General features: G+C 71.9%; 89 protein-coding genes, 1 pseudogene and 1 riboswitch. Of the genes and pseudogenes, 47 read left to right on the top strand and 43 right to left on the bottom strand.

From position 1 onward, the window contains the following. The coding region (locus ABT057_RS38190) for a hypothetical protein (protein WP_352348508.1) at positions 1-272 on the top strand (272 nt) is incomplete at its 5' end. A gap of 157 nt (positions 273-429) precedes the next feature. Here ABT057_RS38190 and ABT057_RS38185 read toward each other — a convergent pair. After that, positions 430-1,080: a DNA-3-methyladenine glycosylase gene (locus tag ABT057_RS38185; protein WP_352348507.1), complete on the bottom strand. Its 651-nt coding sequence runs from the start codon at positions 1,078-1,080 to the stop codon at positions 430-432. A gap of 151 nt (positions 1,081-1,231) precedes the next feature. On the opposite strand from ABT057_RS38185, the gene ABT057_RS38180 reads away from it, so the two are divergent. From ABT057_RS38180 to ABT057_RS38170, 3 genes are all read left to right on the top strand, one after another. Beyond that, the gene (locus tag ABT057_RS38180; protein WP_352348506.1) at positions 1,232-2,014 is read left to right on the top strand and encodes a sporulation protein; all 783 of its coding nucleotides are present in this window, start codon (positions 1,232-1,234) and stop codon (positions 2,012-2,014) included. 44 nt (positions 2,015-2,058) lie between these two features. Then, entirely contained in the window at positions 2,059-2,592 is a 534-nt protein-coding gene (locus tag ABT057_RS38175) for a YbhB/YbcL family Raf kinase inhibitor-like protein (RefSeq protein WP_352348505.1), read from the top strand. A gap of 151 nt (positions 2,593-2,743) precedes the next feature. Continuing rightward, complete coding sequence (locus tag ABT057_RS38170; RefSeq protein ID WP_352348504.1) at positions 2,744-3,250, top strand: HNH endonuclease; 507 nt, start codon at positions 2,744-2,746, stop codon at positions 3,248-3,250. A gap of 72 nt (positions 3,251-3,322) precedes the next feature. Here the strand turns inward: ABT057_RS38170 and ABT057_RS38165 are convergent, their stop codons facing one another. The 3 genes and pseudogenes from ABT057_RS38165 to ABT057_RS38155 all read right to left on the bottom strand — a co-directional run. Then, positions 3,323-4,273 carry an SPFH domain-containing protein gene (locus tag ABT057_RS38165; protein WP_352348503.1) on the bottom strand — a complete coding sequence of 317 codons (951 nt, stop codon included), beginning with the start codon at positions 4,271-4,273 and terminating at the stop codon, positions 3,323-3,325. A 151-nt stretch (positions 4,274-4,424) separates the two neighbouring features. Then, a complete protein-coding gene (locus ABT057_RS38160) occupies positions 4,425-4,859 on the bottom strand; it encodes an NfeD family protein (protein WP_352348502.1) in 435 nt (144 codons plus the stop codon). A gap of 327 nt (positions 4,860-5,186) precedes the next feature. After that, a pseudogene (locus tag ABT057_RS38155) lies at positions 5,187-5,717 on the bottom strand (ABC transporter ATP-binding protein); the annotation flags it as partial. Positions 5,718-6,038: 321 nt separating this feature from the next. Between ABT057_RS38155 and ABT057_RS38150 the strand changes: the two are divergent. Then, entirely contained in the window at positions 6,039-6,821 is a 783-nt protein-coding gene (locus tag ABT057_RS38150) for an Rv1486c family protein (RefSeq protein WP_352348500.1), read from the top strand. A gap of 143 nt (positions 6,822-6,964) precedes the next feature. On the opposite strand, the gene ABT057_RS38145 is transcribed toward ABT057_RS38150, so the two are convergent. Further along, complete coding sequence (locus ABT057_RS38145) at positions 6,965-7,606, bottom strand: response regulator (protein WP_352348499.1); 642 nt, start codon at positions 7,604-7,606, stop codon at positions 6,965-6,967. Beyond that, complete coding sequence (locus ABT057_RS38140) at positions 7,599-8,744, bottom strand: GAF domain-containing sensor histidine kinase (RefSeq protein WP_352348498.1); 1,146 nt, start codon at positions 8,742-8,744, stop codon at positions 7,599-7,601. The genes ABT057_RS38145 and ABT057_RS38140 overlap by 8 nt, the downstream gene beginning before the upstream one ends. A gap of 241 nt (positions 8,745-8,985) precedes the next feature. Between ABT057_RS38140 and ABT057_RS38135 the strand changes: the two genes are divergently transcribed. From ABT057_RS38135 to ABT057_RS38125, 3 genes are all read left to right on the top strand, one after another. Further along, positions 8,986-9,684: an SDR family NAD(P)-dependent oxidoreductase gene (locus tag ABT057_RS38135; RefSeq protein WP_352348497.1), complete on the top strand. Its 699-nt coding sequence runs from the start codon at positions 8,986-8,988 to the stop codon at positions 9,682-9,684. Then, positions 9,681-10,802, top strand: coding sequence for an S-adenosylmethionine:tRNA ribosyltransferase-isomerase (locus tag ABT057_RS38130; RefSeq protein WP_352348496.1), 1,122 nt, complete (start codon positions 9,681-9,683; stop codon positions 10,800-10,802). The genes ABT057_RS38135 and ABT057_RS38130 overlap by 4 nt, the downstream gene beginning before the upstream one ends. Positions 10,803-11,098: 296 nt before the next feature. Then, positions 11,099-11,842 carry a transglycosylase SLT domain-containing protein gene (locus ABT057_RS38125; RefSeq protein WP_352348495.1) on the top strand — a complete coding sequence of 248 codons (744 nt, stop codon included), beginning with the start codon at positions 11,099-11,101 and terminating at the stop codon, positions 11,840-11,842. Positions 11,843-11,934: 92 nt separating this feature from the next. Here ABT057_RS38125 and ABT057_RS38120 read toward each other — a convergent pair whose 3' ends face one another. Further along, on the bottom strand, positions 11,935-14,460 hold the full coding sequence (locus ABT057_RS38120; RefSeq protein WP_352348494.1) for an ABC transporter ATP-binding protein/permease: 2,526 nt from the start codon (positions 14,458-14,460) through the stop codon (positions 11,935-11,937). A gap of 246 nt (positions 14,461-14,706) precedes the next feature. Between ABT057_RS38120 and ABT057_RS38115 the strand changes: the two genes are divergently transcribed. After that, positions 14,707-16,608: a streptophobe family protein gene (locus ABT057_RS38115; protein WP_352348493.1), complete on the top strand. Its 1,902-nt coding sequence runs from the start codon at positions 14,707-14,709 to the stop codon at positions 16,606-16,608. A gap of 153 nt (positions 16,609-16,761) precedes the next feature. Continuing rightward, the gene (serB, locus tag ABT057_RS38110; protein WP_352348492.1) at positions 16,762-17,982 is read left to right on the top strand and encodes a phosphoserine phosphatase SerB; all 1,221 of its coding nucleotides are present in this window, start codon (positions 16,762-16,764) and stop codon (positions 17,980-17,982) included. Positions 17,983-18,054: 72 nt separating this feature from the next. Here serB and ABT057_RS38105 read toward each other — a convergent pair whose 3' ends face one another. The 4 genes from ABT057_RS38105 to ABT057_RS38090 form a co-directional block, all read right to left on the bottom strand. Beyond that, the gene (locus tag ABT057_RS38105) at positions 18,055-18,573 is read right to left on the bottom strand and encodes a SixA phosphatase family protein (RefSeq protein ID WP_352348491.1); all 519 of its coding nucleotides are present in this window, start codon (positions 18,571-18,573) and stop codon (positions 18,055-18,057) included. A 100-nt stretch (positions 18,574-18,673) separates the two neighbouring features. Next, positions 18,674-18,889 carry a hypothetical protein gene (locus ABT057_RS38100; protein ID WP_352348490.1) on the bottom strand — a complete coding sequence of 72 codons (216 nt, stop codon included), beginning with the start codon at positions 18,887-18,889 and terminating at the stop codon, positions 18,674-18,676. 204 nt (positions 18,890-19,093) lie between these two features. Next, a complete protein-coding gene (locus ABT057_RS38095) occupies positions 19,094-19,210 on the bottom strand; it encodes an SGM_5486 family transporter-associated protein (RefSeq protein WP_352348489.1) in 117 nt (38 codons plus the stop codon). Positions 19,211-19,280: 70 nt separating this feature from the next. After that, the gene (locus ABT057_RS38090) at positions 19,281-20,585 is read right to left on the bottom strand and encodes a CynX/NimT family MFS transporter (protein WP_502974033.1); all 1,305 of its coding nucleotides are present in this window, start codon (positions 20,583-20,585) and stop codon (positions 19,281-19,283) included. An 82-nt stretch (positions 20,586-20,667) separates the two neighbouring features. On the opposite strand from ABT057_RS38090, the gene ABT057_RS38085 reads away from it, so the two are divergent. Beyond that, positions 20,668-21,357, top strand: coding sequence for a FadR/GntR family transcriptional regulator (locus ABT057_RS38085; protein WP_352348487.1), 690 nt, complete (start codon positions 20,668-20,670; stop codon positions 21,355-21,357). Here the strand turns inward: ABT057_RS38085 and ABT057_RS38080 are convergent. The 3 genes from ABT057_RS38080 to fabG all read right to left on the bottom strand — a co-directional run bounded on the left by ABT057_RS38080 (position 21,338) and on the right by fabG (position 23,286). After that, on the bottom strand, positions 21,338-21,661 hold the full coding sequence (locus ABT057_RS38080; RefSeq protein WP_352348486.1) for a hypothetical protein: 324 nt from the start codon (positions 21,659-21,661) through the stop codon (positions 21,338-21,340). The two genes, ABT057_RS38085 and ABT057_RS38080, sit on opposite strands and share 20 nt — an antisense overlap. Before the next feature lie 132 nt (positions 21,662-21,793). Then, positions 21,794-22,561, bottom strand: coding sequence for an enoyl-ACP reductase FabI (gene fabI, locus ABT057_RS38075; RefSeq protein WP_352348485.1), 768 nt, complete (start codon positions 22,559-22,561; stop codon positions 21,794-21,796). Positions 22,562-22,566: 5 nt separating this feature from the next. Further along, positions 22,567-23,286, bottom strand: a complete 720-nt coding sequence (gene fabG / locus ABT057_RS38070) for a 3-oxoacyl-[acyl-carrier-protein] reductase (RefSeq protein ID WP_352348484.1) — start codon at positions 23,284-23,286, stop codon at positions 22,567-22,569. A gap of 313 nt (positions 23,287-23,599) precedes the next feature. Here fabG and ABT057_RS38065 point away from each other — a divergent pair, with 313 nt between their 5' ends. From ABT057_RS38065 to tyrS, 3 genes are all read left to right on the top strand, one after another. After that, positions 23,600-25,123: a TldD/PmbA family protein gene (locus tag ABT057_RS38065; RefSeq protein WP_352348483.1), complete on the top strand. Its 1,524-nt coding sequence runs from the start codon at positions 23,600-23,602 to the stop codon at positions 25,121-25,123. Continuing rightward, positions 25,120-26,514, top strand: a complete 1,395-nt coding sequence (locus ABT057_RS38060) for a metallopeptidase TldD-related protein (protein WP_352348482.1) — start codon at positions 25,120-25,122, stop codon at positions 26,512-26,514. The genes ABT057_RS38065 and ABT057_RS38060 overlap by 4 nt, the downstream gene beginning before the upstream one ends. Before the next feature lie 73 nt (positions 26,515-26,587). Then, a complete protein-coding gene (gene tyrS, locus ABT057_RS38055; protein ID WP_352348481.1) occupies positions 26,588-27,853 on the top strand; it encodes a tyrosine--tRNA ligase in 1,266 nt (421 codons plus the stop codon). Positions 27,854-27,917: 64 nt separating this feature from the next. Here the strand turns inward: tyrS and ABT057_RS38050 are convergent, their stop codons facing one another. Then, positions 27,918-28,199: a GlsB/YeaQ/YmgE family stress response membrane protein gene (locus tag ABT057_RS38050; protein ID WP_352348480.1), complete on the bottom strand. Its 282-nt coding sequence runs from the start codon at positions 28,197-28,199 to the stop codon at positions 27,918-27,920. Between the two features lie 212 nt (positions 28,200-28,411). Here ABT057_RS38050 and ABT057_RS38045 point away from each other — a divergent pair, with 212 nt between their 5' ends. Together ABT057_RS38045 and ABT057_RS38040 are read left to right on the top strand one after the other, a co-directional pair. Next, positions 28,412-28,828: a DUF3099 domain-containing protein gene (locus ABT057_RS38045; protein ID WP_352348479.1), complete on the top strand. Its 417-nt coding sequence runs from the start codon at positions 28,412-28,414 to the stop codon at positions 28,826-28,828. Positions 28,829-29,015: 187 nt separating this feature from the next. Next, positions 29,016-29,234: a hypothetical protein gene (locus tag ABT057_RS38040; protein WP_352348478.1), complete on the top strand. Its 219-nt coding sequence runs from the start codon at positions 29,016-29,018 to the stop codon at positions 29,232-29,234. Here the strand turns inward: ABT057_RS38040 and moaA are convergent. The 3 genes from moaA to ABT057_RS38025 all read right to left on the bottom strand — a co-directional run bounded on the left by moaA (position 29,231) and on the right by ABT057_RS38025 (position 32,350). After that, positions 29,231-30,220: a GTP 3',8-cyclase MoaA gene (gene moaA, locus ABT057_RS38035; RefSeq protein WP_352348477.1), complete on the bottom strand. Its 990-nt coding sequence runs from the start codon at positions 30,218-30,220 to the stop codon at positions 29,231-29,233. The two genes, ABT057_RS38040 and moaA, sit on opposite strands and share 4 nt — an antisense overlap. Before the next feature lie 148 nt (positions 30,221-30,368). Continuing rightward, on the bottom strand, positions 30,369-31,997 hold the full coding sequence (locus ABT057_RS38030) for a monocarboxylic acid transporter (RefSeq protein ID WP_352348476.1): 1,629 nt from the start codon (positions 31,995-31,997) through the stop codon (positions 30,369-30,371). Further along, positions 31,994-32,350, bottom strand: a complete 357-nt coding sequence (locus ABT057_RS38025; RefSeq protein ID WP_352348475.1) for a DUF485 domain-containing protein — start codon at positions 32,348-32,350, stop codon at positions 31,994-31,996. The genes ABT057_RS38030 and ABT057_RS38025 overlap by 4 nt, the downstream gene beginning before the upstream one ends. 289 nt (positions 32,351-32,639) lie before the next feature. Between ABT057_RS38025 and ABT057_RS38020 the strand changes: the two genes are divergently transcribed. Further along, positions 32,640-34,178 (top strand): S8 family serine peptidase, encoded by a 1,539-nt coding sequence (locus tag ABT057_RS38020; protein ID WP_352348474.1) that lies wholly within the window; start codon positions 32,640-32,642, stop codon positions 34,176-34,178. 38 nt (positions 34,179-34,216) lie between these two features. After that, positions 34,217-35,587, top strand: a complete 1,371-nt coding sequence (locus ABT057_RS38015; protein WP_352348473.1) for a CoA transferase — start codon at positions 34,217-34,219, stop codon at positions 35,585-35,587. Positions 35,588-35,614: 27 nt separating this feature from the next. On the opposite strand, the gene ABT057_RS38010 is transcribed toward ABT057_RS38015, so the two are convergent. The 3 genes from ABT057_RS38010 to ABT057_RS38000 form a co-directional block, all read right to left on the bottom strand. Continuing rightward, positions 35,615-36,295, bottom strand: coding sequence for a lysoplasmalogenase (locus tag ABT057_RS38010; protein ID WP_352348472.1), 681 nt, complete (start codon positions 36,293-36,295; stop codon positions 35,615-35,617). Next, positions 36,292-37,182 (bottom strand): sterol desaturase family protein, encoded by an 891-nt coding sequence (locus ABT057_RS38005; protein WP_352348471.1) that lies wholly within the window; start codon positions 37,180-37,182, stop codon positions 36,292-36,294. The genes ABT057_RS38010 and ABT057_RS38005 overlap by 4 nt, the downstream gene beginning before the upstream one ends. Before the next feature lie 163 nt (positions 37,183-37,345). Beyond that, the gene (locus tag ABT057_RS38000; protein WP_352348470.1) at positions 37,346-38,083 is read right to left on the bottom strand and encodes a VIT1/CCC1 transporter family protein; all 738 of its coding nucleotides are present in this window, start codon (positions 38,081-38,083) and stop codon (positions 37,346-37,348) included. A 147-nt stretch (positions 38,084-38,230) separates the two neighbouring features. Here ABT057_RS38000 and ABT057_RS37995 point away from each other — a divergent pair, with 147 nt between their 5' ends. From ABT057_RS37995 to ABT057_RS37985, 3 genes are all read left to right on the top strand, one after another. Further along, positions 38,231-39,235: a DEDDh family exonuclease gene (locus ABT057_RS37995; protein WP_352348469.1), complete on the top strand. Its 1,005-nt coding sequence runs from the start codon at positions 38,231-38,233 to the stop codon at positions 39,233-39,235. A 90-nt stretch (positions 39,236-39,325) separates the two neighbouring features. After that, positions 39,326-39,559: a metallothionein gene (locus ABT057_RS37990; RefSeq protein ID WP_078633039.1), complete on the top strand. Its 234-nt coding sequence runs from the start codon at positions 39,326-39,328 to the stop codon at positions 39,557-39,559. A gap of 72 nt (positions 39,560-39,631) precedes the next feature. After that, positions 39,632-40,426 carry an SURF1 family cytochrome oxidase biogenesis protein gene (locus ABT057_RS37985; protein ID WP_352348468.1) on the top strand — a complete coding sequence of 265 codons (795 nt, stop codon included), beginning with the start codon at positions 39,632-39,634 and terminating at the stop codon, positions 40,424-40,426. A 122-nt stretch (positions 40,427-40,548) separates the two neighbouring features. Here the strand turns inward: ABT057_RS37985 and ABT057_RS37980 are convergent, their stop codons facing one another. Beyond that, entirely contained in the window at positions 40,549-42,669 is a 2,121-nt protein-coding gene (locus ABT057_RS37980; protein WP_352348467.1) for a carbon starvation CstA family protein, read from the bottom strand. A gap of 195 nt (positions 42,670-42,864) precedes the next feature. On the opposite strand from ABT057_RS37980, the gene ABT057_RS37975 reads away from it, so the two are divergent. Genes ABT057_RS37975 through ABT057_RS37955 form a run of 5 tightly spaced genes read left to right on the top strand, consistent with a single transcriptional unit; the run spans position 42,865 to position 47,930 of the window. Further along, positions 42,865-44,421 (top strand): sodium:solute symporter family protein, encoded by a 1,557-nt coding sequence (locus ABT057_RS37975; protein ID WP_352348466.1) that lies wholly within the window; start codon positions 42,865-42,867, stop codon positions 44,419-44,421. A 17-nt stretch (positions 44,422-44,438) separates the two neighbouring features. Next, positions 44,439-45,020 (top strand): RNA polymerase sigma factor, encoded by a 582-nt coding sequence (locus ABT057_RS37970; protein WP_352348510.1) that lies wholly within the window; start codon positions 44,439-44,441, stop codon positions 45,018-45,020. Further along, positions 45,017-45,346, top strand: coding sequence for a hypothetical protein (locus ABT057_RS37965; protein WP_352348465.1), 330 nt, complete (start codon positions 45,017-45,019; stop codon positions 45,344-45,346). Before ABT057_RS37970 ends, ABT057_RS37965 begins: the two co-directional genes overlap by 4 nt. A 35-nt stretch (positions 45,347-45,381) precedes the next feature. Beyond that, positions 45,382-47,169 (top strand): glycoside hydrolase family 15 protein, encoded by a 1,788-nt coding sequence (locus ABT057_RS37960; RefSeq protein ID WP_352348464.1) that lies wholly within the window; start codon positions 45,382-45,384, stop codon positions 47,167-47,169. 5 nt (positions 47,170-47,174) lie between these two features. Then, positions 47,175-47,930 carry an SDR family oxidoreductase gene (locus ABT057_RS37955; RefSeq protein ID WP_352348463.1) on the top strand — a complete coding sequence of 252 codons (756 nt, stop codon included), beginning with the start codon at positions 47,175-47,177 and terminating at the stop codon, positions 47,928-47,930. 33 nt (positions 47,931-47,963) lie between these two features. On the opposite strand, the gene amaP is transcribed toward ABT057_RS37955, so the two are convergent. The 5 genes from amaP to ABT057_RS37930 all read right to left on the bottom strand — a co-directional run bounded on the left by amaP (position 47,964) and on the right by ABT057_RS37930 (position 50,293). Further along, the gene (gene amaP, locus ABT057_RS37950; RefSeq protein WP_352348462.1) at positions 47,964-48,551 is read right to left on the bottom strand and encodes an alkaline shock response membrane anchor protein AmaP; all 588 of its coding nucleotides are present in this window, start codon (positions 48,549-48,551) and stop codon (positions 47,964-47,966) included. Beyond that, on the bottom strand, positions 48,548-49,195 hold the full coding sequence (locus ABT057_RS37945) for a DUF6286 domain-containing protein (protein WP_352348461.1): 648 nt from the start codon (positions 49,193-49,195) through the stop codon (positions 48,548-48,550). Before ABT057_RS37945 ends, amaP begins: the two co-directional genes overlap by 4 nt. Further along, the gene (locus ABT057_RS37940; protein ID WP_502974032.1) at positions 49,192-49,554 is read right to left on the bottom strand and encodes an Asp23/Gls24 family envelope stress response protein; all 363 of its coding nucleotides are present in this window, start codon (positions 49,552-49,554) and stop codon (positions 49,192-49,194) included. Before ABT057_RS37940 ends, ABT057_RS37945 begins: the two co-directional genes overlap by 4 nt. After that, positions 49,551-49,736, bottom strand: coding sequence for a hypothetical protein (locus ABT057_RS37935; protein ID WP_352348459.1), 186 nt, complete (start codon positions 49,734-49,736; stop codon positions 49,551-49,553). The genes ABT057_RS37940 and ABT057_RS37935 overlap by 4 nt, the downstream gene beginning before the upstream one ends. A 71-nt stretch (positions 49,737-49,807) precedes the next feature. Beyond that, positions 49,808-50,293, bottom strand: coding sequence for an Asp23/Gls24 family envelope stress response protein (locus ABT057_RS37930; RefSeq protein ID WP_352348458.1), 486 nt, complete (start codon positions 50,291-50,293; stop codon positions 49,808-49,810). A gap of 88 nt (positions 50,294-50,381) precedes the next feature. Here ABT057_RS37930 and ABT057_RS37925 point away from each other — a divergent pair, with 88 nt between their 5' ends. Next, positions 50,382-51,140, top strand: a complete 759-nt coding sequence (locus ABT057_RS37925; RefSeq protein ID WP_352348457.1) for a nucleopolyhedrovirus P10 family protein — start codon at positions 50,382-50,384, stop codon at positions 51,138-51,140. A 3-nt stretch (positions 51,141-51,143) separates the two neighbouring features. Here ABT057_RS37925 and ABT057_RS37920 read toward each other — a convergent pair whose 3' ends face one another. The 3 genes from ABT057_RS37920 to ABT057_RS37910 form a co-directional block, all read right to left on the bottom strand. Then, positions 51,144-51,947, bottom strand: coding sequence for an enoyl-CoA hydratase/isomerase family protein (locus ABT057_RS37920; protein ID WP_352348456.1), 804 nt, complete (start codon positions 51,945-51,947; stop codon positions 51,144-51,146). Positions 51,948-52,063: 116 nt separating this feature from the next. Next, on the bottom strand, positions 52,064-52,285 hold the full coding sequence (locus ABT057_RS37915; RefSeq protein ID WP_004002281.1) for a helix-turn-helix domain-containing protein: 222 nt from the start codon (positions 52,283-52,285) through the stop codon (positions 52,064-52,066). A gap of 322 nt (positions 52,286-52,607) precedes the next feature. Next, the gene (locus ABT057_RS37910) at positions 52,608-54,206 is read right to left on the bottom strand and encodes an ABC-F family ATP-binding cassette domain-containing protein (protein ID WP_352348455.1); all 1,599 of its coding nucleotides are present in this window, start codon (positions 54,204-54,206) and stop codon (positions 52,608-52,610) included. A gap of 264 nt (positions 54,207-54,470) precedes the next feature. Between ABT057_RS37910 and ABT057_RS37905 the strand changes: the two genes are divergently transcribed. Further along, entirely contained in the window at positions 54,471-54,884 is a 414-nt protein-coding gene (locus tag ABT057_RS37905; RefSeq protein WP_352348454.1) for a VOC family protein, read from the top strand. Positions 54,885-54,912: 28 nt separating this feature from the next. Here the strand turns inward: ABT057_RS37905 and ABT057_RS37900 are convergent, their stop codons facing one another. The 3 genes from ABT057_RS37900 to ABT057_RS37890 all read right to left on the bottom strand — a co-directional run bounded on the left by ABT057_RS37900 (position 54,913) and on the right by ABT057_RS37890 (position 58,428). After that, positions 54,913-56,349 carry a hypothetical protein gene (locus ABT057_RS37900; protein WP_352348453.1) on the bottom strand — a complete coding sequence of 479 codons (1,437 nt, stop codon included), beginning with the start codon at positions 56,347-56,349 and terminating at the stop codon, positions 54,913-54,915. 181 nt (positions 56,350-56,530) lie between these two features. Beyond that, the gene (locus tag ABT057_RS37895) at positions 56,531-57,667 is read right to left on the bottom strand and encodes an alpha/beta hydrolase (RefSeq protein ID WP_352348452.1); all 1,137 of its coding nucleotides are present in this window, start codon (positions 57,665-57,667) and stop codon (positions 56,531-56,533) included. Positions 57,668-57,774: 107 nt separating this feature from the next. Continuing rightward, the gene (locus ABT057_RS37890; RefSeq protein ID WP_352348451.1) at positions 57,775-58,428 is read right to left on the bottom strand and encodes a class II aldolase/adducin family protein; all 654 of its coding nucleotides are present in this window, start codon (positions 58,426-58,428) and stop codon (positions 57,775-57,777) included. 131 nt (positions 58,429-58,559) lie between these two features. Here ABT057_RS37890 and ABT057_RS37885 point away from each other — a divergent pair, with 131 nt between their 5' ends. The 9 genes from ABT057_RS37885 to cobI all read left to right on the top strand — a co-directional run bounded on the left by ABT057_RS37885 (position 58,560) and on the right by cobI (position 71,233). After that, entirely contained in the window at positions 58,560-59,804 is a 1,245-nt protein-coding gene (locus ABT057_RS37885) for an inorganic phosphate transporter (protein WP_352348450.1), read from the top strand. Positions 59,805-59,847: 43 nt separating this feature from the next. Further along, a complete protein-coding gene (locus ABT057_RS37880) occupies positions 59,848-60,069 on the top strand; it encodes a hypothetical protein (RefSeq protein WP_352348449.1) in 222 nt (73 codons plus the stop codon). A 96-nt stretch (positions 60,070-60,165) separates the two neighbouring features. Then, positions 60,166-60,305, top strand: a riboswitch (cobalamin riboswitch). Positions 60,306-60,406: 101 nt separating this feature from the next. Beyond that, positions 60,407-61,348 (top strand): cobalamin biosynthesis protein, encoded by a 942-nt coding sequence (locus tag ABT057_RS37875; RefSeq protein WP_352348448.1) that lies wholly within the window; start codon positions 60,407-60,409, stop codon positions 61,346-61,348. Further along, positions 61,345-62,892 (top strand): cobyric acid synthase, encoded by a 1,548-nt coding sequence (locus ABT057_RS37870; protein ID WP_352348447.1) that lies wholly within the window; start codon positions 61,345-61,347, stop codon positions 62,890-62,892. The genes ABT057_RS37875 and ABT057_RS37870 overlap by 4 nt, the downstream gene beginning before the upstream one ends. Beyond that, the gene (gene cobN / locus ABT057_RS37865; protein WP_352348446.1) at positions 62,889-66,545 is read left to right on the top strand and encodes a cobaltochelatase subunit CobN; all 3,657 of its coding nucleotides are present in this window, start codon (positions 62,889-62,891) and stop codon (positions 66,543-66,545) included. The genes ABT057_RS37870 and cobN overlap by 4 nt, the downstream gene beginning before the upstream one ends. After that, entirely contained in the window at positions 66,542-68,524 is a 1,983-nt protein-coding gene (locus tag ABT057_RS37860) for a putative cobaltochelatase (RefSeq protein WP_352348445.1), read from the top strand. Before cobN ends, ABT057_RS37860 begins: the two co-directional genes overlap by 4 nt. After that, positions 68,524-69,123 carry a cob(I)yrinic acid a,c-diamide adenosyltransferase gene (gene cobO, locus ABT057_RS37855; RefSeq protein WP_352348444.1) on the top strand — a complete coding sequence of 200 codons (600 nt, stop codon included), beginning with the start codon at positions 68,524-68,526 and terminating at the stop codon, positions 69,121-69,123. Before ABT057_RS37860 ends, cobO begins: the two co-directional genes overlap by 1 nt. After that, positions 69,123-70,499 carry a cobyrinic acid a,c-diamide synthase CobB gene (locus ABT057_RS37850; RefSeq protein ID WP_352348443.1) on the top strand — a complete coding sequence of 459 codons (1,377 nt, stop codon included), beginning with the start codon at positions 69,123-69,125 and terminating at the stop codon, positions 70,497-70,499. Before cobO ends, ABT057_RS37850 begins: the two co-directional genes overlap by 1 nt. Next, the gene (cobI, locus tag ABT057_RS37845; RefSeq protein ID WP_352348442.1) at positions 70,484-71,233 is read left to right on the top strand and encodes a precorrin-2 C(20)-methyltransferase; all 750 of its coding nucleotides are present in this window, start codon (positions 70,484-70,486) and stop codon (positions 71,231-71,233) included. Before ABT057_RS37850 ends, cobI begins: the two co-directional genes overlap by 16 nt. A gap of 11 nt (positions 71,234-71,244) precedes the next feature. On the opposite strand, the gene ABT057_RS37840 is transcribed toward cobI, so the two are convergent. Next, positions 71,245-71,973, bottom strand: a complete 729-nt coding sequence (locus ABT057_RS37840) for a ZIP family metal transporter (RefSeq protein ID WP_352348441.1) — start codon at positions 71,971-71,973, stop codon at positions 71,245-71,247. A 98-nt stretch (positions 71,974-72,071) separates the two neighbouring features. Between ABT057_RS37840 and cobM the strand changes: the two genes are divergently transcribed. From cobM to cobC, 5 genes are read left to right on the top strand one after another with little or no spacing between them, the layout of a single operon-like run. Next, positions 72,072-72,890 carry a precorrin-4 C(11)-methyltransferase gene (gene cobM / locus ABT057_RS37835; protein ID WP_352348440.1) on the top strand — a complete coding sequence of 273 codons (819 nt, stop codon included), beginning with the start codon at positions 72,072-72,074 and terminating at the stop codon, positions 72,888-72,890. Next, complete coding sequence (gene cbiE / locus ABT057_RS37830) at positions 72,887-74,122, top strand: precorrin-6y C5,15-methyltransferase (decarboxylating) subunit CbiE (RefSeq protein ID WP_352348439.1); 1,236 nt, start codon at positions 72,887-72,889, stop codon at positions 74,120-74,122. Before cobM ends, cbiE begins: the two co-directional genes overlap by 4 nt. Next, positions 74,119-75,801: a precorrin-3B C(17)-methyltransferase gene (cobJ, locus tag ABT057_RS37825; RefSeq protein WP_352348438.1), complete on the top strand. Its 1,683-nt coding sequence runs from the start codon at positions 74,119-74,121 to the stop codon at positions 75,799-75,801. Before cbiE ends, cobJ begins: the two co-directional genes overlap by 4 nt. A 46-nt stretch (positions 75,802-75,847) precedes the next feature. Beyond that, positions 75,848-76,789 carry a sirohydrochlorin chelatase gene (locus ABT057_RS37820; protein WP_352348437.1) on the top strand — a complete coding sequence of 314 codons (942 nt, stop codon included), beginning with the start codon at positions 75,848-75,850 and terminating at the stop codon, positions 76,787-76,789. Further along, complete coding sequence (gene cobC / locus ABT057_RS37815) at positions 76,779-77,840, top strand: Rv2231c family histidinol phosphate aminotransferase CobC (RefSeq protein WP_352348436.1); 1,062 nt, start codon at positions 76,779-76,781, stop codon at positions 77,838-77,840. The genes ABT057_RS37820 and cobC overlap by 11 nt, the downstream gene beginning before the upstream one ends. Here the strand turns inward: cobC and ABT057_RS37810 are convergent. The 9 genes from ABT057_RS37810 to ABT057_RS37770 form a co-directional block, all read right to left on the bottom strand. Then, positions 77,788-79,662, bottom strand: coding sequence for a DUF2264 domain-containing protein (locus tag ABT057_RS37810; protein WP_352348435.1), 1,875 nt, complete (start codon positions 79,660-79,662; stop codon positions 77,788-77,790). The two genes, cobC and ABT057_RS37810, sit on opposite strands and share 53 nt — an antisense overlap. Further along, on the bottom strand, positions 79,659-80,723 hold the full coding sequence (locus tag ABT057_RS37805; RefSeq protein WP_352348509.1) for a LacI family DNA-binding transcriptional regulator: 1,065 nt from the start codon (positions 80,721-80,723) through the stop codon (positions 79,659-79,661). Before ABT057_RS37805 ends, ABT057_RS37810 begins: the two co-directional genes overlap by 4 nt. A gap of 41 nt (positions 80,724-80,764) precedes the next feature. Further along, the gene (locus tag ABT057_RS37800; protein ID WP_352348434.1) at positions 80,765-82,414 is read right to left on the bottom strand and encodes a type 2 periplasmic-binding domain-containing protein; all 1,650 of its coding nucleotides are present in this window, start codon (positions 82,412-82,414) and stop codon (positions 80,765-80,767) included. 69 nt (positions 82,415-82,483) lie between these two features. Continuing rightward, positions 82,484-83,371, bottom strand: a complete 888-nt coding sequence (locus ABT057_RS37795) for a carbohydrate ABC transporter permease (RefSeq protein WP_352348433.1) — start codon at positions 83,369-83,371, stop codon at positions 82,484-82,486. After that, the gene (locus ABT057_RS37790) at positions 83,368-84,222 is read right to left on the bottom strand and encodes an ABC transporter permease (protein WP_352348432.1); all 855 of its coding nucleotides are present in this window, start codon (positions 84,220-84,222) and stop codon (positions 83,368-83,370) included. Before ABT057_RS37790 ends, ABT057_RS37795 begins: the two co-directional genes overlap by 4 nt. A 295-nt stretch (positions 84,223-84,517) precedes the next feature. After that, on the bottom strand, positions 84,518-85,615 hold the full coding sequence (locus ABT057_RS37785) for an amidohydrolase family protein (protein WP_352348431.1): 1,098 nt from the start codon (positions 85,613-85,615) through the stop codon (positions 84,518-84,520). 25 nt (positions 85,616-85,640) lie between these two features. Beyond that, the gene (locus ABT057_RS37780; RefSeq protein WP_352348430.1) at positions 85,641-86,435 is read right to left on the bottom strand and encodes an amino acid ABC transporter ATP-binding protein; all 795 of its coding nucleotides are present in this window, start codon (positions 86,433-86,435) and stop codon (positions 85,641-85,643) included. After that, entirely contained in the window at positions 86,432-87,265 is an 834-nt protein-coding gene (locus tag ABT057_RS37775) for an amino acid ABC transporter permease (RefSeq protein ID WP_352348429.1), read from the bottom strand. The genes ABT057_RS37780 and ABT057_RS37775 overlap by 4 nt, the downstream gene beginning before the upstream one ends. Further along, positions 87,262-88,119 carry a transporter substrate-binding domain-containing protein gene (locus ABT057_RS37770; RefSeq protein WP_352348428.1) on the bottom strand — a complete coding sequence of 286 codons (858 nt, stop codon included), beginning with the start codon at positions 88,117-88,119 and terminating at the stop codon, positions 87,262-87,264. The genes ABT057_RS37775 and ABT057_RS37770 overlap by 4 nt, the downstream gene beginning before the upstream one ends. Positions 88,120-88,303: 184 nt before the next feature. On the opposite strand from ABT057_RS37770, the gene ABT057_RS37765 reads away from it, so the two are divergent. From ABT057_RS37765 to thpD, 5 genes are all read left to right on the top strand, one after another. Next, positions 88,304-89,404: a pyridoxal-phosphate-dependent aminotransferase family protein gene (locus ABT057_RS37765; protein WP_352348427.1), complete on the top strand. Its 1,101-nt coding sequence runs from the start codon at positions 88,304-88,306 to the stop codon at positions 89,402-89,404. Between the two features lie 350 nt (positions 89,405-89,754). Continuing rightward, positions 89,755-90,270, top strand: coding sequence for a diaminobutyrate acetyltransferase (ectA, locus tag ABT057_RS37760; protein ID WP_352348426.1), 516 nt, complete (start codon positions 89,755-89,757; stop codon positions 90,268-90,270). Positions 90,271-90,320: 50 nt separating this feature from the next. Next, positions 90,321-91,592 (top strand): diaminobutyrate--2-oxoglutarate transaminase, encoded by a 1,272-nt coding sequence (gene ectB / locus ABT057_RS37755; RefSeq protein WP_352348425.1) that lies wholly within the window; start codon positions 90,321-90,323, stop codon positions 91,590-91,592. Positions 91,593-91,645: 53 nt separating this feature from the next. After that, complete coding sequence (locus ABT057_RS37750; protein WP_352348424.1) at positions 91,646-92,065, top strand: ectoine synthase; 420 nt, start codon at positions 91,646-91,648, stop codon at positions 92,063-92,065. Between the two features lie 5 nt (positions 92,066-92,070). Next, entirely contained in the window at positions 92,071-92,958 is an 888-nt protein-coding gene (thpD, locus tag ABT057_RS37745) for an ectoine hydroxylase (RefSeq protein ID WP_502974031.1), read from the top strand. The last annotated feature ends 194 nt before the right edge of the window (positions 92,959-93,152 follow it).

The raw sequence follows: 93,152 nt of genomic DNA, 5'->3' as shown, positions 1-93,152 counted from the left end.
CGGCTATCACTGCCGGGGACGGGGTATCAACATATCTGGCGTTGATTTTTGGCACGCTGTTGAGTTCTCAAGGAACGAAAGCTTCCTTTGTACTCACCCGAGAGACTCTCTCAGGCTTTCCTCCGGGCTTCCCTTCGGTCTTGCGTTTCCGACTCTATCAGACCCTTTCGGCGTCCGATTCCCTGTCGGCGGGTTTTGTCTTCCGGCTTCGGCTTTCGCCTGTCGGCCTTTCGACATTCACTACGTTAGCCGATTCCCTCGGCAACTCATAATCGAGTTCCCGCGGGTACGAATTCGGGCATGCGGGCACGCCGAATTCACTCCCGCTGAGGGATGTCGTAGGTAGTGGTTTGGCCGCTTCCGGCTGCTGGCGAATGCCGTACCCGGGTCAAGCGGCTCGGGCTACGTTACGCCCCTGTCAAGGGCGAGTCAACTTCGGCGCCGCCGTGGGACATGGGCCCGATAGGGACTCACCGTCGGGTCGTCGGCCGCCCAGAAACGCCAGGGATGGACCTCGCCGTTTCCGCCCTCACCGGCGACCCCGGTCCGCGGACCGTTGCGTACCTGGTCGGAGGGGACGGAGGCGCCGGTCAGCATCCTCAGCGGGGTCTCACCGGCAGCGCACGCGTCCACGCCGTCGAGGCTCCGGTCGACGCCCAGAGCAGTGGCCAGCCGGGCCGGGCCTTTGGCCAGTTCCTTGTCATCACGGGCCGAGAGTCGACGTTTGCGAGCGAGTTCGGCGCCCTCGGTCACCTCGCCCGCACGGAGCAGGACGGCGCTCGCGCTGTCCTCGGGACCGCAGACGAGGTTCATGCAGTGCCACATGCCATAGGTGAAGTAGACGTACACATGGCCGGGCGGACCGAACATCACCTCGTTGCGGGCGGTGCGGCCGCGGTAGGCGTGGGAGCCGGGGTCGTTCGGACCGTCATAGGCCTCGACCTCCGTCAGCCGGAGGGTGATCGGACCGTCGGGGGTCGTACGGACGAGGAGGCGGCCGAGGAGGTCGGGGGCCACCTCCAGGACAGGGCGGTCGAAGAAGGCCCTGGGGAGGGGCGTACGGTCGGGGGTCGCGATCATGCCGTCCGAGCGTAGTGGAGACGGTCCGTGCGCCGGGGTGGTCAGCGGGCACTCGGCTTGCCAGGGTGTGGGACGCGGAACCGGCCTCGCCCGGATCGCGTTTGTAGGGATCAAGGGATCCCGGAAGCAAGAAGTCGTCGTAGGGAGAGTCATGGCGTTCAAGAAGCTGCTCGCGAGTCTGGGGGCCGGCGGGGCTTCGGTCGAGACGGTGCTGACGGAGGTCAACGTCGTACCGGGCGGTGTCGTCCAGGGTGAGGTGCGGATCCAGGGCGGGTCCGTGAACCAGAACATCGAGGGACTGTCCGTCGGACTCCAGGCCAAGGTCGAGGTCGAGGGCGGCGACCAGGAGTACAAGCAGGACATCGAGTTCACGAAGCTGCAGCTCGGCGGGGCCTTCGAGCTCCAGGCGGGTGCGGTGCACGCGGTGCCGTTCGGGCTGGAGATCCCCTGGGAGACGCCGGTCACGACGATCGACGGGCAGGCTCTGCGCGGGATGCACATCGGTGTGACCACCGAGCTGGCGATCGCGCGCGCCGTGGACTCCGGCGACCTCGACTCGGTGAACGTGCACCCGCTGCCGGCGCAGAAGGCCATCCTGGACGCCTTCATCCAGCTGGGCTTCCGGTTCAAGAGCGCGGACATGGAGCGCGGCCACATCCGGGGTACGCGGCAGAAGCTGCCGTTCTACCAGGAGATCGAGTTCTTCCCCCCGTCGCAGTACCGCGGGCTGAACCAGGTCGAGCTGAGCTTCGTGGCCGACGAGCACGCGATGGACGTCGTGCTGGAGATGGACAAGAAGCCGGGGCTGTTCAGCGAGGGCAGTGACACCTTCCGCTCGTTCCAGGTGGGTCTGCACGACTACCAGTCGACCGACTGGACGGCGTACCTCAACCAGTGGCTGTCCGAGGTCGGCAGCAGGCGCAACTGGTTCTAGGCTCGGAACCACCTACGCCAGAGAACCATTCAGGAGGTACCGAGGTGACCGAGCTCAACAGGCGGCCGCTCCCCCATGACTTCCACCCGGCCGTGCCCTCGTTCACGGTGGCGAGCCAGGACGTCCACGAGGGCGCGACCCTCAAGGACGAGCAGGTCTACGCGGAGGGCAACACCTCGCCGCACCTGCGGTGGGAGGGCTTCCCGCCCGAGACCAAGAGCTTCGCCGTGACCTGCTACGACCCGGACGCCCCGACGGGCAGCGGGTTCTGGCACTGGGTGCTGTTCGACATCCCGGCCTCGGTGACCGAGCTGCCGGCGGGCGCGGGCAGCGGCAAGTTCGAGGGGCTGCCGGAGGGGACCGTACAGGCTCGCAACGACTACGGCAGCAAGGACTTCGGCGGGGCGGCGCCGCCCGCCGGGGACGGGCCGCACCGGTACGTCTTCACCGTGTACGCCGTGGACCAGGAGAAGCTGGGTCCGGACTCGGACGCCAGTCCGGCCGTTGTCGGCTTCAACCTGCGGTTTCACGCGATCGCGCGCGCCCAGCTGATCGGTGAGTACGAGGTACCTGCCTAAGGCTGACGTTCATTGAACGTTTGCCCGCCTCTGGTCTTGGAATTGATCAGAGGCGGGCATTTTTTATTGCGTTGTCCATCTCGGCGCGCCCGTCCAGAGTTGATCCAAGCCCGCCGGGGGGTGGGCAGGTGCACATGGGAGGTGGGCTGGAATGCGTGACACGTTGGTCCTGAACGCGAGCTTCGAGCCGCTGTCTACGGTGACGTTGAACCGAGCCGTCGTTCTGGTTCTGCAGGACAAGGCCGTCGTCGAGCAGGCCCACCCCGAGCTGCGGATGCGGGGCGCCGATGTGGAGATACCCGCGCCCCGGGTGATCAGGCTGTGCAGGTACGTACGGGTGCCGTTCCGAAGACAAGCGCCGTGGTCGCGAAGGGGGGTGCTGGTCAGGGACCGGCACAGGTGCGCGTACTGCGGCAGACGCGCGACGACGGTGGACCATGTGGTGCCGCGGGCGCAGGGCGGTCAGGACTCCTGGCTGAACACGGTGGCCTCCTGCTCGGAGGACAACCACCGCAAGGCGGACCGGACTCCGGAGCAGGCGGGGATGCCGTTGCTGCGGCAGCCGTTCGAGCCGACACCGCAGGACGCGATGCTGCTGTCGCTGGGACAGGACGACCTGGCGGCGCTGCCTGAGTGGTTGACGGTCGACGCGGCGTGAGCCGGCCGGCATGAGCCGGTATGAGTGGGGCCCGGCATCCGGTGGATGCCGGGCCCCACTCATGCCTCGGGGTCAGTCGATCGACGGCTTCTCGCGGCGTTCCGGCGCCTTCTCCGCGCCTCCGCCGTTCGAACCGCCACCCATTCCCATTCCGCCGAAGTTGCCCATCGCGCCGGAGAGGCCCTTCAAGGCGTCGCCGATCTCGCTGGGGACGATCCAGAGCTTGTTGGCGTCGCCCTCGGCGATCTTCGGGAGCATCTGGAGGTACTGGTAGGAGAGGAGCTTCTGGTCCGGGTCGCCGGCGTGGATGGCCTCGAAGACCGTGCGGACGGCCTGGGCCTCGCCCTCGGCGCGCAGTGCGGCCGCCTTGGCCTCACCCTCGGCGCGCAGGATCTGGGACTGCTTCTCGCCCTCGGCGGTGAGGATCGCGGCCTGGCGGGTACCTTCGGCGGTGAGGATCGCGGCGCGCTTGTCACGGTCGGCGCGCATCTGCTTCTCCATCGAGTCCTGGATGGAGGTCGGGGGCTCGATCGCCTTCAGTTCCACGCGGTTGACGCGGATGCCCCACTTGCCGGTGGCCTCGTCGAGGACGCCGCGCAGGGCCGCGTTGATCTCCTCGCGGGAGGTCAGGGTTCGCTCGAGGTCCATGCCGCCGATGATGTTGCGGAGAGTGGTGACGGTGAGCTGCTCGATGGCCTGGATGTAGCTGGCGACCTCGTAGGTCGCGGCGCGGGCGTCGGTGACCTGGTAGTAGATGACGGTGTCGATGTTGACGACCAGGTTGTCCTGGGTGATCACCGGCTGCGGCGGGAACGGCACGACCTGTTCACGGAGGTCGATGCGGTTGCGGATGGTGTCGATGAACGGGACGACGATGTTCAGGCCCGCGTTCAGTGTCCGTGTGTAGCGGCCGAAGCGCTCGACGATGGCCGCGCTCGCCTGTGGGATGACCTGGATGGTCTTGATCAGGGCGATGAAGACCAACACCACCAGAATGATCAAAACGATGATGACCGGTTCCATCGTGGTTCCCCGTCCCCTTCTTCCGCTTCTCCGCCTCGAGCGTTTCGGAAGATCTTATGGTTGTTGAAGATCTTGCTGGTCGAGTCTGACAGACCGTCGCGTACCTCGGGAGGTCTTCTGTTCACTTGCGCCGTGCGGAAGTTGTGCAAGGTCAGATGACGATTGCCGTGGCCCCCTCGATGTCCACGACGTCCACCGCCTCGCCGACTTCGTAGCTGCGGTCGGTGTCGAGGGCGCGGGCCGACCAGATCTCTCCGGCGAGCTTGATGCGGCCGTTTCCGGAGCCGTCGACGCGCTCCAGCACGACTGCCTGTTTGCCTTTCAACGCGTCGACGCCGGTGGCCAGTTGGGGGCGTTCTGCGCTGTGGCGGGCGGCGATGGGCCGTACGACGGCGATGAGAGCGACCGAGGCGACGATGAAGACGAGGAACTGGGCGACGGTGCCGAGGCCGAAGCCGGCGCCGATCGCGGCGGCCACCGCGCCGACCGCGAGCATGCCGAACTCCGGCATCGCGGTGACCACGAGCGGGATTCCGAGCGCTGCCGCGCCGACGAGCCACCACACCCACGCGTCGATGTCGTTCACACGGTCATGGTAGGGCCGTATGTCCCGTTGCGGACAGGGCGCACAGGGGCAGGGAGAGGGTCAGGACAGGGGCAGACCCTGGGCGGTCCAGCGTTCGCCGACCTGTTCCACGACGAGCGGGAGGCCGAAGCACAGTGACAGGTTGCGGGAAGTGAGTTCGAGTTCGACCGGGCCCGCGGCGAGGACCTTGCCCTGGCGGATCATGAGGACGTGGGAGAAGCCGGGGGCGATTTCCTCGACATGGTGGGTGACCATGATCATCGAGGGGGCGATCGGGTCGCGGGCGAGGCGGCCGAGGCGGCGTACGAGATCCTCGCGGCCGCCGAGGTCGAGGCCGGCCGCGGGCTCGTCGAGGAGGAGGAGCTCGGGGTCGGTCATCAGGGCGCGGGCGATGAGGGTGCGCTTGCGTTCGCCCTCGGAGAGCGTGCCGAACTTCCGGTCGAGGTACTCGCTCATGCCGAGGCGGTCGAGGAAGGCGCGGGCGCGCTGCTCGTCGACGTCCTCGTACTCCTCCTGCCAGGCGGCCGTCATGCCGTAGGCGGCGGTGAGGACGGTCTGCAGGACGGTCTGGCGCTTGGGGAGCTTGTCGGCGAGGGCGATGCCGGCCACGCCGATGCGGGGGCGCAGTTCGAAGACGTCGGTGCCGGGCGCGCCGAGTGTCTCGTCGAGCACGGAGACCTTGCCCGAGCTGGGGAAGAGGTAGGTGGAGGCGATGTTGAGGAGGGTGGTCTTGCCCGCGCCGTTGGGGCCGAGGATGACCCAGCGCTCGCCTTCCTTCACCGACCAGGAGACCTGGTCCACCAGAGCCCGGCCCTCACGGATCACGGATACGTCCTGAAGCTCCAGAACATCGCTCATGAGCGCGTTGTCTCCCCTTGCAGTGTGGCCGGTCTCGGTTGGTCGCGGGTGCCCTGCGGCCCGGACCGCCGCGCGCGGGTGGGCGCGGCCCCTCGGGAAAATCTACGCCACCGGCCGGGTGGGCCGTTCCATCGGTCCGGTCGTTAGGGGGCCTCGCCCTGTGAGCGCCCGATCAGGTCGTGGGTCGGGTGCCCTGCATCGCAGGGCGCCGGAGAGCCCTGACAGCGGAGCGACCTGGGCTTTTCGGCCACTCGGCGAGGTTGGCTGCCAGTCCGTGCGACCCGGGCGGGCACGGTGCGAGGCGCGTCTAGGGTTGGGGGCATGTTCTCGGAACCGCGCTCCGGCCGCCTGGCCGCTTGGGGAAATGCCCTGTTGGCCGGACTCGTCTCGCCGGACGACGCCGTGCTCGCCGTCGTCGGGGAGGACGCGGTGCACCGGGTGGAGGGGCTGCCCGGTGAGTCGGCGCCGGTGGGTCTGACGCTCGCGCTGGGGCGGCTGCGGGCGCTCGGGGCGACGGGGCTCCGGGTGGCGCTGCCCGCGCCCGGGCATCCGCTGGGGCTGAGCGGGCCGCCCGAGTTCAACGCGCGGGCGCTGGACGCGGAGGAGGCGGTGATCTGCCACGGGGCCGCGCTGGGCCTGGTGCCCGAGGTGCACGAGGCCGGGCCCGCCGGTGATGTGCATGTCGAGGTGGTGTGGCACTGCCTGGCGGTGCGGGAGGCTCCGCCGGCGGACGTGCCGTCGCTGGGCGAGGCGGAGCGGGAGCTGGCGGAGGCGTTGCGGGATGCGACGGCCGTGCTGACCCGGCTGGACGTGGCGGGGTCGGGGCCGGCGGCGGAGGCTGCGATCGACGCGTACCGGGCGCGGGCCGAGCGGGGTCGGGAGGTGCTCGCGCCGGGGTATCCGCCGCGGGCGGTGCGGGTGCTGGAGCTGGCGCAGCGGGTGGGGCTGCTGGTGTCGCTGGCGCGGGAGAACGGGCATGGGGGTGCGGTGAGCTCCGCCGAGATGGCGGCACGTGCGGAGGCCCTGCGGCCGGTGGAGCGGACGGCTCGGCGGGCGCAGGTCGCGGCGTACAACGCCGTTGTGGAGGAGCGGGAGCGGGGGTGAGCGGCGGGGATGCGTGGGCGGTGCTGGTGTTCGCGTTGCCGGGAGCTCCCCCCAGACCTCTGTTTCGGCGCTGAAGGGGCCTCGTCCGCACACGCCGGACGGGCCGGGTGAGGGCCGGGACGGTCGTTCGCCGCCTTGTCGCGTCAGCCGGCCACGCCGTGGCGTACGGCCCACAGAGCGGCCTGGGTGCGGTCGGCGAGGTCGAGTTTCATCAGGATGTTCGAGACGTGCGTCTTGACCGTCTTCTCGGAGAGGACGAGGGCGCGGGCGATCTCGCGGTTGGAACGGCCGTCCGCTATGAGGCCGAGCACCTCGCGCTCGCGTTCGGTGAGCGAGCCTCCTCTGCCCTGGCCCGAGCCCGCCTCCTCCTGGGAGAGGAGGGCACCGGCCACCTCGGCCTGGAGCAGGATGTGGCCCGCGTGGACCGAGCGGATGGCACCGGCGAGGGCGTCGGGGTCCACGTCCTTGTAGACGTATCCCGCGGCGCCCGCGCGCAGGGCGGGGACCACGGTGCGCTGTTCGGTGAAGCTGGTGACGATCAGCACGCGCGCGGGGTTGTCGAGTTCGCGCAGGCGCCGCAGTGCCTCGACGCCGTCCATGCCCGGCATCTTGACGTCCATCAGGACGACGTCGGGCTTCAGCTCCTCGGCGCGCTCCACCCCCTCGGCGCCGTCGCCGGCCTCGCCGACGACCTCGATGTCGTCCTGGACCTCCAGGAAGGTGCGCAGGCCCCGGCGGACGACCTGGTGGTCGTCGACGAGCAGCACCTTGATTGCGTCAGCCACCTGGGGCCTCCATCTCGATCGTGGTGCCCTTGCCGGGCGCCGATTCCACCGTCAGGGTGCCGCCGACGCCGCTCGCCCGGTCCCGCATGGAGACCAGGCCGAGGTGGCGGCCGGCCCTGCGGATCGCCTGGGGGTCGAAGCCGGCGCCGTCGTCCGTGATCCGCAGGACCGTGTCGGGGCCGCGCTTGTGGAGGGTCACCTCGACCGCGTGCGCTCCGGAGTGGCGCAGGGCGTTGTGCAGGGCCTCCTGGGCGACCCTCAGCAGGGCCTCCTCCTGTGCGGCGGGCAGGGCGCGCACCCCGTGACTGGTGAAGGTCACGCGCGCGCCGTGGGCACGGTCGAGGACCTGGACCTGGGTGCGGAGGGTGGCGACGAGGCCGTCCTCGTCGAGCGCCGTGGGCCGCAACTCGACGACCGCGGCACGCAGTTCGTCGGCGGCCTCCGCGGCGAGGGCGGCGACCTGCTGCAGCTCGCCCTTGGCTCGGGAGGGGTCGCGGTCGACGAGGGCGGCGGCGGCCTGGGCCGTCAGGCGCAGGGAGAACAGTTTCTGGGCCACCGCGTCGTGCAGCTCGTGGGCCAGCCGGGAGCGTTCCTCGGCGATGGTCAGCTCGCGGCTGCGCTCGTAGAGGCGGGCGTTGGTGAGGGCTATGGCGGCGTGCTGGGCGAGGATGGAGAGCAGTTCCTCGTCGTCCTCGGTGAAGCCGCAGCCGCCCTCCGGTTTCCCGCAGAGCTTGTTGGCGAGGAAGAGGGCGCCGATGACCTCGTCGCCGTCGCGGATGGGCAGGCCCAGGAAGTCGGACATGTCGGGGTGTGTGGAGGGCCAGCCCTCGAAGCGGGGGTCCTTGCGCACGTCGGCGAGGCGCTCGGGGCGCGCCTCCTGGAGCATCGCGGCCAGGATGCCGTGCTGGCGGGGCAGGGGGCCGATGGCCTTCCACTGCTCGTCGCTGACGCCGTCGACGACGAACTGGGCGAAGCCTCCGTCGTCGTCCGGGACGCCGAGCGCGGCGTACTGCGCGTCGAGCAGCTCGCGGGCGGAGGAGACGATCGTCTTGAGGACGTCGCGCACCTCGAGATGCCTGCTCATGGCCAGCAGGGCGGAACTCACCGCGGCGAGGCCGGACCGGGGACCTTGGCTCATGTCCTCACGGTACCGGCGGGGTGTGACAGCGCGGATCGGACCTGTGACGGCCCCGGCTGGTGCGGAGGACCTAGGTCCGAGGTCCCCGGTACGGCGGTGTAGGGCCCGGGGAGGGGGCGTGGGGGCGTACGTCGAAGGGCCCCCGCGGGCCCGGTCCCGCGTCCGAGGCGGAGGGCGGGGGTCGGTTCCTACGTTGGGATCACCGCCGACGGAGGCGGGGTCGGACGAGGGGACGGTTGTCATGCCGGTAGCGATCATCACGGGAGCCTCGAAGGGGCTGGGGCGGGCGCTGGCCGAGGCGCTGGCCGCGCGGGGCTGGGATCTGGTGCTGGACGCGCGGACGGAGGGGGCGCTGAAGGAGGCGGCGGCGGGGGTCGCGGCGCACGGGAACGCGGTCCAGGCGCTCGCGGGGGACGTCACGGACCCCGCGCACCGGTCCGCGCTGGTGGCGGCCGCCTGGGGGCTCGGGGGGTGCGACCTGGTGGTGAACAACGCGAGCGCTCTGGGCGCCGAGCCGCTGGTGCGGCTGGCGGCGCTGCCGCTGGAGGGGCTGCGGCGGGCTCTGGAGGTGAACGTGGTGGCGGCGCTGGGGCTGGTCCAGGAGGCGCTGCCGCTCCTGCGGCAGGCTGCTGCGGGCGCGGTGGTCACGGTCAGCTCGGACGCGGCGGCCGAGGCGTACGAGACGTGGGGCGGCTACGGGGCGTCGAAGGCGGCTCTGGACCAGCTCGCGGCGGTGCTCGGGGCGGAGGAGCCGGGGCTGCGGGTGTGGGCGGTGGACCCGGGGGACATGGCGACCGACCTGTACGCGGCGGCCGTACCGGACGACGACGATCCGCGGCCGGATCCCGGCAGTGTGGTGCCGGCCTTCCTGTGGCTGCTGGACGAGCGGCCCGCGAGCGGCCGCTACGGGGCGTCGGCGCTGCTGGAGGGACGGCGATGACGCTGGCGGTGAGCGTGCCGGAGGAGCTGTCGGCGCGGGTGCCGGCCGAACAGCGCGGGCCGGGGCGGGGCCGGGACGACGTACGGCTGCTGGTGTCGCGGGGGACGGAGGCGGCGCATCACGCGTTCCGGGACCTGCCGTGTCTGCTGCGGGCCGGGGACCTGCTGGTGGTGAACACCTCACCGACGCTGGCGGCGGCCGTGGACGGACGGATCGGGCACGCGCGTGTGGTGGTGCATTTCTCGGCGCGCGGGGACTTTGCGCACGGAGGCGACGGCCGGTGGGCGGTGGAGCTGCGGGATCCGGACGGGAGGGGCACCACGCGTGCGCGTGCGGGCGGGCCGGCGGGGACGGAGGTCCGGTTGGCCGGGGGTGTGCGGCTGGTCCTGGAGGAGCCGCTGAGCCCCGGGAGCGGGCGGTTGTGGTGGGCGCGGGTCACGGGTGCCGGCTGTCGTGGGGCGGGGGGCGGCGTGCCGGGGCTGTTGCGGGAGCACGGGCGGCCCATTCGTTACTCCTATACGGACCGCGACCAGCCGTTGTCCGTGTACCAGACGGTGTTCGCGCTGCCGTCCGCCGAAGGGTGCGGCAGTGCGGAGATGCCGAGTGCGGCGCGGCCCTTCACGGCGGGGCTGGTGGCGGAGCTGGTGAGCCGGGGGGTGCAGTTCGCGCCGGTCACCCTGCACACCGGGGTGGCTTCGGCGGAGGCGCACGAGCCGCCGTATCCGGAGCGGTTCGCGGTGCCGGAGGCGTCGGCGCGGCTGATCAACGCCGCGCGGGCCGGGGACGGGCGGGTGATCGCCGTGGGGACGACGGCCGTACGGGCGGTGGAGTCGGCGGCCGGGGCGGACGGGGTCGTACGCGCGTGTGAGGGGTGGACGGACCTCGTGGTGACGCCCGAGCGGGGGGTGCGGGTGGTGGACGGGCTGCTGACCGGGCTGCACGAACCGGAGGCCTCGCATCTGCTGATGCTGGAGGCGGTGGCGGGGCGGGCGGCGATCGACCGGGGGTACGAGGAGGCGCTGCGCGAGGCCTACCTGTGGCACGAGTTCGGAGACGTGCACCTCATCCTCCCGGCGGAGAGTACTCACACAGAGCATTGCTTCAGCAACCACGGGTGAGAAGAGGTCACTCGCCATGTGAGCCCGCACATAGGGCGCAGATCACGTACGAAGGGCAATAGGAGATAAATAGGTCCCTCATGAACGGGGCAGACGTTCTGGTCTGTCCCGTTTTGCCCTTCCCTGATCCACTACCGGGGATCGTACGTCACACCTTTGCCTGGTCATTTTGCGGCCGCTAAGAATGGCTCATGTCGCTCAACGCCGCGGGTTCGTCCGCGGCGTTCGTTCGTGCCGAACGCACTGTGTCCAACGTCGGACGAGCGACCTCCTGCTATTCGAAGAGGTCCTTCGCCATGCCCAAGAACACTCACAAGATCGCGATCGCCGGTGCGGCCACCCTCGGCGCCGCCGCCATCGCCTTCTCCGTGGTGCCGGCCGACGCGCACACGGCCACGACGGACGCCGTCGCCTCGTCCCGTGTCGCCTACAGCTCCGAGCCGGTGCGTGACGTCAAGGCCGGCGTGACCGACCAGCTCGCGGGTTCGAGCGTCAAGGTCGACGCGATCGAGGCCAAGAAGAAGGCCGCCGCCGAAGCCGCCGCGAAGAAGAAGGCCGCCGCCGAGGCGGCCCACAAGGCCGCCGCGAAGAAGAAGGCGGCCCACGAGGCCGCCCGCAAGGCGGCCGCGAAGAAGGCCGCCGCCGCGCACAAGGCCAAGAAGGCCGCGAGCCGCTCCGCCCACCGGGCCGCGGTCAGGCCGGTGGCCGCCAAGACCTACGCCGACAACCTCGACGGCTGGATCCGTGAGTCGCTCGACATCATGAAGAAGCACGGCATCCCGGGCTCCTACGACGGCATCAAGCGCAACATCATGCGCGAGTCCTCGGGCAACCCGAACGCCATCAACGACTGGGACATCAACGCCATCAACGGCATCCCGTCGAAGGGCCTGCTGCAGGTCATCCCGCCGACCTTCAAGACCTACCACGTGGCCGGCACGTCCTGGAACATATACAACCCGGTCGCCAACATCACCGCCGCCTGCAACTACGCGGCCGACCGGTACGGCTCCATGGACAACGTCAACAGCGCGTACTGAGGCACCGGCACGGACGTCCTCTCGCGGCCGAAGACGCCGAAGGGCGGCACCCCACCTGACGGGGTGCCGCCCTTCGGGGCGTACGGATCCGACTACTTGCGCATGACCTCGGGCTCGTGGCGGCGCAGGAAGCGGGCCACGAAGAAGCCGCAGATCACACCTAGGGCGATCAGGACGATCATGTCCAGGGTCCAGGTGCCGACCGTGTGGTCCCACAGCGGGTCACCGTCGCCGCCGTCCTGGGGCGGGCTGATCTTGTTGAAGTCCAGCGTGGCGCCGGCCGCGCCGACCGCCCAGCGCGACGGCATCAGGAACGAGAACTGGTTGACGCCGATCGAGCCGCCCAGGGCGAACAGGCAGCCGGTGAACACGACCTGGATGATCGCGAACATCACCAGCAGCGGCATGGTCTTCTCGGCGGTCTTCACCAGCGAGGAGATGATCAGGCCGAACATCATCGAGGTGAATCCCAGCGCCATGATCGGCAGGCACAGCTCCACCAGCGCGTTGCCGATGACCAGGCCCTGATCCGGGATCTCGCGGCTGGAGAAGCCGATCACGCCGACCAGCAGGCCCTGCAGCACGGTGACCACGCCGAGCACGAACACCTTGGACATCAGGTACGCCGAACGCGACAGACCGGTGGCACGCTCGCGCTCGTAGATGACCCGTTCCTTGATCAGCTCACGGACCGAGTTCGCCGCCCCGGCGAAGCAGGCGCCGACCGCGAGGATCAGCAGGACGGTGGTGGCCGTGCCGTTGGGGATGATCCGGCCGGTCTGCGGATTGACCCCGTTGGGCAGCAGGCTGTTGCCGGAGTCGATGAGCAGGCTCACCGAACCGAGGACGAGCGGCAGGATCACCGAAAGGGCGAGGAAGCCCTTGTCCGACGCGATCACCGACGTGTAGCGGCGCACGAGTGTGACGAACTGGGACATCCAGCCCTGCGGCTTCGGCGGCTTCATCCCCTGCATCGGCGGCATCTGTACGGACTGCGGCGCAACGGCGTCGATGTCCGCGGCGTAGATCTGGTAGTGCTGCGAGCCCTTCCAGCGGCCCGCCCAGTCGTAGTCGCGGTAGTTCTCGAAGGCGGAGAAGACATCGGCCCATGTGTCGTAGCCGAAGAAGTTCAGCGCCTCCTCCGGCGGGCCGAAGTAGGCGACCGCGCCGCCCGGCGCCATCACCAGGAGCTTGTCGCACAGGGCAAGCTCGGCCACCGAGTGGGTGACGACGAGGACCGTACGGCCGTCGTCGGCGAGGCCGCGCAGCAGCTGCATGACGTCACGGTCCATGCCCGGGTCGAGGCCCGAGGTGGGCTCGTCCAGGAAGATCAGCGACGGCTTGGTGAGCAGCTCCAGGGCCACCGACACGCGCTTGCGCTGTCCGCCGGAGAGGGAGGTGACCTTCTTCTCCTTGTGGACGTCCAGCTTCAGCTCGCGCAGCACCTCGTCGATACGGGCCTCGCGCTCGGCGCCGGTGGTGTCGGCGGGGAAGCGGAGCTTGGCCGCGTACTTGAGGGCCTTCTTGACGGTCAGCTCCTTGTGCAGGATGTCGTCCTGCGGGACCAGACCGATGCGCTGGCGCAGCTCCGCGAACTGCTTGTACAGGTTGCGGTTGTCGTAGAGGACGTCGCCCTGGTTGGCGGGACGGTAGCCCGTCAGTGCCTTGAGCAGCGTCGACTTGCCGGAACCGGACGGTCCGATGACCGCGATCAGCGACTTCTCCGGGACACCGAAGGAGACGTCCTTCAGGATCTGCTTGCCGCCGTCGACCGTGACGGTGAGGTGCCGGGCGGAGAACGAGATCTCACCGGTGTCGACGAACTCCTCGAGCCGGTCGCCCACGATCCGGAACGTCGAGTGGCCGACGCCGACGATGTCCGCCGGGCCGAGCTGAACCGAGCCGCCCTTGGGGATCGGCTGGCCGTTGACGTAGGTGCCGTTGTGCGAGCCGAGGTCGCGGATCTCCATGCGCCCGTCGGGCGTCGAGTGGAACTCGGCGTGGTTGCGGGAGACCTGCAGGTCGGAGACGACCAGGTCGTTCTCCAGGGCACGGCCGATGCGCATCACACGGCCGAAGGAGAACTGGTGGAACGTGGTCGGGCTGCGGTCGCCGTAGACCGGCGGCGCCCCCGCGCCACCACCGGGCACCTGCTGGACGTACGGTTCGCTCGGCCCCTGCTGCGGCGGGACCTGCGGCGGCGGCTGCCAGCCGGCCTGCGCGGGCTGCGGCTGGGGCGCCTGCTGGGCGGCCCAGCCCGGTTGCGCGGCCTGCGCGGCGTACGGCTGCTGCTCGGGCTGCGCCGCAGGCTGCGCGACGGGCGCCGGCGTCCCCGAGAGGGTCACGCGCGGGCCGTCGCTCGCGTTGCCCAGGTGCAGCGCCGTGCCGGGACCGATCTCCAGCCGGCCGACCCTCTGGCCCTGCGCGAACGTGCCGTTCGTGCTGCCATGGTCCTCGATGACCCAACTGCCGCCGTTGAAGCTGACCGTGGCGTGACGCCAGGACACCCTGGCGTCCTCGAACACGATGTCCCCCTGCGGATCACGTCCCAGGGTGTATGCCCTGGACGGATCCAGCGTCCAGGTGCGTCCGTTCAATTCCAGTACGAGTTCCGGCACTCCATGCCCCACTGAGTAGTCCCCCGAGTTACCCCCAACACAGGGAGTCTAGGGATGTCGAACATCGTCGGGAACTATTTCAGTTGCGTCCCCCTGACCGAAAGCCGGGCCCGGCGATGAGCCTGCGCGAGCGCATCGGCCGTTCCCGTTGACTGGGTTGAAAACGGCCCGGAGAGTGGTAAACGCACGCGAGGGGGACGGAAGCGGCGATCTTCGTCGTACCGCGCCGCGGATCGGGGGGTCTGCATGAGTGCCGGCACAGGGGTCGAGAGCAACAGGCGTGTGGCGTACGGCGGGAGCGTGCCGTGGGTGGACGTGGGGCTGTCCGCGATCACGGCGGTGAGCTGGGCGTTGATCGGGATGGCGGGGACGGCGGCGCTCGGCCTGCATCTGCTGGGGGCGGACGCGGCGGGCTCGTTGGGCCCGATGACGGCGGCCGTGGTGGCCCTGGGCGCGGGCGGCTCGGTCACCCCGTCGGGCGACGTCTCCGCCTTCGGCCTGACCGGAGCGGAGGCGAACACGGCCATCGAGATCACGCCATTGGGTGTGAGCCTGGTGGGCGCGCTGCTGCTGTCGTGGTTCTTTCTGCGGTCCCTGCGCACGGCCGGGGTTGTGGTCGCGCCGGCCGAACTCCTCGCACGCGTGGGCGCGGTGGTCGCGCTGTTCGTGGCGATGCTGGGCGGGCTGGCCTGGGCGGGGCACGACGTCATCACGCTGGACGGGAGCTCGCTCGGGCTGGACGACCTGCCCGGCATGGGCGGCGGCGGGGGCGGAGGGGGCGGCGGCCTGGACATTCCGGGGCTCGGCAACGTCGGTGATCTCGGAGGGCTGCTGCCCGACCGGCTGGGGGACCTCGTCGACGCGAAGGCGGCGGTCGGCTTCACCGTCGACACCGCGCCCACGCTGCTCGGCGGGCTTCTCTGGTCGGCGGGGATCCTGCTGATCGCCCTGCTGGCCTCGCGGCGTACGCCGCTGCCGCGCGGCTGGGAGGCCGTGCACCGGGTGGTACGGCCCGCGGTGTCCGCCGTCGTGTCCGTACTGCTGGTGGCCGTGGCGGCCGGGCTCGCGGCCGCGGCTTACGCGGCCATCGGCGACGACCATCCGAAACGGATCGCGGGAGCGGCCCTGCTGGGCGCGCCGAACGGGGTGTGGCTGGGCGTCCCGCTCGGTCTGTTCGTCCCCTGGGACGGCCGTGCCACGGGCGCCCTGACGAAGGTGCTGCCCGACCCCCTGGACGACCTGCTGAGCATGGGAACGGACCAGCCGGTGACGCTGGGCCGGCTGGCCGAGCTGGACGGCCGGGTGTGGCTGCTGGGCGTGGCCACGGCGGTGATGATGCTCTTCGCGGGCGTCCTCGTGGCGGTGCGGACCCCGGTGGCGACGGGTGCGGGCACGCGCGCCGGGGAGCGGGGCGCGGCGCGGCCTGGGGGCGGGATCCTGGGGTTCGCCGGGCGGTGTGCCCTGCGGCTGGGGGTGGCGACGGCGCTGGCACTGACGCTGGTCGTCCGGCTGGCGGGGCTGTCGGTGGACGCCTCGCTGTCGGTGCTGGGGTTCGACGCGTTCGGGGCCGGGATCGACCTGCACGGGCACCTCGGGATGGCGCTGCTCCTCGGCGCCGCGTGGGGGGCGGGAGCGGGGGCCGCGGGCGCTCTGCTCGCGTGCGCCTCGGGCGCGGCGGGCCGGCGGGCGGCGCCGCTGGCACTGGGTGACGTGACGGCGGGAGCGGCCCCGGGCGGGAGTCCGCCGTACGCCGGCCCGGGGACCGGACCGTACGCGCCGAGCGCGTCGTACCGGTCGCCCAACCCCGCGACCAATCCCTACCTGCGGCTTCCGGACGAGGCGCGGGAACCTCAGGACGCACGCCCGGGTGACTCCCCGCCGTCCGCGTCGTCGTCCTCGTCGTCTTCTTCGCCGTCCGCGCCCTTCTCGTCCCCTCCCTCCGGTTCTCCCTCCGGCGGAGGCCGCGGGGCGGGTGACTCCGACGGGCGGGACGATGTGTACGGGGCGCCCACCGTTGTGCGTCCGTTCGGGAAGCCCGCCTCGCGGGCGGGTGGTTCACGGCCCCGTGGGGACTCGGAGGACGAAGGGCCGCCTCCCCCGCCGCCCCCTCCCCCGCTGCCGCCGAGGAGGCCCGGGGGGCCGCGCTGAGCGGTCCGGCGCGAAGTGCGGTGAGCGGCGGCGGTGGGCGTGGTCGGTCGGCTCTTCACGCGACGATTACCGCCGATTCGCCCACTGTTCCGTGTCCGCTAGGCGGACCTCTGCGGCGAAAGGCACTCCGTGCCGGATACGGTGGGATACATCATGAGCGCTTCACAGAACTCGCCGACCTCGGCCTCCGATGTCCCCACCCTCCTTGTGAAGATCTTCGGCAAGGACCGGCCGGGCATCACGGCGGGCCTTTTCGACACCCTCGCCGCCTACTCCGTCGACGTGGTCGACATCGAGCAGGTCGTCACCCGTGGCCGGATGGTTCTGTGCGCGCTCGTGACCGCGCCGCCTCGGTCGCTGGAGGGGGACCTCCGCCGCACGGTCCACAGCTGGGCCGAGTCGATCAAGATGCAGGCGGAGATCATCTCGGGCCTCGGTGACAACCGTCCGCGTGGTCTCGGGCGCTCCCTGGTGACCGTGCTCGGACATCCCCTCACCGCGGAGGCCACGGCCGCGATCGCCGCCAAGATCACCAAGGTCGGCGGCAACATCGACCGTATCTTCCGGCTAGCCAAGTATCCGGTCACGGCCGTCGAGTTCGCCATCTCCGGGGTGGCGGCCGAGCCGCTGCGGACCGCTCTGGTGACGGACGCGGGCGCGCTGGGTGTGGACATCGCCGTGGTGGACGCGGGCCTGCACCGGCGGGCCCAGCGGCTCGTCGTCATGGATGTCGACTCCACCCTGATCCAGGACGAGGTGATCGAGCTCTTCGCGGCGCACGCCGGCTGCGAGGACAAGGTCGCCGAGGTGACGGCGGCCGCGATGCGCGGTGAGCTGGACTTCGAGCAGTCGCTGCACGCGCGTGTGGAGCTGCTGGAGGGGCTGGACGCCTCGGTCGTGGACAAGGTGCGCGCCGAGGTGCGGCTGACACCGGGCGCGCGGACGCTGATCCGGACGCTGAAACGACTCGGCTACCAGGTGGGGGTGGTCTCCGGCGGCTTCACCCAGGTCACCGACGATCTGAAGGAACGGCTGGGGCTGGACTTCGCCCAGGCCAACACGCTGGAGATCGTCGACGGAAGGCTGACCGGGCGGGTCACCGGCGAGATCGTGGACCGCGCGGGCAAGGCGCGGCTGCTGCGCCGGTTCGCCGCCGAGGCGGGCGTCCCGCTGTCGCAGACCGTGGCGATCGGTGACGGCGCCAATGATCTGGACATGCTGAACGCGGCCGGCCTCGGGGTCGCCTTCAACGCCAAGCCGGTGGTGCGCCAAGCGGCCCACACCGCGGTGAACGTGCCCTTCCTCGACACGGTCCTCTATCTGCTGGGCATCACCCGCGAAGAGGTCGAGGCGGCGGACACACTCGTCGAGTAGGCGCTCGCCTCCTCGTAGGGGCTCGGAGGGCCCGGTGCCGTGGCGGTGCCGGGCCCTTGTGCTTGTCGTCGGTCAGGCGCTCGGGGACCAGTAGGTGAGCAGCTTCGCGGAGCCGGGTTCCAGGGACTTCCAGGAGCCGTCGAAGACGAGGACGGCGAAGGCCGCCGTGGAGAAGCCGCCGCGCTTCATCCCTGCCTCGGCCTCCGGCTCGGCTTCGCCGGCCAGGATCTCGGCGAGGCCCTGGATACCGGGGTTGTGGCCGATCAGGAGGATGTTGTGCGCGTCGTCCGGAGTCTCGTTGAGCAGGGCGATCAGTTCGCCCGTCGAGGCTTCGTAGATCCGCTCCTCATAGACCGTTTTCGGCCGGTGCGGGAGCTCCTGGACGGCGAGCTTCCACGTCTCCCGGGTGCGGACCGCGGTGGAGCACAGGGCCAGGTCGAAGGGGATGCCGGTGCTGGTCAGCTCGCGTCCGGCGACGGCGGCGTCCTTTCTGCCCCGGTCTGCGAGCGGTCGGTCGTGGTCGTTGACCTGGGGCCAGTCGGCTTTCGCATGCCGGAAGAGGACGATCCTGCGGGGTTCTGCGACGCTCATGCGTCCCAGCTTCGCATGAAACAGGCCATGGGGCGCAGGGAGTTGACATGGGGCTTCTCGGCTCGGCCCCGGTGTGCGGAGCGTGTCCGGGGCGTACTCGTCACGGCTGGCGCGCGAGCAGTTGCTGCACGCGCTCGACGAGGTGGGTGATCGCCGGGTCGCCGGTGGCCGCCTGGGCGTCGGACGGGTTCAGTATCAGGGCGAGCAGGGTGATGAAGGCGAGGGTCGGGAGGGCGAGGGCCCACCAGGGCAGCCGGGTGTCGACACGGGCCGGCGCGGCGGCCGGGCGGGGCCGGGTGAGCGTACGGGCCGACATGGGTGCCTCCGCTGGTCTCCGAGTGGTCGGTGGTCCGCGTCGCGCGGCCACAACTCGAAGTTACGGAATCGACGGCCCCCGGCCCATCCGGTGATCCACCCACTTGACCCTGACCCTCACCCCCTAGGGGACAGGGGGGTTAACCCCACCATCGCCTCGATCGGCGCGCGGAGCGCCGGGGGATCGTCGGGCGTCCGGGGGACGTCAGGGGGAGGCGATCGTGGCGATGATGCCGATGATCACGAAGATGGCGAGGAACGAGCCGAAGACGATCAGCATCTTCTTCTGGCCGTTCTGGGGGTTCGGGTCGAGCACTGGCATGCGCCCAGTCTCGCACCCGCCGTCCGGCCCGCGGCCGCCGGGGTCTGCAGGGTCGCCGGGGTCGCCGGGGTCAGCGGGTGGCCGTGGGCCGGGCCGCGGCCTCGTCCTCGACCGTGCGGTCGCGGCCGGCCAGGACCCCCATCGCCATCTGCGGCACCATCAGGGCCGCCATCAGTGCGAGCGGCAGCCCCCAGCCGCCACTGTGCTGGTAGAGGACGCCCACCAGGAGCGGGCCCGGGATCGAGATCAGGTAGCCGGTGCTCTGCGCGAAGGCCGACAGCTGGGCCACGCCCGCCCCGGTCCTGGCGCGCATGCCGACCATCGTGAGGGCGAGCGGGAAGGCGCAGTTGGCGACGCCGAGCAGCAGGGCCCAGGCCCAGGCTCCCCCGGCGGGCGCGAGGTAGAGGCCTGCGTATCCGGCGAGGCCGCAGACGCCGAGCAGGATCGCGATCGGGCCCTGGTGCGGCAGCCGGGTGGCGACGCGCGGGATGACGAAGGCGAGCGGCACGCCCATCGCCATGGTGACGGCGAGCAGCAGTCCCGCCTCGCCGGCGGGCACGCCCGCGTCCCGGAAGATCTGCGCCATCCAGCCCATGACGATGTAGGCGGCGGTGGCCTGGAGCCCGAAGAAGACGGCGAGCGCCCAGGCGGTGCGGCTGCGGGTGACGCGGAGACCGGCCGGCGGTCCGACATGCGCGCGGGTACGCGACTCGTCCGGCGCCGACGCCGCCGACCCGTGCCGCTGCCGTACGAACGGCAGCCAGGGCAGGAGGGCCGCGGCGGCCAGGCCCGCCCACACCGCGAGGCCGGACCTCCAGTCGCCGCCCAGCGCCTCGGTCACGGGCACGGTGACCGCGGCTGCGGCCGAGGTGCCGAGGGCGAGGGCCATCGAGTAGAGGCCGGTCATGGAGCCGACCCGGTCGGGGAAGTGCCGCTTGACGATGACCGGCATCAGCACGTTGCTGACGGCGATGCCCATCAGGGCGAGGGCGCTGGCGGCCAGGAATCCGGCCGTACCGCCCGTGTAGGGCCGTATGAGCAGGCCGGCGGCGATGGCGGCCATGCCCGCGAAGACCACCGCCCCCGCGCCGAAGCGGCGGGCGAGACGGGGGGCCGTGACGCCGAAGACGGCGAAGCAGAGCGGGGGCACGGAGGTGAGGAGCCCGGCCACGCTGCCGCTCATGCCGAGGCCGTCGCGGACCTCTTCGAGGAGGGCTCCGAAGCTGGTGATGGCGGGCCGGAGGTTGAGGGCGGCCAGAACGATGCCGGCCATGAGCAGCCGGGTGCGCCACGCGCGCGTGGCCGTCCGCGGAGGCTCGGCCGCCGCTGCCGTCCGCAGGGGGGTGGTGGTCGTCGTCCGGGTTTTGCCAGTCATGCCACCCATCATAGAATCATGGGATGATTACTTGTCCAGTCCCGGGCGCGCTTGCCCCGCCCCGTCCGTGCGAAGGTGTGCCATGCCCTTGAGTCATCCCCGTCGCTCGGCGCTCTCCGAGCAGGTCATCGCCGAGTTGCGTACCCAGATCACCTCGGGCGAGTGGCCGGTCGGCTCGCGCATCCCCACGGAGCCCGAGCTGGTCGAGCAGCTGGGTGTCGCCCGCAACACGGTCCGCGAGGCCGTCCGCGCGCTGGCGCACAACGGGCTGCTGGCCATCCGCCAGGGCTCGGGGACGTACGTCGTGGCGACCAGCGAGCTCGCGGGCGTGATGCACCGCCGGTTCGCCGGCACCGACCCCCGGCACATCGCCGAACTGCGCTCCAACCTGGAGTCGGGCGCGGCGCGGCTGGCGGCCGGGCGGCGCACGGAGAAGGACCTGAAGCAGCTCGACGCACTGCTGGTGCGGCGCGAGGAGGCCTGGGCGTCGGGCGACGCGGAGGCCTTCGTGACGGCCGACGCGACCTTCCACCTGGCTGTGGTGGCCGCGTCCCACAACGACGCCATGACGGCGATGCACGCGGACCTCGGCGAGGTGCTGCGGGACTGGCTGCGCGAGGACGTCGGCGACGAGCTGACGCCGGAGACCTACATGGACCACACGCGGCTGGTGGACGCGATCCGCGCGGGCGACGCCGAGGCGGCCGCGGCCGAGGCGGCCGGTTACCCCCTGCCCTGCCGCCCGGGGCGGATCACACCTTCCGGTGGCTGACCCAGGCCGCCCGGACCTCCTTCCAGCAGCGTCCGGCGAGCCGTACGGTCATGGCCGGTTCAGCGTCGGCCGGGGTTCCGTCGGTGTCGAGGTCCCACCAGCGTTCGCACTCGATGTGCAGGGTCACCCGGTCGATGGCGACGTAGGGGTTGTGGCAGTGGGCGACGACGTGGGAGCCGTCGACGCTCGTCCGGCACTCCGCGCCGAACGGATCGGGGCGCTCGCCCGGAAGGGCCTCATAGGGCGCGCAGAGCGCGAGCGCGACGGCGGCGGTCAGTGAGGCGAGAAAGCGGTACAGGCACACAAGGGAACCTCCTCGGCAGAGCTGGGGAGGACGCTGCGCGGGTGAACGCGCACTTCATAGTGCCTGGTCACAGACGTCACCCGCCCGGCCGAGTAGGCCGGACGGGTGACGACGACGGTGACGCTGACGGCGTCAGGCGCCGATGGCGTGCAGACCGCCGTCCACATGGATGATCTCGCCCGTGGTCTTCGGGAACCAGTCGCTGAGCAGGGCCACGATGCCGCGGCCGGCCGGCTCGGGGTCCTTGAGGTCCCACTCCAGCGGGGAGCGGCTGTCCCAGACGGCGGCGAGGTCGCCGAAGCCCGGGATGGACTTGGCGGCCATGGAGGCGAGCGGGCCCGCCGAGATCAGGTTGCAGCGGATGTTCTGCTTGCCCAGGTCACGTGCCACATAGCGGCTGGTGGCCTCCAGGGCTGCCTTGGCCGGGCCCATCCAGTCGTACTGCGGCCAGGCGTACTGGGCGTCGAAGGTGAGGCCGACGACCGAGCCGCCGTTCTGCATCAGCGGCAGACAGGCCATGGTCAGCGACTTCAGGGAGTACGCCGAGACGTGCATGGCTGTGGCGACCGACTCGAACGGGGTGTTGAGGAAGTTGCCGCCGAGGGCGTCCTGCGGTGCGAAGCCGATGGAGTGCACGACGCCGTCGAGGCCGCCGAGCTCCTCGCCGACGATGTCGGCCAGGCGGCCCAGGTGCTCGTCGTTGGTGACGTCGAGCTCGATGACCTTGGTGGGCTTGGGGAGCTTCCTGGCGATGCGCTCGGTCAGCGTGGGCCGCGGAAACGCCGTCAGGATGATCTCGGCGCCCTGCTCCTGGGCCAGCTTGGCGGCGTGGAAGGCGATGGAGGACTCCATCAGCACACCGGTGATCAGGACGCGCTTGCCCTCGAGGATTCCACTCATGGTGATCAGTGACCCATTCCCAGTCCGCCGTCAACGGGGATGACGGCTCCAGTGATGTACGAGGCGTCGTCCGAGGCGAGGAACCGCACAGCCGCGGCGATCTCCTCCGGCTGCGCGTACCGGCCGAGCGGGACCTGCGAGACGATGCCCGCGCGCTGCTCGTCGGTGAGCACCTTGGTCATGTCGGTGTCGACGAAGCCGGGCGCGACGACGTTGAAGGTGATGTTGCGCGAACCCAGCTCACGGGCGAGGGAACGCGCGAAGCCGACGAGGGCGGCCTTGGAGGCGGCGTAGTTGGCCTGGCCGGGCGAGCCGTAGAGGCCCACGACCGACGAGATCAGCACGACGCGGCCCTTCTTGGCGCGCAGCATGCCGCGGTTGGCGCGCTTGACCACGCGGAAGGTGCCGGTGAGGTTGGTGTCGACGACCGAGGTGAAGTCCTCCTCGGACATGCGCATCAGAAGCTGGTCCTTGGTGATGCCGGCGTTGGCGATCAGGACCTCCACGGGGCCTTGCTGGGCCTCGATCTCCTTGTAGGCCTGCTCCACCTGCTCGGGGTCGGTGATGTCGCACTTGACCGCCAGGCAGCCCAGTTCCGTCAGGGCGGCCGGCGGCTCGCCCGAGCGGTACGTGATCGCGACCTTGTCGCCGGCGTCGGCGAACGCGCGGGCGATGGCGAGGCCGATGCCCCGGTTTCCTCCGGTGACGAGAACCGAGCGGCTCAACGGATCACCCTTTCGCTAGGGGTCTACACACCTGCCCGAACCGTGCGGGACAGGCGGCTTCCCTCGAAACCTATCGGTCCGCCCCCTCCGGCGGACATTCGGGCACCGACAGTGGGTCACGGCACTGACTGTGGGGTCTCTACAGAAAGTTTGCGGACGCCCGAGGGAAAGGTGTGGTCCGCGGGCCGCCGGTCGCGACATGATCGGGGTCACAGACGTGACGACTTCACACGCCGACTTTCACACGCCGCCTTTTCACCCGACGACTTTTCACTCGACGACTTGCACTCGACGACTTCAGGGAGATACGTAGGTGCCTCATACCATCGACGAAAGTTTCACGGCCCTACCCCTACGCGCCCTCGCCGACGCCGCACTCGCACGCGCGCGTGCGCTCGGGGCGGAGCACGCGGACTTCCGGTTCGAGCGGGTGCGCAGTGCGTCCTGGCGGCTGCGGGACGCCAAGCCCGCCGGGTCGTCGGACACGACCGACCTCGGGTACGCGGTGCGGGTGGTGCACGGCGGGACGTGGGGATTCGCGTCCGGGGTGGACCTGACCATGGACGCGGCCGCCCGGGTCGCCTCGCAGGCCGTGGCGATGGCCAAGCTGTCCGCGCAGGTGATCAAGGCGGCGGGGTCGGACGAGCGGGTGGAGCTGGCCGACGAGCCGGTGCACGCCGAGCAGACCTGGGTGTCGTCGTACGAGATCGACCCGTTCTCGGTGCCCGACGAGGAGAAGGCGGGACTGCTGGCGGACTGGAGCGCGCGGCTGCTGTCGGCCGGCGGGATCAACCACGTCGACGCCTCGCTGCTCACCGTGCACGAGAACAAGTTCTACGCCGACACGGCGGGGACGGTGACCACCCAGCAGCGGGTGCGGCTGCACCCGGCGCTGACGGCGGTGTCGGTCGACGAGTCCAGCGGCGAGTTCGACTCGATGCGGACCATCGCGCCGCCGGTCGGGCGCGGCTGGGAGTACCTGACCGGGACCGGCTGGGACTGGGACGACGAGCTGGAGCGGATCCCCGGGCTGCTCGCCGAGAAGATGCGGGCGCCGAGCGTGGACCCGGGGCTGTACGACCTGGTCGTCGACCCGTCCAACCTGTGGCTGACCATCCACGAGTCCATCGGGCACGCCACGGAGCTCGACCGCGCGCTCGGTTACGAGGCGGCCTACGCCGGCACCTCCTTCGCCACCTTCGACCAGCTCGGCAAGTTGCGCTACGGCTCCGACCTGATGAACGTCACCGGTGACCGCACGGCCGAGCACGGCCTTGCGACGATCGGGTACGACGACGAGGGCGTCGAGGGCCAGTCCTGGGACCTGGTGAAGGACGGCACGCTCGTCGGCTACCAGCTGGACCGCCGGATCGCGAAGCTCACCGGGCTCGGCCGGTCCAACGGGTGCGCCTACGCCGACTCGCCCGGGCACGTACCGGTGCAGCGGATGGCGAACGTGTCGCTGCAGCCTGATCCGGCCGGGATGTCGACCGAGGATCTCATCGGGAGTGTGGACCGGGGCATCTATGTCGTCGGCGACCGGTCCTGGTCCATCGACATGCAGCGGTACAACTTCCAGTTCACCGGCCAGCGCTTCTTCAAGATCGAGAACGGGCGGATCACCGGGCAGCTGCGGGACGTGGCCTACCAGGCCACGACGACCGACTTCTGGGGGTCCATGGCCGCGGTGGGCGGGCCGCAGACCTACGTCCTCGGCGGCGCGTTCAACTGCGGCAAGGCCCAGCCGGGGCAGGTCGCGGCCGTCTCGCACGGCTGCCCGTCAGCCCTGTTCCGGGGCGTCAACATCCTCAACACGACTCAGGAGGCCGGTCGATGAGCGCCCGAAGCAACAAGCCGCACGAGATCGTCGAGCGGGCTCTCGGGCTGTCGCAGGCGGACGGGTGTGTCGTCATCGCCGACGAACAGTCGACGGCGAACCTGCGCTGGGCCGGCAACGCGCTCACCACCAACGGCGTCACGCGCACGCGCACGCTCACCGTGATCGCCACGGTCGACGGCAAGGAGGGCACCGCCTCCGGCGTCGTCTCGCGGGCCGCCATGACGGAGGACGAGCTCGAGCCGCTGGTGCGGGCGGCCGAGGCCGCGGCGCGCGGTGCCGGGCCCGCCGAGGACGCCCAGCCGCTGGTGACGGGCGGGCAGGAGTCCCCCGAGTTCACCGAGGCCCCCGCGGAGACCTCGTCGGCCGTGTTCGCCGACTTCGCACCGGCCCTGGGCGAGGCGTTCGCACGCGCGCGTGCGGGCGGGCGTGAGCTGTACGGCTTCGCCAACCACGAGCTGGTGTCGACGTACATGGGCACCTCGACGGGACTGCGGCTGCGGCACGACCAGCCGAACGGGACGCTGGAGCTCAACGCCAAGTCGCCCGACCGTACCCGCTCGGCGTGGGCGGGGCGCTCGACCCGGGACTTCAAGGACGTCGACCCGGCGGTGCTCGACGCCGAGCTGGCCGTGCGCCTGGGCTGGGCAAAGCGGCGGATCGCCCTGCCGGCCGGGCGGTACGAGACGCTGCTGCCGCCGACCGCGGTGGCGGACCTGCTGATCTACCAGCTGTGGTCCGCGTCGGGGCGGGACGCGGCCGAGGGCCGCACGGTGTTCTCCCGGCCGGGCGGCGGCACCCGTCTCGGCGAGAAGCTGTCCGAGCTGCCGCTGACCCTGCGCAGCGACCCGAACGAGCCGGGTCTGGAGGCGGCGCCCTTCGTGCTGGCCCATTCCTCCGGCGGGGACTCCTCGGTGTTCGACAACGGGCTTCCGCTGGCCGGCACCGACTGGGTCCGCGAGGGCGAGCTGAGGAACCTGATCACCAGCCGGCACAGTGCGGGCCTGGCCGATCTGCCGGTGGCGCCGGCGATCGACAACCTGATCCTCGACGGCGGCGAGGACCGCTCCCTGGAGGAGATGGTCGCCGGCACCGGGCGCGGTCTGCTGCTGACCTGCCTCTGGTACATCCGCGAGGTCGACCCGGCGACCCTGCTGCTGACCGGCCTGACCCGGGACGGCGTCTATCTCGTGGAGAACGGCGAGGTCGTGGGCGAGGTGAACAACTTCCGGTTCAACGAGTCGCCGGTCGGCCTGCTGGGCCGTGCGACGGAGGCGGGCCGCACGGAGAAGACGCTGCCGCGGGAGTGGAGCGACTACTTCACCAGGGCCGCGATGCCCCCGCTGCGGGTACCGGATTTCAATATGAGCTCTGTCAGTCAGGGCGTATAACCTCGTAGCCGACAGTCACTCGACTGCACGAAGACCAGAGACGCCAGAGAATCACCGAGGAGACGCGAGAACCGTGACGGACATCGTCGACGAGCTGAAGTGGCGGGGGCTGATCGCCCTCTCCACCGACGAGGACGCATTGCGCAAGGCGTTCGCGGACGGTCCCGTCACGTTCTATTGCGGCTTCGACCCGACCGCGCCCAGCCTGCACCTCGGCAACCTGGTGCAGATCCTCACGATGCGCCGCATCCAGCAGGCGGGCAATCGTCCGCTGGGCCTGGTCGGGGGTGCCACGGGTCTGATCGGCGACCCGAAGCCGAACGCCGAGCGGACGCTGAACGCGCCGGAGGTCGTCGCCCAGTGGGTGGAGCGGCTGCGTGGGCAGATCGCCCCGCTGCTCGACTTCGAGGGCGCGAACGCGGCGGTCATGGTGAACAACCTGGACTGGACGCAGGGCATGTCGGCCATCGAGTTCCTGCGGGACGTGGGCAAGCACTTCCGCGTGAACAAGATGATCGCGAAGGAGGCCGTGGCCCGCCGCCTGGAGTCCCAGGAGGGCATCAGCTACACCGAGTTCAGCTACCAGATCCTGCAGGGCATGGACTTCCTGGAGCTGTACCGGCGGTACGGCTGCACGCTGCAGACCGGCGGCAGCGACCAGTGGGGCAATCTCACCTCGGGTACGGACCTGATCCACAAGGTCGAGCCCGAGGCCGTGGTGCACGCCCTGGGCACCCCGCTGATCACCAAGGCCGACGGCACCAAGTTCGGCAAGACGGAGTCCGGCACGGTCTGGCTCGACCCCGAGATGACGACGCCGTACGCCTTCTACCAGTTCTGGCTGAACGCGGACGACCGGGACGTCTCCAAGTTCCTGCGCATCTTCAGCTTCAGGTCCCATGACGAGATCGAGGAGCTGGAGCGGCAGACCGAGGAGCGGCCGCAGGCGCGGGCCGCGCAGCGGGCGCTGGCCGAGGAGCTGACGACCCTGGTGCACGGCGCCGAGCAGACGGCCGCCGTGGTCGCCGCGAGCCGTGCCCTGTTCGGGCAGGGTGAGCTGGCCGAGCTGGACGAACGGACGCTGGCGGCGGCGCTGTCCGAGGTGCCGCACATCCAGGTCGCCGAGCCGGGCCTCGTGGTGGATCTGTTCGCCGAGGTCGGTCTCGTCGCCAGCAAGTCCGCGGCGCGGCGGACCGTGAAGGAGGGCGGGGCCTACGTGAACAACGTGAAGGTCGCGGCGGACGACGCGGTACCCGCGAAGGAGGAACTGCTGCACGGGCGGTGGCTGGTGCTGCGGCGGGGCAAGAAGAGTCTGGCGGCCGTCGAGGTCACCGGCTGACCGGTGGGATCGTGGGACAGGGGCGGCTTCCCGGTGGGAGCCGCCCCTGTTCGCGCAGGTCCGGTCAGGCCCGTTGTTGTTTCCGCTTGCCCAGTGTCGCCATGTACGCCCTGTCGCCCAGGGCCACGACCACGATCGCGGCGACCAGCTGGAAGAGGTGGCGCCACCAGTCGATGCCCGCGGTCTCCTCGACGCCGAACCCGCGGGCGATCGCGTTGCCGATGACCGCGCCGATCATGCCGAAGATGGTGGTCAGCCAGAGGGGGCTGTGCTGCTTGCCCGGAATGATCGCCTTGGCGATCAGCCCCAGCACGAATCCCACGATGATCGCCCACAACCAGCCCATGGCTGCCTCCTCGTACGGCTCGACGTGAGCATTGCCCTCAGTGTGGTTCCGTGCCGGGTACGGCGCATGTCGGGTACGGCCGTACGCGCCCAGGCGCAGGACGGTCACCCGAGCGGGAGGCGACCCGCTCTCGAAGGCGGCGCAGCCGCGGCGTAACGTGGAGAGCCGAGGTGAGCCGGGGAGAGTCCCAAGCGGGCGGATGGTGGAACGTGATGCGGAAGCATGGTCGCGGCGGAAACGTCCAGGTGTTCCGGATCACGGGGGCCCGGACGGGGCTCCAGGAGGATGTGCGGGGCCGGCAGCGGCGGTACGTGATCTCGATGTCCGTCCGTACCGTGTCGGTGATCCTCGCGGCGACACTCTGGAACGTGGAACGTCATGTGGCCCTCGTGGCACTGGTGTTGGGGGTGCTCCTGCCGTACATAGCGGTGGTGATCGCCAACGCGGGACGGGAGAACGCGCCCGGGCTGCCCTCCACCTTCGTCACGGCGCCGGTGCGGCCCATGGTCGCGCAGCCGCCGGCGGACGGTGCAGCGGGCTCGACGGCGGAATCCGTACCGGAAGAGGAACGCTTCGCGGATCCGCTCCACAAGGACACCGCGTCCGAGCAGGCTGAGCGGCGGCCATGAGGGGGCTGTGCGCCAAGCTCAGGAAAAGCTCAGATCAATCATGCTGTTCCAGTGCCCTGTGACGGGTCTGCCGTGACATACTTCGTACGCGCTCCGCATCCCCCGTCGGAGCGACGGACCGACGCCGGGCAGCTCCCCCCGTGGCTGCTCGGCGTCGCCTTTTTGTGCGCATCTGTGAGTTGGATCTGTGACTGACGAGACCCCCATCTGTTCCGCCAAGGGCTGCCACCTCGACGCCGTGTGGGTGCTCGCCTGGAACAACCCGAAGATCCATACGCCTGAGCGGCGCAAGACATGGCTGGCCTGCGAGGAGCACCGGGAGCATCTCTCGCAGTTCCTGGGGGTGCGGGGTTTCCTCAAGGATGTCGTGCTCCTGACGGAGTGGGAGTCCCCGGAGGGGGCCTAGCCGCCGATCGCGGACATCGGTCGGTCCGGCTGGACGAACGACGGGTCGTCCAGGCCCGCGCCCGCCTTCTTGCCCCACATCGCCAGGCGCCAGATGCGGGCTATCTCCTCGTCGGGGGCGTCGGAACGCAGGGCCGCGCGCAGGTCGGTCTCCTCGCGGGCGAAGAGGCAGGTGCGGATCTGGCCGTCGGCGGTGAGGCGGGTGCGGTCGCAGGCCGCGCAGAACGGGCGGGTGACGGAGGCGATGACGCCGACGCGCTGCGGGCCGCCGTCGACCAGCCAGCGCTCGGCCGGGGCGGAGCCGCGCTCGTCCTGGCCCTCGGGGGTGAGGTCGAAGCGGGTGCGGAGCGAGGCGAGGATGTCTCCGGCGGTGACCATGCCGTCGCGCTTCCAGCCGTGCTGGGCGTCCAGGGGCATCTGCTCGATGAAGCGCAGTTCGTAGTCCCGCTCCAGCGCCCAGGCGAGGAGGTCCGGGGCCTCGCCTTCGTTGAGCCCTGGCATCAGGACGGAGTTGACCTTCACCGGGGTGAGGCCCGCGTCGCGGGCGGCCTCGAGACCCTCGAGGACGTCCTTGTGGCGGTCGCGGCGGGTGAGGGTCTTGAAGACGTCGGGACGGAGGGTGTCCAGGGAGACGTTGACCCGGTCCAGGCCGGCCGCCTTGAGGGCGGTCGCGGTGCGCCTGAGGCCGATGCCGTTCGTCGTCAGGGACATCTGGGGGCGGGGGGTCAGGGCCGCCACCCGCTCGACTATGCCGACCAGGCCGGGGCGCAGCAGCGGCTCACCGCCGGTGAAGCGGACCTCCTCGATACCGAGGGAGGAGACGGCTATGCCGATCAGGCGGACGATCTCGTCGTCCGTGAGGAGGTCGGGTTTGGCCAGCCACTGCAAGCCCTCCTCGGGCATGCAGTACGAACAGCGCAGATTGCACCGGTCGGTCAGCGAGACCCTCAGGTCGGTGGCCACCCGGCCATAGGTGTCGATGAGCACGTGGGCCCCCTCCCTCGTAGCGGATCATCTGTTTCTTCCGTCACCTGCGAGCCTACGTGACGCCACTGACATCGACGGCGCCCCGTCCCGCCGGGCATGCCGCGGCCGCGTCGCGGGGAACTGCGACGCGGCCGCGGACCGGAGGGGGTCAGTGGGCTCCGGTGCCGGTCAGGGAGCGGACCTCCAGCTCGGCGTACTTGTCCTTGTCGGGCTCCTCCTTCGACAGAAGGGTGCCGACGATGCCGAGGAGGAAGCCGACGGGGATGGAGATGATGCCGGGGTTCTCCAGCGGGAACCAGTGGAAGTCGACGTCCGGGAACATCGAGGTGGGCTTGCCGGAGACGACCGGCGAGAACAGCACCAGGCCGACCGCCGTGACCAGGCCGCCGTAGATCGACCACAGGGCTCCGGAGGTGGTGAACCGCTTCCAGAACAGGCTGTAGAGGATGGTCGGGAGGTTGGCGGAGGCGGCGACCGCGAAGGCGAGGGCGACCAGGCCGGCGACGTTCAGGTCGCGGGCGAGGGCGCCCAGCAGGATGGAGACGGCGCCGATGCCGACGGTGGCCCAGCGGGCCGCGTTGATCTCCTGCTTCTCGGAGGCCTGCCCCTTCTTGATGACGTTGGCGTAGATGTCGTGGGCGAACGACGAGGACGAGGCCAGCGTGAGGCCGGCGACGACCGCGAGGATGGTGGCGAAGGCGACCGCGGAGATCGTGGCCAGCAGGACCGCGCCCCAGTTGGAGTCGACGCCGCCGAGGTGGAGGGCGAGCAGGGGGGCCGCCGTGTTGCCCGCCTTGTTGGACGCGACGATCTCGTCCGGCTTGATCAGCGCGGCGGCGCCGAAGCCGAGGGCGAGGGTCATCAGGTAGAAGGCGCCGATCAGGCCGATGGCCCAGATGACGGACTTACGGGCGGCCTTGGCGGTGGGGACGGTGTAGAAGCGGATCAGGATGTGCGGCAGGCCCGCGGTGCCCAGGACCAGGGCGATGCCGAGGGAGATGAAGTCCAGCTTGGTGGTGCCGGTGGCGCCGTACTTCAGGCCGGGCTCCAGGAAGGCCGTGCCCTTGCCGCTGTTGTCGGCGGCGGAGCCGAGCAGGTCGGAGACGTTGAAGTCGAACTTCAGCAGGACCAGGAAGGTGAGCAGGAGGGCGCCCGCGATGAGCAGGACCGCCTTGACCATCTGGACCCAGGTGGTGCCCTTCATGCCGCCGATCGTCACGTAGACGATCATCAGTACGCCGACCAGGGCGACGATGCCGATCTTGCCGCCGTCGCTGGTGATGCCGAGGAGCAGGGAGACCAGGACGCCGGCGCCGGCCATCTGGGCCAGCAGGTAGAAGATCGAGACCACGATGGTGGAGGTGCCTGCGGCGGTGCGGACGGGGCGCTGGCGCATCCGGTAGGCGAGGACGTCGCCCATCGTGTAGCGGCCGGAGTTGCGCAGCGGTTCGGCGACCAGGAGGAGGGCGACCAGCCAGGCGACGAGGAAGCCGATGGAGTACAGGAAGCCGTCGTAGCCGAAGAGGGCGATGGCGCCCGCGATGCCCAGGAACGACGCGGCGGACATGTAGTCGCCGGAGACGGCGAGACCGTTCTGGAAGCCGGTGAACTGACGGCCGCCCGCGTAGAAGTCGGCGGCGTCCTTGGTCTGGCGGCCGGCCCAGATGGTGATGACGAGGGTCGCCGCGACGAACACGGCGAAGAGTGTGATGATCAGAGTGCGGTGCTCGCTCGCCTCGCCTGCGGCGAGCAGGGCCGTGTGCTGTGCGGTGCTCATGCGCCGCCCTCCATCCGGGACTTGATGGCCTCGGCCTTGGGGTCGAGCTTGGCAGCGGCGGTGCGCGCGTACCACCAGGCGATGAGGAACGTGGTGAGGAACTGGGCGAGGCCCAGGGCGAGGGCGACGTTGATGTTGCCGACGAGCTTGGTGCCCATGAAGTCGCCCGCGTAGTTGGAGAGCAGGACGTACAGCAGGTACCAGGCGATGAAGGCGACGGTCAGCGGGAAGGCGAAGCCGCGGTAGGCGCCGCGCAGTTCACCGAATTCCGCGCTCTCCTGCACCGCGACGAACTCCTCGGTGGAGGGGAGTTGGGCTTGCGTTTTCGAGGGGGGCGGTGTCTCGGTGGCCACGGAGTCTCCTCGCGTTGCGGGTGGTGGGACGGTCGGGGGCACGATCGTGCACGGGCTCCCTTCCCAAGGGCACGGCGGCGCACTGCGGCGGGTTCAACCCGATCGGGTTCTTTCGCGGTCGACTTGCCGGACGTCCCGTGAGTCCGGGATGCACCGGAAGTCGTCGTCAAAGGTCATTGCTGGCCGGCGAGTCGGGGAGATAGCTTCGGCGCAGCACAACCCGTCATGTACCTGCCCAGACGCCACCTGCGTCCGGGCACGTCTCGTTTCCGGATGATGTGGAGACCCCATGGCTCATCTGCCTTCCAGACGCCGCCTCGCTCTCGCGGTGCCCGTCGTGCTGTCGCTGACCGCCTCCCTCGGCTTCCTGCCGACGGCCGCCTCGGCCGATCCCGTCACGGCGTCGGCCACGTCGGCCACCCGGACGGCCGAAGCCGGGACGCTGGCGTACGTCGTCAACACGAAGGTGGACCACCGCACGATCAAGTCGGTGAAGAAGGCGATCGCCACGGCCGGGGGCACCCTGGTCGCCTCGTACGACAGGATCGGGGTGCTCGTCGTCCACTCGGCGAACCCCGACTTCGGCGCGCAGATACGCGCGGTACGCGGGGTCCAGTCGGCGGGCGCGACGCGCACCGCGCCGCTGAGCCCGGCGGGGACCACCGACGAGGGAGCCGTGCAGGTCCTGTCGAAGGCGGAGGCCGCGAAGATCGAGAAGGCGTCCGACGCGGCGGGCCAGAGCGAGCCGCTCGAGGCCGACCAGTGGGACCTGCGGGCGATCGGCGCCGACAAGGCGGCCACGGTGAATCCGGGCAGCAAGCGGGTGACGGTCGCCGTGATCGACACCGGCGTCGACGACACCCACCCGGACCTCGCGGCGAACTTCTCCGCGTCCCAGTCCGCCAACTGCGTCGGCGGTGTCGCGGACACCAGCGAGGGAGCGTGGCGGCCGTACACCGCGGACGACTACCACGGCACCCATGTGGCCGGTGAGATAGCGGCGGCCCGCAACGGCATCGGCGTGGCCGGTGTCGCCCCCGGCGTGAAGGTCGCGGGCATCAAGGTGAGCGATCCGAAGGACGGCCTCTTCTACCCGGAGAACGTCGTCTGCGCGTTCGTGTTCGCCGCCGACCACGGCGTCGAGATCACGAACAACAGCTACTACGTTGATCCCTGGCTGTACAACTGCATGGACGACCCCGACCAGAAGGCCATTGTTGATTCGGTCAACAGGGCTCAGCTGTACGCCCAGCACAAGGGCACGCTGAACGTCGCCTCGGCGGGCAACTCCAACCACGACCTGGACGCCGACTCCCTCGTGGACTCCTCCAGCCCCGACGACTCCACTCCTGTGACGCGGACGGTCGACCCGCACGAGTGCTTCGACGTGCCGACCCAGCTGCCGGGCGTGGTCACGGTGAGCGCCACGGGCGTCAAGGGCACCAAGTCGTACTACTCCAGCTACGGCCTGGGCGCCGTGGACGTGGCGGCCCCGGGCGGCGACAAGTACCAGATCCCGGCCACCCCGTCGGCGAACGGCCGCATCCTGTCGACCCTGCCGAACAACACGTACGGCTTCCTCCAGGGCACGTCGATGGCCTCCCCGCACGTGGCCGGCGTGGCCGCGCTGCTGAAGTCCACGCACCCGTGGGCGTCGCCGGCGCAGCTGCAGCTGCTGCTCAAGGCGCAGGCCGACAACCCGGGCTGCCCGACCGAGCCGTACGACGGCGACGGCAACGGTGTGGTGGACGCGACCTGCGTGGGCGGCAAGCACGTCAACGGCTTCTTCGGGTACGGCATCGTGAACGCGCTGCGCGCCGTGAAGTAGATCCCATATTGATTGAGTCATGACTGCACAATGCAGTCATGACTTCCATCAAGTTCGGATGGTCGGAGCTGGGCGGTGATCCCGCCCGGCTCTCCCGCGTCTCGACCGTCGTCCGCGCGGACGCGCTGCCGGCGCGGCTGCCCGTGCGGGAGCTCGCGCGGTCCTGTGTGGGCGTGTGCGCGCTGGCCGGCGCGGAGCTGGCGGCGCGGCGGGCGGGACTGTCCCGGGTGCCCGGAGTGCGGGTGGACGACGGGGCGGTGGCGGCGGCCTTCACCAGCGAGCGGCAGTTGCTGGTCGACGGGCGGACGCCGGTGGTCTTCGCGCCGCTGTCCGGATTCTGGCGGACGGCCGACGGCTGGGTGCGCACGCACGCCAACTACCCGCACCACCGGGAGCGGCTGCTGAAGGCTCTGGGCGGCCTGCCGGAGGATCCGGCCGCCGTCGGAGCGGCCCTGGCCGAACGGTCCGCGCGGGAGGTCGAGGACGCGGTGTACGCGGCCGGCGGTCTGGCCGTCGCACTGCGTACGCCCGAGGAGTGGGCGGCACACGAGCAGGCGGCCGCGGTGGCCGCACGCCCCTTGATCGAGCGCGGCCGACTGGACGGGACACGCGCGCGTGCGCTCCCGCCGCTGCCGGGTGGTGCTCCCCTGCTGCCAGCCGCCGGGCTGCGCGTCCTGGACCTCACCCGGGTCCTCGCCGGGCCCGTCGCCACCCGCACACTCGCCCTGCTGGGCGCCGACGTCCTGCGGGTCGACGCGCCCCACCTGCCCGAACTCCCCGACCTGCACGCCGACACCGGTTTCGGGAAGCGTTCGGCCCAACTGGACCTGACCACCGACCGGGCCGCGTTCGAGGAACTCCTCGCGGCGGCGGACGTGGTGGTCACCGGCTACCGGCCCGGCGCACTCGACCGGTTCGGTCTCTCCCCCGAGGCGCTGGCCGAGCGCCGGCCCGGGCTGGTCGTGGCGCAGGTGTCGGCGTGGGGCGCGTACGGACCGTGGGGCGGGCGGCGCGGCTTCGACAGCCTCGTGCAGGCGGCCACGGGCATCGCGGCCCTCGAGGGGTCGGCCGAGCGGCCCGGCGCGCTGCCCGCGCAGGCCCTCGACCACGGCACCGGCCATCTGCTGGCGGCGGCCGTGCTGCGGGCGCTGACGGAGCAGTCGTACGACGGCGGGAGCCGGTCGGTACGAGTGGCGCTGGCGCGGACGGCGGCGTGGCTGACCGAGGGGGCGGTCGCGGCCGCCGAGGAGACCGACGGCGAGACCGCCGACGGCACCTGGCTCACGGAGACCGACAGCCCCCTGGGACGGCTGCGGTACGCCCGGCCGGCGGTGTCCTTCGAGGGCGGTCCCGGCGACTGGGCGCGGCCGCCCGGGCCCTGGGGGACGGATCCGGCGGGCTGGGCCTGAGCGCCGTTCACCCGCGCCACGACCTCCTCAAGGGGTGGTCGAGCGCGCTTCCTGGTACGACGCCGTGGGCGCCGCCCGCTCACCGAGGGTGCCCCGGACCAGCAGGAACTGGGCCGCGGCGTAGGTGAGCATGATCCACAGGTCGGGGCGCGGCGGCTGCGGCCGGTCGGCGACGCCAGTCGCGATGAGGGTGTCGGAGAGCAGGAACAGCAGACCGCCGGCGCCGGCGGTCGGGCCGAGCCGGACGGCGGCGGTGCAGGCCATCGCCGTGAGAAGAGTGCTGTAGCCGGCGACGGGGAGACGGAGTTCCGGCGGGAGGCCGGACCACAGGAGGGCGACGGTGGCGATGAGGGCGATGGCGTAGCAGGGGGCGAGGAGCGCGGCGGCACGCACACGTGGACGCCTGTTCTCCACGGATCCGGCTCTCAGGAACAGGACGAGGTAGCAGACGTGCCCGGCGGCGAAGGAGGCCATGCCGGCGAGGAAGGCGGGGTCCGCGCCGGAGAGGAGCAGCACGTCGCCGCCCCAGCCGCAGAGCAGGGCGGCGATGAGCGGCGGGGGTGCGCCGCGGGAGGCGGCCCAGGCGGCGAGGAGGGGCATGAGCAGGGGTTTGGCGGCGGTGTGACCCGGGGCGAAGCCGGCCGCGAGGGAGAGGAGGTCGGCGGCGGTGGCGAGGCCGAAGGCGAGGAGCAGGGGGCGGGATCTCACGCGGCTGTGCTCTCCTCGACGGGTGCCGGTCCGGAGGCGGGCGTGGACGCGGAATCGGAAGCGGGCTGCCATCCCGGCCCGCGGAACACCCGCCCTGCCCGCTCACGCCAACCGTTCGCCGCCTTGATGTCCTTGACGATCGCGACGTACTCATGGGTGGCGACCTTGATCGGGTTGAACGTGTTGATGTTCTTCGTCAACCCGTAGACGGGCCGTTCGGTCTCCGCGACGAAGGACCCGAAGAGGCGGTCCCAGAGGATGAGGATGCCGCCGAAGTTGCGGTCCAGGTAGCCGCCCTGGGAGGCGTGGTGCACGCGGTGGTGGGAGGGCGTGTTGAACACGGACTCGAACCACCGGGGCATCCGGTCGATCCGCTCGGTGTGGATCCAGAACTGGTACACGAGGTTCGCGGAGGAGCAGAACGCGAGCGCGGCCGGGTGCACGCCAAGGGCGACGAGGGGGACGTAGAACGGCCAGACGGTGAGGGTGGTCCAGGGCTGGCGCAGGGCGGTGGTGAGGTTGAACCTGCGGCTGGAGTGGTGGACGACATGGCAGGCCCACAGGACGCGGACGACGTGGTGGCCGCGGTGGGACCAGTAGTAGAAGAAGTCCTGCGCGAGCAGCATGAGCGGAACGGTCCACCACAGGACGGGGACCCGGAGGGGCGTCAGCTCGTAGAGCGCGGTGTGGATCGCGACGATCGGGATCTTCCAGAGGAAGTCGAAGACGAGGCTCCCGAGCCCCATGCCGACGCTCGTCGCGGCATCCTTCGCCTCGTATCCGGCCGCGTTCTCGTCCGGATGGATCCGGACACTGATCATCTCGACCACGGTGAGCAGCACGAAGGCGGGTATCGACCACAGCACGACATCGGGCAGGTTCGGCATGGGGGCACCGTAGAACCGCTGGTGAGCCGCGACCAGACGTTGTTACCCACAAGTATTACCGGGGGTATGCGCTTGCTTCTTGGCGATCTCCGCCAAAGACCGTGCCGGAAACCCTCCGGCCGGGCCGGCGCGGAGGAGCACACCCCCTTCCGCCCGGAGCGCCTCACACCCCCGCCGCCCCCAGCAGAGCCCCCACCGCGTAGGTCACCCCCATCGCCAGCGCGCCGCCCCCCACGTTCCGCAGCACCGCCCGGCCCGTCGCCGCCGCTCCCAGGCGGGCGCTGCTCCAGCCCGTGCCGGCCAGGGCCACCAGGACCGACACGACCGTCACCGGAAGGCGCCAGCCGGGCGGGGGCAGCACGATGGCCAGGAGGGGGAGGAGGGCGCCCGCCGTGAAGGCGAGGAAGCTCGCCCAGGCCGCGTGCCATGGGTTGGTGAGGTCGTCGGGGTCGATGCCGAGCTCCACGCGCGCGTGGGCCCGCAGGGCGTCGCGTTCGGTGAGCTGGACGGCGGCCTCCCGCGCCACCTCCCGGGTCAGGCCGCGCTCCTCCAACAGTTCCGTCAGTTCCTCCAGTTCGGCCTGCGGTTGCTCGCGCAGCTCCCGGCGCTCCAGGGCGAGAGCGGCCTTCTCGGAGTCCCGCTGGGTCGACACCGACACGTACTCCCCCGCCGCCATGGACATCGACCCCGCGAGCAGACCGGCGAGGCCGGCTGTCAGCAGTGCCGAGCGGTCGTCCGTCGCGCCGGCCACGCCGACGACCAGACCTGCGGTGGAGACGATGCCGTCGTTGGCGCCGAGGACCGCGGCGCGCAGCCAGTTCAGGCGGGAGCCGAGCGAGCCCTCGTGGGCCTCGCCGTGCCCGGCAACGCCGCTGGGTGGTTCCGATTGAGGTTCCGTCACATGACGGAGAATGGCAGGCGGCGCGGCGGCCGGGTCGCACCGACGCTCGACTCGGGGTGAACTCCCGTGCGAGGCACAGGCCTTCCGGCGGGCGCTCTCCCCGGCTCCCCCGCGCGGTGTCGGCGGTGCCCCGTATCCTCAATGACCATGCTCGCAGACCGCACGACGACAGCGTCGTCCCCCACGGAGTGGCCGACCGCGTATCCCAGGGGATACGCGGTCGTTGACGTGGAGACCACCGGACTGGCCCGGGACGACCGGATCGTCTCCGCCGCCGTGTACCGGCTGGACGGGCGCGGTGAGGTCGAGGACCACTGGTACACGCTGGTCAATCCGGAGCGGGATCCGGGTCCGGTGTGGATCCACGGGCTGACCAGTGAGGTGCTGGCGGGAGCGCCGCTGTTCCGGGAGGTCGCCGAGGAGTTCGCGACGCGGCTGGCGGGCCGGGTGCTCGTCGCGCACAACGCGGTCTTCGACTGGCAGATGATCGCGCGGGAGTACGCGCGCGCGGAGCGCGAGGCACCGGTGAAGCAGCGGCTGTGCACCATCGCGCTCTCCAAGGAGCTGCGGCTGCCGCTGCCCAACCACAAGCTGGAGTCGCTGGCCGCCCACTTCGGTGTCGTACAGCGGCGGGCGCATCACGCGCTGGACGACGCGCGGGTCCTCGCGGAGGCGTTCCGGCCGAGCCTGCGGGCCGCGGCCGCGGGCGGGGTCCGGCTGCCGCTGCACGAGTGCCGGCCGCTGACGGAGTGGAACGACCGGCCCGCACCCCTCATCGGACAGCAGCCGAGCGGTCCGGGCGTCGGCGGTCACGGCGGCTACCGCCCGGGCGGTTGGCGGCCGTCGCGCAAGCGGCCCGCCTGCCCGTATCCCAATCCCGGGCGGTACGAGGACGGCAGGAGGCTCAAGCAGGGCATGCGGGTCGCCTTCTCGGGCGACACCTCCGTCGACCGGGAACTGCTGGAGGACCGCGCGACCGAGGCGGGGCTGCATGTGGCGACCAGCATCTCGCGGCTGACCAGCCTGCTCGTCACCAACGACCCGGACTCCGGCACGTCGAAGGTGCTGAAGGCGCGGCAGTACGGGACGCCGGTCCTGGACGAGGCCGCCTTCGGGCAGCTCCTGAGGGATGTCGAGCCCGCGGACGGGTGAGCGGGACGCAGCCGTACGTACGGGTGATTGGCGGGCGACTCGCCCGCCCGCCGCTCGCCCGCGCCGGGGTGACGGCTCACCCTGTGGCGCATGGCGAGATGCGAAGTCTGCGGCAATGACTACGGAATGACCTTCGAGGTGCACGCCCAGGGGGCGGTGCACGTCTTCGACTGCTTCTCCTGTGCGATCCATCGCATGGCCCCGATCTGCGAGCACTGCCGGGTGCAGATCATCGGCCAGGGCGTGGAGGTCGAGGGGCACTGGTACTGCGGCGCCCACTGCGCGCGGGCGGAGGGGAGGGCGGGGATCGTCGACCGGGTCTGAGCCCACCGGGTCCGAACTCACCCGGGTACCCCCTCCGGCGGCACCCCGCGACCCGGGAGGTACGGTCGTGGGGTGTACCGCTTCCTGTTGTCCCGGCAGTGGGTGATCCTCACGCTGGTCGCCCTCCTCCTGATCCCCACGATGATCCGGCTGGGCTTCTGGCAGATGCACCGCTACGAAGAGCGCACCGCGCGCAACCAGCTGGTGTCCGACGCGCTGTCCGCCAAGCCGGTGCCCGTGGAGCGGCTGACGTCCCCCGGGCACACCGTCACCCGCGGCGAGCGGTACCGCGGGGTGACCGCGACCGGCACCTTCGACACCGCGCACGAGGTCGTCGTACGGCGCCGGGTCAACTCCGACGAGACGGTCGGCTTCCACGTCCTCACCCCGCTGGTCCTCACGGACGGCAAGGTCGTGCTGGTCAACCGGGGCTGGATCCCCGCGAACGGGCCGAGCCAGACCGCGTTCCCGAAGATCCCCGCGCCGCCGGCCGGCAAGGTCACCGTCACCGGGCGGCTGATGCCCGACGAGACGACCGCGGCCAGCGGCATCAAGGACCTCAAGGGGCTGCCCGACCGGCAGATCATGCTGATCAACAGCGAGGAGCAGGCCAGGCGGCTCGGCGCCGAGGTGCTCGGCGGCTATGTCGCGCAGACGGCGCCCGAGCCGAAGGGGGACTCCCCGGAGCTGGTCGGGGCGCCCGGCAGCGAGGACGCCGCGCTGAACTACGCGTACGCCATCCAGTGGTGGCTGTTCGCCGCCGGGGTTCCCTTCGGGTGGGTCGTGCAGGCCCGGCGGGAGGCCCGGGACCGGGCGCAGGCGGCGGCGAAGGAAACGGAACAGGCCGAGGAGCCCGCGCCGGTGTAGCCGGCGTCAACAGCAGCGCGACTGCGGGCGCTCCGCCCTGTACGAGTTCTGCTGCGCGGCCTGCAGCGCCTCCCACTCCCGCAGGTACCACCGCGCCAGCCGGGCCCAGCGGCGCGCCCGCCTCATGCCGCCACGTCGATCCGGGACTCGACGAACGGCGCCTCGGTCGTCGGGAGCGGGACCGGGGAGCGCAGTGCCCGGGCGCAGACCACGGCCGCGTTCGCGATCACCACGGCGACCAGCAGCAGGAACACCGCGATCAGGACGCCGTCCACGGTGGAGTTGGTGACCACCGTGTGCATGTCGGCCGGTGACTTCGCGGGCGGCAGGACCTGGCCGGCGTCGAGGGCGTCGGCGTACTTCGCGCGCTGGGCGAAGAAGCCGATCCTGGGGTCGTCGGAGAAGATCTTCTGCCAGCCGGCGGTGAAGGTGATCGCGACCACCCAGGCCAGCGGGACGCCCGTCACCCAGGCCCAGCGCAGCCGCCCGGACTTGACCAGCACCGTGGTGCAGACGGTCAGGGCGATGGCGGCGAGCAGCTGGTTGGCGATGCCGAAGAGCGGGAAGAGCTGGTTGATCCCGCCGAGGGGGTCGGTGGCGCCGCTGTGGAGGAAGTAGCCCCAGGCCGCGACGACCAGGCCGCTGCACAGCCAGATGCCGGGCTTCCAGTTGACGCGGCCGATCGGCTTGAAGACGTTGCCCAGCATGTCCTGGAGCATGAAGCGGCCGACCCGGGTGCCCGCGTCCACGGTGGTCAGGATGAACAGGGCCTCGAACATGATCGCGAAGTGGTACCAGAAGGCCTTCATCGCGGTGCCGCCGAAGATGCCGGAGAAGATCTCCGACATACCGACGGCGAGCGTCGGGGCGCCCCCGGAGCGGGCGATCAGGGTCTGTTCCTCGACCGCCTCGGCGGCGTGGGTGAGCTGGTCGGGGGTGATGGTGAAGCCGAGGCCCGCCACCGCGTGGGACGCGGACTGGGCGGTCGCGCCCAGCAGGCCCGCCGGTGCGTTCATCGCGTAGTACAGGCCCGGCTCCAGGGTGGCCGCGGCGATCAGCGCCATGATCGCGACGAAGGACTCCATCAGCATCGCGCCGTAGCCGATCAGCCGGACCTGGGACTCCTTCTGGATCAGCTTCGGGGTCGTGCCCGAGGAGACCAGCGCGTGGAAGCCGGACAGCGCGCCGCAGGCGATGGTGATGAAGAGGAACGGGAAGAGGGAGCCGGCGAAGACCGGGCCCGCGCCCGAGGTCGCGAAGTCGCTCACCGCGTCCGCCCGCAGGACGGGCGCGGCCACGACGACCCCGACCGCCAGCAGCGCGATCGTACCGATCTTCATGAAGGTGGAGAGGTAGTCGCGCGGGGCGAGGAGCATCCACACGGGCAGGACGGAGGCGACGAAGCCGTAGCCGATCAGACAGAAGACGAGGGCCGTGGGGGTGAGGGTGAAGGTGTCGGCGAGGGACGAGTTCTGGATCCAGCCGCCGCCCACGATCGCGAGCAGCAGCAGTGCCACGCCGATGAAGCTGGTCTCCACGACCCGGCCGGGGCGGATGCGGTGCAGCCAGAAGCCCATGAACAGGGCGATGGGCACGGTCATCGCGACCGAGAAGGTGCCCCACGGCGAGTGGGCGAGGGCGTTCACCACGACCAGCGCCAGCACGCCCAGCAGGATGATCATGATGGCGAACACGGCGATCAGCGCCGCGGCCCCGCCCGCCCGGCCGATCTCCTCCCGGGCCAGCTGCCCGAGCGACCTGCCGTCCCGGCGCATGGAGAGGAAGAGGACGACCATGTCCTGCACGGCCCCGGCGAAGACGACCCCGGCGACGATCCACAGGGTGCCGGGGAGATATCCCATCTGGGCCGCGAGCACCGGCCCGACCAGGGGTCCGGCGCCGGCGATCGCGGCGAAGTGGTGGCCGAGCAGCACCCGGCGGTCGGTGGGCTGGAAGTCGACGCCGTCCTCGAGGCGTTCGGCGGGGGTGGCCCGGCGGTCGTCCGGCCTCAGTACGCGCCGGACGATGAAACGGGCGTAGAAGCGGTAGGCGACGGCGTACGAGCCGAGGGCCGCGACCACCAGCCAGACCGCGGAGATCCGCTCGCCCCGGGCGAGGGCGAGGACGCCCCAGGCCACGGCCCCGAGCAGGGAGACCATGGTCCACAGCAGGACCGACTTCGGTGACATTCGTGACTTTTGTGGCGCCGGGCGGCCGGTTTCGGGCAGGGCTGACACAGACATGGCGACTCCGGGATCGACGACGGAGATCAGCGATGGCGGCTCTCCCGCTCGCTGTCGGTCTGTGCAAGAGTTGCCCACCCCTCGCAACCGGTTGACAGCGGATTTCCAGAGGATTCCCCGCCGATTCCCGTCAACCGAACCGGCCGTCCGCGCAACTGACCGGTGAGGGCTCAGGCACACCAAAGGCGGTGACCCATGGCCGACGGCGCCATGACGACGACGTTCCTCGCCGTGATCGGCGGGGCGTCGCTGCTCGCCGTGACCGCACGCCGGCTGCGCCCCACCGACCGGCTGCCCGCGCTGGAGGGCTGGGCGCTCGCGGACCGCTCCCTCGGCCCGGTGTGGACCTGGCTGCTGCTCGGCGGCACGATCTTCACCGCGTACACCTTCACCGCCGTACCGGGACTGGCGTACGGCAACGGCGCGCCCGCGTTCTTCGCGGTGCCGTACACGGTGGTGGTCTGCCCGCTGGCCTTCGTCCTGCTGAGCCGGCTGTGGGAGGTGGCCCGGCGCAAGGGGTACGTCACCGCCGCCGACTTCGTGCGGGGGCGGTACGGGTCGCCGCCGCTGGCCCTGGTCGTGGCGCTGACCGGGATCCTCGCGACGATGCCGTACCTGGCGCTGCAACTGCTCGGGATACGGGCGGTGCTGACCGCGGGGGGCGTGTACCCGCGGGGCGCGGCCGGGGACCTGGTGATGGTGGCGCTGTTCGCGGGGCTCGCCGTGGCCACGTACCGGCACGGGCTGCGGGCGCCGACGGTCATCTCGGCGCTGAAGGCGGTCGCCGTGTTCGTGTCGCTGACCGCGGTGTGCTGGCTGGTGTTCCAGCGCCTCGGCGGACCGGGGCCGGTCTTCGAGGGCGCCGCCCGGCGGCTCGGCGGGACGGACGTGGCCCACTCCCCGCTGACGCTGACCCCGGCGCAGCGGCCCGCGTACGCCACGCTCGCCCTCGGTTCGGCGCTCGCGCTGCTGATGTACCCGCATGTGCTCACCGCCGCGTTCGCCGCGGACGGGCCGCGCACCCTGCGCAAGGTGGCGGTGGCGCTGCCCGCGTGGACGGGGCTGCTCGCTCTCTTCGGCTTCCTGGGCGTCGCGGCGCTCGCGGCGGGCGTGCGCGCTCCGGCGGGGGGCGCCGAGGCGGCCGTACCGATGCTGGTGGACCGGCTGATGCCGGCGGCGCTGGCCGGGCTGGTGTTCGCGGCGATCACGGTGGGCGCGCTGGTGCCGGCCGCCGTGATGTCGATCGCGGCCGCGACGAGCTTCGTGCGCAACGTGTACGTCGAGTACGTACAGCCGACGGCCACGCCGAAGCGGCAGGTGCGCATCGCCAGGGCGGTGTCGCTGACCGCGAAGGTGGGCGCGGTGGCGTTCGTGTTCGGACTGCGCGACCAGGACGCCGTCAACCTGCAGCTGCTCGGCGGGGTGTGGATCCTGCAGATCTTCCCGGCGGTCGCCGTCGGGCTGTTCACCGGGCGGCTGCATCCGCGGGCCCTGCTCGCCGGGTGGGCCGTCGGGATGGCGGCCGGGACCGTCCTGGTCGTCCGCGAGGGGTTCTCGTCCATCGTGGCCCTGGGGTTCGGGCCGCTGGAGATCTACGCCGGGCTGGTGGCCCTGCTGCTCAACCTGATCGTCGCGGTGGCCGGCACCGCGGCCCTGGACCGCCTCGGTGTCCCGCGCGGCGCCGACACCACCGACCTGCCCTCCCGCCTGACCGTCAGGCGGCCCCGTGAGACGGGAGCGAACAAGCCGTGAGACGCAGAGAACAGCCCATGCGGGGCGGACCGCCGCTTCTCGCCCCCGTGCCGGAGGCCCGCGTCGAGCCGCTCGCCCTCGCGGTGGCCGACCCGGCCGAGCGGGAACGCGAGACCGGTCTCGCCCGGCTCTTCGAGCTGCACTACTCGTCGATGCTGCGGCTCGCCGTGCTGCTCGGCGCCGACGACCCGGAGAACGTGGTGGCGGAGGCGTACTACCAGATCTACCGGAAGTGGCGGCGGCTGCGGGACGTGGAGGCGGCGGAGGCCTATCTGCGCTCGACCGTATGCAATCTGACGCGGATGCGGATACGGCACCTCCAGGTCGCCCGCCGGCATGTCGAGAGCCCGCCGGAACTCCCCGACGAGACCGTCGCCTCCGCGGAGAGCACGGCACTGCTCCGCGACGACCAGCGGGTGCTGATCGACGCCCTCCAGCAGCTGCCCGCCCGGCAGCGCGAGGCGCTCGTGCTGCGGCACTGGCTGGGTCTGAAGGAGAGCGAGATCGCCGCCGCGATGGGCATCTCCTGCGGCTCGGTCAAGACCCACACCTCACGCGGCCTGGCCGCGCTCACCCAGGCGATGGAGGCCCGGCGATGAAGAACACCGGCCCGGACCGGGCACCCCGCCCGTCACCCGCCCTCGACCGCACCGAGCGGGAACTGTGCGAGGCGCTGGAGGCACTGGCCGGCGGGGTGCGCCCGGCCCGGCCCGTCCCCGACGCCTACCGCACCGCGCGCGGCGAGTGGCTGCGCCGCGAACGGCGACGGCGGCTGGTGCTCGCCGTGCTGGTCGCCGTCGTCTTCGCGCTCGCCACCCTGATCGGTCTGTGGGTGCTGAACCAGGCCCCGTCCCACCCCGGCGTGATCTTCTCCGGCACCGGCGACACCGTGCGCGGCGCGTCACTCGCCCGGCCGCACCCCTAGATTGCCGCCAGGGCCCGCCGGGAACCCGGAAACCCGTGCACCCCCGTATCGAGGACTACGCCGTCATCGGCGACGAGCAGACCGCCGCGCTCGTCGGCGCCGACGGCTCGATCGACTGGCTCTGTCTGCCGCGCTTCGACTCGGCCGCCTGCTTCGCCAAGCTGCTGGGCGACGAGGAGAACGGCCACTGGCGGATCGCGCCCAAGGGTGCCGGAGGCCGCTGCGCCCGCCGCGCCTACCGCCCCGGCACCCTCGTGCTGGACACCGACTGGGAGACCGCCGAGGGCACGGTCAGGGTCACGGATCTGATGCCGCAGCGTGACGTCGCTCCCGACGTCGTACGGATCGTGGAGGGCCTCAGCGGCCGGGTCACCGTGCGCAGCACGATCCGCCTGCGCTTCGACTACGGGTCGATCGTCCCGTGGATGCGGCGGGCCGACGGCCACCGGGTGGCGGTCGCCGGACCGGACTCGACCTGGCTGCGCAGCGAACCGCCCGTGCACACCTGGGGCGAGGACTTCGGCACGCACTCGGAGTTCACCGTGGCGGCGGGCGAGCGGGTCGCGTTCGTGCTGACCTGGCATCCCTCGCACCATCCCCGGCCGCCGCTCTGCGATCCCTTCGAGGCGGTGGAGACGAGTGTCGCCGACTGGCAGGCGTGGACGGCCCGGTGCCGCTACCGGGGGCCGTACCGGGAAGCCGTCCTGCGCTCCCTGATCACCCTCAAGGCCCTCACCTACGCCCCCACCGGCGGTATCGTCGCGGCCGCGACCACCTCGCTGCCCGAGGAGCTGGGCGGGGTGCGCAACTGGGACTACCGCTTCTGCTGGCTGCGCGACTCCACGCTCACCCTCAACGCCCTGCTGGCCGTGGGCTACCAGGAGGAGGCGGAGGCCTGGCGCGACTGGCTGCTGCGCGCGGTCGCGGGCGACCCGGCCGACCTGCAGATCATGTACGGCCTGGCGGGTGAGCGGCGGCTGCCGGAGTACGAGGTGCCGTGGCTGGGCGGCTTCGCGGGTTCGGCGCCCGTGCGGATCGGCAACGGCGCGGTGGAACAGCGCCAGCTCGACGTCTACGGCGAGGTCCTGGACTCGCTGTCGCTGGCGCGGCGGTCGGGGCTGCCCAGCAAGCCGCACATGTGGTCGTTGCAGAGCCTGCTGCTGAAGTTCCTGCGCACGGAGTGGCGCGAACCGGACGAGGGGCTGTGGGAGGTGCGCGGCGGTCAGCGGCATTTCGTGCACTCCAAGGTGATGGTGTGGGTGGCCGCCGACCGCGCCGTACGCGGCATGGAGGACGATCCGAGCCTGCGCGGCGACCTGGCGGGCTGGCGTGCCCTGCGCGACGAGGTGCACGCCGAGGTGTGCGCGAAGGGCTACGACCCCGTCCGCAACACGTTCACCCAGTACTACGGTTCCCGGGAACTCGACGCCGCGCTGCTGCTCATCCCCCGCGTCGGCTTCCTGCCGCCCGACGACCCCCGAGTGATCGGCACCGTGGACGCGGTGCGCGCCGAGCTGGACCACCGCGGGTTCGTCCGCCGCTACGACGCCGCCGAGACCTCGGTCGACGGGCTGCCGGGCGGCGAGGGTGCCTTCCTCGCCTGCTCGTTCTGGCTGGCGGACGCCCTGCACATGACCGGCCGGACCGAGGAGGCCCGTGAGCTGTTCGACCGGCTGGTGGGCCTCGCCAACGACGTGGGGCTGCTGGCCGAGGAGTACGACCCGGTGAGCGGCCGGCAACTGGGCAACTTCCCGCAGGCCTTCAGCCACATCGGGCTGGTGAACACCGCCCTCGCCCTGTTCGGGTGCGAGGAGGCAGGATAGGGGCCATGGATCTTGGACTGAAGGACCGGGTGTACGTCGTCACCGGGGCCACCCGCGGCCTCGGCCACGCGGCCGCGCGCGAGCTGGTCGCGGACGGCGCGAAGGTGGTCGTCACCGGGCGGGACGACGAGCGGGTCACGGACGCGGCGGACCGGCTGGGGCCGAACGCGGTCGGGGTGGCCGTCGACAACGCCGACCCCGACGCGGCGTCACGGCTGATCGCGACCGCGCGCGAGGCCTTCGGCGCCTTCGACGGGGTGCTGGTGAGCGTGGGCGGGCCGCCGCCCGGGTTCGTCGCCGACAACACGGACGAGCAGTGGCAGACGGCGTTCGAGTCGGTGTTCCTCGGCGCGGTGCGGCTCGCGCGGGCCGCCGCCGCCGAGTTGGAGGCGGGCGGGGTCATCGGGTTCGTGCTGTCCGGGTCGGTGCACGAACCGATCCCGGGGCTGACGATCTCCAACGGGCTGCGGCCGGGCCTCGCCGGGTTCGCGAAGTCCCTGGCCGACGAGCTGGGGCCGCGGGGCATCCGGGTGGTCGGGCTGCTGCCGTCGCGCATCGACACGGACCGGGTGCGGGAGCTCGACGGCATGTCGGCCGACCCGGTGGCCACCCGGGCGGCGCTCGAGGCCCGGATCCCGCTGCGCCGGTACGGGACTCCGGAGGAGTTCGGGAGGACGGCCGCCTTCCTGCTCTCCCCCGCCGCCTCGTATCTGACGGGGCTGATGGTTCCGGTCGACGGCGGGATGCGGCACGGCTTCTGAGCCGGCCCCGCACCGTGCCGCTGCCGAGCCGGCTCAGCTGACCCGCTCCGCCTTGTGTTTGACGGCCTTCATCCGTACCTCCGCCGGCAGGGCCCGCAGGCCCGCCGAGCCGCGCGCCTGGGCGAGGGCCCGCGTGGTCAGTTCGTCGAGGGCGGTCGCCGGGTCCACATGGGGTTCGAGCCGCAGGCGTACCCGGGTCCGCGGCGCGTCCCTGCGGCCGGTGAGGCGAACGTGGGCCTGCGCCACGCCGTCCGTCTCGCCCGCCTGGCCCGCGAGGACGCTCTCCAGGGCGCGGCCCCTCAGCAGCGCGCCCGCGCCGTCGCCGGTGTCGACGAGGATCTCGCCGAGCCGGTGGCGGCGCAGGACCGCGGCCAGCCACCACAGGGCGAGCAGCACGAGCAGCGAGAGGACCGCGATGACCGTCGGCCACCACCAGCCCTCGTCCCGCCATCGGGTGCGTTCGGAGGCGCTCAACAGGACGTCGTGGCGGCTGTCGTGGATCCACCAGGAGGGCGGCGAGGCTCCGAGTCCGACGGCGAGGACGGCTCCGCCGACGGCGAGCAGGACGAGTCCCACGACGCCGAGCAGTACCCGGTTGACGGTCCTGAGCATCGCGCTCACCCCTTCTTTCCGGGCCGGCGCACACGCACCGACAGGGCGGGCGGACGTTCCAGCCCCAGCCCGCGGATCGCGTCGCCGAGCACGGCGACCAGGTCGTTGTGTACGTCGTCCAGGTCCCTGAAGTGCGCGAGAGCGCGGACGTCGGCCCTGCGCCGGCGGACCCGGATCCGTGCCGACCGCACTCCGGCGACCTCCATGGCCCGGTCGCGCAGCACCAGCGCGGCGGCGCCGCGGTGGAGTCCGGCGCGGACGTCGGCGTGGGTGCGGCGCATCGGCAGGAGGTCCCTGAGGCCGGGGGTGACGGCGAGCAGGACGAGCCAGAGGCCCAGGGCCGCCGCGACGCCCGCGCCGAGCAGGACCCAGATGTCGTCGAGGGGGCGTTCGGCGAGCTGCCGGGCCAGTTCGCGCCGCCAGGTCAGGGCCCGGCGTCCGGCGCGGACGGCGACGACGTCGTAGAGGAAGGCGCCCGCGACGACGAACAGCAGCGCGGCGACGATGCCCGCCGGGACGCGGCGGGCGGACCAGAAGCGGCGTGCCCCGCCGAGGTCGGGGAGGGTCTCCTGCGCCGGTTTCGGGGGCGCTCCCTCCGTGGTCTTCTCCAGTACCGGCAGGGTGGTGCTGTTCGGACTGCCGGGCTCGCTCATCGCGTCCTCCCGTGTGACACGCCGTGGGACGCCGTCAGATGCAGCCGTTCGACCTGGACGGCGACCTCGGGAACCTCCATTCCCACCAACGCGCCTACCCGCTCGGTGACATGCCGACGCACTTCGTGGCAGCGGGCGCCGATGTCCGTCGGGTAGTCGAGTTCGAGATGGATGCGCACGCGCGCGGCGTCATGGTGGACCGCGACGGTGGCGTGGGGGCGTTGGGCCGCGGGCGGCAGCAGGCCGACCGCCTCGCGCGCGGCCTGCGCGGCGATCTTCGCCACGACCCGGTCCGCGATCCGGGTCGCGCCGCGCTCACCGGGCGGGACGGCCGCCGTCCCCTCGCTCACCTCGGTCACCTGCGCCGGTCGTCACGCGTACGGAAGAAGTCGCCGACCTCGAGGTCCCCCTCCAGGAACCGGCCGACGACGAACCCGATGGCGCCCAGGGCGGCCACCAGGAGGAAGGCGCCGAACCCGCCGAAGTATCCGGCGAAGCCCAGCGCCATGCCGGCGATCATGCCGACCACGGCCATGCTCATGCGGTGTTCCTTCGCTCGTGATCGTTCCTCGGTAGTGATCGTTCCTCGGTCACGGACCGTACGGGCCCGGGTCACTGGATCCGGGGCTCCGGTTCCTCGTCCTCTTCGTCGGGCAGCTTCACGTCGCTCACCGCGATGTTGACCTCGACGACCTCCAGTCCGGTCATCCGCTCCACGGCCGTGACCACGTTCTCGCGCACGTCCCGCGCCACGTCGGAGATGGAGACGCCGTAGTCGACGACGATCTCCAGGTCGAGCGCCGTCTGCACCTCGCCGACCTCGGCCTTCACGCCGCGCGTCACGGACTTGGACCCGCCGGGCACCCGGTCCCGGACGGCCCCGAAGGTGCGGCTGATGCCGCTGCCCATGGCGTGGACGCCGAGGACGTCGCGGGCCGCGAGTCCGGCGATCTTCTCCACCACGCCGTCGGCGATGGTGGTCCGGCCGCGGGACGCCGGGTCCCCGCCGCCCCGTCGGGTGGCGGCCTTGCGGGTCGACACGGACGCCGCCGGGCCGTCCGTGTCCTGCGTCCGGGTCTGCTCCGAGGTCTCAGTCATGGCCGTACGTCCTTTTCGGTCGTCGTCCCTCGGACCACGGTAAGCGCGGTTGCGCCGCCGCGCTCCGGGGATGCGGCAGGCTGGAGGAATGACGGACGGATTGACGAGTGCGGTACGGGGCCTGACGGGTCTCGGCAGGCTGCTCCCGCTGGGCGGACCGCGCGACGGCGCGTGGATCGCCGAGGACGCGGCGCGGGGCGTGCTGCGGGCGGCGGTACGGGGATTGCCGGGGGCGCGGCTGGACACGCTGCGGGTCGGCCCGGCGGATCCGGAGGGCGGCTACGAGTCGGTCGTACCGCCTCCGCCGGGCGCGTTGCCGTCGGGTCCGCTGCGGGTGACGGCGGACTTCGCGGCGACGGCCGCTGAGCCGCTGCCGGACACCGCGGCACGCGTACGTGACGTGTTGGCGGCGGCCGCCGCGGAGCGGCTGGGCCTGGTGGTGGCGGAGGTGGACCTGCGGGTGACGGACCTGCTCGCCGACGTGGCCGCGGAGGGTGGGGACACGGAGAACGGCTGGAGGGGCCCCGCGGACGGCGGGGCCGCCCGGGAAGCGGAATCCGTACGGCCGTCCGCCGGGCCGGCGCCCGGTGGCGAGGAGGCCCGCGCGGCCGAGGCGGCGCTGGCCGTGCCGGGGGTGTCGGGCCTGACCGGCGTGCTCGGCCGGGCGGTGCGCCTGACGGAGGGCGGTGAGGCGCCGGCCGCGCTGCCGCACCGGCACGCGCACGTGGAGATCGCGGTGCATGCGGACCGCCGGGCCCTGGACGTGGCCCGGGAGGTCCGCGCGGCGGTGTCGCAGGCGCTGCCGGACCGGCCGACGGTCGCCGTGCTGATCACCGCGGTGGGCTGAGGGTCACTCGCCGAGGCCGGCCAGATCCCGCAGTCGGCGGGCCTGTGCGGCGCGTTCGGCGGCGCGCTGGCCGTCGTAGTCGCGGCCCTGGGCGCCGCGCAGCAGCGCCTTGGTCTCGATGACCGCCTCGCGGGGCGCGGCCAGGACCGCCGCGGCGAGGTCCCTCGCCGTCGCGTCGAGTTCGGCCACCGGTACGGCGACGTTGGCGAGCCCGGTGTTCACCGCCTCCTCGGCACCGACGAACCGCCCGGTCAGGCAGATCTCGGCGGCGCGGCCGTAGCCGACCAGGGAGACGAGGGGATGGGTGCCTGTGAGGTCCGGTACGAGGCCGAGGCTGGTCTCGCGCATGGCGAACTGCACGTCGTCGGCGACGACGCGCACATCGCAGGCGAGGGCGAGCTGGAAGCCCGCGCCGATGGCATGGCCCTGGACGACGGCGATGGACACCACGTCATTGCGCCGCCACCAGGTGAAGCCCTCCTGGAACTCGGCGATGGCGGCGTCGAGTTCGGCGTCACCACTGCGCGCGAGGTCGATGAAGGACGGCTCGCCCTCGATCCCTTCGGGCGTGAACATCTGCCGGTCGAGGCCGGCGGAGAAGGACTTGCCCTCGCCGCGCAGTACGACCACCCGGACGGAGCCCGGCAGCAGCCGCCCGGCCTCGCCGAGCGCCCGCCACATCGCGGGGCTCTGCGCGTTGCGCTTGGCCGGGTTGGTCAGCGTCACCGTGGCGAGCGCGTCGTCGACGGTGAGCCGTACGCCGTCCTGGTCGAGCAGGGGAACGAGTTCCTGGTCGGGCGTGGCCATGAGGCGCCTCCGATGCGTGCGGTCGACAGAGCGATGCTAAGTGACTGCACAGTAACCACCCGGCCGATCGGACAACCGACCGGGTGGTCACCATCGAAGCCGGCGGGCCGCCCCAGTCAGGACGAGGCGGCCTTCTTGCCTCGCGTCGCACCGCCACGCCCACGGAGCGTGACGCCCGACTCGCTGAGCATCCGGTGTACGAAGCCATACGAGCGGCCGGTTTCCTCGGCCAGCGCCCGGATGCTCGCACCGGAGTCGTACTTCTTCTTCAGGTCTGCCGCGAGCTTGTCGCGCGCGGCGCCGGTCACCCGGCTGCCCTTCTTCAGAGTCTCGGCCACCCGTGCCTCCTCATGGGAAGTGCGCTCTGGTCTCCTCATGATCACCCCTCCGGGCCTCGATGGCCACCCATTCGGCAAGGTCCGTGCTCGAGGGTTTTGACGACAGGAGCGCGTCCCCACAAACGGAATCTGTGATTCCACCCGGACGTGTTCGTACCGCCGAACGGGTTCTTTCACGAAATACCAGGTCAGAGACGCGCGACGGCCGATCCCTTGTCGACAAAGGGATCGGCCGCGAAATTGATGTAGGACACACGTCGATACGAGGAGATCTCACACAGATGATGGATCACCGATGGGCCGAATGATCCATTAGGGATGATCAAGCGAGGGCGACGAGATCCGCGTAGTCGGAGCCCCACAGGTCCTCGACCCCGTCGGGCAGCAGGATGATCCGCTCCGGCTGGAGCGCCTCCACGGCTCCCTCGTCGTGGGTGACGAGGACGACCGCGCCCTTGTAGGTACGCAGCGCGCCGAGAATCTCCTCACGGCTGGCCGGGTCGAGGTTGTTGGTGGGCTCGTCGAGGAGGAGGACGTTCGCCGAGGAGACCACGAGCGTCGCGAGCGCCAGCCGGGTCTTCTCACCGCCGGAGAGGACGCCGGCCGGCTTGTCGACGTCGTCGCCGGAGAACAGGAACGAGCCGAGCACCTTGCGGACCTCGACGAGGTCCAGGTCGGGGGCGGCTGAGCGCATGTTCTCCAGGACGGTGCGCTCCGGGTCCAGGGTCTCGTGCTCCTGGGCGTAATAGCCCAGCTTGAGGCCGTGGCCGGGGCGGACCTCGCCGGTGTCGGGCTGCTCCACGCCGCCGAGCAGACGCAGCAGCGTGGTCTTGCCGGCGCCGTTGAGGCCGAGGATGACGACCCGGGAGCCCTTGTCGATGGCGAGGTCGACGTCGGTGAAGATCTCCAGCGAGCCGTACGACTTCGACAGCCCCTCGGCCATCAGGGGCGTCTTGCCGCAGGGCGCGGGCTCCGGGAACCGGAGCTTGGCGACCTTGTCGGAGGCCCGCACCGCCTCCAGGCCGGCGAGCAGCCGGTCGGCGCGCTTGGCCATGTTCTGCGCGGCGACGGTCTTGGTGGCCTTGGCACGCATCTTGTCGGCCTGCGAGTGCAGGGCGGCGGCCTTCTTCTCGGCGTTCTGCCGCTCGCGCTTGCGGCGCTTCTCGTCGGCCTCGCGCTGCTGCTGGTAGAGCTTCCAGCCCATGTTGTAGACGTCGATCTGGGAGCGGTTGGCGTCCAGGTAGAACACCTTGTTGACGACCGTCTCGACCAGGTCGACGTCGTGGGAGATCACGATGAAGCCGCCGCGGTAGGTCTTGAGGTAGTCGCGCAGCCAGACGATCGAGTCGGCGTCGAGGTGGTTGGTCGGCTCGTCGAGCAGCAGGGTGTCCGCGTCGGAGAACAGGATGCGGGCGAGCTCCACACGGCGGCGCTGACCGCCGGAGAGAGTGTGCAGGGGCTGGCCGAGAACCCGGTCGGGCAGGTTGAGGGCGGCGGCGATGGTGGCGGCCTCGGCCTCGGCGGCATAGCCGCCCTTGGTGAGGAACTCCGTCTCATGGCGCTCGTACTGCCTGAGGGCCTTCTCGCGGGTGGCGCCCTGGCCGTTGGCGATCCGCTGTTCGTTCTCCCGCATCTTGCGGATCAGCAGGTCGAGTCCGCGCGCGGAGAGGATGCGGTCGCGGGCGAGGACGTCGAGGTCGCCGGTGCGGGGGTCCTGCGGAAGGTAGCCGACCTCGCCGGAGCGGGTGACCTGGCCGGCGGCCGGGATGCCCTCGCCCGCCAGGACCTTGGTCAGGGTCGTCTTCCCCGCGCCGTTGCGACCGACCAGGCCGATGCGGTCGCCCTTGGCGACACGGAAGGAGGCGCTCTCGATGAGGATGCGGGCACCGGCGCGCAGCTCGATGCCGGAGGCGGAGATCACGGTCAGACTCCTGTGCGGGGTCGGGGCGGGATGGGCGGCTGAGGACGTTCCCGCCGTCTAATGCGCGAGGAGAATGGCCATGACGCCAGTCTAACGGGATCGTGCAAGCACTTTTTCTGGGTTCGGGTGTTCGATCTTTCCGTGCTCGCCGTGCTCCCCGCTCCGGGCTTCCGCCCGAGGGCCGTTGTCAGTGGTCGCTGCCAGACTGGGCCGTGGGTGGGATCTCCACGATTTTTCCGCTGTGGTCACAAGGGAGTGATCTGCATGGCAGGCACGACGGGCGCGCGTCCCAGCATCTACCCGACGGTGTTGTACGCCGACGCGAAGGCTGCGATCCGCCAGCTCACGGAGGCCTTCGGCTTCACCGAGCTCTCGGTGTACGAGGGTGAGGGCGGCGCGGTGATGCACGCCGAACTGGTGCAGGGCAACGGCGCGGTGATGCTCGGTTCGAAGGGCCGCGGCGGTGTCTTCGACGCGGCGATGAAGGACGCCGGCCCCAGCGGTGCGTACGTCGTGGTGGACGACGTGGACGCGCACCACCGGCGGGCCGTGGAGCACGGCGCGGAGATCCTGATGCCCCCGACGGACCAGGACTACGGCTCCCGCGACTACATGGCCCGGGACCTCGAGGGCAACATCTGGAGCTTCGGCACCTACGCCCCGGACATACAGGCCTGACCGGACGCCGCGCCCGCCCCGCGCCCGGTCAGCCCCCGGTGTGCACCTGGAAGGCCGCACGCCGGACGGCCTTGGCGAGGGCCGGATCGGGGTGGGCGGCGGCCAGCGCGACCAGGACCTGCACGGTGCGCGGATGCCCGACGGCCCGCACCTCGGCCAGCAGCGCGGGCACGGTCGGCTGCAGCGCCGACTCCAGGTGGCGCACCAGCATGGGGGCCTCGCCGTGGTCGGCGACGGCGGCGGCCGTGTCGACCCACAGCCAGGTGGCCTCCTCGCGGGTGAGCACCTCGTGGGCGTCCTCGGGGTCGACGCCGTCGTGCTCGGCGAGCCAGAGGAGGGCGTACGGGCGCAGGGCGGGCACCTCGACCACGGCGCGGACCTCGGGCTCGGCGGGGGCTCCGACGACACGCAGCGCCTCGAAGGCGAGGCCGCGCAGCAGGGCGTCCTCACCGCGGGCGGCGACCAGCAGCTCGGTGACGGCGCTGCCGACGGTGCGGGCGGCGAGCCAGGCGCGGTACTCGGCGCGGGCCGCGTTGGGGCGCAGCTGGGCGCAGCCGCGGAGCATGTCCTCGGCGGCCTGCTCGATGTTGCCGGCCGGGCTCTGCGCGGCGACGCAGATCTGCTCCAGCTTGACCCAGACCGCCCAGCTGCCCAGCGGGGTGAGGGTGGCATGGCCGTCGCCGCAGGTGAGCGCGCCCACGGAGGCGAGGGCGTGCAGGGCCCAGTCGAGCAGGGGGGCGAGTTCGGCGTCCCGGGCGGGCTCCGCGGGGTCGGCGTCGGCGGAGGGCTCGGCGGCCACGGGGGCCGGGGGGCCGGCCGCGTCGGCGGCGTAGGGAACCTCGCAGCGCTCGGTGCGCAGTTCGGTGACGCGCTGGCGCAGCAGGTCCAGGAGCTGGTCCACGGGGACGGGGCCGGCGGACAGCTGGAGGAAGGAGAGCACCTGCGGCATCGCGGAGACGACCTCGGCGACGGTGGCGGGCTCCTCGTCGGCGGGTTCCGGGGTCGCGAGCGACCAGGCGTCGAAGAGGGCGACCCAGCCGCGCAGCACGGCGCTGTCGTCGCGGTTCCAGGCGCGCAGCCGCCAGCCGGGGCGGGCGCTGTCGCCGTGCACCTCGACGAGACCGGCCAGCCGGGCGGTGTCCCAGTCGGCGCGGACCTGATCCGGGGTCAGCCCCAGATCGCGGGCCGCGCGTTCGGCGGTCGGGCCGGAGAGGGTGGCCTTGCCGTCGGCGGTGGCGGAGTCGCCGCCGGGGCCGAGGGCGTTGTCGGCCCAGCGCGCGACACGGGCCGCTGCGGCCAGGCCCGAGCGTGCCATTCTGGCCAGCTCCGCCGGGGCCGGGGTGCCCTCCGGCGGGCGGGGCGCGGGGCGGCGCGGGCGCCGCTGGTTCACTGCTGTGGGGGCGGCGGCCAGGGGTCGCGGGCGGACGAGTCGAAGCCTGGAGTCGCGCGGGATACGGGACGTCACGGGTGCAGTCTTCCGGTTGACGGTCCGAAAACCCAAACGGAATGTCACGGCGGGCGACGGGACTGGCCAACGCACGGGGTGCGGAGAGCGGGGAGGAGACGGGTTCAGGCCAGTAGTACGGGGTTAAACGGAACCTTCGCGACCGGTGCGGGGCCGGTGGGACGGGCGGTGGAGCGGGCGGTCAGCTCAGGGGGGTGAGGAAGCGGCGCAGGGCCTCCTCGTAGGCCGCGGGGTCGGCGTTCCACATGGCGCCGTGCGGGGCCTCGGCGACGGTGTGGAGGGCGACGAGGTCGGGACGGTGCGCGGCGAGGCGCCGGGAGGCGTCCCAGGGGGCCACGGTGTCGCCGGGGCCGTGCAGGATGAGGGCCGGGACGGCGAGGCGGGCCGGTTCGGCGATCTCGTCGCCGTGGTCGGCGCCGGCGCCGTGCAGTCCGGTGCGGCCCTGGGCGGCGCGGACGGCGAGCGGCAGCAGCACCCCGGGGGTGTGCCGGGCGGCGGCGAGGGCGCGCAGGGTCGTCTGCCAGTTCAGCACCGGGGAGTCCAGGACGAGTCCGCAGACGAGGTCACGCACCCCGGAGCGGGCGGCGGCGCGCAGGGCCATGGTGGCGCCGGTGGACCAGCCGAGCAGGACGATGCGTTCGGCGCCGTGGCGGGCGGCGTGGCGCATCGCGGCGTCCAGGTCGCGCCACTCGGTCTGGCCGAGGTGGTTCAGACCGTCCGGGGGACGGGGCGCGCCCAGGTCGCCGCGGTAGGCGGGGGCGAGCACGGGGAAGCGGTGGCGGTGCAGGAAGCCGATGAGGTTCAGCGCGTGTTCGCGGGTGGCGCCCAGGCCGTGCACGGCGATCACCCAGGTGCGGCGGGCGCCGGGCACGAACCAGGCGGGCAGCGAGCCGAGCTCGCCGGGCATGTCCACCTCGGTGTGGTCGAGGCCGAGGGCGGCGCGGGGGTTGCCGACGTACAGGTTCGGGGTGAGCCACACCGCGTCGCCGGGGTCCAGCGTGCCGTGGGTGACGCGTTCGAGGCGGCGGACCACGGTGTCGGCGGAGTGCGGGGCGGTGGGCAGGACGGGACCGACGACCGCGTGGGAGCCGTTGCCCGCGAGGCCGTAGGTGCCGGGGCGCAGGGCGGCGAGGTGGCGGGTGAGGGTCACCTGTCCGGCGGCGGTGCCGTGCACGGTGAGACGGGGTTCGGTGGGCAGCGGGCGGCCGGGCGGCGCCTTCAGCGCGGCGTCGCTGGCGAACCGGCCGGCGGCGACACTGGCGGCGCCGGCGGCCAGGGCTGCGGTGACGGCGGCGGCCGTCGCTGTGACAGTGCGCACCCGTCCAGTGTCCTGGTCATCCTCGTTCGCGGCCAGTGGTGGTGGGGGCGGGGATCACGGGAGGGGACGGGGAGGACGGGGAAGGCGGGCGCCGGCAGGGCGCGGGGTCACCTCTGCCGGCCGTACCCCCGCAGCCGCTCCCCCGCCTCCGCCACCTGTCGCTCCGTCAGGAGGTTCGGTCGCAGGCCGGGTATGGAGGACGCGGTCAGCCACAGCCGGCACATCCACTCCAGTTGCGCCGTACGGTCGAACGCCTGGTCGAGGGTGGTGCCGTAGGTGAGGGTGCCGTGGTTCTGCAGGAGGCAGCCGGTGCGGCCGGCCAGGGCGCGCAGGGTGTTCTCCGCCAACTCCTCGGTGCCGTAGGTCGCGTAGGGGGCGACCCGGACCGGACCGCCGAGCGCGGCCGTCATGTAGTGCACGGTCGGCAGTTCGGCGACGAGGGTGGAGACGGCGGTGGCGTGCACGGCGTGGGTGTGGACGACGGCCCCGGCGTCGGTGGCGCGGTAGACGGCCAGGTGCATGGGCAGCTCGCTCGTCGGGACCAGGGTGCCGAGCACCTGCCGCCCGTCGAGGTCGACGCCGGTGACGTCGTCCGGTGTGAGGCGGTCGTAGGGCACGCCCGAGGGCGTGACCAGCACGGTGTCGCCTACGCGGACGGAGACGTTGCCCGAGGTGCCGACGACCAGACCGTCGGAGACGGTGCGGCGGGCCGTCGCCACGAGCGCCTCCCAGGCCTCTCGGCCCCCTTGTTGCTCACCCATGCCTCGATCCTGCCAGCCCGGGCCCGATCGTCGCCAAATCAGACACTCTGACGCCCATCTGAGTTCACCTTCCGTTCACTCAGGTTACTTACATTCAACAAACCAATGACTTCGAACGATTGCCTGGGTAAATGGAAAACTTCTCGCTGATCCTCGCGATTGTGGTCGTAACCGCTCTCGCGTTCGATTTCACGAACGGTTTCCACGACACCGCCAACGCGATGGCCACCACCATCTCGACCGGCGCTCTCAAGCCCAAGGTCGCGGTGGCGATGTCCGCCGTGCTGAACCTCGTGGGCGCTTTCCTCTCCGTGGAGGTCGCCAACACGATCTCCAAGGGTCTCGTCGACGAGACCGGCATCCGTCCCGAGGTCATCTTCGCCGCGTTGGTCGGCGCGATCCTCTGGAACCTGCTGACCTGGCTGGTGGGTCTGCCCTCCAGTTCCTCCCACGCCCTCATGGGCGGTCTGATCGGCGCCACCATCGCCTCGGCCGGCATGGGCGCGGTCCACGGTGACGTGCTCGTCACCAAGGTCCTGATCCCGGCGATCGCGGCCCCGATCGTGGCGGGCGTCGCCGCGATGCTCGCGACCCGCCTCTCCTACACCCTCGGCCGGAAGGCCGAGGGCAAGGCCGCCGAGAAGGGCTACCGCGCCGGCCAGATCGCCTCCGCCGGCCTGGTCTCCCTGGCCCACGGCACGAACGACGCGCAGAAGACGATGGGCATCATCACCCTCGCCCTGGTCGCGGGCGGCGCCGTGGCCCCCGACTCCGACCCGCCCGTGTGGGTCATCCTCTCCGCGGGCCTGGCCATCGCGCTCGGCACCTACCTCGGCGGCTGGCGCATCATCCGCACCATGGGCAAGGGGCTGACCGACCTTCAGCCGCAGCAGGGCTTCGCCGCCCAGACCAGCGCCGCGACGGTCATCCTCGCCTCCTCCCACCTCGGCTTCTCCCTCTCCACCACCCACTCGGTCTCCGGTTCGGTGATGGGCGCGGGTCTCGGCCGCAAGGGCGGAGTGGTCCGCTGGTCGACGGCGACCCGCATGCTCGTGGCCTGGTGTCTGACGCTCCCGGCGGCGGCCCTGGTGGGCGCGCTGGCCGAGTCGGTGACGGGCCTCGGCGACTGGGGTACGGCGGTCGTCGCGGTGTTCCTCGTCGCCTCCAGCGCGGCGATCTGGAAGATCTCCCGCCGCGAGGTCGTGGACGCGTCGAACGTCAACGCGACCGAGGAGCCGGCGGGTGTGGTCACCACGGCGATCGCGGCCGTCACCCCGCCCCCGGCGGGCACCGTCGCCGACGGACTGACGGCCACCATCCCGGCCCCGGCCGCCACACCGACCACGGCCACCGAGCCCACGGCCCCGGCCGTCTGAGTCCCCACCCACCCAGCCAGAAGCCGGAAGAGAGAGAAGCAGCATGAAGATCGACTGGGCGGCCCTGGGCTCCGTCTTCGGCGTCAGCCTCGTGATCACCGTGGGCCTCGTGGCCCTCTTCACCCTCGGCGTCATGGGCCTGTCGCGGCAGGAACGCGCCACGGCGGCGGGCGGCTCGGCCGCCCTCGCGGTGACGGGCGCGTACGCCTGCTTCGCGGCCTGCGCGGCGGCGGTGGCGTACGGGATCTCGCTGATCGTGGCCTGACGCACCGCCTCACTCACAGCACAGAACCCCACCCGGGAACCTTCCCGTGTGGGGTTCTGCACACTCTCCTCGTGCAGGTCAACAGCAAGTTGACGGCTCTTCCAGGCCCGTGGTGGACTGCCGGAGCCATGTACGGCGGCAGAAGAGGAAGCCGGTGCGAATCCGGCGCGGTCCCGCCACTGTCACCGGGGTAGGAACCCCCGGGAGCCAGGAACTCTCGCCGCCGGTCTCGTCGAACCAGGGCGTGGACACCCTGAGTGAGGACATATCGCCATGCTCGCTCGGCCGTTGAGGTACCGCACCGGATCGCTGCCCAGCCCCACGGGCGGCTGAGCCCGTGGGTGCCGATCGCCTCTACGCGTACGGCGCCGCCGCCGGCCTCCTCGGCGACCTGCTGCTCGGCGATCCGCGCCGGGGGCATCCGGTCGCCGTGTTCGGGCGGGCCGCCGGTGCCGTGGAGCGGGTGCTGTGGCGCGACCACCGCGGCTGGGGAACCCTCCACACCGTGGTGTGCGCCGGTGGGGCCGTGACCCTGGGGGCCGTCGCCCGCAAGGCCGTACGTCCCTCCCCGGCCGCTTCCCTCGCCCTCACCGCCGCCGCCACCTGGGCGGTCGTCGGCGGTACCTCGCTGGCCCGGGAGGCCCGGGCCGTCGGACGGGCCCTCAAAGCGGGTGACGTCCAGGGAGCGCGGGCCCGGTTGCCCCATCTCTGCGGCCGGGATCCGCAGGCCCTCGACGCCGACGGCGTCGCCCGGGCCGTCGTGGAGTCCGTCGCCGAGAACACCTCCGACGCCGTCGTGGGCGCCCTGGTGTGGGGAGCCCTCGGCGGGGTGCCGGGGCTGCTCGGGTTCCGGGCCGTCAACACCCTGGACGCGATGGTCGGGCACAGGTCGGCCCGCTACCGGCGCTTCGGATGGGCCTCCGCCCGGCTCGACGACCTCGCCGGGTGGCCGGGGGCACGGCTGACCGCCGTACTCGCCGCGCTGGCCGGACCCGATCCGCGGGGGGCCGTGCGGGCGTGGCGGGCGGACGCGGACAGACACCCGAGCCCCAACGCGGGGCCCGTCGAGGCCTCGTTCGCGGGCGCCCTCGGAGTGCGGCTGGGCGGGACGCTCTCCTACGGCGGGCGGATCGAACACCGGCCGGTGCTGAACCAGGAGGGGCGTCCCGTGGAAGTCCAGGACATCGCCCGGGCCGTGCGGCTCTCCCGCCGCGTCGGCCTGCTCGCGCTCGGCGTCACGGTCGTCGCGCGCCGACTCGGGAAGGGACGCGCGAAGTGAACGGTGGTCTCCTCGTCGCCGGCACCACCTCCGACGCCGGCAAGAGCGTCGTCACGGCCGGGATCTGCCGGTGGCTGGTGCGGCAGGGGGTGAAGGTCGCGCCCTTCAAGGCGCAGAACATGTCGCTCAATTCGTTCGTGACGAGGGAAGGCGCCGAGATCGGGCGGGCGCAGGCCATGCAGGCGCAGGCCTGCCGGGTCGAACCCACCGCGCTGATGAACCCGGTGCTGCTCAAGCCGGGCGGCGAGCAGAGCAGTCAGGTGGTGCTGCTCGGGAAGCCGGTGGGCGAGCTGAGCGCGCGCGGCTTCTTCGGGGGGACCGGGGGGCCGACCCCCGGGGAAAGGCTGCACGGGGGGCGGCAGGAGCAGCTCCTCGGGACCGTTCTCGACTGCCTCGCCGAGCTGCGGGGCACGTACGACGCGGTGATCTGTGAGGGGGCCGGTTCGCCCGCCGAGATCAACCTCCGGCGCACCGACATCGTGAACATGGGGATCGCCCGCAACGCGGGGCTCCCCGTGCTCGTCGTCGGCGACATCGACCGCGGGGGCGTCTTCGCCTCCTTCTTCGGGACCGTCGCGCTGCTCTCGGAAGAGGACCAGAAGCTGGTCGCCGGGTTCCTCGTGAACAAGTTCCGGGGGGACGTCTCGCTCCTCGAACCCGGGCTCGACATGCTGCACGGGCTCACCGGGCGGCGGACGTACGGCGTGCTGCCCTTCCGGCACGGCCTCGGGATCGACGAGGAGGACGGGCTGAGGGTGTCCCTGCGGGGGACCGTCCGGGAGTCGAACACCGCCCCGCCGGTCGGGGAGGACGTGCTGCGGGTCGCCGTCTGTGCGATCCCGCTCATGTCCAACTTCACCGACGTGGACGCGCTGGCCGCCGAACCGGGGGTCGTGGTGCGGTTCGTGGACCGGCCCGAGGAGCTCGCCGACGCCGATCTCGTCGTCGTTCCCGGGACCCGGGGGACGGTACGGGCGCTGGAGTGGCTGAGGGAGCGGGGGCTCGCGGACGCGCTGGTGCGGAGGGCGGCCGAGCACCGGCCCGTGCTCGGCGTCTGCGGCGGCTTCCAGATCCTCGGCGAGCACATCGAGGACGAGGTCGAGAGCCGGCGAGGGCGGGTCGACGGGCTCGGGGTGCTGCCCGTGCACGTGCGGTTCGCCCGCGAGAAGACCCTCACCCGGCCCGTCGGCGAGGCCCTCGGCGAACACGTCGAGGGGTACGAGATCCATCACGGGGTCGCCTCCGTGACCGCGGGTGAACCCTTCCTCGACGGGTGCCGGGTCGGCCAGACCTGGGGCACGCACTGGCACGGCTCGCTGGAGTCGGACGGCTTCCGGCGGGCGTTCCTGCGCGAGGTGGCGGCCGCCGCGGGCCGCCGCTTCGTGCCGGCCGCCGACACCTCCTTCGCCGCGCTGCGCGAGGAGCAGCTCGACCGGCTCGGCGACCTGATCGAACAGCACGCGGACACCGACGCGCTCTGGCGGCTCATCGAGTCGGGCGCGCCGCAAGGACTGCCCTTCATTCCACCGGGAGCGCCCGCATGAGCACAGTGTTGTTGTTGTCGACCGCCGACACCGATCTGCTGGCGGCCCGGGCCGCCTCCGGCGCCGGCTACCGGATCGGCAACCCGACCCGCATCAGCGTCACGGACGAGTTGCCCGGTCTCCTCGACGGCGCGGACCTCGCCGTCGTACGGCTGCTCGGCGGGAAGCGGGCCTGGGAGGACGGGCTCGCCGCGTTGAAGGCCTCGGGCGTGCCCACCGTGCTGCTGGGCGGTGAGACCGTGCCCGACGCCGAGCTGATGGCGGAGTCGTCCGTGCCCGCCGGTGTCGTCGCGGAGGCGCTGCGCTACCTCGTGGAGGGCGGGCCCGCCAACCTGACCGAGCTGGCACGGTTCCTCTCCGACACCGTGCTGCTGACGGGCGAGGGATTCGACGAGCCGCGGAAGATGCCGGAGTACGGCGTGCACGGCTCCCGTACCCGGGAGGACGGCCGTCCGACGGTCGGGGTGCTCTTCTACCGGGCCCACCAGCTGAGCGGCAACACCGCGTTCGTGGACACGCTGTGCGACGCGATCGAGGCACGCGGGGCCAACGCCCTTCCGGTGTACTGCGGTTCGCTGCGCGGGGCGGACGCCGGGCTGTACGAGCTGCTGTCGACGGCGGACGCGCTGGTCGCCACCGTCCTCGCCGCCGGTGGCACGCACGCCTCGCAGGCCTCGGCGGGCGGCGACGAGGAGGCCTGGGACATCGGGGCGCTCGCCGACCTGAACGTACCTGTCCTGCAAGGCCTCTGCCTGACGTCGTCGCACGCCGCCTGGGACGAGTCCGATGCCGCCCTCTCCCCCATGGACGCGGCGATGCAGGTAGCCATCCCCGAGTTCGACGGGCGGCTCATCACCGTCCCGTTCTCCTTCAAGGAGCAGGGCCCGGACGACGTCCCGGTGTACGTGGCCGACCCCGAGCGGGCCGGCCGGGTCGCCGGAATCGCCGTACGGCACGCGCAGTTGAAGTACAAGCCGAACGCCGAGAAAAAGCTCGCGCTCGTCTTCACCGCCTACCCGACCAAGCACTCGCGCGTCGGCAACGCCGTCGGACTGGACACACCCGCGTCGGCGGTCCGGGTCCTGGACGCGCTCCGGGACGCCGGCTACTCGCTCACCGAATACCCCTCCGGCGGCGACGAGTTGATCCACCGGCTGATCGAGGCCGGCGGACACGACGTGGAGTGGCTGACCGAGGAGCAGCTCGCCTCCGCGCCCGCGCGGGTGCCGCTCGCGGACTACCGGGCGTGGTTCGACAAGCTCGACCCCGAGCTCAGGGACGCGATGCTGGAGGCGTGGGGCGAGCCGCCGGGCGGTCTCTACGTGGACGGCGAGGACATCGTGCTCGCGTCCCTGCAGTTCGGGAACGTCGTCGTGATGATCCAGCCGCCGCGCGGCTTCGGCGAGAACCCGATCGCGATCTACCACGACCCCGACATGCCGCCGTCGCACCACTACATGGCGGCCTACAGGTGGCTGGAGAACGGTTTCGGCGCCGACGCGATCGTCCACATGGGCAAGCACGGCACGATGGAGTGGCTGCCGGGCAAGGGGCTCGGGCTGAGCGGTGGCTGCGCGCCGGACGCGGTCCTCGGCGACCTTCCGCTCGTCTACCCGTTCATCGTCAACGACCCCGGCGAGGGCACCCAGGCCAAGCGGCGCGGGCACGCCACGGTCGTCGACCACCTGGTGCCGCCGATGGCGCGGGCGGACACGTACGGCGACCTGGCGAAGCTGGAGCAGCTGCTCGACGAGTACGCGCTCGTCTCCGACCTGGACCCGGTGAAGGCGCCGGCGGTCAGGGCACAGATCTGGACCCTGGTGAAGGCGGCCGAGCTCCACCACGACCTGCATGTGGACGAGCAGCCGGACGACGGCGACTTCGACGAGTTCGTCATGCACATCGACGGCTATCTGTGCGAGATCAAGGACGTGCAGATCCGGGACGGGCTGCACATCCTCGGCGGCGGGCCGGTGGGCGAGCCGCGCGTCAACCTCGTGCTCGCCGTCCTGCGCGCCTCGCAGGTGTGGGGCGGGCAGGCGAACGCGCTGCCGGGGCTGCGGGCTTCGCTGGCCGCGCATTTCGGGCTGGTCGAGAAGGAGCTGCTCGCGGAGCCGGGCGCCGGGGTGAAGGTCCCGGTCGAGCTGACGGATCTGGTGGAGGGGCCGTCGCGTACCGCCGCGGACGCGATCGACCTGCTGGAACAGTTGTGCCGGCGGATCGCGGAGGGCATGGAGTCCCGTGCGTGGGCGACCGCCGAGGGCCGCGGGCTCGTCAGGGACGTCCTGGGCACCGAAGTCCCCGACGCCGTCGCGGTGGTGGAGTTCGCCTGCACCGAGGTCGTACCGCGGCTGGCGCGGACGTCCGACGAGATCGGGCACATCCTCAAGGCGCTCGACGGGGGTTACGTCCCCGCCGGGCCGTCCGGCTCCCCGACGCGCGGACTCGTCAACGTCCTCCCGACGGGCCGCAACTTCTACTCCGTCGACCCCAAGGCGATTCCGTCCAGGCTGAGTTGGGAGGTCGGGCAGTCGCTCGCCGACTCCCTCGTGCAGCGCTACCTCCAGGACACCGGTGAGTATCCGAAGTCGGTCGGGCTGACGGTGTGGGGCACGTCGGCGATGCGGACCCAGGGCGACGACATCGCCGAGATCCTGGCGCTGCTGGGCTGCCGTCCCGTCTGGGACGACGCCTCGCGCCGGGTGACCGGCTTCGAGGTGATCGGCCTGGAGGAGCTGGGCCGGCCGCGCATCGACGTCACGGTCCGGATCTCGGGCTTCTTCCGGGACGCGTTCCCGCACGTGGTCGGGCTGATCGACGACGCGGTCCGCGAGGTCGCCGAGCTGGACGAGCCCGCCGAGCGCAACTACGTACGGGCCCACGCCGACGAGGACACCGCCGAGCACGGCGACCGGCGGCGCGCGACGGCCCGCGTCTTCGGCTCCAAGCCGGGGGCGTACGGCGCCGGTCTGCTGCCGCTCATCGACGCCCGGAACTGGCGCTCCGACGCCGACCTCGCCGAGGTGTACGCCGTCTGGGGCGGCTATGCGTACGGGCGCGGGCTCGACGGGCGGGCGGCGCGCGGGGACATGGAGACGGCGTTCAGGCGGATCGCCGTGGCGGCGAAGAACGTGGACACGCGCGAGCACGACCTCGTGGACGCCGACGACTACTTCCAGTACCACGGCGGCATGGTCGCCATGGTGCGGCACCTGACCGGCGCCAACCCGGAAGCGTACGTGGGCGACAGCGCCGTACCGGACCAGGTGAAGACGCGGACCCTCGGTGAGGAGACGCACCGGGTGTTCCGCGCCCGGGTGGTCAACCCGCGCTGGATGGCGGCCATGCGCCGGCACGGCTACAAGGGCGCCTTCGAGATGGCGGCGACCGTGGACTACCTCTTCGGCTACGACGCCACGGCGGGCGTGGTCGACGACTGGATGTACGAGAAACTCAGCGCGGAGTACGTCTTCGACGCGGAGAACCGGGACTTCATGAAGAAGTCCAACCCGTGGGCGCTGCGCGGCATCACCGAGCGGCTGCTCGAGGCCGCGGACCGCGGGCTGTGGGCCGAGCCGGACGCCGACACGATCGAGCGGCTGCGCGCGACCTACCTCGAGCTCGAGGGCGACTTGGAGGGTGACGAGAAGTGAGTACCCCGTTCCCGTTCACGGCCGTCGTCGGCCAGGACGACCTGCGGCTCGCGCTGCTGCTGAACGCCGTGTCGCCGGCGGTGGGCGGCGTGCTGGTCCGCGGCGAGAAGGGCACCGCCAAGTCGACGGCGGTGCGCGCGCTTTCGGCGCTGATGCCGACGCTGGACGTGGTCTCCGGCTGCCGGTTCTCCTGCGACCCCGACTCCCCCGACCCGGCCTGCCCCGACGGGCCGCACGAGCCGGGGGCCTTCGAGACCCGGCCGGCGCGATTGGTCGAGCTGCCGGTGGGCGCCTCGGAGGACCGGCTCGTGGGCGCGCTGGACATCGAGCGGGCGCTCGCGGAGGGCGTGAAGGCCTTCGAACCGGGGCTCCTCGCCGACGCGCACCGCGGGATCCTCTACGTCGACGAGGTCAACCTCCTCCACGACCACCTGGTCGACCTGCTGCTCGACGCGGCGGCGATGGGCGCCTCGTACGTCGAACGCGAGGGTGTCTCCGTGCGGCACGCCTCGAAGTTCCTGCTCGTCGGGACCATGAACCCGGAGGAGGGCGAGCTGCGGCCGCAGTTGCTCGACCGGTTCGGGCTGACGGTGGAGGTGGCCGCCTCGCGGGAGCCCGACCAGCGGGTGGAGGTCGTCCGGCGCAGGCTCGCCCACGACGACGATCCCGCCGGTTTCGCGGCACGTTGGGCGGACGAGGAGACGGCTGTACGGCGACGTATCGTCGCCGCCCGGGAGTTGTTGCCGTCGGTGCGCCTCGGCGACGGGGCGCTGCGGCAGATCGCGGCGACCTGCGCGGCGTTCGAGGTGGACGGCATGCGGGCCGACATCGTGATGGCGCGGACGGCCACCGCGCTGGCCGCCTGGGCCGGGCGCACGGATGTGCTCGCGGAGGACGTGCGGCAGGCGGCGCTGCTCGCGCTGCCGCACCGCAGGCGACGTAATCCCTTCGACGCGCCGGGCCTCGACGAGGACAAGCTCGACGAGACGCTGGAGGAGTTCAGCGGCGAGGACGACCCCGACGGCGACGGCGGCGGTCCCGGCGGAGGCGGTGGACAGCCGGCGCCGGACGACGGTCCGCAGGACGGTGACACGGGCGCGCGGCCCGAGGCCGGGGAGGGCGGCGAGCCGCGGGCGTCGGGCGCGTCCGAGCAGTCCCCCGTACGGGCCGCCGAACCGTTCCGCGCCAAGGTGCTGAGCGTGCCCGGGATCGGCGAGGGGGCCGCCGGGCGGCGGTCGCGGGCGAGGACCGAGCACGGGCGGACGACGGGCGCGCGCAGGCCCCGAGGGGCCCTGACCAAGCTGCACCTGGCGGCGACCGTGCAGGCCGCGGCGCCGCATCAGCGGGCGCGCGGGCGGTCCGGGCCGGGGCTGGTGGTGCGGCGGGACGATCTTCGGCAGGCGACGCGGGAGGGGCGTGAGGGCAACCTCGTGCTGTTCGTGGTCGACGCCTCCGGGTCCATGGCGGCGCGGCAGCGGATGAGCGCCGTGAAGGGTGCCGTGCTGTCGCTGCTTCTCGACGCCTACCAGCGGCGGGACAAGGTGGGGCTGGTGACGTTCCGCGGTTCGGCGGCGGAGGTCGCGTTGCCGCCCACCTCGTCGGTGGACGCGGCCGCGGCCCGGCTGGAGTCGCTGCCCACCGGGGGGCGTACTCCGCTGGCCGCCGGGCTGCTCAGGGCGCACGACGTGCTGCGGGTGGAGCGGCTGCGGGATCCGGCGCGGCGGGCGCTGGTCGTCGTCGTGACGGACGGGCGCGCCACGGGCGGCCCGGAGCCGGTCGCGCTCGCGGGGCGGGCGGCCCGGCTGTTCGCGGCCGACGGCGTCGCCTCCGTGGTCGTCGACTGCGAGTCGGGGCCCGTCCGGCTGGGACTCGCGGGACAGCTCGCGGGTGAACTCGGCGGTACCGCAGTGACGTTGGACGAGCTGCGGGCGGACAGCATCGCCGGACTGGTGAAGGACGTACAGAGGAGGGCCGCGTAATGCCGCAAGGACAGCCGAGTGTCGTACCGGACGACGGACTGACGACGCGTCAGCGGCGTAACCGGCCGCTCGTGGTGGTGCACACGGGCATCGGCAAGGGGAAGTCGACCGCCGCCTTCGGGCTCGCGCTGCGGGCCTGGAACCAGGGGTGGCCGATCGGGGTGTTCCAGTTCGTCAAGTCGGCGAAGTGGAAGGTCGGCGAGGAGAACGCGCTGCGGGTCCTGGGCGCCAGCGGTGAGGGCGGATCCGTCGACTGGCACAAGATGGGCGAGGGCTGGTCCTGGGTCCAGCGGGACGCGCAGATGGACAACGAGGAGAAGGCCCGCGAGGGCTGGGAACAGGTCAAGCGGGACCTGGCCGCCGAGACGTACAAGCTGTACGTGCTCGACGAGTTCGCCTATCCGATGCACTGGGGGTGGGTCGACACCGATGAGGTGATCTCCGTGCTGCGGGAGCGGCCCGGGACCCAGCATGTCGTGATCACCGGGCGGAACGCGCCCGAGCAGCTCGTCGGCTTCGCGGACCTCGTCACCGACATGTCCAAGGTCAAGCACCCCATGGACGCCGGGCAGAAGGGGCAGAGGGGCATCGAGTGGTGATGTCTTCGGTGCCACGGCTGGTCATCGCCGCGCCGTCCTCCGGCAGCGGCAAGACCACCGTCGCCACGGGGCTGATGGCCGCGTTCGCCGCGCGGGGGCTCGCCGTGTCCCCGCACAAGGTCGGGCCGGACTACATCGACCCCGGGTACCACGCGCTGGCGACCGGGCGGGTGGGGCGGAACCTCGACGCGTACCTGTGCGGGCCGGAGTTGATCGGCCCGTTGTTCGCGCACGGCGCGTCCGGGTGCGACATCGCCGTCGTCGAGGGCGTGATGGGGCTGTTCGACGGGGCCGCGGGGGAAGGTGAACTGGCGTCAACCGCCCACGTGGCGAAGCTGCTGCGGGCGCCGGTGGTGCTGGTGGTGGACGCGTCGTCGCAGTCCCGGTCGGTGGCGGCGCTGGTGCACGGGTTCGCCTCCTGGGATCCGGAGGTGCGGGTCGCGGGCGTGATCCTGAACAAGGTGGCCTCGGACCGGCACGAGGAGTTGCTGCGGGAGGCGCTGGACGCGGCCGGGGTGCCGGTGCTGGGCGCCTTGCGGCGGGTTCGGCAGGTGGACACGCCCTCTCGGCACCTCGGGCTGGTGCCGGTCGCCGAACGTCGGGGCGCTGCGGTCGAGGCTGTTGCCGCGATGGCTGCGCAGGTCGCCGACGGGTGTGACCTGGCCGCGCTGGAAGCACTCGCCCGTACTGCCGGTGCCGTCCCAGGGGGATCCGCCCCCTGGACCCCCGTCCTGCCGATCCACGACCACCAGACTCGGTCGGCCGAGAAGCGGGCGCCCCTGGTCGCTGTCGCCGGTGGGGAGGCCTTCACCTTCTCCTATGCCGAGCACACGGAACTCCTGACCGCCGCCGGTGCCGAAGTGGTCACCTTCGATCCGTTGCGGGACGAGTCCCTGCCGGAGGGGACCGCCGGGCTCGTCGTCGGAGGCGGGTTTCCCGAGGTGTACGCCGCCGAGCTGTCCGCCAACGACCCCCTGCGCAAGGCCGTCGCCGCCCTCGCGGAGCGCGGCGCTCCCGTGGCCGCCGAGTGCGCCGGCCTGCTGTATCTGTGCCGGGAGCTGGACGGCCTGCCGATGTGCGGGGTGCTCGACGCCACCGCCCGGATGTCCGAACGGCTCACCCTGGGCTACCGGGACGCCGTCGCCGTGAGCGACAGTGTGCTGGCGCGGACCGGTACACGGATGCGCGGGCACGAGTTCCACCGGACCGTCGTCGAGCCGGGAGCCGGGGCGACCCCCGCGTGGGGCGTGCGCGCCGCCGACCGGCGTCTCGAAGGCTTCGTACAACAGAGTGTGCACGCGAGTTATCTGCACACGCACTGGGCGAGCGCGCCCGGTGTGGCCCGTAGGTTCGTGGAGAGGTGCCGGACGTCATGAGCGACAGCAGCAGGCTGGTCGGGGTCGGGGTGGGGCCCGGGGACCCGGAGCTGGTGACCGTCAAGGGGGTCAACGCGCTGCGGGCCGCCGAGGTCGTCGTCGTGCCCGTCATGGACACCCTTGAGCGGGGGCGCGCGGAGGCGACCGTGCTGCACTACGTGCCCGAGGAGAAGGTCGTGCGGGTGGTGTTCGCGCTCAACGAGCGGACCGACCGGGCGCGCCGGGAGGCCGCCTGGGACGCGGCCGGGGAGCGGGTGGCCCGTTTGCTGCGGGATCGTCGGACCGTTGCCTTCGCGACCATCGGCGACCCGAACGTGTACTCCACCTTCACCTATCTGGCCCAGACGATCGGTGAGCTGGTGCCGGGAGTGCGCATCGAGACCGTGCCCGGCATCACCGCCATGCAGGATCTCGCCGCGCGCTCGGGTGCCGTGCTGACCGAGGGCACCGAGCCGCTCACGCTCGTGCCCGTGACCGCCGGTTCCGCGGTGCTGAAGGACGCGCTGGCCGGTCCGGGCACGGTCGTGGCGTACAAGTTCGGGCGGCAGGCCGCCGAGGTCGCCGAGGCGCTGCGGGAGACCGGGCGGATCGGGGACGCGGTGTGGGGGTCGGCGCTCGGCCTCGCGGAGGAGTCGATCCGGCCGGCCGGCGAGCTGGGCGGGGAGCCGCTGCCCTATCTCTCGACGCTCATCGCGCCCGCACGGCGCGAGGGCGGGCGGGGCGGCAAGCTGTGAGACCCGGGACGTCAGCCGGCGAGGCCCACCACCAGCCAGATGAAGGCCGCGCCCGCGATCGTGCACAGCACGGTCGAGCGGGCGGGGTGCTCGTGATGGGCCTCGGGCAGGATCTCGGCGGCCGCCAGATAGAGCAGCGCGCCGCCGAAGAGGCCGAGATAGCCGCCGAGCAGTTGCCCGGGGATGGTGACGAAGGTCGTCGACGCGGCGCCGACCACCGGTGCCGCCGCGTCCGCGAACAGCATGGCCAGCGCCTTGCGGCGGGCGTTCCCGTACATGCTCGCGATCGTGTACGTGTTGAAGCCGTCCGCGAAGTCGTGGGCGATCACCGCCAGGGCGACCGCCACGCCCATGCCGCCGCCCACCTGGAAGGCCGCGCCGATCGCGACGCCGTCCATGGCGCTGTGGCCGACCATCGCCGCGGCCGCCGTCAGGCCCACCTCGGGGGCGCGGCCGTCGTGCTCCTCGGCTCCGTGCGAGGCCTGCCGGACCGCCAGCAGGCGTTCCACCAGATGGGCCAGCAGGAAGCCCGCGACGAACAGCAGGAGCGCTGCGGGCACGCCGAAGACCTCGGTCCCGGCGGTCTCCAGGGCCTCCGGCAGCAGGTCGAGTCCGACGACGCCGAGCATCAGCCCGCCGGCCAGGCCGAGGACGAGGTGGCGGCGGTCGGTGACACGCTGTGCCGTCCAGCCGCCGGCCAGCGTCATGAGGAACGCGCCGAGCGCGACGAAGACCGCCATGGGCCCCTTGCTATCCGATCGACCCCCGATCGCGCACATCCGCGCCCGTCACCGAACCGGTAAGACCCGTTATGACTCGTATGAGAGGACACGAACCCATGGCCGATGCCCCCGCCGGCAAGGTGACCTTCGTCGGTGCCGGCCCCGGCGCCGCCGATCTGCTGACGTTCCGCGCCGCGCGTGCCATCGCCGAGGCGGACGTCGTGATCTGGGCCGCGAGCCTCGTCCAGGCCGAGGTCCTGGAGCATGCGCGGGAGGGTGCGGAGATCCTCGACTCGGCGACGATGTCCCTGGAGGACGTGGTCGCCGTGTACGAGCGGGCGCACCGCGACGGAGCCAGGGTCGCACGCATCCACTCGGGCGACCCGGCCCTGTGGGGCGGTACCCAGGAACAGGTCGACCGGTGCCGGGAGATCGGCATCGAGACGGAGATCGTGCCCGGTGTGTCGTCGTTCTCCGCCGTCGCCGCGCTCGCCGGGCGGGAGCTGACCGTTCCCGAGGTCGCGCAGTCCGTGATCCTCACCCGGCTCGGCGGCGGCAAGACGCCGATGCCGCCCGGGGAGGAGGTGCGCGAGTTCGCCCGGCACGGCACCACCATGGCGGTCTTCCTGTCCGCGGCCCGCAGCGGGCAGCTGGTGCGGGAGCTGCTGGAGGGCGGCTACCCGACCGACACGCCCGTGGTCGTCGCCTACCAGGCGACCTGGCCGGAGGAGCTGGTCGTGCGGTGCACGATCGGCACGCTGGAGGAGACCGTCAAGGAGCACAAGCTCTGGAAGCACACCCTCTTCCTGGTCGGCCCGGCCCTCGACGCGCACGGCACCCGCTCGCACCTGTACCACCCGGGTCACTTCCACGGCTTCCGCAAGGCCGACCCCGCGGCCCGGCGGGCCCTGCGCGAGCGGGGGGCCAGTACGTGATCACGGTCTTCGGCACGGGTACGGGGGCCCCGCCCGGTCCGGACGAGCTGGCCGGGGCGGAGCTGGTCGTGGGCGGGCGGCGGCACCTGGACGCCGTACGGCTGCCGGACGCCGCCGAGCGGATCGTCCTCGGACCGCTGGCACCCGCCCTCGACGCGGTCGCGGAGTACGACGCGAAGGACCGGGCCGTGGCCGTGCTGGCCTCGGGCGATCCGGGCTTCTTCGGGATCGTGCGGGTGCTGGCCGAGCGGTTCGGGCCGGAGCGGCTGGATGTGCGGCCGGGGGTCCCCTCCGTCGCCGCCGCCTTCGCCCGGATCGGGCTGACCTGGGACGACGCCGTCGTGGTCAGCGCGCACGGGCGGGCTGCCCGGACTGCCGTCAACGTCTGCCGGGCGCATCCCAAGGTGGCCGTGCTGACCGGGCCCGGCGCCGGGCCCGCCGAACTGGGGGCGGCACTCGCGGGGTCGGGGCGGGTGCTCGTGGTCGCGTCGGCGCTGGGCGATCCGGCGCGCGAGCGGGTGGAGCGGGTCTCGCCCGCCGAGGCCGCGCGGCGGGACTGGGGTACGGCGGTGAGTGTCGTCCTCTGTCTGGACGAGGCGCGCGCCCTCGGTCCCGTACGGACGCTGGCCGGCGGGGGTGGGCGGCCTGCCGGATGGGCGCTGGCGGAGGACGAGTTCGCGCACCGCGACTCGATGATCACCAAGTTCGAGGTGCGGGCCCTGGCCCTGGCCCGGCTCGGGCCGCGCCCCGGCGACCTGGTGTGGGACGTGGGCTCCGGTTCGGGGTCCGTGGCCGTGGAGTGCGCGCGGCTGGGCTCGGCCGTCAGCGCTGTGGAGAAGTCCCCGGACGGGGTGGCGCGGATCCGCGCCAACGCGCGCGCCCATGGCGTCGACGTGCAGGTCGTGCACGGCACCGCGCCCGGGGTACTGGCCGAACTCGACGACCCTGATGCCGTGTTCGTCGGCGGGGGCGGGCGGGAGCTGGCCGGCGTCGTGGGCGAGTGCGCGCGGCGGGCCCGGCGGACGGTGGTCGTGGCGATGGCCGCCCTCGACCGGGTCCCGGCGGCCCGGGCCGCGCTCTCGGACGCCGGGTTCGCCGTGGAGGGCGTGCTGTTGCAGTCGTCCCGGCTCGCGCCGCTCCCGGGTGACGTGACCCGGCTCGCGGCGACCAACCCCGTGTTCCTGCTGTGGGGAAACAGAACCCCCCTCTCAGACGAAGGAGTCGCTCAGTGATCGGCCTCATTTCCGCCACCGCGGCGGGGGCGGCGGCACGTGACCGGCTGGCCGCGGCCTGGCCGGACCGCACGCGCGTGTACGAGGGCCCCGTGGGGGACGCCGTGCGGCGGGCGTTCGCGGAGTGCGAGCAGCTCGTGTGCTTCCTGGCGACGGGGGCCGTCGTCCGGCTCGTCGCTCCGCTGCTCGGCGACAAGGCGTCGGACCCGGGGGTGGTGTGCGTCGACGAGGGCGGTCGGTTCGCGGTGTCGCTGCTCGGCGGGCACGGCGGCGGGGCCAATGAACTGGCCGTCGAAGTGGGTGGGTTGCTCGGGGCGGAGCCGGTGGTGACCACGGCCACGGACGCCGTCGGCATCCCTGGCCTCGACACCCTCGGGCTCCCCTTCGAGGGCGATGTCGCCGGGGTGACCCGCGCCCTGCTGGACGGGGAGCCGGTCGCGCTGGAGGCGGAGGTGGCGTGGCCGCTGCCGCCGGTGCCGTTCGCCCGGGAAGGGGCGTACACCGTGCGGGTCACCGACCGCGCGGCCCCGCCCGCCGACCGGGAGGTGGTCCTGCGCCCGCCGTCCCTCGTCGTCGGCGTCGGCGCGTCCAGAGGGGCGCCGGCGGAGGAGGTCCTCGGGGTGATCGAGGGCGCCCTGCGGGACGCGGGCCTGTCTCCTCGCAGCGTCGCCGAACTCGCCACCGTCGACGCCAAGGCGGAGGAACCCGGCATCCTGGAGGCCGCCGCTCGCCTCGGTGTTCCGCTGCTGACGTACTCCGCCGGGGAGTTGGCCGCGGTGGCGGTGCCGAACCCCTCCGCCGCGCCGCTCGCCGCCGTCGGCACGCCCTCCGTGGCGGAGGCCGCCGCCCTGCTGCGCGGGGGTGAACTCCTCGTGCCCAAGCGGAAGTCGGACGGGGCGCCCGCGATGGCGACCTGTGCCGTCGTACGGCGTCCGGGGCGCGGACGGCTCGCGGTGGTCGGGCTCGGGCCGGGCGCCCGGGACCTGCTCACGCCGCGCGCGAAGGACGAGTTGCGGCGGGCTTCGGTGCTCGTGGGGCTCGACCAGTACGTCGACCAGGTCCGCGATCTGCTGCGGCCCGGCACCCTGATCCTGGAATCCGGCCTGGGCGCCGAGGAGGAGCGGGCACGGACCGCCGTCGCGCAGGCCCGGCTCGGGCACGCGGTCGCGCTGATCGGCAGCGGCGACGCCGGGGTGTACGCGATGGCCTCGCCTGCGCTCGCCGAGGCGTCCGACGACATCGACGTGGTCGGGGTGCCGGGCGTGACCGCCGCGCTCGCGGCCGCCGCGCTCCTCGGTGCGCCGCTCGGCCACGACCATGTGTCGGTCAGCCTGTCCGACCTGCACACGCCTTGGGAGGTCATCGAGCGGCGGGTGCGGGCCGCGGCCGAGGCGGACATCGTGGTCACGTTCTACAACCCCCGCTCCCGGGGCCGCGACTGGCAGCTGCCCAAGGCGCTCGCGATCCTCGCGGAGCACCGGGAGCCGGCGACGCCCGTCGGTGTCGTGCGCAACGCCTCGCGCCCCGACGGGTCCGCGCGCGTGACGACCCTGGCGGAGCTCGACCCTGCGACGGTCGACATGATGACCGTGGTGACCGTCGGCAACACGGCGACCCGGAACATCGCGGGGCGCATGGTGACGCCCCGCGGCTACCGCTGGCAGGAGGAGCCGAAGTGAACCGCGCCCTGCCCCACCACCCTGTTTCACAGTTCGAGGAGAAACCGTGACCACCCCGCCGCCCGCCCTGCTCATCGCCGGCCATGGCACCCGGGACGATGCCGGAGCCGAGGCGTTCCGCGACTTCGTCCGGGAGCTGGGGCGCCGCCATCCCGAACTGCCCGTCGCGGGCGGCTTCATCGAGCTGTCCGCTCCCCCGCTCGGCGAGGCGGTGACCGAGCTGGTCGGGCGGGGCGTGCGGCGGTTCGCCGCGGTGCCGCTGATGCTGGTGTCCGCCGGGCACGCCAAGGGGGACATCCCGGCGGCCCTGGCCCGGGAGAAGGAGCGGCACGCCGGGATCTCCTACACGTACGGGCGTCCGCTGGGCCCGCATCCGGCGCTGCTGAGCGTCCTGGAGCGACGGCTCGAGGAGGCCCTCGGGCAGGGGGCGCGGACGCCGGAGGACCGGTCGGACGTCACCGTGCTGCTGGTCGGGCGCGGTTCGACGGATCCGGACGCCAACGCCGAGGTGTACAAGGCGGCGCGGCTGCTGTGGGAGGGGCGCGGGTACGCGGGCGTGGAGACGGCCTTCGTGTCGCTGGCCGCGCCGGACGTGCCGAGCGGTCTGGACCGGTGCGTGAAGCTGGGGGCGCGGCGGATCGTGGTCCTGCCCTACTTCCTGTTCACCGGGATCCTGCCGGAGCGGGTGCGGCAGCAGACCGAGGGCTGGGCGGCGGCGCACCCGGAGGTGGAGGTGCGCTCGGCGGACGTCATCGGGCCCGAGCCGGAGCTGCTCGACCTGGTGTGGGAGCGCTACGAGGAGGCGGTCGGGGGCGATCTGCGGATGAACTGCGACTCGTGCGTGTACCGGATCGCGCTGCCCGGGTTCGAGGACAAGGTGGGGCTCCCGCAGCAGCCGCACTTCCACCCGGACGACGACGGCCATCACCACGGGCACCACGGGCACCACGGGCACCACGAGCACAGCGGACACGCCCATGCGCACTGACGGGCACGATCTCCGTCACCACGGGGACGCCGAGGTCAGGGACGGGGGCTCGGCGCTGGTCGACCTCGCCGTGAACGTCCGCGCGGACACGCCGCCACGCTGGCTGCGCGAGCACATAGCCGAGTCCCTGACCTCGCTCGCCGCCTACCCGGACGGGCGGGCGGCGCGGGCGGCGGTGGCGGCCCGGCACGGGCTGCCGGTGGAGCGGGTGCTGCTGACGGCGGGCGCGGCGGAGGCGTTCGTGCTGCTGGCACGGGGCCTGAAGGTCCGTCAATCGGTGGTCGTGCACCCGCAGTTCACCGAGCCGGAGGCGGCGCTGCGGGACGCCGGGCACCGCGTGGACCGGGTGGTGCTGCGGGCGGAGGACGGCTTCCGGCTGGATCCGGCGGCCGTGCCCGAGGACGCCGACCTGGTGGTGATCGGCAACCCGACGAACCCCACGTCCGTGCTGCACCCGGCGGAGACGATCGCGGGGCTGGCCCGGGACGGGCGGACCCTGGTGGTCGACGAGGCGTTCATGGACGCGGTGCCCGGCGAGCGCGAGGCCCTCGCCGGGCGCACGGACGTCCCCGGTCTGGTCGTGCTGCGCAGCCTGACCAAGACCTGGGGGCTGGCCGGGCTGCGGATCGGCTACCTCCTCGCCGCGCAGGAGACCGTCGCCGAACTGGAGCGGGCGCAGCCGCTGTGGCCGGTGTCCACGCCCGCGCTGGCCGCGGCCGAGGCGTGCGTGTCGCCGCGGGCGCTGGCGGAGGCGGCCCACGCGGCCCACCGGGTCGCGGCCGACCGCGCCCATCTCGTCGCCGGGCTCGAGGAGTTCGCGGCCGACGGGGTGCGGGTGGCCGGGCCCGCCGAGGGTCCCTTCGTCCTGGTCCGGATGCCCCGGGCCGCCGCCGTCCGCCGGCACCTGCGGGATCTCGGCTTCGCGGTGCGGCGCGGGGACACCTTCCCCGGGCTCGACGAGGAGTGGCTGCGGCTGGCGGTGCGGGACCGGGTGACGGTCAACTCCTTCCTCCAGGCACTGGACCAGGCGGTGACGCTGGCCCGGCGGTGACGCGTTCGCGGGTGCCGTCCGGGAAGCGGACCTCCACCGTGCCGTCGGCTTCGACGGTCGCGGCCGCACCGGTGTGCGGGGCGTCCCGGCCGAGGACGACGAGGGTCACCAGAAGCGGGCCCGCGCCGTCGAGGACGGGCGTCGCGGAGTGCCGTCCGCAGGCGTTGGCGTCCACGGCGCGTACGACGGTGCCGGCCGCGTCGCCCCAGCCGTGCAGGGCGACGAGCGCGCTGGTGAGGCCGTCGGCGCGGCGGGCCAGCGCACGGCCGGGGCCGGTGTCCGCGACGGGCGGCGCGGCGTCGTCGGCGACGGCCCAGCCGCCCTCGCGCACCGGGGTGCCGGGCGGCGCGTCGACGCGGTGCACCCGGATCTCCCACGGCCCGCGCACCACGCTCACGGTGTCGATCCCCCCGTCCTGCCGGGACCGGGCAGTCCGGCCCTCGGCCGCCAGGGGACGGATGCGCCCCCGCTGCGAGGGCGTCCCGTCGGGCGCGAGCAGGGCGATGTGGTTGTCGGGCCCGGCCGGGGTGTCGGGGGCGGTGGCGCTGGAGTAGGCGAGCTTGGCGTAGTGCGGGCTGTCGTCGGCGGTGGCGGGCGGCGGCGGGAGCCGGTCGCTGCCGTGGTTGACGAGCCGTACGATCCCGTCGGCCGCGGTCGAGTGCAGCAGCCAGCCCGGTGCGGGCAGCGCGAGGGTGGTGTCGGCGGTGTCGACGGGACCGGGTTCCTCGGTGGCCGTCCACACGGGGTGGTCCTCGGGCAGCAGGAGGCCGAGGAAGGCCTTGCTCGCCCAGTAGGGGGAGGCGGGGCCCGAGTAGCGCTGGGTGACGGGGACGAAGGGCCGGTACCAGCCGAGGGTGAGCAGGCCCCGCTCGTCGGGCACGCCCCGCTCGGCGAAGTGCTTCAGCGCGCCCGAGGCGAGGCGCCGGGTGCGGCCGGGGGGCAGCGGGGTGGCGTCCGCGAGGGCGCCCGCCCAGAGGGGAGCGGTCGTCGCGAACCGGTAGGTGAGGGAGCGGCCCTGATGCACCGGGGCGCCGTCGGTGCCGAAGAAGTGCTGGTGGGCGGTGAGGAACTCGCTCAGTCTCGCCCGGTGCCGGGCCACCGTCCCGGCGTCGGCGCGCGGGCCCGCGATCCGCGCCCACAGCACCGGGTACAGGTGCAGGGCCCAGGCGTTGTAGTAGTCGAACTTCCGGCCGTCGCCGTCGGTGTACCAGCCGCCGCCCCGGTACCAGTCGTCGAGGCGGGCGAGTCCCGCGTCGATCTCGGCGCGGCTGTGCGGGGCGCCGACGGACGCCAGGAACTCCTCGGTGATGACCTGGAACAGCCGCCAGTTGGAGTCGTTGACGTCCGCGCCGACGAACCCGCCCAGCCAGTCGACGACCCTCGCCCGCACCGAATCGTCCAGGTGGTCCCACAGCCAGGCACGGGACTCGTGCAGCGCGACGGCGACGGAGGCGGCCTCGACCATCGGCTGGGAACGGTCGGCGATGGGCGGCCAGTGCTCGGGGTGGTGCGGATCGGTACCGGCGGCGAGCCCGGCGGCGTACCGCTCGACGAGGGCGGGGCCGACCCTGCCGTTCGCACCCGCGATACGGAAGGCGGCGAGCAGGAAGGAGCGCGCGAACCCCTCCAGCCCGTCGGACCATGGGCCGGAGTGGCTGGGCGGGCCGGACAGCCGGTACTGGGCGAGACCGGGAGTCGCGTACGGCGCCAGCCCGTCGAGCAGCCGGTCGGCGGTGGCCTCCCAGTGGGCCCGGGTCCAGCCGGTGAGGGGCGAGAGAAGGAAGTCGGACTCGGGAAGGTGCGTCAGGGTCGGCGCGGTCATACGGGGGTAGGTCCTCCGTCGGTCGGTGGTGGGGCCACGCTTCGGCGTACGACGATGTGGGTGCCGAGCAGGTGGTGGGTGCCGGCGGCGTGTTCGGGGTCGCGCAGGGCGATGCGGACGGCGGCGCGGCCGAGTTCCTCGGCGGGGGTGCGGACGGTGGTGAGGGGCGGGTTGAAGTCCTCGGCGAGCGGGATGTCGTTGTAGCCGACGACGGAGACGTCCTCGGGGACCCGCAGGCCGGCGTCGGCCACGGCCCGCAGCGCGCCGGCCGCGACCATGTCGTCCCCGGCGAAGACGGCCGTGAACTCCCGTGTCTCCTTGAGGAGTTCCGTCATCGCCCGGAGGCCCGCCGCCCGCCCGAGACCGCAGTCGACGACGCGCGCGGCCGCGGGCGGCTGCCCGTGCTCGGCGAGCGCCGCCCGGTAACCGGCGACCCGCGCGTCCAGTGCGGTGTTGCCGGGCAGCCCGCCGAGGAAGACGATCCGGCGGTGCCCGGCGGACAGCAGGTGCCCGGTGATCGCCCGGGCTCCGGCCTCGTTGTCGAACTCGACGACCAGCGCGGGGATGCCGGGATCCGGCGCCGGCCGCCCGCACAGCACCAGCCGGGCGCCGGTGGCGTCCAGGGCCTGCGCGTAGTGCGCGACCCGCTCGCGGTACGCGTCGTCCTCGACGACCCCGCCGACGAGGATCACCAGGCGCGCCCCCTCCTCCCGCATCAGCTGCACGAAGTCCATCTCGCGCTGCGGGTCCCCGCCGGTCGCGCCGACCACGCACAGCCAGCCCCGGTCGGCGGCCTCGGCCTCCACGCCCTCGGCGACCTGGGCGTAGAAGGGGCTGGTGACCTGGCGGACGACGACGGCGGCCATCTTGCGGCCGCCGCCGACCAGGGCGCGGGCGTGCGCGTTGGCGACGTAGTCGAGCTCGCGGGCCGCGCGCAGCACCCGCGCGCGGGTCGCGGCGGGCACCGGGTGGTTGCCGCTGAGCGCGCGGGACGCGGTGGCCATGGACACGCCCGCCCGTTCGGCCACCTCGCGGATCGTGACCCGTTGCCTGGACGCCATCTCGTTCCCCATCCCCGCGTCTCCTCAGTGACGAGCGGCTGTCAGGTGTTGGCCGCATGGTCCTTCGCCAATTCCTCGGCCATTCTGTCGCCGCCCCGGCTGCGCCATTTCTTCACCGTGGTGTCCCATTCGGAGAGCGGGAGGCGTCCGGCGACGATCCCGGTGACGGCGTCCTCGATGAGCGCTTTGAGCGTGGTGCCCTGGGCGTTCTTCGTGGCGGACTGCAGACCGTAGGAGGCGTTGCGGACGGCGTACGGCACCACCTTCTGCTGCCAGGCGTGCAGGGCGCGTACGGCGTCGGGCATGCCCGGTACGAACAGCACCTGGGGCCCCTCGGCGAGGTACTTCAGCGGCAGGTTGGTGTTGTTCTCGACCTCGCCGAGCTTCGTGGGCTGCGGGGAGCCGTCCGCGCCGCGGGTGAAGTGGGTGCCCTCGACGCCGTAGTGGACGAGTTCCCACTCCTGGCTACCGAAGGGGGCCGCGAGGTAGTCGAGGAGGCGCAGCAGCAGTTCGATGCGCTCCTTCTTCGCCTTCTTCAGGACGGTGTAGCCGAAGGAGCGGCGGGCGGCGACGATCCCGCCCGGCTTGCCGTCCACGCTGTACGGGAGTGCGGCCGCCGGGGTCATCTTGCCCTGCGTTTCACGGTACTTGGGCAGGTACGCGCCGAAGCCGTCCTGCATGGAGCCGACCGTGCCGTTGTAGTAGAGGGTGACCAGGTCGATCTGGGAGATGGAGGTGGCGTCGGGGAGGTAGCTGCCGGCCTTGCGCAGGCCGGACTGGAAGGCGATCGAGGCCTTGAAGCGTTCGTCGGCCCAGCCCGGCAGGAAGACGCCGTCCTTGGAGACGGCCCACTCCTGGGGCGCGTTGTGGGCGGCGGAGTGCACGGCGTTGCAGAAGAGCGAGCCGGTGGCGGCGCCGAGCGCGTACCGCTTGCCGCCGGTGGCCCGCTTCGCCACGGCGGCGAAGTCCTGGGACGTCCAGCCTTCCTTCATGCCGGCGTCGGTGAACGTGTCCTGGTTGAGCCAGAGGGTGGAGCCGGGCAGCGGGCGTTCCAGGGGGATGCCGTAGAGGCGGCCGCCGATGCGGCCCATGTCCCGCCAGGCGTGGGTGGGGATGTTCGCGAGGTTGGGGTAGTCGGCGACGGTGTCGCCGGAGAGGTACGGCGTGAGGTCCTCCGCCCGCCGCTGCACGAACTCGGCTTCGCGGGGCAGCACGAACCCGGAGTACAGGTTGATGACGTCCGGGAGTGCGTCCGGGTCGGCGGCCATCACGGTGGCCATCTTCTTCTGGTAGTCGGCCTGGGAGACGATCGTGTACTCGATCTTCACGCCGAGAGCCTTCTCCACCGCCGCCCAGAACCGGTTGGCGGAGGCGGGCTTGGGCGGGGTGCCGAAGGACACCGTCATGACCTTGACGGTGGAGCCGTCGCCGGGGGTGCGGGAGACGGACTTGACCAGGTCCGCGGGGTAGGAGGTGAAGCCGGCCTGGACACCGGCCCCGGTGGGCGCGAGGTCGGGCTTCGGGCCGGTGGCGGGCTTGTACGCGGGCCAGGGGGCGAGCTTCTTGCCGGCGTTGGAGACGTCGCTGTCACCGGATCCGGTGGAGCAGGCGGTCAGCAGGGCGGGGGTGGAGATCGCGGCGCCGCCTGCGGCCATGGAGCGCAGGAGGGTGCGTCGGGACATGCTGGGCATGGGCAGGTCACCTTTCTGGACGCGGCTCTTGATGACGGGTCGGCCGACGCGAGTCGGCCCGGGTGCGGGTCAGCTCTTGATGGCTCCGGTGAGCACGCCCTTGGTGAAGTACTTCTGCAGGAAGGGGTAGACGAGCAGGATCGGCACGGTGGCGATCACCAGCACCGCCATCTGCACGGTCTGCGGGGCGGTGACCGTGCCCTCCCCGGTGGTCGCGTCGGTCAGGCCGGAACCGGCCACCACATAGGTGCGCAGCACCTGTTGGAGGGGCCAGTGGTCGCTCTCCAGGTAGAGCGAGGCGTAGAACCAGGAGTTCCAGTAGGCCACCGCGTAGAAGAGGCCCACGACGGCCAGCGCGGCCTTGGACAGCGGCAGGACGATCGACACGAGCACCCGCCAGTCCCCGGCTCCGTCGAGGCGGGCGGCCTCGTACAGCTCCTCGGGGATGCCCTGGAAGAAGCCGCGCAGGACGACGAGGTTGAAGACGTTCACGAGGACGGGCAGGACCAGCGAGGCGTAGCTGTCCAGCAGTCCCAGCTCCTTGACCAGCAGGAAGCTCGGGATCATGCCGGGCGGGAAGAGGAACGTGAACAGGATGAGCAGCAGCGCCGGCCGGCCGCCGAGGACGCCGGGGCGGGACAGGGCGTAGGCGAGGGTCACCGTGCAGACCAGGCTGAGCAGGGTCCCCACGACCGTGACGCCGGCGCTGACGCCGAGGGCGTGGGTGACGATGCCGCCGTCGAGGATGTCGCGGTACGCCTTGAGCGAGGGCTCGGTCGGCCACAGCACCCAGCCGCCGTTCGCCACGACCTCGTCGGTGGAGGCCAGCGAGGTCGACACGATGACGAGGAACGGCACACAGACCAGGAGCACGACGACGACGAGGGCGAGGGCCTTGCCCGCCTGGGTCACCGGCTTCGGCTTCTCCATCCAGCCGGGCCGGACATGGCTGCTCACTTGTAGACCCCCTGTTCGCCGAGGCGGTGGGCGACCTTGTTGGCGGCGTAGACGAGGAGGGCGCCGATGACGCCCTTGAACAGTCCGGCCGCGGCGGCGAAGCCGTAGTCGCCGCCGACGATGCCGCGGTAGTAGACGAAGGTGTCGATGATCTCGGCGGCCTCGGGGCCGACCGCGTCGCGCTGGAGCAGCATCTGCTCGAAGCCGACGGAGAGGATGTCGCCGAGCCGCATGATCAGCAGCAGGACGACCACCGGGCGGATGGCGGGCAGGGTGACGTGCCAGAAGCGCCGCCAGGGTCCGGCCCCGTCGATCGCGGCGGCCTCGTACTGCTGCTCGTCGACCTGGGCGAGGGCGGCGAGGAAGATGATCGTGCCCCAGCCGGCGTCCTTCCAGATCACCTGAGCGACGACGAGCGGCTTGAAGGCGTCGGGGTTGCCGATGATGTCGACAGTGTGCAGGCCCATGCCGTCCAGGCCCGAGTTGAGCAGGCCGGTGTCGCCCAGCAGTTGCTGGAACAGGGCGACGACGATCACCCAGGAGATGAAGTGCGGGAGGTACGCCACCGACTGCACGAGGCGGCGGACGCTGCTGAAGGTGAGGCTGTGCAGCAGCAGGGCGAGGGCGAGCGGCACCGGGAAGTAGAAGACCAGCTGGAGGACGGCGATCCAGAGGGTGTTGAGGACGGCGGCCCAGAACTCGTCGTCCTGGAACATCCGCTGGAAGTTGCCGAACCCGACCCACGGGCTGCCCCAGAGGCCGTCGAACGGGACGTACTCCTTGAACGCGATGACGTTGCCGGCCAGCGCGCCGTAGTGGAAGAGCAGGAAGTAGGCGAGGCCGGGCAGCATGAGGAGCAGGAGAGACCGGCCCTGAAAGCGTTTTCGTCGTACACGCCGGACTTCTGCCACGGATTCCCCTTCACTTCTGCGGGTAGGAGCGATGAGGAAGTTAAAACGCTTTCATGCATGGGTCAACACTCCTGACAAAGAAAAGGAGTTGGCCCAGGTGAGAGGCGTGTGCCCACCTGGACCAGGGAGTGAAAACGCTTGCCAGATCAGTCAGTTGCGGTCAGCGCGCCGACGGGAGCCGGTCTCGATTCCCCCCCGGCACACGTGTTCTCCGCAGTCACCCTCGGCAGAGGGCTCAGCCCATGACGGTCCCGTTCAGCACCACCCGGAGCGGCGCGGCGAGCACCCGGACGTCGGCGCGCGGGTCGGTCTCGTGGACGACGAGGTCCGCCGGCGCGCCCTCCTCCAGGCCCGGGCGTCCGAGCCAGGCGCGGGCCGCCCAGGTGGTCGCGGCCAGGGCTTCGACGGGCGGGATGCCCGCCGTCACCAGTTCGGCGACCTCGCCCGCGACCAGCCCGTGCGGGAGGGAGCCGCCGGCGTCCGTGCCGACGAAGACCGGGATGCCGGCGTCGTACGCGGACCGCACGGTGTCGTAGCGCCGCTCGTGGAGCCGGCGCATATGGGCCGACCAGCGCGGGAACCTGTCCTCCCCGCCCTTGGCGAGCCGCGGGAAGGTGGCGATGTTGACCAGGGTCGGGACGATCGCGACGCCGCGCTCGACGAACAGCGGGATGAGGTCCTCGGTCAGGCCCGTGGCGTGTTCGACGCAGTCGATGCCCGCCTCGACGAGGTCGCGGAGGGAGTTCTCGGCGAAGCAGTGGGCGGTGACCCGGGCGCCCAGCCGATGGGCCTCCGCGATGGCCGCCTCGGCCTCGGCCCGCGGCCAGCTGGGGGCCAGATCGCCCACCTCGCGGTCGATCCAGTCGCCGACCAGCTTGACCCAGCCGTCGCCGCGCCGGGCCTCCCGGGCGACGTACGCGACCAGGTCATCGGGCTCGATCTCGTGGGCGAAGCCGCGGATGTAGCGGCGGGTGCGGGCGATGTGCCGGCCGGCCCGGATGATCTTCGGGAGGTCCTCGCGGTCGTCGACCCAGCGGGTGTCGGAGGGCGAGCCCGCGTCACGGATCAGCAGGGTGCCCGCCTCGCGGTCGGTCAGCGCCTGCTTCTCCGCCACGTCCGCGTCCACCGGACCCTCCGGGCCCAGACCGACATGGCAGTGGGCGTCGACCAGGCCGGGCAGCGCCCAGCCCTCCACGGTCCGGACGTCCCGGGCGCCGACGGGCCGGTCGTAGGAGATCCGGCCGTCGACGACCCACAGCTCGTCCCGGACGTCGTCGGTGTCGGGTCCGGTGAGGACTCGCCCCTTCACGTGCAGCACCGCGCGATCGCTCATGCACAGCACCATAGCCAGTGGCCGGCTACCGGTCCGCCTTGCCGGCCTGCTCGGAGGTGCCCTCCTCGACCTGGGCCATCGCCGGGTCGAGGAGGCGGGACAGGAAGTGGCGGGTGCGGTCGTGGCGGGGGGCGCCGATGACCTGGGCGGGGGCGCCGTCCTCGACGATCACGCCGCCGTCCATGAAGACCACCCGGTCGGCGACCTCGCGGGCGAAGGTCATCTCATGGGTGACGACCATCATCGTCATGCCCTCGTCCGCGAGCATGCGCATGACGGCGAGGACGTCCCCGACGAGCTCCGGGTCGAGCGCCGAGGTCGGCTCGTCGAACAGCATCACCTCGGGGCCCATGGCGAGCGCCCGGGCGATCGCGACGCGCTGCTGCTGGCCGCCGGAGAGGGAGGCCGGGTAGGCGTCCGCCTTCTCAGCGAGGCCGACGCGTTCCAGGTTCTCGGCGGCGGCCTTCGCGGCGGCGGCCTTGCCACGCCTCAGCACCCGGCGCTGCGGGAGCGTGAGGTTCTCGGTCACCGACAGGTGCGGGAAGAGGTTGAACTGCTGGAAGACCATGCCGATACGGCGGCGTACGGCGTCGATGTCGACGTCGGGATCGGTGAGTTCGGTGCCGCCGACGAAGACCTGGCCCCCGCTGGGCTCTTCGAGGAGGTTCACGCACCGCAGCAGGGTCGACTTGCCCGAGCCGGACGGGCCTATGACGCAGACCACCTCGCCCTGGCCGATCTCCAGGTCGATGCCGCGCAGCACCTCGTTGGCGCCGAACGACTTGCGCAGGCCGCGTACTTCGATTTCCGGTCGGCTCATTTCACGGCCTCCTGGGCCTTCGCCTCCATACGGCGCACGACGAAGCCGAGCGGGATGGTCACCAGCAGGTAGCACAGGCCGGCGACCAGGATCGGCGTGGAGTTGGCGTAGGTGCTGGCCAGGTCACGGCCGTACTTGGACAGTTCGTACTCCTCCGTGGTGACGCCGAGGAACAGGACGAGGGAGGAGTCCTTGAAGAGGAGCACGAGTTCGTTGGTGAGCGGCGGGAGGATGATCCGGAACGCCTGCGGGATGATGATCGAGACCATGGCCCGGGCGGGCGAGAAGCCCAGCGAACGGGCCGCCTCCATCTGCCCCTTGGGCACGGCCTGGATGCCCGCCCGGATCGTCTCCGCCATGTAGGCGGCGGCCACCAGGCCGAGCGCGAGGGCGACCTTGCCGTAGGTGCCGCCGACGATCTCCGAGTCGGGGAAGGCCAGCGGGATCGCCACGCCGATGAAGATGAAGATCAGCAGGGCGGGCAGACCGCGGAAGATCTCGATGTAGACGCCGGCCAGCCAGCGGTAGGGGCCCACCGAGGACAGCCGCATCAGCGCGATCACCAGGCCCAGCGCCAGCCCGACGGCGAAGCCGGACACCGTGTAGAGCACGGTGTTCTTCAGCGCCAGCGTGATGACGTCGGGGAACATCTCCTTGGCGATGTCCCACTGGGCGAACTGGTTCTTCAGCCGGCCCCAGTCGGCGGAGACGGCGAAGGCTGCCACCGCGGCGACGAAGACCACGTACTGCGCGCCCCTCGACAGCCGGCGCTTCTGACGTCGGGTCAGCCCCTTTCTGCGGGGCTGGAGTCGTACGTCCGCGCCGGTCATGACGCGGAGGCGGAGGGGGACGCGGCGGACTCCTCGTAAGGGCCGATCCACTTCTCGTACAGCGTCTTGTAGGTGCCGTCCGCCTTGGCGTCCGCGAGTGCCTTGTCGATCGCGGCGAGGAGCTCGGTGTTGCCCTTCTTCACCGTGAAGCCGTACTGCTCACCGGTGTTGATGTTGTCGGCGACCTTGAAGGCGTCGGCGTTGGCCTTGTCCTTCAGCCAGCCCTGGACGACCGGGTAGTCGATGACGACGGCCTTGACCTGACCGGTGCGCAGACCGTTGAGGACGGCGTCCGAGGAGTCGAAGGAGACCGGGTCGAAGCCCTGCTTCTTCACATAGTCCTCCCCGGTGGTCTGCGCCTGGGTGCCGATCTTGAGGCCCTTGGACTTCACATCGGCGAGGGAGGTGACACCGGCGTCCTTGTCGGCCAGGACGGCCTGGGTGGCCTCGAAGTACGGGTCGGAGAAGTCGACGTTCTTCTTGCGCTCGGCGGTGATGGTCATGCCGGCCGCGGCCAGGTCGCACTCGCCGGAGTTGAGGAAGGCGCCGGTCTTGAAGTTCTCGAAGGGGGTGTCGAGGATCTTCTGCTGCACGCCAAGGTCCTTGGCGACGAGGTCGATCAGCGAGACGTCGAAACCCTGCACCTTGCCGTCTATCTGTGACTGGAAGGGCGGGTAGGGCAGGTGGGTGCAGGTGGTGAGCTGACCGGCCTTGACCAGTTCGACGCCGCCCGCGGCGGTCTTCGAGCCGCTGCCTCCGCCGTCCTTCGAGGTACAGGCGGCCACGAGCATCAGCCCGGCCGTCGCGGTGATGGCGGCCAGGACGCGGGTGCGTCGCCCGGGGAGCGTGTTCACGGCGGGCCTTCCTGTAAGGGAACCATGAGAACTATGGGTTCCGATTATAAGGAGATGTTTGACTATCCCAAACCAAACCGATGGTTGCAGGGCTCCTCAACCTACGAACCAGCCAGTCCGGAGGGTGAGGGGGTGCCGGATACTCTCGTGACCTCTACCCCGAGAGTGAAGAGAGAGCACCGCCGTGACACACCCGTTCCTGGACCTGGCCCCGCTCAGCGCAGCCCGCTTCGCCTCGATCGAGGACCGGGTGGCGCGGCTGCTGAGCACCGAGCAGGACGTCGTGATCATGCAGGGCGAGGCGCTGCTGCCGCTGGAGGGGGCGATCCGCGCGACGGCCGGTCCGGGCACGACGGCGCTGAACGTGATCACCGGTCCGTACGGGCAGACCTTCGGCGACTGGCTGCGGGACTGCGGTGCCACGGTGATCGATCTGGCGGTCCCCTTCCACACGGCGGTGACGGCCGCGCAGCTCCGGGACGCCTTCGCCGAGCACCCGGAGATCGACTTCGTGTCGCTGGTGCACGCGGAGGCCGCTACCGGCAACACCAACCCCGTCGCGGAGATCGGTGCGGCGGTACGGGAACAGGGGGCGCTGTTCTATCTGGACGCCGTGGCGTCCGTCGGGGCCGAGTCGGTGCTGCCGGACGCGTGGGGCGTGGACCTGTGCGTGATCGGCGCGCAGAAGGCGATGGGCGGACCGGCGGGTGTGTCGGCGGTGTCGGTGAGCGAGCGGGCCTGGGCGCGGATGGCCGCGAACCCCGGGGCGCCGCGCCGGTCGTACCTCTCCCTGCTGGACTGGAAGGAGAGGTGGGTCGACGGCGGCCGCAAGGCGCTGCCGCACGCTCCGGCGCAGCTGGAGATGCTGGCCCTGGAGGCGTGCGTGGCACGGATCGAGGCGGAGGGCCTGGAGATCGTCATGGCCCGGCACGCGGCCGCCGCGGCGGCGACGCGCGCGGGGGCCGTGGCGCTGGGCGGGGGCCTGGAGCCGTATGTGCACGACGCGGCGGAGGCGGCTCCGGTCGCCACGACGCTGCGGACGCCGTCGGGTGTGGCGGCGTCGGAGCTGGTGGCCCGCGCCCTGGCACTGGACCCCGCGCTGCCGCTGGCGGCGGGAGGCGGCGCACCGGCCAAGGAGATGATCCGGGTCAACCACTACGGGGCCGACGCCACGCGGGGTGCGGTGCGCGGGAGCCTGGTGGCACTTGGGGCGGCGCTGACGGAGAAGGGACTGGACGTGGATGTGACGGGGGCGCTGCGGGCGGCGGAAGAGGCCTGGGGGTAGAACCGGGTCACGTGGCCGCGGCGGGAACACCGGTTCCGTGATCATGCCGGACGGGGCCAGCCGGCATTCTTCGCGAGCATATCGCCGAAGTTACGGGATTCTGAATTCACCGCCATTACCGAATTCCGACCCGCGACGGCTTTCCCATGTTCTTCTTCCCCCGTTCTCCGCGGCTAAACACCATGGATTTCGAGGAGGTTGCAGGCGCGTGACGCATTGCACAGAACCAGCGTTCTGCGGCTTTTGGCCTACCACAAACACCGCATAACGTCTCCCAGCCTCAGTGGCATCACGGAATCCCCACGGCCCCTCCATGCGTTATTGAATTTCCCTGGGTAAGTTCCTTCCGCATGACTGCCGCACAAGCAGACCTCCGCATCGACCGCCCCTCCACGGCGGACGGGGCCGCACTCTGGCGTATTGCCAAGGAATCCGGAAACCTCGACCTGAACTCGTCCTACAGCTATCTGCTGTGGTGCCGCGACTTCGCCGGCACCTCGGCCGTGGCGCGCGCGGAGGACGGGGAACCGGTCGGGTTCGTCACCGGATACGTACGGCCTGCGGATCCCCACACCCTGCTGGTCTGGCAGGTGGCGGTGGACTCCGCGTACCGGGGCCGCGGTCTCGCCGCCGCGCTGCTCGACGGACTCACCGCGCACGTGGCCGCCGAGCGCCCCCTGACCGCCGTCGAGACCACCATCACCCCGGGCAACACCGCCTCCGAGCGGCTGTTCACCTCGTACGCCGCCAGGCACGGGGCCGCACTCAGCCGCGAGGTGCTGTTCGACTCCGGGCTGTTCCCGGACGGCCCGCACGACCCCGAGGTGCTGTACCGCATCGGCCCCCTCGCCCCCCAGAGCCTCTGACCCCCACCCCCACCCCTCCCCACTCCCCCCACACCGAGGAGCGATTCGTCGTGACCATCACCCAGCCCGACCTCACCGTGTTCGAGACCCTCGAGTCGGAGGTGCGCAGCTACTGCCGCGGCTGGCCCGTCGTCTTCGACCGTGCGCAGGGCAGCCTGATGTACGACGAGGACGGCCACCGGTACCTGGACTTCTTCGCCGGTGCAGGGTCCCTCAACTACGGCCACAACAACCCCGTGCTGAAACGGGCGCTGATCGACTACCTGACGCGCGACGGCGTCACCCACGGGCTCGACATGTCGACCGTGGCCAAGCGGTCGTTCCTGCAGACCTTCCGGGATCTGGTGCTGCGGCCGCGCGACCTGCCGTACAAGGTCATGTTCCCGGGCCCGACCGGCACCAACGCCGTGGAGTCCGCGCTGAAACTGGCGCGGAAGGTGAAGGGCCGCGAGGCGATCGTGTCGTTCACCAACGCCTTCCACGGCATGTCGCTGGGGTCCCTCGCCGTCACCGGCAACGCCTTCAAGCGGGCCGGAGCCGGGATTCCGCTGGTGCACGGCACGCCCATGCCCTTCGACAACTACTTCGACGGGACCATCCCGGACTTCCTGTGGTTCGAGCGGCTCCTCGAGGACCAGGGCTCCGGGCTCAACAAGCCCGCCGCGGTGATCGTGGAGAGCGTGCAGGGCGAGGGCGGGATCAACGTGGCCCGGCCCGAATGGCTGCGCGCCCTCAAGGAGCTGTGCGAGCGGCAGGACATGCTGCTGATCGTCGACGACATCCAGATGGGCTGCGGACGCACGGGCGCCTTCTTCTCCTTCGAGGAGTCCGGCATCACGCCCGACATCGTCACCGTGTCCAAGTCCATCAGCGGGTACGGGCTGCCCATGTCGCTGTGCCTGTTCCGGCCGGAGCTCGACGTGTGGGAGCCGGGCGAGCACAACGGCACCTTCCGCGGCAACAACCCGGCGTTCGTGACGGCGACGGCCGCCCTCGAGGCGTACTGGACCGACGGGTCCGCGATGGAGAAGCAGACCCGCTCGCGCGGGGAGCAGGTCGAGGAGGGGCTGATCTCCATCACCGAGGAGAACCTCGCCGACGTGAAGGAGTACCGCGGGCGCGGGCTGGTGTGGGGGCTGGAGTTCCACGACAAGGAACGGGCCTCGCGGGTCGCGCGCCGCGCGTTCGAACTGGGGCTGCTCATCGAGACGTCCGGCCCGGAGGGCGAGGTCGTCAAGCTGCTGCCGGCCCTGACCATCACCCCCGAGGAACTGGACGAGGGGCTGAGCGTCCTGGCCCGCGCCGTCCGCGAGACCGTCTGACCGCGGGCGGCGGAGAAACGAGAGAGACGAGAGAGACGACAGAGAGGGACGCGATGATCGTCCGTTCGTTCAAGGACATCGAAGGCACCGACCGGCATGTGCGGGCCGCGTCCGGCACCTGGGAGAGCAAGCGGATCGTGCTGGCCCGGGAGCGGGTCGGGTTCTCCCTGCACGAAACGATTCTCTACGCCGGTACCGAGACGTCGATGTGGTACGCCAACCACATCGAGGCCGTGGTCTGTGTGCAGGGCTCCGCCGAGCTCACCGACCACGAGACCGGGAAGTCGTACGCGATCACTCCCGGAACCATGTACCTCCTGGACGGCCATGAGCGGCACACGCTGCGCGTCCTGGAGGACTTCCGCTGCCTCTGCGTGTTCAACCCGCCCGTGACGGGCCGGGAGGACCACGACGAGAACGGCGTCTATCCCCTGCTCACCGAGCCCGAGCTCACCGAACCCGAGGAGGTGTGAGTACCGTGACCACGCTCACCGATCTCTATCCCACCCGCGGCACCACCGAGGTGTCCGTCCCCCGCCAGGACCCCGTCGTCTGGGGCTCTCCGAGCACCCCGGGCCCGATCCCCGCGGCCGACCTCCAGACCTACGAGCGCGACGGCTTCCTCGCCGTCGAGCAGCTGATCGGCGATGAGGAAGTCGCCGTGTGCCGGAGGGAGTTGGAGCGACTCGTCACCGATCCGGAGATCCGGGCGGACGAGCGCTCGATCGTGGAGCCGCGGTCGAAGGAGATCCGGTCCGTCTTCGAGGTGCACAAGCTGAGCCCGGTGTTCGCGGCCCTGGTGCGCGACGAACGGGTCGTCGGGCGGGCCCGGCAGATCCTCGGCTCGGACGTGTACGTGCACCAGTCGCGGATCAACGTCAAGCCGGGCTTCGGGGCCGGCGGCTTCTACTGGCACTCCGACTTCGAGACCTGGCACGCCGAGGACGGGCTGCCGAACATGCGGACGGTGTCCGTCTCGATCGCGCTGACCGAGAACCTGGACACCAACGGCGGGCTGATGATCATGCCTGGCTCGCACCGGACGTTCCTCGGCTGCGCCGGCGCCACACCGAAGGACAACTACAAGAAGTCGCTGCAGATGCAGGACGCGGGCACCCCGTCGGACGAGGCGCTGACCTCGATGGCCGACGCCCACGGCATCAAGCTGTTCACCGGCAGGGCCGGTTCGGCGACCTGGTTCGACTGCAACTGCATGCACGGGTCCGGCGACAACATCACGCCGTACCCGCGCAGCAATGTGTTCATCGTGTTCAACAGCGTGGAGAACACGGCCGTCGAACCCTTCGCGGCCCCGGTGCGCAGGCCCGAGTTCATCGGCGCTCGGGACTTCACACCGGTCCGCTGACGTCCGGTGCGATGCCGGCCGGGCGGCCCTGGTCGCGGCGACGGACACCGGCTCGCACCTGCTCGAAGAGATCGAGCAGGTGCGGCGCGAGCCGGCCCCTAGGGCCCTTCTGATGGATCTCCGCGGGAGAAGGAGCGGCGTTCGGTGCGTGCTCTCGGCGTGCCGGGCGGAAGCCCTCGTAGCGGAGCTACTAG

This window comes from Streptomyces sp. NPDC002588, from assembly GCF_040295925.1.
GTDB lineage: Bacteria > Actinomycetota > Actinomycetes > Streptomycetales > Streptomycetaceae > Streptomyces.
This window is presented reverse-complemented; position numbering and strand designations above follow the sequence as displayed.

Coding starts and splice junctions, on each gene's coding strand:
- ABT057_RS38185 (WP_352348507.1), bottom strand. CDS start 1,080: ATGATCGCGACCCCCGACCGTACGCCCCTCCCCAGGGCCTTCTTCGAC.
- ABT057_RS38180 (WP_352348506.1), top strand. CDS start 1,232: ATGGCGTTCAAGAAGCTGCTCGCGAGTCTGGGGGCCGGCGGGGCTTCG.
- ABT057_RS38170 (WP_352348504.1), top strand. CDS start 2,744: ATGCGTGACACGTTGGTCCTGAACGCGAGCTTCGAGCCGCTGTCTACG.
- ABT057_RS38165 (WP_352348503.1), bottom strand. CDS start 4,273: ATGGAACCGGTCATCATCGTTTTGATCATTCTGGTGGTGTTGGTCTTC.
- ABT057_RS38150 (WP_352348500.1), top strand. CDS start 6,039: ATGTTCTCGGAACCGCGCTCCGGCCGCCTGGCCGCTTGGGGAAATGCC.
- ABT057_RS38140 (WP_352348498.1), bottom strand. CDS start 8,744: ATGAGCCAAGGTCCCCGGTCCGGCCTCGCCGCGGTGAGTTCCGCCCTG.
- ABT057_RS38135 (WP_352348497.1), top strand. CDS start 8,986: ATGCCGGTAGCGATCATCACGGGAGCCTCGAAGGGGCTGGGGCGGGCG.
- ABT057_RS38130 (WP_352348496.1), top strand. CDS start 9,681: ATGACGCTGGCGGTGAGCGTGCCGGAGGAGCTGTCGGCGCGGGTGCCG.
- ABT057_RS38125 (WP_352348495.1), top strand. CDS start 11,099: ATGCCCAAGAACACTCACAAGATCGCGATCGCCGGTGCGGCCACCCTC.
- ABT057_RS38115 (WP_352348493.1), top strand. CDS start 14,707: ATGAGTGCCGGCACAGGGGTCGAGAGCAACAGGCGTGTGGCGTACGGC.
- serB (WP_352348492.1), top strand. CDS start 16,762: ATGAGCGCTTCACAGAACTCGCCGACCTCGGCCTCCGATGTCCCCACC.
- ABT057_RS38105 (WP_352348491.1), bottom strand. CDS start 18,573: ATGAGCGTCGCAGAACCCCGCAGGATCGTCCTCTTCCGGCATGCGAAA.
- ABT057_RS38100 (WP_352348490.1), bottom strand. CDS start 18,889: ATGTCGGCCCGTACGCTCACCCGGCCCCGCCCGGCCGCCGCGCCGGCC.
- ABT057_RS38095 (WP_352348489.1), bottom strand. CDS start 19,210: ATGCCAGTGCTCGACCCGAACCCCCAGAACGGCCAGAAGAAGATGCTG.
- ABT057_RS38090 (WP_502974033.1), bottom strand. CDS start 20,585: ATGACTGGCAAAACCCGGACGACGACCACCACCCCCCTGCGGACGGCA.
- ABT057_RS38085 (WP_352348487.1), top strand. CDS start 20,668: ATGCCCTTGAGTCATCCCCGTCGCTCGGCGCTCTCCGAGCAGGTCATC.
- fabI (WP_352348485.1), bottom strand. CDS start 22,561: ATGAGTGGAATCCTCGAGGGCAAGCGCGTCCTGATCACCGGTGTGCTG.
- ABT057_RS38060 (WP_352348482.1), top strand. CDS start 25,120: ATGAGCGCCCGAAGCAACAAGCCGCACGAGATCGTCGAGCGGGCTCTC.
- ABT057_RS38050 (WP_352348480.1), bottom strand. CDS start 28,199: ATGGGCTGGTTGTGGGCGATCATCGTGGGATTCGTGCTGGGGCTGATC.
- ABT057_RS38045 (WP_352348479.1), top strand. CDS start 28,412: ATGCGGAAGCATGGTCGCGGCGGAAACGTCCAGGTGTTCCGGATCACG.
- ABT057_RS38030 (WP_352348476.1), bottom strand. CDS start 31,997: ATGAGCACCGCACAGCACACGGCCCTGCTCGCCGCAGGCGAGGCGAGC.
- ABT057_RS38020 (WP_352348474.1), top strand. CDS start 32,640: ATGGCTCATCTGCCTTCCAGACGCCGCCTCGCTCTCGCGGTGCCCGTC.
- ABT057_RS38015 (WP_352348473.1), top strand. CDS start 34,217: ATGACTTCCATCAAGTTCGGATGGTCGGAGCTGGGCGGTGATCCCGCC.
- ABT057_RS38005 (WP_352348471.1), bottom strand. CDS start 37,182: ATGCCGAACCTGCCCGATGTCGTGCTGTGGTCGATACCCGCCTTCGTG.
- ABT057_RS37995 (WP_352348469.1), top strand. CDS start 38,231: ATGCTCGCAGACCGCACGACGACAGCGTCGTCCCCCACGGAGTGGCCG.
- ABT057_RS37990 (WP_078633039.1), top strand. CDS start 39,326: ATGGCGAGATGCGAAGTCTGCGGCAATGACTACGGAATGACCTTCGAG.
- ABT057_RS37980 (WP_352348467.1), bottom strand. CDS start 42,669: ATGTCTGTGTCAGCCCTGCCCGAAACCGGCCGCCCGGCGCCACAAAAG.
- ABT057_RS37975 (WP_352348466.1), top strand. CDS start 42,865: ATGGCCGACGGCGCCATGACGACGACGTTCCTCGCCGTGATCGGCGGG.
- ABT057_RS37970 (WP_352348510.1), top strand. CDS start 44,439: ATGCGGGGCGGACCGCCGCTTCTCGCCCCCGTGCCGGAGGCCCGCGTC.
- ABT057_RS37965 (WP_352348465.1), top strand. CDS start 45,017: ATGAAGAACACCGGCCCGGACCGGGCACCCCGCCCGTCACCCGCCCTC.
- ABT057_RS37955 (WP_352348463.1), top strand. CDS start 47,175: ATGGATCTTGGACTGAAGGACCGGGTGTACGTCGTCACCGGGGCCACC.
- ABT057_RS37945 (WP_352348461.1), bottom strand. CDS start 49,195: ATGAGCGAGCCCGGCAGTCCGAACAGCACCACCCTGCCGGTACTGGAG.
- ABT057_RS37935 (WP_352348459.1), bottom strand. CDS start 49,736: ATGAGCATGGCCGTGGTCGGCATGATCGCCGGCATGGCGCTGGGCTTC.
- ABT057_RS37930 (WP_352348458.1), bottom strand. CDS start 50,293: ATGACTGAGACCTCGGAGCAGACCCGGACGCAGGACACGGACGGCCCG.
- ABT057_RS37925 (WP_352348457.1), top strand. CDS start 50,382: ATGACGGACGGATTGACGAGTGCGGTACGGGGCCTGACGGGTCTCGGC.
- ABT057_RS37920 (WP_352348456.1), bottom strand. CDS start 51,947: ATGGCCACGCCCGACCAGGAACTCGTTCCCCTGCTCGACCAGGACGGC.
- ABT057_RS37905 (WP_352348454.1), top strand. CDS start 54,471: ATGGCAGGCACGACGGGCGCGCGTCCCAGCATCTACCCGACGGTGTTG.
- ABT057_RS37890 (WP_352348451.1), bottom strand. CDS start 58,428: ATGGGTGAGCAACAAGGGGGCCGAGAGGCCTGGGAGGCGCTCGTGGCG.
- ABT057_RS37885 (WP_352348450.1), top strand. CDS start 58,560: ATGGAAAACTTCTCGCTGATCCTCGCGATTGTGGTCGTAACCGCTCTC.
- ABT057_RS37880 (WP_352348449.1), top strand. CDS start 59,848: ATGAAGATCGACTGGGCGGCCCTGGGCTCCGTCTTCGGCGTCAGCCTC.
- cobN (WP_352348446.1), top strand. CDS start 62,889: ATGAGCACAGTGTTGTTGTTGTCGACCGCCGACACCGATCTGCTGGCG.
- cobO (WP_352348444.1), top strand. CDS start 68,524: ATGCCGCAAGGACAGCCGAGTGTCGTACCGGACGACGGACTGACGACG.
- ABT057_RS37850 (WP_352348443.1), top strand. CDS start 69,123: ATGTCTTCGGTGCCACGGCTGGTCATCGCCGCGCCGTCCTCCGGCAGC.
- ABT057_RS37840 (WP_352348441.1), bottom strand. CDS start 71,973: ATGGCGGTCTTCGTCGCGCTCGGCGCGTTCCTCATGACGCTGGCCGGC.
- cobM (WP_352348440.1), top strand. CDS start 72,072: ATGGCCGATGCCCCCGCCGGCAAGGTGACCTTCGTCGGTGCCGGCCCC.
- cobC (WP_352348436.1), top strand. CDS start 76,779: ATGCGCACTGACGGGCACGATCTCCGTCACCACGGGGACGCCGAGGTC.
- ABT057_RS37810 (WP_352348435.1), bottom strand. CDS start 79,662: ATGACCGCGCCGACCCTGACGCACCTTCCCGAGTCCGACTTCCTTCTC.
- ABT057_RS37805 (WP_352348509.1), bottom strand. CDS start 80,723: ATGGCGTCCAGGCAACGGGTCACGATCCGCGAGGTGGCCGAACGGGCG.
- ABT057_RS37800 (WP_352348434.1), bottom strand. CDS start 82,414: ATGCCCAGCATGTCCCGACGCACCCTCCTGCGCTCCATGGCCGCAGGC.
- ABT057_RS37790 (WP_352348432.1), bottom strand. CDS start 84,222: ATGCTGCCCGGCCTCGCCTACTTCCTGCTCTTCCACTACGGCGCGCTG.
- ABT057_RS37785 (WP_352348431.1), bottom strand. CDS start 85,615: ATGAGCGATCGCGCGGTGCTGCACGTGAAGGGGCGAGTCCTCACCGGA.
- ABT057_RS37780 (WP_352348430.1), bottom strand. CDS start 86,435: ATGAGCCGACCGGAAATCGAAGTACGCGGCCTGCGCAAGTCGTTCGGC.
- ABT057_RS37775 (WP_352348429.1), bottom strand. CDS start 87,265: ATGACCGGCGCGGACGTACGACTCCAGCCCCGCAGAAAGGGGCTGACC.
- ectA (WP_352348426.1), top strand. CDS start 89,755: ATGACTGCCGCACAAGCAGACCTCCGCATCGACCGCCCCTCCACGGCG.
- ABT057_RS37750 (WP_352348424.1), top strand. CDS start 91,646: ATGATCGTCCGTTCGTTCAAGGACATCGAAGGCACCGACCGGCATGTG.